Annotated in this window: 119 protein-coding genes, 1 tRNA gene, 1 other RNA gene, 2 pseudogenes and 1 riboswitch (1 of these 124 only partly in view); of the genes and pseudogenes, 63 read left to right on the top strand and 60 right to left on the bottom strand. The window is 45.5% G+C overall.

Annotated features, from left to right (window positions below; translation table 11 throughout):
- Positions 1-12: 12 nt before the first annotated feature.
- The 3 genes from A8709_RS23835 to A8709_RS23825 all read right to left on the bottom strand — a co-directional run bounded on the left by A8709_RS23835 (position 13) and on the right by A8709_RS23825 (position 2,125).
- Positions 13-246 (bottom strand): ferredoxin, encoded by a 234-nt coding sequence (locus A8709_RS23835; RefSeq protein WP_028556576.1) that lies wholly within the window; start codon positions 244-246, stop codon positions 13-15.
- Between the two features lie 67 nt (positions 247-313).
- Entirely contained in the window at positions 314-817 is a 504-nt protein-coding gene (gene mobB / locus A8709_RS23830; RefSeq protein ID WP_065857312.1) for a molybdopterin-guanine dinucleotide biosynthesis protein B, read from the bottom strand.
- 6 nt (positions 818-823) lie between these two features.
- Positions 824-2,125, bottom strand: a complete 1,302-nt coding sequence (locus A8709_RS23825) for a DNA polymerase IV (RefSeq protein WP_279615891.1) — start codon at positions 2,123-2,125, stop codon at positions 824-826.
- A 237-nt stretch (positions 2,126-2,362) separates the two neighbouring features.
- On the opposite strand from A8709_RS23825, the gene cimA reads away from it, so the two are divergent.
- Positions 2,363-3,982 (top strand): citramalate synthase, encoded by a 1,620-nt coding sequence (gene cimA, locus A8709_RS23820; RefSeq protein ID WP_065855839.1) that lies wholly within the window; start codon positions 2,363-2,365, stop codon positions 3,980-3,982.
- Positions 3,983-4,035: 53 nt separating this feature from the next.
- Here the strand turns inward: cimA and A8709_RS23815 are convergent, their stop codons facing one another.
- Positions 4,036-4,569 carry a TlpA family protein disulfide reductase gene (locus A8709_RS23815; protein ID WP_065855837.1) on the bottom strand — a complete coding sequence of 178 codons (534 nt, stop codon included), beginning with the start codon at positions 4,567-4,569 and terminating at the stop codon, positions 4,036-4,038.
- A 112-nt stretch (positions 4,570-4,681) separates the two neighbouring features.
- Between A8709_RS23815 and A8709_RS23810 the strand changes: the two genes are divergently transcribed.
- Both A8709_RS23810 and A8709_RS23805 read left to right on the top strand, forming a co-directional pair.
- Positions 4,682-6,001, top strand: a complete 1,320-nt coding sequence (locus tag A8709_RS23810) for an MFS transporter (protein ID WP_084225369.1) — start codon at positions 4,682-4,684, stop codon at positions 5,999-6,001.
- 43 nt (positions 6,002-6,044) lie between these two features.
- On the top strand, positions 6,045-6,488 hold the full coding sequence (locus tag A8709_RS23805; RefSeq protein ID WP_065855836.1) for a M67 family metallopeptidase: 444 nt from the start codon (positions 6,045-6,047) through the stop codon (positions 6,486-6,488).
- Here the strand turns inward: A8709_RS23805 and A8709_RS23800 are convergent.
- From A8709_RS23800 to A8709_RS23790, 3 genes are read right to left on the bottom strand one after another with little or no spacing between them, the layout of a single operon-like run.
- Positions 6,482-7,216: an exonuclease domain-containing protein gene (locus A8709_RS23800; protein ID WP_065855834.1), complete on the bottom strand. Its 735-nt coding sequence runs from the start codon at positions 7,214-7,216 to the stop codon at positions 6,482-6,484. The two genes, A8709_RS23805 and A8709_RS23800, sit on opposite strands and share 7 nt — an antisense overlap.
- Positions 7,217-7,267: 51 nt before the next feature.
- Positions 7,268-8,350: a DUF294 nucleotidyltransferase-like domain-containing protein gene (locus A8709_RS23795; RefSeq protein ID WP_065855832.1), complete on the bottom strand. Its 1,083-nt coding sequence runs from the start codon at positions 8,348-8,350 to the stop codon at positions 7,268-7,270.
- Positions 8,351-8,389: 39 nt separating this feature from the next.
- The gene (locus A8709_RS23790; protein ID WP_065855830.1) at positions 8,390-9,775 is read right to left on the bottom strand and encodes an ammonium transporter; all 1,386 of its coding nucleotides are present in this window, start codon (positions 9,773-9,775) and stop codon (positions 8,390-8,392) included.
- A 306-nt stretch (positions 9,776-10,081) separates the two neighbouring features.
- On the opposite strand from A8709_RS23790, the gene A8709_RS23785 reads away from it, so the two are divergent.
- Together A8709_RS23785 and A8709_RS23780 are read left to right on the top strand one after the other, a co-directional pair.
- A complete protein-coding gene (locus A8709_RS23785; protein WP_065855828.1) occupies positions 10,082-10,522 on the top strand; it encodes a helix-turn-helix domain-containing protein in 441 nt (146 codons plus the stop codon).
- A 21-nt stretch (positions 10,523-10,543) separates the two neighbouring features.
- The gene (locus A8709_RS23780; RefSeq protein WP_065855826.1) at positions 10,544-11,233 is read left to right on the top strand and encodes a zinc metallopeptidase; all 690 of its coding nucleotides are present in this window, start codon (positions 10,544-10,546) and stop codon (positions 11,231-11,233) included.
- 65 nt (positions 11,234-11,298) lie between these two features.
- On the opposite strand, the gene gltC is transcribed toward A8709_RS23780, so the two are convergent.
- Positions 11,299-12,183, bottom strand: coding sequence for a glutamate biosynthesis transcriptional regulator GltC (gene gltC, locus A8709_RS23775; protein ID WP_065855825.1), 885 nt, complete (start codon positions 12,181-12,183; stop codon positions 11,299-11,301).
- Between the two features lie 157 nt (positions 12,184-12,340).
- Here gltC and tpx point away from each other — a divergent pair, with 157 nt between their 5' ends.
- Complete coding sequence (gene tpx / locus A8709_RS23770; RefSeq protein WP_065855823.1) at positions 12,341-12,859, top strand: thiol peroxidase; 519 nt, start codon at positions 12,341-12,343, stop codon at positions 12,857-12,859.
- A 72-nt stretch (positions 12,860-12,931) separates the two neighbouring features.
- Here tpx and A8709_RS23765 read toward each other — a convergent pair whose 3' ends face one another.
- Positions 12,932-13,321, bottom strand: a complete 390-nt coding sequence (locus A8709_RS23765) for a DUF1499 domain-containing protein (protein ID WP_065855821.1) — start codon at positions 13,319-13,321, stop codon at positions 12,932-12,934.
- Positions 13,322-13,466: 145 nt separating this feature from the next.
- Positions 13,467-14,816: an Nramp family divalent metal transporter gene (locus tag A8709_RS23760; RefSeq protein WP_065855819.1), complete on the bottom strand. Its 1,350-nt coding sequence runs from the start codon at positions 14,814-14,816 to the stop codon at positions 13,467-13,469.
- A 302-nt stretch (positions 14,817-15,118) separates the two neighbouring features.
- Here A8709_RS23760 and xylB point away from each other — a divergent pair, with 302 nt between their 5' ends.
- Positions 15,119-16,666 carry a xylulokinase gene (gene xylB / locus A8709_RS23755; RefSeq protein ID WP_341833437.1) on the top strand — a complete coding sequence of 516 codons (1,548 nt, stop codon included), beginning with the start codon at positions 15,119-15,121 and terminating at the stop codon, positions 16,664-16,666.
- 202 nt (positions 16,667-16,868) lie between these two features.
- Here xylB and ssrS read toward each other — a convergent pair.
- Both ssrS and A8709_RS23745 read right to left on the bottom strand, forming a co-directional pair.
- Positions 16,869-17,050: non-coding RNA, 6S RNA (gene ssrS / locus A8709_RS23750), on the bottom strand.
- Between the two features lie 49 nt (positions 17,051-17,099).
- A complete protein-coding gene (locus A8709_RS23745) occupies positions 17,100-17,951 on the bottom strand; it encodes a YesL family protein (RefSeq protein ID WP_065855815.1) in 852 nt (283 codons plus the stop codon).
- A gap of 207 nt (positions 17,952-18,158) precedes the next feature.
- On the opposite strand from A8709_RS23745, the gene A8709_RS35255 reads away from it, so the two are divergent.
- The gene (locus tag A8709_RS35255) at positions 18,159-18,245 is read left to right on the top strand and encodes a sporulation protein YjcZ (RefSeq protein ID WP_141692673.1); all 87 of its coding nucleotides are present in this window, start codon (positions 18,159-18,161) and stop codon (positions 18,243-18,245) included.
- Between the two features lie 64 nt (positions 18,246-18,309).
- On the opposite strand, the gene cshA is transcribed toward A8709_RS35255, so the two are convergent.
- Entirely contained in the window at positions 18,310-19,938 is a 1,629-nt protein-coding gene (cshA, locus tag A8709_RS23740) for a degradosome RNA helicase CshA (protein WP_065855813.1), read from the bottom strand.
- 285 nt (positions 19,939-20,223) lie between these two features.
- Here cshA and A8709_RS23735 point away from each other — a divergent pair, with 285 nt between their 5' ends.
- The 7 genes from A8709_RS23735 (at position 20,224) to A8709_RS23705 (ending at position 25,629) form a co-directional block, all read left to right on the top strand.
- On the top strand, positions 20,224-20,760 hold the full coding sequence (locus A8709_RS23735) for a DUF4178 domain-containing protein (protein WP_065855811.1): 537 nt from the start codon (positions 20,224-20,226) through the stop codon (positions 20,758-20,760).
- A gap of 56 nt (positions 20,761-20,816) precedes the next feature.
- Positions 20,817-21,506: a DUF4247 domain-containing protein gene (locus A8709_RS23730; protein ID WP_065855809.1), complete on the top strand. Its 690-nt coding sequence runs from the start codon at positions 20,817-20,819 to the stop codon at positions 21,504-21,506.
- Positions 21,507-21,657: 151 nt separating this feature from the next.
- Positions 21,658-22,479, top strand: coding sequence for a YitT family protein (locus A8709_RS23725; RefSeq protein WP_065855807.1), 822 nt, complete (start codon positions 21,658-21,660; stop codon positions 22,477-22,479).
- A 167-nt stretch (positions 22,480-22,646) separates the two neighbouring features.
- A complete protein-coding gene (locus tag A8709_RS23720) occupies positions 22,647-22,805 on the top strand; it encodes a hypothetical protein (protein WP_397340150.1) in 159 nt (52 codons plus the stop codon).
- A gap of 124 nt (positions 22,806-22,929) precedes the next feature.
- Complete coding sequence (locus tag A8709_RS23715) at positions 22,930-23,163, top strand: Sec-independent protein translocase subunit TatA/TatB (protein ID WP_065855805.1); 234 nt, start codon at positions 22,930-22,932, stop codon at positions 23,161-23,163.
- Positions 23,164-23,348: 185 nt separating this feature from the next.
- Positions 23,349-24,533, top strand: coding sequence for a putative glycoside hydrolase (locus tag A8709_RS23710; protein ID WP_065855804.1), 1,185 nt, complete (start codon positions 23,349-23,351; stop codon positions 24,531-24,533).
- Between the two features lie 139 nt (positions 24,534-24,672).
- Positions 24,673-25,629, top strand: coding sequence for a D-2-hydroxyacid dehydrogenase (locus tag A8709_RS23705; protein ID WP_065855802.1), 957 nt, complete (start codon positions 24,673-24,675; stop codon positions 25,627-25,629).
- A 63-nt stretch (positions 25,630-25,692) separates the two neighbouring features.
- Here A8709_RS23705 and serS read toward each other — a convergent pair whose 3' ends face one another.
- The 5 genes from serS to A8709_RS23680 all read right to left on the bottom strand — a co-directional run bounded on the left by serS (position 25,693) and on the right by A8709_RS23680 (position 30,324).
- Positions 25,693-26,976, bottom strand: a complete 1,284-nt coding sequence (serS, locus tag A8709_RS23700) for a serine--tRNA ligase (protein WP_065855800.1) — start codon at positions 26,974-26,976, stop codon at positions 25,693-25,695.
- Positions 26,977-27,275: 299 nt separating this feature from the next.
- Entirely contained in the window at positions 27,276-28,244 is a 969-nt protein-coding gene (pfkA, locus tag A8709_RS23695; protein WP_065855798.1) for a 6-phosphofructokinase, read from the bottom strand.
- Positions 28,245-28,279: 35 nt separating this feature from the next.
- On the bottom strand, positions 28,280-29,305 hold the full coding sequence (locus A8709_RS23690) for a tetraprenyl-beta-curcumene synthase family protein (protein ID WP_065857305.1): 1,026 nt from the start codon (positions 29,303-29,305) through the stop codon (positions 28,280-28,282).
- Positions 29,306-29,348: 43 nt separating this feature from the next.
- A complete protein-coding gene (locus A8709_RS23685) occupies positions 29,349-29,981 on the bottom strand; it encodes a hypothetical protein (RefSeq protein WP_065855796.1) in 633 nt (210 codons plus the stop codon).
- Positions 29,982-30,009: 28 nt separating this feature from the next.
- On the bottom strand, positions 30,010-30,324 hold the full coding sequence (locus A8709_RS23680; protein WP_065855794.1) for a hypothetical protein: 315 nt from the start codon (positions 30,322-30,324) through the stop codon (positions 30,010-30,012).
- 170 nt (positions 30,325-30,494) lie between these two features.
- Between A8709_RS23680 and A8709_RS23675 the strand changes: the two genes are divergently transcribed.
- The 3 genes from A8709_RS23675 (at position 30,495) to A8709_RS23665 (ending at position 33,846) form a co-directional block, all read left to right on the top strand.
- Entirely contained in the window at positions 30,495-31,817 is a 1,323-nt protein-coding gene (locus tag A8709_RS23675) for a multi antimicrobial extrusion protein MatE (protein WP_065855793.1), read from the top strand.
- A gap of 32 nt (positions 31,818-31,849) precedes the next feature.
- Positions 31,850-33,031 (top strand): MFS transporter, encoded by a 1,182-nt coding sequence (locus A8709_RS23670; RefSeq protein ID WP_244163295.1) that lies wholly within the window; start codon positions 31,850-31,852, stop codon positions 33,029-33,031.
- Between the two features lie 167 nt (positions 33,032-33,198).
- Positions 33,199-33,846, top strand: coding sequence for a nitroreductase family protein (locus A8709_RS23665; protein ID WP_065857303.1), 648 nt, complete (start codon positions 33,199-33,201; stop codon positions 33,844-33,846).
- A 55-nt stretch (positions 33,847-33,901) separates the two neighbouring features.
- Here A8709_RS23665 and A8709_RS23660 read toward each other — a convergent pair whose 3' ends face one another.
- A complete protein-coding gene (locus A8709_RS23660) occupies positions 33,902-36,124 on the bottom strand; it encodes an MMPL family transporter (RefSeq protein WP_065855790.1) in 2,223 nt (740 codons plus the stop codon).
- Between the two features lie 127 nt (positions 36,125-36,251).
- On the opposite strand from A8709_RS23660, the gene A8709_RS23655 reads away from it, so the two are divergent.
- Entirely contained in the window at positions 36,252-36,872 is a 621-nt protein-coding gene (locus A8709_RS23655; RefSeq protein WP_065855787.1) for a TetR/AcrR family transcriptional regulator, read from the top strand.
- Positions 36,873-37,036: 164 nt separating this feature from the next.
- Here the strand turns inward: A8709_RS23655 and A8709_RS23650 are convergent, their stop codons facing one another.
- Both A8709_RS23650 and A8709_RS23645 read right to left on the bottom strand, forming a co-directional pair.
- Entirely contained in the window at positions 37,037-37,234 is a 198-nt protein-coding gene (locus A8709_RS23650) for a cold shock domain-containing protein (protein ID WP_028556542.1), read from the bottom strand.
- 139 nt (positions 37,235-37,373) lie between these two features.
- A complete protein-coding gene (locus A8709_RS23645; protein ID WP_065855786.1) occupies positions 37,374-38,078 on the bottom strand; it encodes a class I SAM-dependent methyltransferase in 705 nt (234 codons plus the stop codon).
- Positions 38,079-38,265: 187 nt separating this feature from the next.
- Here A8709_RS23645 and A8709_RS23640 point away from each other — a divergent pair, with 187 nt between their 5' ends.
- From A8709_RS23640 to A8709_RS23620, 4 genes and pseudogenes are all read left to right on the top strand, one after another.
- The gene (locus A8709_RS23640) at positions 38,266-38,511 is read left to right on the top strand and encodes a hypothetical protein (RefSeq protein WP_065855784.1); all 246 of its coding nucleotides are present in this window, start codon (positions 38,266-38,268) and stop codon (positions 38,509-38,511) included.
- Between the two features lie 260 nt (positions 38,512-38,771).
- A pseudogene (locus A8709_RS23635) lies at positions 38,772-39,413 on the top strand (TerC family protein); the annotation flags it as partial.
- Positions 39,414-40,196: 783 nt separating this feature from the next.
- Positions 40,197-41,987: an oligoendopeptidase F gene (gene pepF / locus A8709_RS23625; RefSeq protein ID WP_065855777.1), complete on the top strand. Its 1,791-nt coding sequence runs from the start codon at positions 40,197-40,199 to the stop codon at positions 41,985-41,987.
- A gap of 103 nt (positions 41,988-42,090) precedes the next feature.
- Complete coding sequence (locus A8709_RS23620; protein ID WP_065855775.1) at positions 42,091-42,396, top strand: LapA family protein; 306 nt, start codon at positions 42,091-42,093, stop codon at positions 42,394-42,396.
- Positions 42,397-42,422: 26 nt separating this feature from the next.
- Here the strand turns inward: A8709_RS23620 and A8709_RS23615 are convergent, their stop codons facing one another.
- Entirely contained in the window at positions 42,423-43,235 is an 813-nt protein-coding gene (locus A8709_RS23615) for a DUF92 domain-containing protein (RefSeq protein WP_141692632.1), read from the bottom strand.
- A 194-nt stretch (positions 43,236-43,429) separates the two neighbouring features.
- Between A8709_RS23615 and A8709_RS23610 the strand changes: the two genes are divergently transcribed.
- A complete protein-coding gene (locus A8709_RS23610) occupies positions 43,430-44,617 on the top strand; it encodes an HD domain-containing phosphohydrolase (RefSeq protein ID WP_065855771.1) in 1,188 nt (395 codons plus the stop codon).
- Between the two features lie 78 nt (positions 44,618-44,695).
- On the opposite strand, the gene A8709_RS23605 is transcribed toward A8709_RS23610, so the two are convergent.
- Positions 44,696-45,322 carry a fumarylacetoacetate hydrolase family protein gene (locus A8709_RS23605; RefSeq protein WP_065855769.1) on the bottom strand — a complete coding sequence of 209 codons (627 nt, stop codon included), beginning with the start codon at positions 45,320-45,322 and terminating at the stop codon, positions 44,696-44,698.
- 20 nt (positions 45,323-45,342) lie between these two features.
- Positions 45,343-46,611 (bottom strand): CapA family protein, encoded by a 1,269-nt coding sequence (locus A8709_RS23600; RefSeq protein WP_065855768.1) that lies wholly within the window; start codon positions 46,609-46,611, stop codon positions 45,343-45,345.
- Between the two features lie 142 nt (positions 46,612-46,753).
- Between A8709_RS23600 and A8709_RS23595 the strand changes: the two genes are divergently transcribed.
- Positions 46,754-47,548: a metallophosphoesterase family protein gene (locus tag A8709_RS23595; protein ID WP_065855766.1), complete on the top strand. Its 795-nt coding sequence runs from the start codon at positions 46,754-46,756 to the stop codon at positions 47,546-47,548.
- Positions 47,549-47,672: 124 nt separating this feature from the next.
- Complete coding sequence (locus A8709_RS23590) at positions 47,673-47,894, top strand: hypothetical protein (RefSeq protein ID WP_065855763.1); 222 nt, start codon at positions 47,673-47,675, stop codon at positions 47,892-47,894.
- Positions 47,895-47,979: 85 nt separating this feature from the next.
- On the opposite strand, the gene A8709_RS23585 is transcribed toward A8709_RS23590, so the two are convergent.
- Entirely contained in the window at positions 47,980-48,615 is a 636-nt protein-coding gene (locus A8709_RS23585) for an O-methyltransferase (protein WP_065855761.1), read from the bottom strand.
- Positions 48,616-48,751: 136 nt separating this feature from the next.
- On the opposite strand from A8709_RS23585, the gene A8709_RS23580 reads away from it, so the two are divergent.
- Entirely contained in the window at positions 48,752-49,891 is a 1,140-nt protein-coding gene (locus A8709_RS23580) for a THUMP domain-containing class I SAM-dependent RNA methyltransferase (RefSeq protein ID WP_065855759.1), read from the top strand.
- A 112-nt stretch (positions 49,892-50,003) separates the two neighbouring features.
- Here A8709_RS23580 and A8709_RS23575 read toward each other — a convergent pair whose 3' ends face one another.
- The 5 genes from A8709_RS23575 to A8709_RS23555 all read right to left on the bottom strand — a co-directional run bounded on the left by A8709_RS23575 (position 50,004) and on the right by A8709_RS23555 (position 53,806).
- Positions 50,004-50,492, bottom strand: a complete 489-nt coding sequence (locus A8709_RS23575) for a GNAT family N-acetyltransferase (RefSeq protein ID WP_065855757.1) — start codon at positions 50,490-50,492, stop codon at positions 50,004-50,006.
- Between the two features lie 166 nt (positions 50,493-50,658).
- Positions 50,659-50,841 carry a VOC family protein gene (locus tag A8709_RS23570; RefSeq protein ID WP_065855755.1) on the bottom strand — a complete coding sequence of 61 codons (183 nt, stop codon included), beginning with the start codon at positions 50,839-50,841 and terminating at the stop codon, positions 50,659-50,661.
- A gap of 73 nt (positions 50,842-50,914) precedes the next feature.
- Positions 50,915-51,829: an exopolyphosphatase gene (locus A8709_RS23565; RefSeq protein WP_065855753.1), complete on the bottom strand. Its 915-nt coding sequence runs from the start codon at positions 51,827-51,829 to the stop codon at positions 50,915-50,917.
- A 134-nt stretch (positions 51,830-51,963) separates the two neighbouring features.
- Positions 51,964-52,269, bottom strand: coding sequence for a hypothetical protein (locus A8709_RS23560; protein ID WP_065855751.1), 306 nt, complete (start codon positions 52,267-52,269; stop codon positions 51,964-51,966).
- 105 nt (positions 52,270-52,374) lie between these two features.
- Positions 52,375-52,468, bottom strand: a riboswitch (cyclic di-GMP riboswitch).
- 114 nt (positions 52,469-52,582) lie between these two features.
- Positions 52,583-53,806, bottom strand: a complete 1,224-nt coding sequence (locus tag A8709_RS23555; RefSeq protein ID WP_065855749.1) for an MDR family MFS transporter — start codon at positions 53,804-53,806, stop codon at positions 52,583-52,585.
- A gap of 191 nt (positions 53,807-53,997) precedes the next feature.
- Here A8709_RS23555 and A8709_RS23550 point away from each other — a divergent pair, with 191 nt between their 5' ends.
- The gene (locus A8709_RS23550; protein WP_065855747.1) at positions 53,998-54,888 is read left to right on the top strand and encodes a TIGR01777 family oxidoreductase; all 891 of its coding nucleotides are present in this window, start codon (positions 53,998-54,000) and stop codon (positions 54,886-54,888) included.
- Positions 54,889-54,957: 69 nt separating this feature from the next.
- Positions 54,958-55,452: a glutathione peroxidase gene (locus A8709_RS23545; protein ID WP_065855745.1), complete on the top strand. Its 495-nt coding sequence runs from the start codon at positions 54,958-54,960 to the stop codon at positions 55,450-55,452.
- 62 nt (positions 55,453-55,514) lie between these two features.
- On the opposite strand, the gene A8709_RS23540 is transcribed toward A8709_RS23545, so the two are convergent.
- Together A8709_RS23540 and A8709_RS23535 are read right to left on the bottom strand one after the other, a co-directional pair.
- Positions 55,515-55,736, bottom strand: coding sequence for a YuzB family protein (locus tag A8709_RS23540; RefSeq protein ID WP_065855743.1), 222 nt, complete (start codon positions 55,734-55,736; stop codon positions 55,515-55,517).
- Positions 55,736-56,038, bottom strand: a complete 303-nt coding sequence (locus A8709_RS23535) for a heme biosynthesis protein HemY (RefSeq protein WP_065855741.1) — start codon at positions 56,036-56,038, stop codon at positions 55,736-55,738. The genes A8709_RS23540 and A8709_RS23535 overlap by 1 nt, the downstream gene beginning before the upstream one ends.
- 212 nt (positions 56,039-56,250) lie before the next feature.
- Here A8709_RS23535 and A8709_RS23530 point away from each other — a divergent pair, with 212 nt between their 5' ends.
- The 3 genes from A8709_RS23530 to ytvI are packed head-to-tail and all read left to right on the top strand — an operon-like array spanning position 56,251 to position 58,525.
- Positions 56,251-56,610, top strand: a complete 360-nt coding sequence (locus A8709_RS23530; RefSeq protein WP_065855739.1) for a winged helix-turn-helix transcriptional regulator — start codon at positions 56,251-56,253, stop codon at positions 56,608-56,610.
- Positions 56,611-56,647: 37 nt separating this feature from the next.
- Positions 56,648-57,394 (top strand): type I methionyl aminopeptidase, encoded by a 747-nt coding sequence (gene map / locus A8709_RS23525; RefSeq protein WP_065855737.1) that lies wholly within the window; start codon positions 56,648-56,650, stop codon positions 57,392-57,394.
- A gap of 18 nt (positions 57,395-57,412) precedes the next feature.
- Complete coding sequence (gene ytvI / locus A8709_RS23520; protein ID WP_065855735.1) at positions 57,413-58,525, top strand: sporulation integral membrane protein YtvI; 1,113 nt, start codon at positions 57,413-57,415, stop codon at positions 58,523-58,525.
- An 82-nt stretch (positions 58,526-58,607) separates the two neighbouring features.
- On the opposite strand, the gene A8709_RS23515 is transcribed toward ytvI, so the two are convergent.
- A complete protein-coding gene (locus tag A8709_RS23515; RefSeq protein WP_065855733.1) occupies positions 58,608-59,387 on the bottom strand; it encodes a helix-turn-helix domain-containing protein in 780 nt (259 codons plus the stop codon).
- Positions 59,388-59,507: 120 nt separating this feature from the next.
- Between A8709_RS23515 and A8709_RS23510 the strand changes: the two genes are divergently transcribed.
- Entirely contained in the window at positions 59,508-61,757 is a 2,250-nt protein-coding gene (locus A8709_RS23510) for an FAD-dependent oxidoreductase (protein ID WP_065855731.1), read from the top strand.
- A gap of 198 nt (positions 61,758-61,955) precedes the next feature.
- The gene (locus A8709_RS23505; RefSeq protein WP_065855729.1) at positions 61,956-62,135 is read left to right on the top strand and encodes a hypothetical protein; all 180 of its coding nucleotides are present in this window, start codon (positions 61,956-61,958) and stop codon (positions 62,133-62,135) included.
- A 368-nt stretch (positions 62,136-62,503) separates the two neighbouring features.
- Here the strand turns inward: A8709_RS23505 and A8709_RS23500 are convergent, their stop codons facing one another.
- The 5 genes from A8709_RS23500 to A8709_RS23480 all read right to left on the bottom strand — a co-directional run bounded on the left by A8709_RS23500 (position 62,504) and on the right by A8709_RS23480 (position 66,250).
- Positions 62,504-62,716: a hypothetical protein gene (locus A8709_RS23500; protein WP_065855727.1), complete on the bottom strand. Its 213-nt coding sequence runs from the start codon at positions 62,714-62,716 to the stop codon at positions 62,504-62,506.
- A gap of 77 nt (positions 62,717-62,793) precedes the next feature.
- Positions 62,794-63,699, bottom strand: coding sequence for a M14 family metallopeptidase (locus tag A8709_RS23495; protein ID WP_244163294.1), 906 nt, complete (start codon positions 63,697-63,699; stop codon positions 62,794-62,796).
- Between the two features lie 119 nt (positions 63,700-63,818).
- Positions 63,819-64,628, bottom strand: coding sequence for a glutamate racemase (gene racE / locus A8709_RS23490; RefSeq protein ID WP_065855726.1), 810 nt, complete (start codon positions 64,626-64,628; stop codon positions 63,819-63,821).
- 111 nt (positions 64,629-64,739) lie between these two features.
- Positions 64,740-65,741 (bottom strand): polysaccharide deacetylase family protein, encoded by a 1,002-nt coding sequence (locus A8709_RS23485; protein WP_065855724.1) that lies wholly within the window; start codon positions 65,739-65,741, stop codon positions 64,740-64,742.
- Positions 65,742-65,830: 89 nt separating this feature from the next.
- Positions 65,831-66,250 carry a disulfide oxidoreductase gene (locus A8709_RS23480; protein ID WP_065855723.1) on the bottom strand — a complete coding sequence of 140 codons (420 nt, stop codon included), beginning with the start codon at positions 66,248-66,250 and terminating at the stop codon, positions 65,831-65,833.
- Positions 66,251-66,457: 207 nt separating this feature from the next.
- Here A8709_RS23480 and A8709_RS23475 point away from each other — a divergent pair, with 207 nt between their 5' ends.
- Together A8709_RS23475 and A8709_RS23470 are read left to right on the top strand one after the other, a co-directional pair.
- Complete coding sequence (locus A8709_RS23475) at positions 66,458-67,120, top strand: helix-turn-helix domain-containing protein (RefSeq protein WP_065855721.1); 663 nt, start codon at positions 66,458-66,460, stop codon at positions 67,118-67,120.
- Between the two features lie 116 nt (positions 67,121-67,236).
- Complete coding sequence (locus tag A8709_RS23470) at positions 67,237-68,352, top strand: phosphodiester glycosidase family protein (protein ID WP_065855720.1); 1,116 nt, start codon at positions 67,237-67,239, stop codon at positions 68,350-68,352.
- A gap of 58 nt (positions 68,353-68,410) precedes the next feature.
- Here A8709_RS23470 and A8709_RS23465 read toward each other — a convergent pair whose 3' ends face one another.
- Positions 68,411-68,779: a YtxH domain-containing protein gene (locus tag A8709_RS23465; protein ID WP_065855718.1), complete on the bottom strand. Its 369-nt coding sequence runs from the start codon at positions 68,777-68,779 to the stop codon at positions 68,411-68,413.
- 23 nt (positions 68,780-68,802) lie between these two features.
- Positions 68,803-69,240: a DUF948 domain-containing protein gene (locus A8709_RS23460; protein ID WP_065855716.1), complete on the bottom strand. Its 438-nt coding sequence runs from the start codon at positions 69,238-69,240 to the stop codon at positions 68,803-68,805.
- 179 nt (positions 69,241-69,419) lie between these two features.
- Here A8709_RS23460 and A8709_RS23455 point away from each other — a divergent pair, with 179 nt between their 5' ends.
- Positions 69,420-70,055 carry a bifunctional 4-hydroxy-2-oxoglutarate aldolase/2-dehydro-3-deoxy-phosphogluconate aldolase gene (locus A8709_RS23455; RefSeq protein ID WP_065855714.1) on the top strand — a complete coding sequence of 212 codons (636 nt, stop codon included), beginning with the start codon at positions 69,420-69,422 and terminating at the stop codon, positions 70,053-70,055.
- Positions 70,056-70,184: 129 nt separating this feature from the next.
- Here the strand turns inward: A8709_RS23455 and A8709_RS23450 are convergent, their stop codons facing one another.
- The 3 genes from A8709_RS23450 to A8709_RS23440 all read right to left on the bottom strand — a co-directional run bounded on the left by A8709_RS23450 (position 70,185) and on the right by A8709_RS23440 (position 72,824).
- Positions 70,185-71,471: a S1C family serine protease gene (locus tag A8709_RS23450; RefSeq protein WP_065855712.1), complete on the bottom strand. Its 1,287-nt coding sequence runs from the start codon at positions 71,469-71,471 to the stop codon at positions 70,185-70,187.
- 205 nt (positions 71,472-71,676) lie between these two features.
- Entirely contained in the window at positions 71,677-72,309 is a 633-nt protein-coding gene (locus tag A8709_RS23445; protein WP_425262347.1) for a helix-turn-helix transcriptional regulator, read from the bottom strand.
- Positions 72,310-72,392: 83 nt separating this feature from the next.
- On the bottom strand, positions 72,393-72,824 hold the full coding sequence (locus A8709_RS23440; protein WP_065855707.1) for a DUF86 domain-containing protein: 432 nt from the start codon (positions 72,822-72,824) through the stop codon (positions 72,393-72,395).
- A 272-nt stretch (positions 72,825-73,096) separates the two neighbouring features.
- Here A8709_RS23440 and A8709_RS23435 point away from each other — a divergent pair, with 272 nt between their 5' ends.
- The gene (locus tag A8709_RS23435) at positions 73,097-74,155 is read left to right on the top strand and encodes an acyltransferase (protein ID WP_065855705.1); all 1,059 of its coding nucleotides are present in this window, start codon (positions 73,097-73,099) and stop codon (positions 74,153-74,155) included.
- A gap of 13 nt (positions 74,156-74,168) precedes the next feature.
- Here A8709_RS23435 and A8709_RS23430 read toward each other — a convergent pair whose 3' ends face one another.
- Positions 74,169-74,834, bottom strand: a complete 666-nt coding sequence (locus A8709_RS23430; RefSeq protein ID WP_065855703.1) for a tetratricopeptide repeat protein — start codon at positions 74,832-74,834, stop codon at positions 74,169-74,171.
- Positions 74,835-74,991: 157 nt separating this feature from the next.
- Here A8709_RS23430 and A8709_RS23425 point away from each other — a divergent pair, with 157 nt between their 5' ends.
- Complete coding sequence (locus tag A8709_RS23425) at positions 74,992-75,255, top strand: hypothetical protein (RefSeq protein ID WP_065855701.1); 264 nt, start codon at positions 74,992-74,994, stop codon at positions 75,253-75,255.
- 14 nt (positions 75,256-75,269) lie between these two features.
- On the opposite strand, the gene A8709_RS23420 is transcribed toward A8709_RS23425, so the two are convergent.
- The 3 genes from A8709_RS23420 to A8709_RS23410 form a co-directional block, all read right to left on the bottom strand.
- Positions 75,270-77,087 (bottom strand): ABC transporter substrate-binding protein, encoded by a 1,818-nt coding sequence (locus tag A8709_RS23420; protein WP_065855699.1) that lies wholly within the window; start codon positions 77,085-77,087, stop codon positions 75,270-75,272.
- 241 nt (positions 77,088-77,328) lie between these two features.
- The gene (locus tag A8709_RS23415; protein WP_065855697.1) at positions 77,329-77,847 is read right to left on the bottom strand and encodes a VanZ family protein; all 519 of its coding nucleotides are present in this window, start codon (positions 77,845-77,847) and stop codon (positions 77,329-77,331) included.
- An 18-nt stretch (positions 77,848-77,865) separates the two neighbouring features.
- Positions 77,866-78,153, bottom strand: a complete 288-nt coding sequence (locus tag A8709_RS23410) for a hypothetical protein (protein WP_065855695.1) — start codon at positions 78,151-78,153, stop codon at positions 77,866-77,868.
- Positions 78,154-78,364: 211 nt separating this feature from the next.
- Between A8709_RS23410 and A8709_RS23405 the strand changes: the two genes are divergently transcribed.
- Positions 78,365-78,437 (top strand) — tRNA-Ala (locus tag A8709_RS23405).
- 247 nt (positions 78,438-78,684) lie between these two features.
- On the opposite strand, the gene A8709_RS23400 is transcribed toward A8709_RS23405, so the two are convergent.
- The gene (locus tag A8709_RS23400; protein ID WP_065855692.1) at positions 78,685-79,521 is read right to left on the bottom strand and encodes an Rpn family recombination-promoting nuclease/putative transposase; all 837 of its coding nucleotides are present in this window, start codon (positions 79,519-79,521) and stop codon (positions 78,685-78,687) included.
- A 479-nt stretch (positions 79,522-80,000) separates the two neighbouring features.
- Here A8709_RS23400 and A8709_RS23390 point away from each other — a divergent pair, with 479 nt between their 5' ends.
- Together A8709_RS23390 and A8709_RS23385 are read left to right on the top strand one after the other, a co-directional pair.
- Complete coding sequence (locus tag A8709_RS23390) at positions 80,001-80,264, top strand: type II toxin-antitoxin system Phd/YefM family antitoxin (protein ID WP_065855688.1); 264 nt, start codon at positions 80,001-80,003, stop codon at positions 80,262-80,264.
- A 17-nt stretch (positions 80,265-80,281) separates the two neighbouring features.
- Positions 80,282-80,578, top strand: a complete 297-nt coding sequence (locus A8709_RS23385) for a type II toxin-antitoxin system RelE/ParE family toxin (RefSeq protein ID WP_208607736.1) — start codon at positions 80,282-80,284, stop codon at positions 80,576-80,578.
- Between the two features lie 85 nt (positions 80,579-80,663).
- Here the strand turns inward: A8709_RS23385 and A8709_RS23380 are convergent, their stop codons facing one another.
- Positions 80,664-81,533, bottom strand: coding sequence for an SDR family oxidoreductase (locus A8709_RS23380; protein WP_065857299.1), 870 nt, complete (start codon positions 81,531-81,533; stop codon positions 80,664-80,666).
- Between the two features lie 133 nt (positions 81,534-81,666).
- Here A8709_RS23380 and A8709_RS23375 point away from each other — a divergent pair, with 133 nt between their 5' ends.
- Positions 81,667-82,635: a helix-turn-helix transcriptional regulator gene (locus A8709_RS23375; RefSeq protein ID WP_065855684.1), complete on the top strand. Its 969-nt coding sequence runs from the start codon at positions 81,667-81,669 to the stop codon at positions 82,633-82,635.
- A 145-nt stretch (positions 82,636-82,780) separates the two neighbouring features.
- On the top strand, positions 82,781-83,245 hold the full coding sequence (locus A8709_RS23370; protein ID WP_065855682.1) for an SRPBCC family protein: 465 nt from the start codon (positions 82,781-82,783) through the stop codon (positions 83,243-83,245).
- A gap of 46 nt (positions 83,246-83,291) precedes the next feature.
- Here A8709_RS23370 and A8709_RS23365 read toward each other — a convergent pair whose 3' ends face one another.
- Both A8709_RS23365 and A8709_RS23360 read right to left on the bottom strand, forming a co-directional pair.
- Positions 83,292-84,164 carry a carbohydrate ABC transporter permease gene (locus A8709_RS23365; RefSeq protein WP_065855680.1) on the bottom strand — a complete coding sequence of 291 codons (873 nt, stop codon included), beginning with the start codon at positions 84,162-84,164 and terminating at the stop codon, positions 83,292-83,294.
- A gap of 52 nt (positions 84,165-84,216) precedes the next feature.
- Positions 84,217-85,167: an ABC transporter permease gene (locus A8709_RS23360; RefSeq protein ID WP_065855678.1), complete on the bottom strand. Its 951-nt coding sequence runs from the start codon at positions 85,165-85,167 to the stop codon at positions 84,217-84,219.
- Positions 85,168-85,312: 145 nt separating this feature from the next.
- On the opposite strand from A8709_RS23360, the gene A8709_RS23355 reads away from it, so the two are divergent.
- The 3 genes from A8709_RS23355 (at position 85,313) to A8709_RS23345 (ending at position 90,518) form a co-directional block, all read left to right on the top strand.
- Complete coding sequence (locus tag A8709_RS23355) at positions 85,313-87,127, top strand: sensor histidine kinase (protein ID WP_065855676.1); 1,815 nt, start codon at positions 85,313-85,315, stop codon at positions 87,125-87,127.
- A 2-nt stretch (positions 87,128-87,129) separates the two neighbouring features.
- Positions 87,130-88,737, top strand: a complete 1,608-nt coding sequence (locus A8709_RS23350) for a response regulator transcription factor (RefSeq protein WP_065855674.1) — start codon at positions 87,130-87,132, stop codon at positions 88,735-88,737.
- Positions 88,738-88,844: 107 nt separating this feature from the next.
- Positions 88,845-90,518 (top strand): type 2 periplasmic-binding domain-containing protein, encoded by a 1,674-nt coding sequence (locus A8709_RS23345; RefSeq protein ID WP_065855672.1) that lies wholly within the window; start codon positions 88,845-88,847, stop codon positions 90,516-90,518.
- A gap of 63 nt (positions 90,519-90,581) precedes the next feature.
- Here A8709_RS23345 and A8709_RS23340 read toward each other — a convergent pair whose 3' ends face one another.
- Complete coding sequence (locus A8709_RS23340) at positions 90,582-91,928, bottom strand: DUF455 family protein (RefSeq protein ID WP_065855670.1); 1,347 nt, start codon at positions 91,926-91,928, stop codon at positions 90,582-90,584.
- Between the two features lie 117 nt (positions 91,929-92,045).
- On the opposite strand from A8709_RS23340, the gene A8709_RS23335 reads away from it, so the two are divergent.
- Positions 92,046-92,963, top strand: coding sequence for an AraC family transcriptional regulator (locus A8709_RS23335; protein WP_065855668.1), 918 nt, complete (start codon positions 92,046-92,048; stop codon positions 92,961-92,963).
- Positions 92,964-93,009: 46 nt separating this feature from the next.
- A complete protein-coding gene (locus A8709_RS23330) occupies positions 93,010-93,168 on the top strand; it encodes a hypothetical protein (RefSeq protein WP_056616564.1) in 159 nt (52 codons plus the stop codon).
- Positions 93,169-93,227: 59 nt separating this feature from the next.
- Here the strand turns inward: A8709_RS23330 and A8709_RS23325 are convergent, their stop codons facing one another.
- Positions 93,228-94,121: a LysR family transcriptional regulator gene (locus A8709_RS23325; RefSeq protein ID WP_065855666.1), complete on the bottom strand. Its 894-nt coding sequence runs from the start codon at positions 94,119-94,121 to the stop codon at positions 93,228-93,230.
- 155 nt (positions 94,122-94,276) lie between these two features.
- Between A8709_RS23325 and A8709_RS23320 the strand changes: the two genes are divergently transcribed.
- Complete coding sequence (locus tag A8709_RS23320) at positions 94,277-95,020, top strand: SDR family NAD(P)-dependent oxidoreductase (protein WP_065855665.1); 744 nt, start codon at positions 94,277-94,279, stop codon at positions 95,018-95,020.
- 58 nt (positions 95,021-95,078) lie between these two features.
- Here A8709_RS23320 and A8709_RS23315 read toward each other — a convergent pair whose 3' ends face one another.
- Positions 95,079-96,308, bottom strand: coding sequence for a helix-turn-helix domain-containing protein (locus A8709_RS23315; RefSeq protein WP_065855663.1), 1,230 nt, complete (start codon positions 96,306-96,308; stop codon positions 95,079-95,081).
- A 138-nt stretch (positions 96,309-96,446) separates the two neighbouring features.
- Here A8709_RS23315 and A8709_RS23310 point away from each other — a divergent pair, with 138 nt between their 5' ends.
- From A8709_RS23310 to A8709_RS23280, 7 genes and pseudogenes are all read left to right on the top strand, one after another.
- Complete coding sequence (locus A8709_RS23310) at positions 96,447-98,717, top strand: glycoside hydrolase family 3 C-terminal domain-containing protein (RefSeq protein ID WP_065855661.1); 2,271 nt, start codon at positions 96,447-96,449, stop codon at positions 98,715-98,717.
- A 22-nt stretch (positions 98,718-98,739) separates the two neighbouring features.
- Positions 98,740-100,077 carry an MFS transporter gene (locus A8709_RS23305; RefSeq protein WP_065855659.1) on the top strand — a complete coding sequence of 446 codons (1,338 nt, stop codon included), beginning with the start codon at positions 98,740-98,742 and terminating at the stop codon, positions 100,075-100,077.
- 33 nt (positions 100,078-100,110) lie between these two features.
- Positions 100,111-100,359, top strand: coding sequence for an HPr family phosphocarrier protein (locus A8709_RS23300; protein WP_065855657.1), 249 nt, complete (start codon positions 100,111-100,113; stop codon positions 100,357-100,359).
- 147 nt (positions 100,360-100,506) lie between these two features.
- Positions 100,507-101,100, top strand: coding sequence for a TetR/AcrR family transcriptional regulator (locus A8709_RS23295; RefSeq protein WP_065855656.1), 594 nt, complete (start codon positions 100,507-100,509; stop codon positions 101,098-101,100).
- Positions 101,101-101,274: 174 nt separating this feature from the next.
- A complete protein-coding gene (locus A8709_RS23290; RefSeq protein WP_065855655.1) occupies positions 101,275-101,622 on the top strand; it encodes a DoxX family protein in 348 nt (115 codons plus the stop codon).
- Positions 101,623-101,711: 89 nt separating this feature from the next.
- Positions 101,712-102,380, top strand: a pseudogene (locus tag A8709_RS23285) (NAD(P)-dependent oxidoreductase); the annotation flags it as partial.
- 155 nt (positions 102,381-102,535) lie between these two features.
- Entirely contained in the window at positions 102,536-103,015 is a 480-nt protein-coding gene (locus A8709_RS23280; RefSeq protein WP_065855653.1) for a VOC family protein, read from the top strand.
- Positions 103,016-103,111: 96 nt separating this feature from the next.
- On the opposite strand, the gene A8709_RS23275 is transcribed toward A8709_RS23280, so the two are convergent.
- The 5 genes from A8709_RS23275 to A8709_RS23255 all read right to left on the bottom strand — a co-directional run bounded on the left by A8709_RS23275 (position 103,112) and on the right by A8709_RS23255 (position 106,889).
- A complete protein-coding gene (locus A8709_RS23275) occupies positions 103,112-103,408 on the bottom strand; it encodes a putative quinol monooxygenase (RefSeq protein WP_065855651.1) in 297 nt (98 codons plus the stop codon).
- 70 nt (positions 103,409-103,478) lie between these two features.
- The gene (locus A8709_RS23270; RefSeq protein ID WP_065855649.1) at positions 103,479-104,114 is read right to left on the bottom strand and encodes a nitroreductase family protein; all 636 of its coding nucleotides are present in this window, start codon (positions 104,112-104,114) and stop codon (positions 103,479-103,481) included.
- Positions 104,115-104,146: 32 nt separating this feature from the next.
- Complete coding sequence (locus A8709_RS23265) at positions 104,147-104,572, bottom strand: MarR family winged helix-turn-helix transcriptional regulator (RefSeq protein ID WP_065855647.1); 426 nt, start codon at positions 104,570-104,572, stop codon at positions 104,147-104,149.
- A gap of 180 nt (positions 104,573-104,752) precedes the next feature.
- Positions 104,753-106,147, bottom strand: coding sequence for an MFS transporter (locus A8709_RS23260; protein WP_065855645.1), 1,395 nt, complete (start codon positions 106,145-106,147; stop codon positions 104,753-104,755).
- Positions 106,148-106,181: 34 nt separating this feature from the next.
- A complete protein-coding gene (locus tag A8709_RS23255; RefSeq protein ID WP_065855643.1) occupies positions 106,182-106,889 on the bottom strand; it encodes a TetR/AcrR family transcriptional regulator C-terminal domain-containing protein in 708 nt (235 codons plus the stop codon).
- Between the two features lie 107 nt (positions 106,890-106,996).
- Here A8709_RS23255 and A8709_RS23250 point away from each other — a divergent pair, with 107 nt between their 5' ends.
- The 6 genes from A8709_RS23250 (at position 106,997) to A8709_RS23225 (ending at position 114,675) form a co-directional block, all read left to right on the top strand.
- Positions 106,997-107,674 carry a DUF6022 family protein gene (locus A8709_RS23250; protein ID WP_065855641.1) on the top strand — a complete coding sequence of 226 codons (678 nt, stop codon included), beginning with the start codon at positions 106,997-106,999 and terminating at the stop codon, positions 107,672-107,674.
- Between the two features lie 226 nt (positions 107,675-107,900).
- On the top strand, positions 107,901-109,673 hold the full coding sequence (locus tag A8709_RS23245; protein WP_167357159.1) for a cache domain-containing sensor histidine kinase: 1,773 nt from the start codon (positions 107,901-107,903) through the stop codon (positions 109,671-109,673).
- Positions 109,648-111,249, top strand: a complete 1,602-nt coding sequence (locus tag A8709_RS23240; RefSeq protein WP_065855636.1) for a response regulator — start codon at positions 109,648-109,650, stop codon at positions 111,247-111,249. Before A8709_RS23245 ends, A8709_RS23240 begins: the two co-directional genes overlap by 26 nt.
- A gap of 89 nt (positions 111,250-111,338) precedes the next feature.
- Positions 111,339-112,712, top strand: a complete 1,374-nt coding sequence (locus A8709_RS23235; RefSeq protein WP_065855634.1) for an ABC transporter substrate-binding protein — start codon at positions 111,339-111,341, stop codon at positions 112,710-112,712.
- A 155-nt stretch (positions 112,713-112,867) separates the two neighbouring features.
- A complete protein-coding gene (locus A8709_RS23230) occupies positions 112,868-113,770 on the top strand; it encodes a carbohydrate ABC transporter permease (RefSeq protein ID WP_065855632.1) in 903 nt (300 codons plus the stop codon).
- Between the two features lie 23 nt (positions 113,771-113,793).
- A complete protein-coding gene (locus A8709_RS23225) occupies positions 113,794-114,675 on the top strand; it encodes a carbohydrate ABC transporter permease (RefSeq protein WP_084225351.1) in 882 nt (293 codons plus the stop codon).
- Between the two features lie 66 nt (positions 114,676-114,741).
- Here A8709_RS23225 and A8709_RS23220 read toward each other — a convergent pair whose 3' ends face one another.
- A protein-coding gene (locus A8709_RS23220) for a glycoside hydrolase (RefSeq protein ID WP_065855630.1) crosses the window boundary here: on the bottom strand, positions 114,742-115,343 show its 3' end. Its footprint extends 1,738 nt past the window's final position; 602 of the gene's 2,340 nt are visible here — the last part of the coding sequence; the start codon falls outside the window, past its right edge — the gene reads right to left on this strand; its stop codon occupies positions 114,742-114,744.

Here is a 115,343-nt window from a genome sequence, read left to right as displayed (position 1 = left end):
GGTTTGTGATGATTAGCTGAAAGGTGAATCTGCAACTTTAATGGAGTCAGTTGGGCAGCCATCTTGTGCATCTTGTAGATCATCGAAAAGATCTTCAGGAATTTCAGTTACCCCTTTGTTACCATCACCATCAAAAATTACTTCTGCCAAACCTTCATCGTCGTAATCATAGATATCTGGAGCTGTAGCTCCGCAAGCGCCGCAAGCGATGCAAGTATCTTTATCAACAAATGTATACTTAGCCATGTTCTCTACTCCTCCTCATTTGTTCCTCAATGTAAAATATAATATAAATACGGACAAAGTTCAAACCTTAATATGAACAATTCACAAAATAGTACTCAATAAAGTCTGCAATACCCTGGATATCATCCAAATCAAACCAAGGCTGCGCAGCATCATTTCCCAATATATGCAAATTCGTTGCAACTGCAATGGGATCGGGCACCTGTTCTTTAATTAATTCTTGTTGCTCTAGTGTACGATATACCGCAATCTTTGGATGCTTTTCCTTCTTAAATCCTTCAATAAAAATATAATCCAGATGTGCATACACTAGTAATTGCTCTTCTAGACTAGCCTCCGCCTTCTGTTCATAGATATGAACGGCACAAGGAGAGAGAGTGACGACAACATCCGCACCCGCTTGGACGAAAGCCGTGGAATCGGCGCCTTCCGCTTCTTTATAGTGTCCATGTGCATCGTGTTTCATTACCGCAATTCGGTGGCCGCGTTGCTTCATTTCCACGACCAGCTTCGCGACCAAGGTTGTCTTCCCGCTATTGGAATAGCCTGCAAAGCCCAAGCAATGCGCCATGTTCACTCACTCTCCCTCTTCTTTATGCAAAGGATTGTTGCGCAAATGGTCCATTTGCAGCGACGTCCCTCTCGCTTTATGATTGCGAATTAACGAAGAGGGATCATCACTCATCATCCCCGCAGTAAGAATTGCACCTTCACCAAACTTATCACGAAGTCCGTCCATCACGCGGTTCAAATTCTCTCTTTTTGGTTGTTTCTCATAATCAAATAAATCGAGCTGTACATACGTATCTTCTTTGCTCGTTAAATTTTGCAGTGTAATTCCCAGCAATCTTACCGGATTACCGCCTTCCCATTGATGATCGTATAACTGACAAGAAGTCCGATAGATATCATCCATGTGCTCAGTAGGTGCACCGAGAGTGAGTGATCTCGTTATTGTCCGCATTTCAGGATCTCGAATCGTTATTTGAATCGTAGAAGCCATAAGCTCTTGCTTCCGCAGCCTTCTCGCTACCTGATCCGCCAAATTCAGAAGAACACGATGAATCTCGATGCGATCCGTATAATCCCGCGGCAAGGTCGTCGTATGGCCAATCGACTTGCTCTGCTCTTGCTCTGGATTTACGGGAGAAGGGTCAATTCCATTAGCCGAACGCTTTAATTGGACGCCAAGAATACCAAAATGCTTAGTCAACAACGCGTCGTCACCCACTGCTAGCTGTCCTAACGTATGGATACCAAGCCTCGTCAGTTTTTCTGCCGTCTTTTTCCCGATACCATATAAATAATGGCAAGGCTTATCCCCAAACACTACGGGCACATCCCTCAGACGCAAAACGGTGATTCCATTCGGTTTCTTCATATCTGAACCCATCTTCGCAAGCAGCTTATTCGGTGCAACGCCAATGGAACATGGAAGACTCAATTCTTGCATAATCTTAATCTGGATACTGTTAGCGATCTCTAGCGGCGTCCCAAATTGCTTGGATCCTGTGATATCTACAAAGCATTCATCGATAGACATAGATTCTACCATCGGTGAATATCCATAGACTATCTGCATGAACCTTCTAGAGAAATTACGATAGAGATCAAAGTCAGGTTTGATTAGGATTAAATCCGGGCATATTTTCATAGCTTGCCTAACTTGCATACCTGTCTTGATCCCCATGTTGCGCGCTGCATAAGATGAAGTAACAATGATCCCCCTGCGAAGCTCAACACTGCCCGCTACTGCAATTGGTTTTCCTTTGTATATTTCAGGCTCAACCGCCTCATGAACCGAACAATAGAATGCATTCATATCTATATGTAAAATGACCCGACCTTGCTTGGGATAATGATGCTCAACCGACACCACAGGCCTTCCCTCCCAGCGAATTTGAATCAGATTTATGTGCCTTCTAATCGAGTGAAACATATGTTTGCTTAGATGTCAAAAAAATAATCGTTCATACGAACACAATTTTGCGTTATGATGTCTTTACCTGATCTTTTATGTTATAATCGTAAATTATACATTAGCGCTTTAAAGCAAGCGAACTCGCTTACACATGAGACACCGAAGTCAATTTGCTAGCTTTTGAAGGAGGAACCCATGCCAACATCAGTCAAAATCTTCGACACCACCCTACGAGACGGAACACAAGGAGAAGGAATCTCCCTATCCGTCGAGGATAAAATTAAAATCGCCCGTAAGCTCGACGAGCTTGGGGTTCATTATATTGAAGGCGGATGGCCGGGCAGCAATAGCAAAGACATTGAATTCTTTGAGCGGGCTCGCACGATGACATTTACGAATGCCAAAATCACCGCTTTCGGCAGCACAAGACGGAAAGATTCCATTGCTGCGGATGACATCAACTTAAACAGACTCGTGGAGTCTGGGGCTAGTGTCGCTACGATTTTCGGAAAGTCATGGGACTTTCATGTAACAACGGCTATTCAAACCACACTGGAAGAAAACTTGAATATGATTTATGACTCTGTTCGTTTTCTAAAAAGCAAAGGAATGGAAGTCATTTATGATGCCGAGCATTTCTTCGATGGCTACAAAAACAACCCTGACTATGCGCTGCAAACGATCAAAAAAGCACAAGATGCCGGTGCGGATTGGATTGTGCTTTGCGACACCAACGGCGGCTCCTTGCCGAATGAAATCACAGCTATCGTAACTACCGTTACGCAGAACGTAACAACACCCGTGGGAATTCACGCCCATAATGATTGCGAATTAGGTGTTGCCAACTCCCTCGCGGCCGTACAAGCCGGTGCTAGACAAGTGCAAGGAACGATTAACGGTTATGGCGAACGCTGCGGGAACGCTAACCTGAGCTCGATCATCCCTAACTTACAATTAAAGCTTAACTATGACGTCATTTCTGCAGATAAATTGAAAACATTAACATCCGTTTCGAGATATATCAGCGAAATCGCTAACATGCATATGCCAGCTAACCAACCGTATGTGGGCAATGCTGCTTTTGCTCACAAAGGCGGGATCCACGTCTCAGCGATTTTAAAAGATGCAACTACTTACGAACACACCAAACCTGAACTTGTTGGAAATAAACAACGCGTACTTGTATCTGAGCTAGCAGGTCAGAGCAATGTATTGGTGAAAGCTCAGGAACTGAATCTTGATTTCAATAAAGATGCACAGAAAACCAAAGAAGTCATCGAGAAGATCAAGGATCTCGAGCACCAAGGGTATCAATTCGAAGGCGCTGACGCTACACTTGAGCTATTGCTTCGTGAAGCTTTTGAAGGACTTGAAGAAATTTTTACACTGGAATCCTTCAAAATGCTCGTTGAGAAAACATCCAATCACGCCGTTGTCTCCGAGGCGATCGTCAAAGTCAAGGTTCATGGGGAAACGATTTACACCGCGGCAGAAGGCAACGGGCCTGTCAATGCCTTGGATAATGCGTTACGGAAGGCACTTATCCAATACTATCCGGATATCAAAAATGTTCATCTCTCTGATTATAAAGTGCGCGTGTTGGATGAAAAAGATGCGACTGCCGGCAAGGTTCGTGTTTTGATGGAATCCACAGACTTTAATTCCTCTTGGAACACACTCGGTGTTTCTAGCAACATCATTGAAGCAAGCTGGTATGCACTTGTCGACAGCTTGCGTTATGCGCTCATCAGCCGCCAACGGGTTGAGCCCGCAAACAAAGACCAACAAGAACGTTTAGGTTTAGTAAATCACTAAAATAATCACAAAAAAGCTGTAAGAGAATGCCGCGAGGCTCTCCTACAGCTTTTTTATTCCTTCAGCAGACTCGCCATCTTCTTGTCGAGGTCTTTCGGCGAAAGCACGTGAATGATTTCGCGTATAACACCATTTTTATCAATAAGAAAGCTTGTCGGGATGGCAATTACATTATAATTGTCTGCATTCGTTCCCTGTTTATCCAACAATACCGGGAAAGGATAATGGTATGTCTCAACGAATTTTTTGATATTATCCATTTTATCCCCTGGCGTCACATTCACCGCGTAAAGATCGAACTTCCCTTGATATTTGTTATACAAATTAACAAGATCAGGCGCTTCTTCTTCACACGGCCCACACCAGGAGGCCCAGAAATTCACAAACATCGGTTTGTCATGAGGCCCGCCCACCGTGTATTCCTTGCCATCCAATCCTTGTAAGGTAAAAGAAGGCGCTAAGAAATTCACTTTGGCCGCTTCTTCCGTCGGCATCAAGGTTTGTTTATTTTCATGTCGTACATTTTGATAAATCGCAAAGCCCGCCAATAAGACGACGAAAGCGATCACGATGAGATTCTTCTTCACATCATCAACCTCCACTCCCTCTATATTATCTCCAATCTGCCGAAAATTCCAACATCACCATACCTAAGTATGCTTTCGTCCAAATGGGGATAAAGTAAACCTAATCTTTGCGATGAAAGGAATTGTTCTGATGAAAGAGGCCGTCCTCAAAAAAGGGAAATCCCCCCGTAATAAGATGTCGTTCGACGAACACGAAGAGGGTTCCACAAAAAAAGAATCGAAGTCTGGGGGACAAGCCAGCATCTGGCAATATATCGCACTTGCCACGATTCCATTAGTCCTAGTGCTTGGTAACTCCATGCTCGTCCCTATCCTCCCGGTTATGCAGGATAAATTGAACATTTCGAGGTTCCAGAGCTCGCTTGTGATCACGCTTTTTTCACTTACAGCAGGCATTATCATTCCGGTTTCCGGTTATTTATCCGATCGTTTCACACGTAAAGCGGTGATCATCCCTTCCCTTATCGTGTATGGCGCCGCAGGCGTTCTAGCAGGGCTTGGAGCCGTCTGGAGCTCGTACCCGATACTTATAGCCGCTCGAGCTATCCAAGGTCTTGGCGCGGCAGGAACAGCCCCTATTGCCATGGCTTTAGTCGGCGACATTTATAAAGGCCCCAAAGCAAGCAAAGCCCTCGGTCTCATCGAAGCTTCCAATGGCATTGGGAAAGTCGTAAGCCCCATATTAGGCTCCCTGCTTGCATTAATGACGTGGTTCGCCCCCTTTTTCGCGTTCCCCGTCTTCTGTTTACTAGCACTGTTAGCTGTTATTTTCATGATCAAAGAACCAGCCAAAGAGAAAGAAGCGGAACCGCTCAAGCAATATTTACAACAAATCAAAACCATCCTAAAAAGCAAAGGACACTGGCTGGTACCCGCATTTTTCGCCGGCTCCATCACATTATTCATCTTGTTCGGCGTGCTATTCTATCTCTCGCAAATCTTAGAAGAAAAACCGTATAACATCGAAGGTGTGCGCAAAGGGCTCATCCTAGCCATCCCCTTGCTGTGCCTCGTCATTACCTCCTATACCACAGGGGCAAAAATCAAACAAAATGGCACGCTTATGCGCTGGCTGATGAACATCGGTCTCATATTGATGATTGTCTCACTCACGTTAGCTACCTTCTTAAACGGTAACCTCTATGTCTTCATTGGACTTTTATCCATTAGCGGTGTCGGAACTGGCCTTCTTCTCCCATGCCTAAATACACTCATAACCGGATCGGTTGAGCGTGAGCAGCGCGGGATGATAACTTCTCTTTATAACAGCTTACGCTTCATAGGCGTCGCTTTCGGTCCTCCTTTATTCGGATGGCTTATGAGTATTTCGCATAAAACGCTCTTCATTTCCGTAGCTTCCTTATCCCTGCTCATGCTTGTTTTGGTGTTCTTCTTCATTAAGCCAAAGGCAGAATTGAAACAGCAAACATGATATACTAACCTCATTCTATGCTTTAAAAAGGGGTGAGCGCCGCGTGATTGTACATCTGAATCAACGTCTATACGACGAAATACTCTCGTACAGCACGCGTATGCTCCCTTATGAAGCATGCGGCATCCTCCTCGGAGAATCCGATCCAACCCACGAGAAGCACACCTATAAGGAAATTCTTCGTGCAACTAACTTTATTCCTTTTCGCAATCACGCTAAGGATCCCACCCACCAATTCCTCATTAATCCCATTGATATGCTTCCTTATTTATCCCAAACCTCCCATCCCATCATGGGTATTTTCCATTCGCATCCAACCGCAGCCCCGATCCCTTCTGCTGAAGATCTCCGAACACTTTGGCATACAGTTCCAACCCACTGGATCCTGTCGTTACAGCAGCCTGATAAGCCAGATCTTCAAGTCTATCAACTAAAAAAAACCACCACGACCACTTATCACAAACTTTCGTTTGTCATCGGTCAATGATGGCTTAGCAGCGCATATAAATCACCCAGTGTATCTACATCTCTTGCTCTAATTTCTTCCATGAATCGAGACCATAACAGCGCCGTCATCATCGCATCTTCTAAAGCATGATGACGTACCGTAACAGGTATATCATAGGCATGCAGCAAAGAGTCCAAGCTTAAGTTTTTCCGTTTGGGCATCAGCCACTTGGCAATCATCATAATATCTAACACACGATGCGATAAGCTAACTTTCGACGTCCGCCACAAAGCTGAGTTCAAAAAGTTCTTATCATGTCCAATGGCATGTGCAACGAGAATTTTCTGCTGAACGAATTCCAAGAAATCACTGAGCACATTAATTAGATCTGGCGCTTCACCCACCATTTCATTCGTAATGCCCGTTAGCTTCACAATTTCATCAGGAATTTTCCGTTTTGGATTTACCATTTTATAGAAAGTATCCTGAGTCTGTACTTCACCGCCAATAACGGAAACAGCACCGAACGAAATAATTTCATCACCGTTATAAGGAGAGAAGCCTGTCGTTTCAAGATCAAACACAACGATTTCCATCGAGTGAAGGGGAATTTCAAATAAGGAATCCTTCCGCTGCTCCTTCAACATCGACCGAATAAACGCCATTTGCTGCGCACTCTGCGCATCAAACATGGAAGTAAGGGCTGGCGTCAAACCGCCCATTTTGTATAAATGCCACATTCGGCCTGCAGGACGCATATCTTTCATTCGAGTCACCTCTCCCTACAACATAAAACATGTTTTCCGATTCCGATCGTGCTAACCTTTTTCTCTCTCTATGTGTGATTCTATGGATTTGCTCACATACTTTTGCAATTCCATTCCCGTACGCAAACATTGTTTAAGAGCCGCGCGCGTTTCCTTGGTCAATTGCTCAGCAGTCAACTTCCCTCTCGTCGTATATTTCTCATCTTCCAGTTGGAAGGGTGTCATGTCCCTTAATCTTAACGCAACAGCAAATGACCATTCCCAATCCGCTGCTAACTGCTCTGATACTACAGCATTCATTCGTAGCTGCTGGATACGCTCCACCGTTGAAGTGGCTTGAATACCTGCTTGAATAGCTAATAGCCGAATCCCATTCACAATCGGAATATACGCACCATATTTGATATCTACTCCACCGGCATCTTCACCGTAGCGTTCCGTAATGAGATGTCCAAATATCCCTAACGATATTTTGTGATGCAGCGTATTCGATAACAAGTACTTCAATACCGATGGATTCTCATGTACATATGCCAGGAACGCTTGCTTCAGCTTTATGACTAACTCATTAGAACCGTACATACAACGCATATCCGCCATGATGAGGAGATACCGTACATTTTCCCAATCTGGTTCCAAAAACCAACCCATCATCATGTCCGTATAACTGGTCAATGATTTACGCCACTGCGGGTTACTCGAAATTACATTCCCTTCACAAGGCGGATAACCAAGAATATCCAAACCACGAAGAATATACGATGCCAACCTATCAAAATAAGCATCTAATTGCTCTTGCGTATGACTTTCGCTCTCTTCATAAATAAGTCCATTATCCTGATCACTCCAAAGGGTCTGTTCCCTTCTCCCACCACTGCCTAGTAAAACAAAAGCATAAGCAACCGGCGGCTTACCATATCCCTCATCCTCAAGTAACTGTTCGGCTAGTAAGACCGTTCTCTGAATCAGCGCATCATGCACTTGATTGATCAGTTGACCAATTTCGGGTGTATAGGAAAAAAGGAGATGCTCCCGAAACATCTCATGCACCTGATCTCTGGTAATTCGCATCTCATCGAATTGCTCCGATTGTTCAATGCGTTCCAGGATCCGTTCCATTGAGAGATGATTCATGTTGCATCCCCTTTGCTCTAGTAGAAAGAATATGTGTTGTTAAACGGACACGCCGTTTTGAGCTGCTTTTTTCATTTGTTCTGGGTATCCATATGAACCGTGCTCAGATAGATCCAGACCAATGATTTCTTCTTCTTCCGTTACACGAAGACCGATTGTTGCTTTCATGATGCCAAGAATAATGAAGGAAAGAACAAGTACGAAAGCTAGAGCTCCGAATACACCCAGCGCTTGAACACCTAATTGGTGGAAGCCACCGCCGTAGAATAAACCTGCACCACCGACACCAACCTTAGCGGAAAGCTCAGGTGTTGCGAATAAACCAGTGGAAAGCGTACCCCAGATACCAGCGATACCATGTACTGAGAAAGCATAGATTGGATCGTCGATTCCAGCTCTTTCGAACCATTGTGCTGTGAAGAATGTCACGATACCAGCAACAGCACCGATAACAATTGCAGCCCATGCATCTACGAAGGCACATGCTGCAGTGATGGCAACAAGCGCAGCCAGAACACCATTCAACATGCTAGGAATATCTGCTTTACCAAAATACATCCAAGAGATAATTAACGCAGCTACAGCACCTGCCGCAGCAGCCATATTCGTTGTTAATGCGATATAGCCGAAGAACCCATCACCCATTGCACTTAGTGTACTACCTGGGTTGAAGCCGAACCAACCGATCCAAAGGATGATAACACCGAGGACGGATAATACTTGGTTGTGACCTGGAATCAAGTTTGGCGTTTTATCTTTATTATATTTGCCTATACGTGGTTTAAGCAAGATGGTTGCCACCAATGCCGCTGTAGCACCTTGTAAATGAACTACGGTTGAACCCGCGAAATCTTGCATGCCCAATTTGCTCAACCAGCCGCCGCCCCATACCCAGTGCGCTACGATTGGATAGATAACAACTGTGAACAAAATTCCGAAGATGAAGTATACCGGAAGCTTCGCTCTTTCTGCAAAACCGCCCCAAGCGATAGCAAGGGATACACCAGCGAAAGCGAGTTGGAATAAGAATTTAATACCGATTGGAACATCAGAGAAGGAAAGTGATCCAAATGCCGCACTAGCTTGATCTTCAAGACCTGTTACGAAGAAACCCGTTTCTCCGAAGAAGGCATTACCATCACCGAAGGCAAATCCGAAACCTACAGCCCAGAAAGCAATCGCGCATAATCCGAAAGTTAAAATCGTTTTACCGGCTACGTGACCGGCATTTTTCATTCTAGTTGACCCCGCTTCTAAAAGTGCAAAACCAGCTTGCATGAAGATGACTAAGATTGCTGCCAACATAACCCATACTGCGTCAATTGCACTTTGAAGTTGCGGTGCTGTCGCATCATCTGCTGCAAATGCGAGAGTAGGGAACAGTAATGACATAACGCCGAAAGCTAACAACAATTTCTTAACCATACGACCACTTCCTTTAATGTTAGATTAAGTAACATGTAATGAAACTCTTAATGTCATTATATACAGGATATTTGGGTTTGACAATAGGATTTTCGTTAAATAATTGAAAAACGCGAAAAATAACCTGACATGAAACAGGCATAATTCGTGTTTCACCTCATAGTAAGAGCAAAAACATCGAATTTACACCTTTATCCAATGTCAGCTTTTCGAAGCGTCACGTTTGACTGTACGGTTTGTAATCAGTTATCATGTGTATATATAGAAGAAAGAAATTCAAACCATTGGAGTAGAGGTGAATTTAGCATGGGGAATGAGAAGCTTTATAAAATTGGTGAACTCGCGAAGCTTGCCGACGTCAGCCCTCGAACCATTGATTACTACACCAAGCTGAGCTTAATCGAACCCGAGAAACGATCGGATACTAACTATCGACTATACAGCGATGAAACCTTGCATCGTCTCAAGCGTATTGAATCAATGAAGAACGAGAAATATAGCCTAGAAGAAATCAAAGTCAACTTGCAGCAATGGAGCAAAGTGTCCTCCGACGTTACCGTGACAGATAAGCTTACATCTATACAGCTTCATCTTGAACAGTTAATGAAGGAAGCCAAGGAACTAAGCCCCCATATCCAGCATTTAAAGCCTAAGCAACTAAAAAAGCTGTACCACATCCTTACTCAACCTACAGCAGCTTGTATCGAAGCGCTCATAGTTCTTCTAGGTAAAAATCCGTTCTCATAATGACTTACGGAGGAGTGCCCTATGTTTTTTCACCCGATGGATATTCTGATTATTATTGCATTCGCCTTATCAATGTGGGCTTCATTCCGCGTGCGAGGCACTTTCAACAAGTGGTCTACTGTACCGGTATACTCTCGGATGACAGGCGCCGAAGCGGCTAGACGCATGTTAGATGCAAATGGCCTCTATAACGTAGCGGTTGAAGCCGTCCCTGGGACGCTGACCGACCACTACGACCCTACTTCTCGAACCGTTCGTCTATCTGAGCCCGTTTATCACCAGAGCTCCATCTCAGCCGTGTCCGTTGCTTGTCATGAAGTGGGGCATGCCATCCAGCATCAAGTGCACTATCCGATGCTTGTCGCAAGGCACAAAATGTTCCCAGCCGTTAATTTCGCTTCCGGCGTCGCACCATTCCTGATCATTGCCGGCTTCATCTTTCAACAGATCCCTTTTCTTCTAACGCTCGGCATCATTTTCTTCGCTGCAGCCGTGTTATTCCAGTTGGTGACACTGCCCGTCGAGTTTAATGCAAGTTCAAGAGCACGCAATGAGATGATTGCACAGGGTTTCATTTCTAATGAAGAAGAGCGTGGAGTTGCCAAAGTATTAAACGCCGCCGCTTTAACCTATGTAGCCGCTGCATTAATCTCTGTCCTTGAGCTTCTGAAATACATTATGATTTCCAATAGCCGCAATAATGACAATTAACGAAAAAGCTCTTCCCAGCATAGATGCCGCGGCACCTGCAGGAAGAGCTTTTCTCATTCTTTATCTCATTTAAAATATTCGTAAAGAAAACGTCGGAACACTTCCGCCACCAGCGGCAGCTTCACATCTTTACGGCAGATCAAGCCAACCGTTCGGGTAACCTGAGGATCCGTCACACGAATTTTAACAGGCTGCATCTTGCCGCTTTCCAATAAGGCCATCGATGGCAGCAAGCTCACACCCATCCCTGCCGCAACTAGACCGCGAATGGTATCTGTCTCTTCGCCCTCAAATTCAATCTTCGGAACAAAGCCCGCCTTAAGACAAGCCTCCATCACGATTGTTCGCAGCGTATATTCTTCGCTAAACATAACAAAAGGTTCATTTTTCAATTGCTCAAGTCGAATCGACGTATAGTCAGCAAGGATATGATCCGAAGGGATGATTGCAAACAACTCTTCAGTAAGTAAAATTTCTCCGGATACATGGTCATGAGATTCTGGAAAAGGCGAAATAAACGCGAGATCAATCTCCCCCTTGGAGACATCTCGGATTAAGGATGTATACGTTCCTTGACGTAATCTAAACTTCACATTTGGGTGATTTTTCTTAAAAGCCGCAATCACAGCTGGAAGTAAATTGATTACTAAGCTATGCGGGAAGCCAATTCGGATTTCCCCTGCTTCTGGATCGAGAAATTCATGAATTTCTCCTACCGCGCGTTCTAGATCCGTCAGAATTCCTTCCACACGGCTTAGGAACAAATGACCCACAGAGGTCAAATGTAAATTACGCCCCTTTTGGACAAACAAATCCACACCTAACTCTTCCTCGAGCATATGGATCTGCCGACTTACAGCAGACTGTGCCACATGCAACTCTTCGGCCGCTTGCGTCACGTGCTGCTTCCTTGCTACCTTCACAAAATATTGTAATTGTCTTAATTCCACGTAAATAAATCCCCCGACATAACGGCATGATGACGAAACAAATCTAATCTTCGCTTCCGATTATAGCGCTATCGTAACGATTGGACAACCGATCTTCAAAAAGCTTATAATAAGTAAGTTGTTATTTAGCATGGATAAATAAGGAGGAAAACATTCAATGGCACAAGAACGTACTGGCGTTGCTACCCTGAAAAGCAATCCAATCACTTTAGTAGGTCCCGAAATTAAAGTAGGTGACAAAGCTCCTGACTTCAAAGTTAACAAAGATTTGATGACGCAAGTTTCCCTTGCTGATTACGCTGGCAAAGTGAAATTGATCTCCGTCGTTCCTTCCTTGGATACAGGCGTTTGTGATGCACAAACACGTCGCTTCAACGAAGAAGCTGCTGGCCTAGGTGAGAATGTTGCTGTTCTTACAATTTCGGTTGATCTTCCGTTCGCACAAGCTCGCTGGTGTGGCGCTGCAGGCATCGACAAAGTTATCACGTTGTCTGATTACAAAACAAAATCTTTTGGTGAAGCTTACGGCGTATTGATCAAAGAAATTCAACTCGACATGCGCGCTATTTTCGTAATCGACGCTAATGACACTGTTCAATACGTTGAATACCTTGGCGAAATGACAGCTCACCCGAACTACGAAGCTGCTGTAGAAGCTGTTAAGAAATTAGTTTAATCAAAGTCAAACATATAGAAGCCTATATGTAAAATAAAACAGCAAGGAGGCCAAGCTTCCCTGCTGTTTTTGCTATCCATCAATTTTATATGAAGCAAGCTTTCGATCTAATTGTTTATAAATATCTAAAATTGTACGGTAATTGGAACCGAGATCTCCCATTGAACCACGTGAAGCCGAATAAATATCTACCGCTGTTTTCACTGGATTGATCGCAAATAACGTTAATGTCACGTCTTGCGTTCTCCCCGTCATCGTTCTGCGTTCTGCAAGAATTTCCCCTACATTCGGAACTTCGTGAAGAAGCTTGTACCCTGGCGTTTTTTTCAATACAGCCGTTACCTCTTCCCAGACTTGCTCTTTAGGAAGCTTAAAATATCTAGTTTTAAGTAAAGGATCTTTGGCTTTCTCCCCTGTTGTTTCATGACTACGTACTAATCCGATTAAGGTTCTCTTTAGCAAAAGCCTTTTCCCCCTTCAATGAAGTGCATGTAGACCACTTGCCGTTTCAACACTATTCTCTATAATACCATTGTTTAGGCTTTAGAAAAAGAGGTAAATACAAAATCGGAGGATCTCTCCCCCGATTTTATCGCGTCACTATGCATTATTTCCCAAAAAAAGTACTGTATAACAGATAGACGTTCAACCCTGCGATCACGATCGCTACAAACCAACTCAGAATCGCCATCCACTTCGGTGTTACAAGCTCCCCCATCTTCTTACGATCAGAAGTAAAGGTCACAAGCGGGATTACTGCAAAGGAAAGCTGCAAGGACAAAATAACCTGGCTGAGTATCAATAGATCAGTTGCCCCGCTTTCCCCGTACATCCCAATCACGATAACAGCAGGCACGATGGCGATTAGACGAGTAATTAAGCGACGCAGCCAAGGCGTAAGTCGAATGTTCAGAAAACCTTCCATTACTATCTGCCCAGCGAGTGTGCCAGTAAGGGTCGAATTTTGACCTGAGGCTAGTAACGCGACAGCGAATAAAATACTTGCAGCACCCGTGCCCAGCATAGGCCCTAACAGATGGTAGGCATCTTGGATTTCCGCGACTTCTTTCCCTGCGGAATGAAAGGCAGCTGCTGAAAGAATGAGAATCGCCGCGTTTACGAATAAGGCTAACATTAAGGCAACCGTCGAATCGATAGTCGAGAACTTAATGGCTTCTTTTTTTGCTTGTATGGTTGGTTCGATTTTGCGTGTTTGAACAATGGATGAGTGCAAATACAAATTGTGCGGCATGACCGTCGCTCCTAGAATACCAAGCGCAATATATAACATCGCTGGATTCGTTACAATTTCTGCTCTTGGGATAAACCCTGCAGCGACAGCAGCAAATTCAGGTCTTGAGAAAATGAGTTCCATGATGAAACAGACCATAATGACTACAATTAAACTAATTACCATTGCTTCAATGTAACGGAAGCCTTTCTTCTGAAGCAAGAGCACCAAGAGCACATCAAGTGAGGTCAGAATAACACCGTAAATGAGTGGTATTCCAAATAAGAGTTGTAAGGCAATCGCGGCGCCAATGACTTCCGCTAGGTCACAGGCAGCGATGGCCAGCTCACACAGAATCCACAAGCCGAAAGAAACAGGTTTACTGTAGTGATCTCGACACGCTTGCGCCAAATCTCGCCCCGTCACAATACCAAGGCGGCCAGCTAGCGCTTGTAAGAGAATGGCCATTAAATTCGAAATTAATATAACAGAAAGGAGTGTATATCCAAATTGTGATCCACCAGCTAAATCTGTTGCCCAGTTTCCTGGATCCATATATCCGACTGCTACAAGATAACCAGGTCCCACGAAAGCTAGAAGCTTACGGAAAAACCCTGCTTTCTTCGGCACTTTCATACTGTGATGCACTTCAGGCAAACTTGGCATGGAGGAGTTCTTCTTCCATCCTGTCGGATCCTGATCAGGCTTTTCTATTGCAATTCCCATCGCTTCTACCTTCTTTCACAAGACCAATAATGTTGTTCTAGGGAAACATTTATCTAGAGTATACTACATATCCCTATCTTATGCTATAGGCAAACAATTATGTGCATACGAAATTTTTTTTCCCTAGGGAAAGTTTTTAGACAAGTTTTTACATGCACCAAGACCCTTCCTATTTCCTATAAAAAAAATGACAAAAAAAGAAGGATATTCGATTAGGTCAACGAATAGTATGAGATAGTTACCTTTGTATATTCAATAAACAAACAAAGAATTTCCAGACAACTACATCACATTGAAAAAGGATGAACTTCATGACTTATTTTATGGGCTTGGATTTAGGCACTTCCGCAATTAAATGCATTCTCGTGGATGAAGCCGGCACCGTTATTGGTACACATTCTGTAGAATATCCCCTTCAACAACCGCATCCAGGTTGGGCTGAGCAGCATCCCGAAGACTGGTGGAACGGCACGGTCGCGGGTATACGCGGACTGTTGGCTAGTACTGGCGTCGCAGGCGAAGCCGTCGCGGGTATTGGCTTCTCCGGCCAGATGCACGGCTCGGTGTTCCTTGACGAGGCGCAGCAGGTCATCCGGCCTGCGCTGCTCTGGTGCGACCAGCGCACCGCGGAGCAGTGCGCCTACATCGAGGCGACCGTCGGCGAAGCCGAGCTCGGCCGCCTCACAGGCAATCGGGCGCTGACCGGCTTCACCGCGCCCAAGCTGCTCTGGCTCCGGCAGCATGAGCCGGAGCATTACGCTCGCGTTCGGCATCTGCTGCTGCCGAAGGACTACGTCAGGCTGCGCCTGACGGGTGCGTTCGGCATGGACATGGCCGACGCCAGCGGCACGCTGCTGCTCGATGTAGCCCATCGCAGCTGGTCACAAACCGTTGCCGAGCGGTTAGAGATCCCGCTCGAGTGGCTGCCGCCGCTCTATGAGTCCGGCGACATTGCCGGGCATCTGCTGCCGGAGGCAGCCGCGCTGACCGGGCTAGCCGCTGGCACGCCGATCGTGGTCGGCGGCGGCGACCAAGCCTGCGGCGCCGTAGGGGTTGGTGTCGTCCGCCAAGGCATCGCCTCGGTGGCGCTCGGTACGTCCGGTGTCGTCTTCGTCCACGACGACACCTACCAAGTGGATGAAGCGTACCGGCTTCATTCTTTCTGTCACGGCGTGCCAGGCAAATGGCATCGCATGGGGGTTATGCTCGCAGCTGGCGGCTCCTTCCAGTGGTGGCGCAACCACTTTGCTAGCGAAGAGCTAGCGCAAGCTCAAGCCGAAGGCAAGGACGTCTATGAAATCCTGACGGCCGAAGCAGCCACAGCTCCTCTCGGCAGCGAAGGCTTGTTGTTCCTGCCCTACTTATCCGGTGAGCGTACGCCTCATCCCGATCCGAAGGCACGCGGCGCTTTCATTGGCTTAAATATGAGACACAGCAAAGCGCATTTGACCCGATCTGTTCTGGAAGGCATTACTTTCGGCTTGCGTGATTCCATGGAACTCATCCGTGAATCTGGTATCGAAGTTACTGAGCTTCGTGTCAACGGTGGCGGTGCTCGCAGTCCCTTCTGGCGTCAAATGATCGCTGATATCTTTGGTATCCCTGTTGTGACTGTCAATTCAACTGACGGTCCCGCATATGGCGCAGCGATCATGGCCGCATCAGGTGTGACACAAACTGACATCACAAAGTTGTGTGAAGATTGGATTCACGTGACGGATCGCGTCGAACCTAACCCTGCCAATCAGCGCAAGTATGAGTCATATTATCAAGTTTATCGCAGCCTATACCCTACGCTGCAAAGTACCTTCCATCAGCTAACTGATCTCGCGGAGCAAACGGAAGCTTAATTGATTTTATGTCGTAGATTTCTTTAAGCCGATGAGAAAAACTTCTATCGAAGTCCTTCGAGGATGTGCGACCGCGTTTTATAGGTAGTTTTTATCACCAATTATCAAGACGTTTTCGGGAACCGAAAAGTTATACGTTCTAATGTGCTAACAAAAAAAGAGGTTGAGCAGGAGAATACCTGTTCAACCTCTTTTTTTATCGAAGAAACCCGCCTATGCCGTCCGGTTTTGGTGCTTCAAACCCGCTCTCGCAGGTGGGTGTCCGCAGACGTGTATTTGAGGTCCCCTTTCGAGGGCATGTCAGCCACACTTCAATATAGGTCTCCCTAGAAACAGTCATTGGTTTAAAACAACTTAAAACCGTTACGAGCATCGCAGGATTCTTCTGTTTTCTTATTATAGATCCTACCACGCTGATAATCAACTGGCAGGATTAGTCTTTAGTCTTGTCATTCTCATCTTTTTTATTCAAGCTAATCGGAGTAACGTTAGAATCAGCGTCATCACGCTCATGATCAGCCGCAATGCCTTCGCCCTCTTCAGCCAGTTCAGCCTCAGCTAAACGTTGTTGCTCCTTCTCTTCTAGCTCTTGCTGTTTCGTTTGGATCTTCGTAAAGCTACGGTTAAACTGCCAGAATGAGAATGTCGCCACAATGGCTCCCATGAAGAATACAACTAAAAAGAAATTAAACTTCGTTAAACAAATGTAGACAATAACAGCATTACATATGAGCAAAACAATAGAGTTAATCGGATTACCAATTGTGATCAGAATCGAATTCTTAACGATTTGGAAAATTTTCATGTGTAGATGAACGATAATCGAGAAGAAATTAAATAACGCAATCGTCATGATAACCGTGAACGCAATAAACAGGACAGCAAGCACGCGCAATGAACTGCCTTGCTTTAAGTAGAAGAAGTAATTCACTGCAATAATGACATAAATGAGAACAAAGAAAATACCGCCCAACATACTTTGAAGGTAGTTATCTTTGTATCCGCGGAAAAACGTTTTTAACAAAGGAACATCTTCTTCTCCCGTCACCCATTTCCTAGCTACTGCGAACATCGCTGTTGTTGCTGGAAATAAAGTAAACGGTGCCAAAACTGCAAGAATCGGAAGCGTAGCTTTCAGCGCGTCCGGCGTTTGACTTACCATCCCCATAAAGAGGAAAAAGAATACCGGAATTGAGCATACCAGCCAAAGCAAATTAATAACGGAGAACCGCATAATCCACTCCGATATTCTGTACAGTCCTCCCATAACTCCCTTAAACTCCAAAACTGCTTCCTCCTTAGCGTTTCCATCCGGAAACTTTCTACGTTGTTTGTGTGCATATGACTATAAGCTTGCCTTATTTGAATATGTTCTTAATTATAGCCTATTTTTCAACATATAGGTAGACGTCTAGTCGTTCTAGGTTCTAATACATACTATAATATTGTCTAATCGCACCACCCCCACATCTTTATCCAGGAGGTTGATACTATGTCACATGCAGTTGGAACATCCGCGGGTGCAATCTTGGTTCTTTTCATCTTATTAGTTATCATCACTAGCTCTTTTGTACTCTAATCTATATAGAGATTGGTGAAAAGGCGGAGATCCCTCGGGATCTCCGCCTTTTTAGTGGTACGATTTATTTGTTAACTAGTGTGTCTTCACTTTTGCGCGGAGCACGGGAACGATCACGGTTTCCGGAATTGTTGCTTCCGTACTCACGGTTTCTGGAGGAAGAACTGCTTCCACCTTCTCTGTTTGAACCGTAATCACGGCTATCTTTACGTGGGTAACGGGAGTTCGAGCTGCTGGAGCTTCCAGCACCTGATCCACCATATCCGCCACCACCTTGACGGCGATCTCCTGAACCTGATCCGCCTGAACCAGAGCCATATCCGCCACCAACGCGACGACCTGAGCTGCGAACATCGAACTTTTTCTTTCTTGCACGAATCGGATCTTCCGGCGTCAATTCGATGTTAAGATCTTTCTTGTCGCCTGTAAGAAGCTTCATTGCAGCGGAAAGCAAGTTAACGGAATCATATTGCTCTAACATTTGAATAGCTAGGCCTTTAAATTCTTGATGCTCTTCTTTTTGAAGCATATCCAAAATGCGCTCAGCCGTCATTTTTTGTTTGCCTTCAACTGCTTCAGCTACACTTGGTAATGGTTTTTTGTTGATTTTATGACGAGTAACCTTCTCGATGAAGTGAAGGTGATCGATTTCTCTTGGCGTTACGAAAGTCCAAGCTGTACCTTCTTTACCAGCACGACCTGTACGGCCGATACGGTGAACGTAGCTTTCTGGATCTTGCGGAAGGTCAAAGTTGATTACGTGAGTAACACCAGATACGTCTAGTCCACGCGCAGCAACGTCAGTTGCTACAAGAACATCAATACTGCCGTCACGGAATTTTCTCATAACGTTATCACGTTGATTCTGAGACAAGTCACCATGTAAGCCTTCAGCTGCATAGCCTCTTTTTTGAAGAGCTTCTGCCAATTCATCAACCCGGCGCTTTGTACGACCGAAGATGATTGCAAGGTCTGGAGCTTCCATGTCGATCAAACGGCTAAGAGCTTCAAACTTTTGTTTCTCATGCAACTCGATGTAAGCTTGCTCGATCAATGGAGCGCTAACTTGTTTAGGAATAACCGAAACGTGCTCTGGGTTCGTAAGGAATTGTTGCGCCAATTTTTGAATGTTCGTTGGCATTGTAGCCGAGAACAACATCGTGTGACGTTCTGCTGGAACTAGTTTAAGGATGGATTGGATATCATCCATGAAGCCCATATCAAGCATTTCATCCGCTTCATCCAAAATAACCGTTTGAACATCATCAAGCTTGATTGTTTTGCGGTTAATATGATCAAGAAGACGTCCTGGCGTACCAATAATGATTTGTGGTTTCTTTTTCAAAGCGCGAATTTGTTTCACGATATCCTGTCCACCGTAAATTGGCAAAGAACGAATGCCTTTGAAACGGCCGAGTTTTTCAATCTCTTCCGCAACCTGGATGGCAAGTTCCCGTGTTGGACACATGATCAAAGCCGAAATGCGCTCTTCTTTTACATTGATTTTGTTCACTAAAGGAATACCGAAAGCTGCTGTTTTCCCCGTTCCCGTTTGTGCTTGCCCGATCAAATCACGGCCTTCCATGGCCAATGGTATTGTTTTCTCTTGGATTGGTGTGGACTCTTCAAAGCCCATTTCTGTAATCGCACGTAATACCGATGCGTCTAAACCAAACTCCTGAAATGTTTTCAAATAAATTCAATCTCCTTTTGTACAGGGCAGGCTAATGCCTTGTATCTTTTTTACCCTTAAGTACGACTTCCTATCCGTCTCTATAGTTTCTTGGTGGAATACACTTTCGATTCTCATCTTCCATGATCCAACTGGCCGCCCTTAAGAACATCTAAAATATTATAGCACAGTTAATACGTACATTGCCAGTGGCTACTTTATCCCATTTGTAACGAAACCATATGAATAAGTAACTCGTATTAAAGGGGAGAACAATAAAACGGAACCGAGCAGAGGAGAGTTATCATGTCCATTTTCAAACGTGTCAGCAATATCCTTCGTAGTCAAAAAGAAGTACCCACACCCGCAACTACAGGCAATCCCCTAGAAGATTCACGCGTTGGCGATATCGTTAATGTCGACTTAGAGGAATATGTTATTTCCGGTAAGGTCGTGTATTTTGACCGCGGCTTTGCTCCACATCGATATGCTTATTATCTACAAAGCGGCAAAAATATTCAGTGTTTGATTGTGGAAAAAGGCAGAACCTACGACTGTTTCTTATGCAGCTTTATTGAAGGTTCCCTCGATGATCCTAATGATGTCCCTACTCGATTAGAGTTAGATGGTGATGTTACATTCGACTTGGAGTTTCATCGTAACGATGTTTCAAAAACGGAAGGCAATACGGATTTCCGCAGTGGTGATGACATCATTTTCTGGCGCTATTTTGGGCCTGATCAACGGTTTTTCTTCCTCCAATGGCAGGATGGTAAATTCATTGCCTTAGAAGGCGAACGCACACCTGGCAATCAAATCAAATTTTTAAAATCGACGCTTTAGACAGACCATGATATCATGAATGTGATATCGGTTTTCGAAAGGAGGACTTCACAATAATGAAGAGATGGACTTCATGGCTTTCTTTCATCGTAATTATCGCTCTTCTAACGGCATGTGGTGCCGATGCGGGTAAATATATTCGAGATGAGTATCCCTTAGTTAGTGTTGACGGTAAGGGAAGCAATATGTCGAAGGTGTATGCGGTTGAAGGCAAAAACGTGCCAACCGTCGCTAACGAGCTTGCTGCCAAAGAAAAACCCAAAGAGAAGAGTAAAGAATCCGAGGATCAGATGTTCCTTGTGTATCAGGACAAGGTAATCAACCTTCAGAAGGATCCCAGCGATAATAAAAATACATTAGTACAACTCGATAGTATTGAGTATGCGAAGTCTCACTATGACTCCTCATTCTTGCAAGGATATCTAACCGCAACACTCCTTCAATCCATATTTGGCGGAGGTTGGTCTAATAATCGTGGTACATATGATTACCGCGGTTATACCCAAACACCGAATTATAAAGCAGGAACAGGAACAACTACTTCACCAACAACGGACTCATCTAAGGATAAAACGCCAACAACCTCGAATCGAACAGGCGGTTTCACAAGCGGCGCCGCGAATCCGAGCTCTGGAAGCAGTTCAACAACCCGTAAGAACGATGGATCGACGCCGAACAAGGTAACGAAACCATCGACAAGTAAGCCAAGCACATCGAAGAAGACCGGCTCCTTTAAACGCCGCTAAATCGTTCAAACCAAAAGCTGTTGTCCCGCACATGGGCACAGCTTTTTTTATACTTCACCTTCAATTAACCACTGGTTAAATAAATATTGCAGTTTTGTAAGAATGAATTATACTTGCAATATGCTGCATACTATTTTAGAGGTGATTTGTTTTGAAAAAGGCGCTAGATGCTCTTATCATTTTAGTTGGCGCACTGCTTGTCGCAGTCGGCTTCAATATGTTTCTCATTCCCCATCAACTTCTTAGCGGCGGCGTATCGGGTATCGCCATGATTATTGGTTATTTCACAAATTATAACATCGGGTTTCTCTATTTACTGTTTAACATGCCTTTAATGATTTGGGGACTTATCTCCATTGGGCGTCGCTTCATTATGATTAGTGTAGTATCGGTCGTGCTAACTACTTGGCTCATGCAAATTATTCCTACCAACTATGTTGCTCAGGATCCTATGCTCGGCGCTGTTTTTGGCGGCGTACTGATTGGCATCGGCAGCGGGATTACACTTCGCATTGGCGGCTCCAGCGGCGGATTCGACATTGTTGGTCTCATTTTAACCCGCAAATATGATTTTCCTCTGGGAACAATACTTTCTGGGATGAACGGTATTGTTATCGTTGCACTTGGTTATTTTAAAGATAACTGGGACTTAGCCCTATTCTCCATGCTAGCTATTTTCATTAGTGGAAAAACCGTTGATTCCATACATATCCGCCATATTAAAGTTACCGCCTTCATCGTCACGAAGCATAAGGAAGCCATTATTAACAAATTGCTCATGATACCACGCGGCGTTACTTTGATTAAAACGGAAGGAGCCTATACGAAACAGCAGCACGATATGCTTATGACTGTTACAACGAGGTATGAGCTCGTCGAATTAAAACGAATTATTAAGGAGATTGACCCGAAAGCGTTCGTGAATATTGTAGAAACTGTGGGTGTCGTTGGAGAATTTAGAAAGCCCAAATAAGAAAACGTGCGAAGTGCCCCTTTATTCCGGTTTGAATTGTGTTATAATGAATGTAATTTCATATAGTTCTGGTTTTCAGCGATGGTAGGTTCAGGCGTAGTTCTTATTCTAATCTTCTGATTGGAAGGGTGATGCTTGTGGAGACAGTCAAATTATCCAGGATTGTAATGAAATTAACGCCCGAGTTGTATCCCTCTTTAACCAGCAATGAGTTGGAATCCGAGATCGTGCTACGGTTCGGTATAGAGGCACTCGCAGCGGAAGATGTCATGGAAATTATTCAATTCAGTATTTCGGAACATCATAAGGACACCCTGTACCATTGAGGGTGTCTTTTTTTGCATCCCTTTACCTTATAGAGTTATTAAAATTGTAATAAATAGGCTATATAGGTTATGATAAGACCATGGTATAATGAAGCTAACATAAATTTTACTGGAGGTGTCTGGAATGGGAGCTTTATCTCCTTGGCACATCATACTTATTGCGATTGTTGCCCTTTTATTGTTTGGGCCGAATAAACTGCCTGAGCTTGGTCGTGGTTTTGGCAAAATGTTTCGTGAATTCAAAGATGCAACAAACGGCAACAGCAGCAATTCTTCAACGGATGATCAACCGTCGATTGCACGCAAAGAAATTAATCCTGATGTAGCAAGCAGTGACGCAGGACAAGTTAATAAGTAAGATTTTGACACTCGGAAGCGAAAGCCTTCGGGTGTTTTCTTTTTCTTTTTTCCACTGACGCAACCGAGCCGTTTCTTACAATTCTTGCATGCTTCTACAAAAGCCTACAAATTTCCTCTGTGCGTAGTTTCCCGCTTGCTTTATAATGAAAGCTAGAAACAATGATTGGAGTGGACTTATACATCATGGAAATTTTACTCGCTTCACTTGCCCTCGTTTGGGGTAATCTCACAGCATCAAATCCCGATGCGAGTTTTGAACAGCTCGTGCAAGCTTCACTTGATGCGAAGAACGCAGTAGCTATCGTTCAACCTGTAGCACCTGCCGACCCTGCTGATCCACTCGCTCCTGTGAACAAGCAAGATCCTCAGAAGGATGCGCCTGTGGTGAAAGGGATTTATTCCACTGCGCATAGTGCAGGCGGTGCCAGACTGAATACGCTTGTAAAGCTCCTCGATGATACGGATCTGAATGCCATGGTTATTGATGTGAAAGATGACTGGGGTTACATAACCTGGGAAACTGGCAATGCAGATTTGGATGCATTGGGAACCACCGAGAAAATAATTGGCGATATGCCTAGCCTCATGACGACATTGCACGATCACAGTATTTATCCAATTGCTCGTATTGTTGTGTTCAAAGATACGGTACTAGCCAAAAAGAGACCCGATTTGTCTTACATTAACCCTGATGGCACGCTATGGGGCAATGGGAAGAACCCGCCAGACAGTTTCGTAAATCCATACAGCAAAGAAGTATGGGACTACAACATTGCCGTTGCCAAGGAAGCTGTCAAAGCCGGATTTAAAGAAATTCAATTTGATTATGTGCGTTTCCCAGAAGGATTCGAGAAGCGCGCCGATGTGCTGAAGTATACCAAAGACGAACGCTCTAGAATTGACGCTGTCTCTTCCTTTGTTAAATATGCCAGAGAGCAGCTAGATCCGCTTGGCGTACGTGTGTCGGTAGATATTTTTGGCTATGCCGCATCTGTTCCTGCTGCCGAGGGTATCGGTCAAGATTTCGAGAAAATCTCGCAAAATGTGGATGTCATCGCCCCGATGATTTATCCAAGTCATTACAGCACGGGCTGGTTCGGTTCCAAGGTACCGGATGCCGCTCCATACGCCACGATTAACGGAGCATCTAAGGATATCAATAAGAAGCTGGAAGTCATTGATCAAAAAGGATGGAAGCCCGTTATTCGACCATGGATTCAAGACTTCACCGCATCCTGGGTGCCTGGGTACATCAAATATGGCAAACATGAATTGGATGAGCAAATTCGTGCTCTGAAAGAAAATGGCATTAATGAATACCTGTTATGGAATGCCAATAATAACTACACAGCTAACGTAAGCTACTAAAAACCCGACTATCCCCTGAGAGCGATTTATGCTTTCAGGGGATTTGTACATTTAGCCCGAGTTTACATTCACGATCCATTTCATTTATCATGGTAGTAATTCTTTTTGAAAATTTGGAACTCCCAAAGGATGTGAAGATATGCTAAATATCGTAGCCATAACGGGTATGGATTTAACTTCTATGCAAGGTCAAATGCCAGAAGATCTAAAGAAACGTTCTCAGTTCCATTGGTTTACTTCCTCTAAAGAGGCGCGTGAACACATTTCCGATGCAGATGTGCTCATCTCAGCAGGTCGTTTACACCCTGACCTCGTTGCACAGGCAACGAAGCTCAAATGGGTACAGACCTTATCTGCAGGCATCGATAAGCTTCCGCTTGAAGACCTAGCGCGGCGTGATGTCATTGTCACGAATGCCAGAGGTGTGCACACCATACAAATGAGTGAATTTGCACTTAGCCTTATGCTGCAATGGGTTCGTAAGGCTAACTTACTTCATGACAACCAACAACAGCATGTGTGGGATCACCAAGTTCAATTCGGCGAATTGCACGGTAAAACAATCGGCATTATCGGCGCTGGCGCCATTGGGGAAGCTGTTGCTCGCAAGGCAAAGGCTTTTGATATGAAGGTTATCGGCCTGAATCGCTCTGGAACACCTCAAGCGGCGTTCGATACGACGGTACATGGAGAGGAAGGACTAGCCCACTTACTCGCGCAAAGCGACTTTGTCGTCGTTCTGCTTCCAAGTACACCGAAGACTCGTGGTTTCTTGCGCCAGGATCATCTCGATTTGATGAAACCGAACGCTTTTTTCATTAATCTTGCCCGAGGCGATGTGCTGAACGAAGAAGCTTTAATCCTTGCTTTGCAGCAAGGCAAAATCGCGGGAGCCGCATTGGATGTATTTGCACAAGAGCCTTTACCTCCCTCTTCACCGCTGTGGAGCATGAACAATGTCATCTTAACGCCCCATATAGCAGGGGCATCCGTTCACTATACGGATCGTGTTTCTACGATCTTCTATCACAATCTAAGAGCCATGCTGGACGGTGGCGATATGAGAAATGTTGTGGATTTGGCGGAAGGTTACTAATCTTCGCACACATAGAAGGGCACCCTATCCGACAGTAACAATTCGGATTGAGTGCCCTTTCTTTTATGGAGCAGGTATAGCGTCAAGCCCGCGCATATAGGGTCTTAGTGCTGGCGGTATATAAATGGAACCATCCGCCTGTTGGTGATTTTCCAAGAGTGGGATTAAGATGCGTGGCGATGCCACTGCGGTATTGTTCAATGTGTAGTAATATCGCAGGTTCCCCTCGTGATCCCGATAGCGCAACTGGCTGCGCCTGGCTTGGAAGTCTAATAGGCTCGACGACGAATGCGTTTCACCATACGCGCCGCGGCTTGGCATCCACGTTTCGATGTCGAATTGCTTGTAGTTTTTGGCACCCATGTCTCCTGAACATACCGCTACAACACGGTAAGGGAGTTCTAGAAGGGCTAATAAATCTTCGGCATTTTGCGTAATCTGCTGGAGTAGACGATCAGCAACATCGGGATCATTTCCACAGAGGATCACCTGTTCCACCTTGGCAAATTGATGAACGCGATATAAGCCTCTTACATCACGGCCTGCCGAACCCGCTTCCTTACGGAAGCAGTTCGAAACAGCTGCTAACTGAATCGGCCCCTCCGAAAGATCCACGATTTCTCCTGCAAAGTACGAGACTAAGGGACCCTCCGACGTACCGACTAACCATGTATGTTCTTCCGGCAGTTCATAGGTTTGGTCCTTCCCCGCAGGGAAGAACGCAGCGTTCAGCAGTGTTTCCTCTCGCACCATTAAGGGGACATCCATTACCGTAAACCCTCGATCTGTTAACAGGTCGATCGCTAGCTGCTGAACAGCTCTGTGCAGATACAGCCCCATCCCTTTGAGATAATAGTTTCGGCTGCCAGCCACTTTCACCCCACGAGCAATATCAATCATATTTAAGGCTTCACCAAGCTGCAAATGATCGCGCATGTCGAATGCGAATGTCGGCTTCTCACCAACGACTCGAAGCTCAACGTTATGCTCATCACTTTCTCCAATTGGCGTTTCTGGCGAAACCAAATTAGGGATTGTCAGCATCAACGTATTGAACCTTTGTTCCATTTGTGCGAGTTCAGGTTCCAGCACCGATAATTTCTGATTCCAGCCACGAACCTGCTCCTTCAGGCTTTCTGCCTCTGAGACCTGCTTTTGCTTCATGTACATCGCAATCTGTTCCGATGCGCGATTCCGCTCAGCACGCAGCTGATCTACTTGCATGAGCAAATCTCTTTTCTTATCGTCGACTACGAGTAATTCCTCTACATGGCATGGTACCCTTTTTTGAAGGGCTGCTGCCTTCACTTGCTCTTGATTGCCTCTAATCCATTTGATATCCAGCATTTCCCGTCACCGCTTCCTCTTCTTATGTGTGAAAAAGACAAAAAACGCCCTCTGTCCGATTGGGACGAGGAGCGTTCTGCTCGCGGTGCCACCCAACTTGATGAAGACAAGGTATTGTCATTCATCCGCTTGGTTCCGCGATAACGGGCGGTGCCGGTTTATTTAGAGAAGGGCCGCTAAAATGTTGTCCTTCCGATCATGAACGTCTCCGAGTTGGATGCTCTTCATAGACATGATGTCGATGTGTATATGGTTCGTTATTATAGAGCAATGAACGTAAAAGATCAATAGACACTCACTTATTGTGACAAACGGCTTGCCAATTCGTAAAGCTCCATGTTAAACGTACGTTTCGTATTTACAACAAGATCGATATCTGTAGCTACGAGTTCGCCTTTGATAATCCCGCAAGCTTTGGAAGAATCGCCCTCCATCAGTTTGCGAACAGCGAAATCACCTAGACGGCTTGCCAAGATACGGTCATTATGGGTAGGTGCACCACCGCGTTGAATATGACCAAGAACAGTAACACGAGGTTCAATTCCGTTCGTTTCCGTGATCTTATTGGCAATGCCTTCGCCAGTTCCAGCACCTTCAGCTACAAGAATAATACTGTGGCGTTTGCCATGGTTGAAGTTCTCCTTCATCCGATTAGCCACTTCCGTGATATCCACATCCACTTCTGGCACAATAATCGTTTCAGCACCACTCGCAAGACCAGCGTAAAGCGCGATTTCGCCGCAATGACGACCCATTACTTCAACAACCGATGAGCGCTCATGGGATGTCATGGTATCGCGCAATTTGTTAATCGCGTCTACAACAATGCTTACAGCTGTGTCAAACCCGATTGTGAAATCCGTGAACGGGATGTCGTTGTCAATCGTCCCTGGAAGCCCCATCGTTTTGATACCTAATTTACTAAGCTTGTTCGCCCCTTGGTAGGAACCATCTCCACCAATAACAACCAAACCATCAATCCCGCGTCTGCGCAAGTTATCTGCGCCGATTTGTTGACCTTCAGGCGTCATAAATTCTTTACAACGAGCTGTCTGAAGAATCGTTCCTCCGCGTTGAATGATATCGCCTACGCTGCGCAAGTCCATTTTACGAATATCATCGTTAATAAGACCTTGATACCCACGTTGAACGGCATACACTTCGAGCCCATGGAACAAAGCACTTCGAACAACTGCTCGAACCGCTGCATTCATTCCCTGAGAATCTCCTCCACTGGTTAAAACGGCAATTGATTTTACTGCTGACATTTCATTTCCTCCTTCATAATTCTTGTGAATGACATTCATGATGTCGTACGGATGTACATGCTATTTATCCAGAAGAACAGTCTGGTTAAGGGACTGTTTTTCATCAGACGCTTTGAGATTTTCTTCACTTGGTGTTGGCTGTTGACCTTAGGGTCAGATAAATAGAGAGCAAGCAAACCTTCGATTATCATACGATGAAATCGCGGATGTTCCAAGAACAAAATTTTAGAACGTGCCTCTTGAGCAATGAAAGCGATTCGCTCAACGGTCATATCCAAGGAATCGTAGTAGGTACAGAAATTCAAATCTCCACCTTCACTATCCTCTTCCTGATCGATTAAGTAATCAAGCAAGATATGTAGACCGCAAACGTAAGGAAAATAAGCCTCACGGATAGATGCTACTTGCTTGTCCGTTAAGAACGGATCGCATGCAGCCAAGAATAACATAAACATCCCTAATGTCGACCCTGTTGCTGCGGCAAATTCATTCCAATCAATCTGGCGATACTTCGCATGATGATCATCCCACCACTGATGCAACTGGGCTTCCCTCAGGTCTTTACGAATATGCTTATACACTTGAAGATCACAATACAAGCTGACAAATTCTTTGACCTGATCCACAACCTGCAAATACGATGGCATCTGGCGAATGCTGGCTTGGCATTGCTGGACAAGCGCTGTCAGATAGCCACCGTCCTCTTTCTCATCTCGATAGGCATAGTAATCATGAAGAGGCTGTTCTGGATCTATCGCATCAAGCATGGATTGATGTAACTGGCGAAAATCCAAGGGATCCAATGACGTACTGCGATCACATAGATTATCTAAATAATCGCTAATCGATTGGAAGGCTACGATTAATGGGATAAGGACATGACGCATCGATAAATGAGCAGTGGCATACACGGCACCACCCTGGCAATGGAATTGTTTCGTTGCAATGCTCGCTAAAGCTTGTGTACGAAGCTCTTCATTCGGGATGCTCGATGCCTTGCTCTTCCAGAAAGACAACTGCTCATTGACTTCCGGCAAAATATATCGATAGACACTTATCATTAATCGAATAGGTCCTTGCGGAACCTTAGCATGGTCCCTTGGTCTATTTCTGTCCAATTGCTTCAAGTAAGCTTCCTCCACAACTTTGTTCATAGCAGAATTGAAGTAATAACTGCATTTCAGAACGCTGAATATGTCGCAACCAGCTATCTACGGTTGGGTTTTGAACAAGCGAAACCTGTATCTCAATCACATCAATAAAGACATAAGGATTCCAGACTGGCGAAGTGACCAGCACTTCAAGCTTATGACGAAGAGCTTCATTGTCCAATTCGATGAAGTCCTTGAGTGACAAGCTATCTCTTACACATTGAATCAAATTAGAAAAAATAGGATGATGGCCCACATCATTAAACCAATACTTCGCGTTACTATAGTCACCTTCCATGCGATGCATCAAAGCATGCCAGTAACTTCCAGTCGCATTTGTTATTTCTTGCGAAATATCATGTGATTTATCCAAGCTTTCATTTAATAGAAAGAGACCTGCTTTAATGGCTAGGCCATACGGCAGCTGCTCTGGGCTTCCTTGCGTAATCGTGCCTGGTGAGAGTGCCTCGATACGTGAATCCATCGCAACATCCCACTCTTCAATTGGATAAAGCGCTGGCAGATGCTCAAGAAGCGGTTTCGCTATCGTACCAAGCCAATTATTCCCATCCTTGTTGCTATGCATGCAGTCATTCTCCCTTCATTGACAACCATTAATGGTGGGTTTTTGATTCCAAATCTTGATTAGTGCGGAACCAGAGATGAAGATCATTTATGATTGAAGCCAAATCAGCAATATCGGAATTCAAACGGCAGGATGTAACAAAATCATCTTCTTTATCGAGTTTATTTTGCTTTTCAATTATTTGCGCTTCCAGCTTCATAATACGATCGGGAATATAGCCCCGAATCTGTTCCCAGTGCAGCAACAACTGCGTTCGAACGGTCGCGTCATACATTTCCCACTCAAGGTCCAAAACGGGAATCTCAATTCCTAATCTATCATCATATTGAAAATAACTACTCATTCTTTCGTACCTCCTTGCAGGCCAAACAGTCCGTGATGTTCAAGAAACATTCTACCTTTAAATGTATCACTTCAAACACTGGGTTTCCAGTTAAAATTGTATGTCATCCTGATTTCATTTTCTGATATACTTATTAAATGTTTTGCAAAACGCGAAGGAGTGCGATTTGGATGACCGCTAAGACAGTAAAGGAAACGATCACATGGAAACAGCTCATCTCCTTTTTCCTCCCCCTCGGACTTTCCGCAACGCTAGTAACTCTCTCGCATGTTATTATTAACAGCACGTTGGCAAGGGCCGATAATCCCGAACTTGTCATCGCCAGCTATGCGATCCCCCTCAGTCTCCTCGGGCTGACCGAGAGACCCGTCGTCTTGCTGCGGCAAGCATGCTCTGCGCTCGTTAGAGACCGTGTCTCGTTTCGTGCGATGGGTGCAGTCAGTTCCTATGTATTTGCTGCAATTATTCTACTTGGCCTCATACTTTGCTACACACCGGTTGGAAAATGGGTGTTTCTTTACTTTTTCGGGGTGGAGCGCGAGATGCTCGCCGCTACATTAAGTGTTTATCGCATTTTAATGTACGTAAGTATATTCTCTGGCCTGCGATGCTTATTTCACGGAATCATTATTTTCAATATGCGCACCAAATGGCTGACCATCGGTATGGGTGTAAGGATCGTCGCCATGTATTTCTTATCCTTATATTTCATAACAACAGGCAATGTCTCCAGCGGTCGCGTGGGAGCAATTATCTTTCTAGTTGGCATGGTCATCGAGGCTATTGTTGCCATTTGGGAAGGGACAAGCTTACTCAAGCATACTATCCCAGAGAAGGCTCCCAATCATCCAATTGAGACGAAGAAGCAAATATTCAGCTTTTATAAGCCGCTTCTGTACTCTTCCGTCATTGCCGTCATCATCGGACCGTCCATCAATGCGATGTTAGGCAAAACAACGCATATCCATTTAGCCATTTCTTCCTTTGCAATTGCTGGATCGTTAACTCAGCTTGTCATGAGTTTTTTCTCCTACATACATCAAATCGTGTTGAATTTCTATCGGAAAGACACTAAACGGGTTAAAAAATTCATTCTCATCCTAAGCTTCATTCCTGGTACACTGATTGCTATACTTGCTTATACGCCGCTTGGGCCTTGGTTTATGACTCATGTGATGGGTGTAAATGCTGAACTTCGGCAAGCTAGCCTAAGCGCCATGCGGGTATTCATGATTATGACGATTGTATTCCCATGGCTTGATTATATGAATGGCATCATTATGCTGCGCGGCCAAACGAAAATCATGGTTTTCTCCCAATCTGCGAATGCTATTATCACGGTACTCACGTTATTCGTTGCCATTGCAACGGTTCCCAACTGGAATGGTGTGATTGGCGCGCTTGCGCAATCGGTAGGCATGCTAGCGGAGCTGCTCGTTGTTACTTACGTGCTCAAACGAACAACTGAAGTGGCGCAGCCAAGCCTATCTTAAGAAAATATGTAATGAAACGGTGTTGATTGCTGGTGTCAAAGTTGGATTCTGTTCAAAAAAACGATCTCTTACTCAAATTATTTACCCTAGCCTTTTTTATGACCATGGGTATTGTTGTCACCTTTTTCCCGCTTTATTTCGATTACAAAGGATACTCCAAAATCCAAATCGGCCTTTTATACGCTATCGGTCCATTGATTGGGATTGCAACCAACCTGCTGTGGGGCTTTCTAAGTGATCGGTTTCAAACGGTAAAGAAAATTATGATCATCCTCATTATCGGTCAATTTGTGACAGCGATCTTGGTATTTACAGCTGGATGGTTCTCCTTGCTCTATGTCTGTTTGGCGGCTTTTTTCTTCTTCCAGCAGCCTGTGAACTCGTTGAATGACAGCCAAGTCATGCTGCATATCCGTTCAAGCGGGAAAAGCTATGCCTCTTTCCGTGCATGGGGATCCATAGGCTTCGCACTTTCCGCCGGCGTATTCGGCATTATTTTACGCGTATACGGTACTGGATTAATGCCCGTCCTCCTATTCATAACGATCAGTTGTACATTGATCATTCTTTTCCTTCTGAAAGATGTCCGCCAGGGCGGCAAAAAAATGGCATTCGGCGGTATGGTTTCGATTATTCGGTCTAAAAAGTTCATCTGGTTTCTATTCCTTGTGATCATCATGTCGGTTTCCCATCGGTTCAACGACGGATTCCTGGCCCTATATATGAGACAGCTAGGCGCCTCAGATTCACTCATCGGCTACGCTTGGATGACCTCTGCGCTGAGCGAAATTCCTGTATTCTTCTTCCTTAGCAAGCATGGACATCGCTTCAAGGAGCTCCCTTTACTTGCTTTTGCAGGAGTGATTTATGCGTTCCGCTTCGTCATGATGAGCTTCATTCAGGATCCTGCTTGGGTGATTGGCGTTCAACTGCTTCATAGCTTAACGTTTGGTGTTTTCTTATTCACTGCGAATCGCTATATGAGCCAAATCATTCCGGATGAGTACCGCTCCTCAGGGCAAGCTATTTTCGCTGTAGCGTGGTCCAGCATTGCCGGACTCATTAGCGGGACGCTAGGAGGCTGGATTTATAATGCGGCTGGCGGAAGCACGGTTTATATCATTGCGGCCTGCTTATCTATCGCAGCAGCCATTGGTTTTCTTTGTACGTATCTATTTCAGAATGAGGATGGCCTGCCACGTCGATCCTCATAAGTGGATATGCAAAGATGAACCGTATCTTGAACGAATATGCCCCGCGGCCGGCTGTTGTGCTCCTAGCCCATCTCCCTTATAATAAGGATATAGTCTTAGTACCAAGTATCAAACTATGGAACGAATTACGGAATAATATGAGCAGCAAAGGCAGGTACACATTTACTATGAATTATGAAGATTTCAAAACCATCGTTCTTGAACGACGCAGCGTACGCAATTTTACAGAGCAAGAAGTCGCAACCGAAGACATTCGTGAAATCATTGACTGTGCACGCTATGCACCTAGTGATACCAATTCACAAACGTGGAAGTTTATTGCCATTCGAAATACAGATAAAATTAAGCATATCGAGCAATTGACTTGGGATCAGCTCCACTTACGTGCCGCGGAAGCTGAGACGAAGGGTTTATCTAGAGAAGCTCGCATGTTGGTTCGCTCCTTCGGACCCTACGCAACAGCTTTCTCCGATGCGCCTGTTCTCATCATTTGCTTAGCAACACCGTATGAGTCGAAATTCCGTGATCGTATCTTCGATCCAATTCAATTGGTCGATGACCATGTATGGGCAGAGGAAGGTATTAAGAGCTCATGCCTGGCTTCACAGAACCTCATGCTGGCTGCGCATGCTAGAGGCTTGGCAACATGCCCTATGACGGGCCCTGTCCTCTTAGCACAGGATCAAATCCGTGCTTATCTGGAAATTCCAGCGGAATATCAAATTAACATGGTCATCTCCCTCGGCTATCCAAAGGAACGTCCTGGTAAAATGGCACGCAAAGAGATTGATGATATTCTTGAAATCATCGATTAATGATGGAAAGGAGCTGTCCGCGCATGCGGGCAACTCCTTTTTTATCACGTAAAGACTACTTCTCGGTTCCAGTCACTTCTTGTCTCTTCGCTTTGCTCGGCCAGAAAACCGCATCCCCCAGCAGCATCGTAATCGAAGGAACAAGGAACGGTCTCACGATGAACGTATCTAAAATGACACCAATTGCACAGATGACGCCGAACTGCACAAGCACCTGAATCGGAAGAGATGCTAAGACAGCAAACGTTCCAGCTAAAATCAATCCCGCCGACGTGATCACGCTGCTCGTTGAACTCACACCGAGTCGAATCGCATCCTTCAGCTTCAAGCGATTTCTTTCTTGCCAAATGCTAGAAATCATGAAGATGTTATAATCCTCACCTAAAGCAACGAGGAATACGAAGGCATACAGCGGGATTAATCCTTGGATCGCTGACGTGTCCATGAAATAGTGCAAAATGAGCCAACCCGCTCCTAGAGCAGAGAAGTAGGACAGCAGCACAGTCGCAATAAGATACACGGTTGCCACAATGGAACGTAAATACACAAGTAATAAGATGGCAATAACGGTGATAACAACCGGAATGACGATTTTCGTATCACGTTCTACCACGGTTTTGGTATCGTATTGTGTGGCCGTCTCACCACCAACCCAAACCTGCGGTGATGCGATTCCCGCTTCTGCGAGCTTTCGTTCGGATGTGCTTCGAATCTCTGGAATCTTATTAATGATATCCAGATCGTAAGGGTCTTGTTTGAAAATCAATTCGTATGCCTTATAGTTGGCATCTTTTTTGCTATCCTCAGGTTTGCTGACGGATTCCACATAAGGCAATTGAGCAAGCGCTCCTTGGACATCTGCATTCTTACCCTCTGAATTCACAACTACTTTGACAGGGGCCAATGATCCCGGTGATACATGCTCAGCTAACAAAGTAAAGCCCTCACGTGATGGCATCGTGGATGGAAATGATTCCAAAATGTTATACGTAAACTTAATTTGTGGAGCAAATGCCGCAAGGGCAATCAGGATAATCAGTGAGATGGCAAGCACACTTTTCGGCTTTTCCGTCACCACACGGCCGAGGGCTGCATTCAGTGCGCCTACTGGTTTTTGCTCGCGTATTTTCTTCCCTTTGCGCGCCTCTTTCTCCTTGCGCATCTCATCGGTTAAAGGAATGAACGGGAAGAACGACACACGTCCAATTATCGCTAGTAGCGCAGGAACAAGCGTTAAACTCGCAATCGCCATAATGAAGATCGCAACACTGAACGGAATCGCGAAACGATGATTCGAGCCATAATGAGCAAACAATAAGCCCAGCAAGGATACGATGACGGTAAGTCCACTCATTCCGATTGCGCCCGTAGAACCGCCGAAAGATACGCGAAGTGCGCTATACTTATTTTTTTCCGCTAATAGTGCTTGGCGGTATCTGGCAACGAAGAAGAGGCAATAATCGGTTCCAGCCCCGAACAGCAGCACCGTCATGATCGAGATCGACTGCGCATCCACCGTGATCCAGCCTTGCTTAGCCAAGAAGCCGAGAATGGGTGAGATAATTCCGTAGGCAAATCCAACACCTACGAGCGGAATAAACGCTAGAATCGGTGAACGATATAGCAAGATCAGAAGAATAAGCACCAGAAGCACCGTTGCCATTAACAGCGCAAAGTCTGCGCCTTTGAATAGAGCTGTTGCATCGGTTTGGATCCCAACAGGGCCTGTAATTCTGGCATGCAGCGCCTCTTCATTCATCTTCGCCTCGAAAGGGTCACTGCCTAGTTGGCTGACCGTGATCTCTTGCAGCTTCTTCATACCCTCCTGCAGGACATCGGTTTGCGTGCCCTCATTGAACGAAATCGGAAGCACGAACAGCTTTCCATCTTTGGAGACCATGCCTTTCAGTGCTGCCGCAGGCATTTGATGCAGTGGGGGCAAGCCTTTCTGTGCGGCTAATGGAGCATCGGTTAGCTGTTTGGTAACCTTTTGAACAGCAGCCAAATCCCCATCCGTTAAACCTGTTCCCCGGTACCAAACCACGAGCGCAGGAACGCCTTCGTTACTTGGGAATTGTTCCTTCATCAGGGCCGTTGCTTCAAGTGACCATGAATCCGTCGGTAGCTGCCTAGCGGCATTATTTTCTTGTGAATTGACGTTAGGTAAAAAGACAGATAAAATGCCAGTAAGTAAAATCCAAATGGCTAGCGTAACCCATTTGCTACGGCGACCAGCGACCAGCCCGCCAATTTTACTGAATAAAGGATTCTCATGCATAGCTTCAGCATCTCTCCTAGAAAGTAAATTTGTAGTATACTAATTCTTATCACAAATTAATTATATATACTACATAGTTAATTAATCAACTATTTTTTCATATTCAGTCGTTTCAGGAGTGACAATTATGGACAAAAAAGCAAAACCACTCGGTAGACCCCGCGTTGCCAAAGGGGATCTCCCTCTGAATCAGAAAATTTTAATGACCGCTATTCCCCTCTTCTTATCACGCGGTTTCGAGTCTGTCTCGATGGACGATATCGCCAAGGAATGTCAGGTCACCAAAGCATCCGTTTATTATTATTTCCCTTCCAAATCCGATCTGCTTACGGCTTCGATGGTGCAGCTGATGGATAATGTGAGACTGATCACACTCAAACGATTAGCTGAACCCGCATCGTTGCGAGTGAGACTACTCGGTATAACGGAAGGTCATCTGAAAGCGATCGATTTCGATCTGCATTCCTTCATGCGCAAAATGGAGGCCGTCCTTTCGGAGGAACAGATGACACTGATGCGCAAATCCGAACAGGGGATTCTGGATGCCCTCGAGGGTGAATTCAAAAAATCATCAGAATCCGGTGAAATCGGTCCTGTAGATGCTCGGATCATTGCCCGTGCTTACACCTCTCTCCTTATGATGGGGCATGCGCGGGATGGTGAGGGACACAAATTGTTTCCACGTGAGGGAGAAGCCGCAGCACAGATTATTGATATCCTCTGGCATGGGCTATTCCCCCCGAAATAAAGACATCACAAAGAAGCAAGCCTGCGCACTCCTATATCTGGAGCTGCTGGGCTTGCTTCTTGCTTCTATCTTCAACAAACAAAAAAGACAGCCCCGAGCGAACTCGAGAACTGTCTTTATTGCTTGTGCTATGACACTATTTATAAGTAGGGAAACCCATTGGCTTATAATTTGGTGACGTTAGCTGCTTGAGGACCACGGTTGCCTTGAGTAATATCAAACTCAACGGATTGGCCTTCTTCTAATGTTTTGAATCCTTCACCCTGAATTGCGGAGAAGTGAACGAATACATCGTCGCCTCCATCAACAGAAATAAAACCGTACCCTTTTTCTGCGTTAAACCATTTCACTGTACCCTTCAAATGAACTACCTCCTAAAAATATCGCCATCTATGACGAATAAGGAAATTATACCATTTGCATGGTCAAAAATCAACGGAAATTACGAGGTGGATAAGCTAAAATTTGTTGATGTACCAAGGTTTTCCACTATGCAGAGGGCTACTTTTTTATGCTTAAAAATTGATGAGAATTCGGTAAAAAAGGTAGACTAGCTTCTTTCTTTTGAACGCTGCAACCGCTATCTTCCAATTCTCTCATCAAGTCGTTCAGTCGCGTATATTCTTCGGTTCGGAAGCTCATCAGAGGGTACAAGCGTACCTCTCCGCCTGGTTTACAAACGCGAAGCAATTCGCGAATGGCTGCCAAATGAAACGCATAATCAAACTGTTCTTCATATAGGAAAAGGAAATGGCTGCACACCACAAGATCAAAGCTGCCTCCCTCGAAAGGAAGAGATGGTAAAGCAGCCGTATGGTATCTGGATCCAGCATCCTCGCTTGAAAAATCCACAACAAATCGTTGCAGTGCTTGAATCCGCCCCGCCTTATGCTGCGCAACAGACCCATAAAACGTCCAGTCATAGACATCCGTCAGTTTGGCCATTTTCGCTGCTACAAGCTCGATCTCTCGCATTCCGTGCTCATCAATGTCACCCGGCGACTTCTCATACAGTGGATCTGCCGCTATGGCTTCAATCCCTAGCTGACGCGCTTCCGTTGTAAAAGACGAAGCACCACCTGCCACATCCAGCACCTGCTTGCCCTTTAAATCGTCCGTCTGTAACATAAACATTCTCTCATACTCGGCATACGATCTTGAGGTCATCGCAACCCCTACTTGCTCATAAACACGCTTCTGTTCCATGCTCATCTCTCCTCATCTCGGCTCATAACCCCTTCCCTCTGGAAAGGATTAGGAGGATTTTATCATGAGAAGTTCGCATGTGCAATAAGAAAATCACGTTCATTTCCTCCTGCTTGTTTGGAAAATACGGCTATTTATGATACGATTGCTTATATCTATAAGCTTAATGCAGAAACGAGGAACAATCATGTCGCATCAACCCTTTAAGAAACATTCGATTTATAAAAAAGATAAATGGAACATGCTCAATGTTGAGGTTCAGGGTACGAAGATCGTACTGACTGAAATCACGGACCAATGGGGCGAAGAGTGTCACACATTTATTGGACGGCCTGCCATGCTGCACTGGGCCAATGAACGATTTGCCAAAGATAAGTTCGATGGCACGGAAGAAGAATGGCAAGCCATTATGGATGCTTTCAAAAAAGTATAAATATTGTTCTATTTTGAAACGCATCGCATATAATAAACGTATAAACTCATAGTAACACTCCAAAGGGGAGTAGCTGATACAGTAAAGTCGTCAATTCGGATCCTCATCAGATCCCGGCTTTATTGGCAACGACAACGTTGTTAGCAAGACCTTTGCCATGTTTCATGGTGAAGGTCTTTTTTGATGAATTAGAGCCTTCACCGATCATCAGGTGTTAGGCTCTTTTTGCATCAAAAAACCTTGAAGGAGAGTGTTCGCGTATGGATTGGTTGTCTACAGGCTTTTTCGTCTCACTGCTCAGTATTATTCTCATTGACTTGGTGCTGGCTGGTGATAATGCCATTGTGATTGGCATGGCTGCACGTAATTTGAAGAAAGAAACGCAGCAGAAGGTTATTTTATGGGGAACGATCGGTGCCATCGCTATTCGAGCACTAGCTACGCTAGTTGTTGTGACGCTTCTGAAAATTCCTGGGCTTCTATTAATCGGCGGGATCTTGCTAATCTGGATATCCTATAAGCTTCTTAGCGAGAAGAAGAATCATGAGAATATGCAAGCGAAGGACAGCATGTGGGGAGCTATCCGCACGATCATCATTGCTGATGCTGTCATGGGATTAGATAATGTTATCGCCGTTGCTGGTGCCTCACACGGAAACTTTCTCCTTGTTATCATTGGTCTTCTGGTCAGTGTGCCTATCGTTGTTTGGGGCAGTACCTTGTTCATCAAATGGATTGAAAAGTACCCCTCCATCATTTATATCGGCGCAGGCGTATTGGCACTTACCGCTGGGAAAATGATTACGGGTGAGAAGTTCCTAGCACCCTTCTTCTCGTCCAATCCGCTTGGTAAGTGGTTGTTCATCGGTTTATTGATTGTACTCGTATTAGGTGCAGGCAAATGGTCCAAGATGATTGGCTACCAAGTTCGTGTCGGTGAAAGCGGCCAGTTAACGCTCCCTAAGGAGCTTAGTGAAGAAGCACAAATCTCGCCGGAGGACCGCTATACGGTCAAAATGGACGCACGCGGCAAGCTCATGCTCGTTAAAGAAGACGATGACTCCGATGATACGATGCAGCATGCCGGTTGAAAAAGGAGTTTGACCTTGTATAGCGAAAACTAGTAGTATGCCTAGTATAAGCAACTACGTAGTTCGCTTAGGACATACTCTACAGGAAAAAGGATGATTTCTCGATGACCGATACTAGCTCTATTCTTACCTTTGTAATTGTATCCTTTTGCCTGGCGATCATATTGATTATGAGAAAAGACAGCCTTCCACCACAATTGAAAAGGTATCTAGCCTTATTGGCGATTGTTATGGTTTCCATCTCGTTCGTACTGATCTTGCTAAGCTTCTTCCGAGCAGGTACTTGAATTAACTTCCATCCCAGCGCTCGTCCTCAATGGACGACGGAGTGGAATGTTTTGTATAATGAGAATATCTCTCTCGAGGTGTGGTCATAATTGAACACGCAATCGGTCATACTAGGTGAAAACCATGATATGGGATTTCAGGTACGTTCATCCCACATGGGAATACGCCGGGAGCGTGACCGCAATGCGCCTTCTTTATGTAACAGCGGCTATGGGAATTCTGCTAAGCACGATCCCCATCGCTGATTTACACGCAAAGGATACCACCAGCTTACCCCAAACTCAAAACAAGGATAGGAGGGCTCCAATGACTCAATTATTGGAACGCAAGCAAGTACCAGCCGAGCACCGTTGGCAGTTGGAGGATTTATTCGCCGATCAGAAGGCATGGGATCAGGAATTTCAAGCTGTGAAAAGCTCGCTTAGCAAAGTCAGTGCCTTCCAAGGAAAACTAAACGATGCGGCTTCCGTGAAGCAAATCTTCCAGTTGGAAGATGAGCTCTCCATGAAAATGGAAAGATTATACGTCTATGCCAACATGAAGCATCATGAAGATACAGCTGAACCTGTTTATCAAGCATTATCCGAAAAAGCAAAAAAACTCAGTGTTGAAGTTGGCGAAGCAGCTTCCTTCATTTCTCCTGAAATTCTAAGCCTTTCGGAAGAAAAGCTTCAGCAGCTTGTGAGCGATCCTTCCTTATCTTTTTATAAAGATACGCTTGAAGAAATGATTCGTCAGAAGCCTCATACATTAAGCAAAGAACAAGAAGCACTTCTTGCTCAAGCGGGAACGATGGCTGGCGCGCCTAGCACAATCTTTGGCATGCTGAACAATGCGGATCTCAAATTCCCGAAGGTGAAGAACGAAAAAGGTGAAGAAGTCGAGCTTACACACGGCAGCTACATCCAATTCCTAGAGAGCCGTGATCCGGAAGTTCGGAAAAATGCGTTTAAAGCCGTGTATGAAACATACCGCAATAACCGGAATACGATTGGCGCAACACTAAGTGCGAACATCAACAAAAACATTTTTTATGCAAAAGCACGCCATTACCCTTCTGTTCTTGAATCCACCCTCTTCGGTGACAATATCAAGAAAGAAGTGTATACGAACTTAATTTCTACCATTCATGAATCCTTGCCACAGCTGCAACGGTATCTCAAACTCCGTAAAAAGCTGCTCAAGGTCGATGAGTTACATATGTATGACCTATTTGCACCGCTAATTGAAGAATTCAAAATGGATATCACGTACCAGCAAGCGAAAGAAGAAATCAAGAAAAGCTTGGCTCCGCTAGGTGAAAATTACTTGAAAATTCTTCAAGACGGCTTCGATAATCACTGGATCGATGTTTATGAGAACAAGAACAAACGCAATGGTGCTTATAGCTGGGGCGCTTACGGCACTCATCCTTACGTGCTTCTCAACCATAAAGACAACTTAAATAGCATGTTTACGTTGACGCATGAAATGGGTCACGCCATTCATTCCTATTTGTCCGATGAGAACCAAGAGTACCGCTATGCGCAGTATACGATCTTCTTAGCCGAAGTCGCTTCTACGTTGAATGAAGCCCTGCTCATGGATTACCTTCTGAAACGTGTAACAGATCCGAAGGAAAAAATGTACCTGCTTACGTACTACGCGGATCAGTTCCGTACAACCGTTTTCCGCCAAACGATGTTTGCGGAATTCGAAATGATTACACATGAGAAAGCCGAAGAAGGCGAGTCCCTCACTCCGCAAGAGTTTAGTGAAATCTACTATGGTTTGAATAAGCTGTACCATGGCAACGACATGGTCGTGGATCAAGATATCGAGATGGAATGGGCACGCATTCCTCACTTCTACAACAGCTTCTATGTGTATAAATATGCGACAGGTTTCTCGGCGGCAACTAGCTTCGCGAAGCAGATTCTAGATGAAGGTCAACCAGCTGTTGATCGTTACCTGGGCTTCCTCAAAAGCGGCGGCAGCGATTACTCGCTGAACATTCTGAAGAAGGCAGGCGTAGATATGTCTACACCAGAGCCGATCAAGCAAGCGATGAGCGTATTCAGCTCTTTGCTGGATCAGATGGAAGAGCTTACGAAGTAAGAAAGAATAGAAGTCGCCCCACAGTTGGTGGCGGCTATCTTGATAAGAAAAAGGTTGAAAGCAGAGGCTTTCAACCTTTTTTCTAAATGAGAGGATGCAGCCTATGAAGATGCAATGGATTCTGATAAGTGCTTTAGTATTCGCGCTAATTACCGCGGTGTTTGCAGTCGTCAATGTAGATCCCGTACAAGTCAACTTTATGTTCGCAACAACCTCGACGCCATTGATTCTCGTCATTTTAACATCCACGTTATTAGGCGGTCTAATTGTTGGTCTCTTCGGAATCGTACGTCAATACAAGCTTCAACGGAAAGTGAAACAACTCGAGAAACAGCTACACGATGCCTTAGAACCGCCTTCTGCTACATCAACTGATGCGAAGCTTGTCCACAATGAGCCTAACATGTAAAAGCCGCATGACCCGTCAGACACTTTTTAGAGGGGTAACATGCTGAGTACTAGGCAAATTACACCTCCAATTACGGAGGAACCCGCGTTCACCATATCGTTACTCATCCCTCGAAGTCCGCTGATTTGCTTGGCTTTCTGGTCACAATGAAGCTGTTTTTCAATGGTTTTGCCACACACCTGGCACCGATACATGACCTGCAAAGTTGCACCTAACCAGGAATCGATAAGAGATCCGGCTAGTCCAGAGACTGCACCAAGAAGGACGAGGGTAACAATCGCATTGTTCACTTCTGTCGTTTCGCCTGCCTGCAGCAATAAGCCCCCGATGAAGCCAATAAAAGCTCCACCTGCTAGAGAAGCCAATAATCCTAACCCCGTAATTCCACCTGATGTTCCTGCCGTGACCCGTTTTCCACTAGTGATGGATCGAGGAATCGCCCTGCTCATCCCTCCGATTTCTGTCGCCCATGTATCTGCATTCACCGTTGCCATAACGCCCATATATACATACCACCATAGCGCTTCTGGCCAGATGGCATTTCCAATACATAACAACAAACCGACGCCCCCATTGGCGGCGACTTGTCCCGCATCTCGCCTGCCACCTTTGGCATAGCCGCTTTCAGCCGCAGCCTTACGTGCATGTTTGAGCTTGGAGAGTACACTGGATGAAATGAAAAAAGCAATCAGCGTGCCAAACCACGCTAGGCTGCCAATCGCATACATGGTTGTTCCTAGCAGCACAGCAGCAAGCACACCCGATTTAGATAAGGATTTCTTCCAATAAGCTGCCCCAGCTATGATTACGCTCCCTGCGAATCCATAAACCCACGCCATCAACAGAACTCCCCCCATCTTTACTTTCTCGTATGCATTTCCCTTATTTTACATTGTAGCATACACTTCCTGCGTCTCTTAAACGTCTTTTTTTGTAAAATAAATTCGACATTTTTCGGGGAATCTTGCAGAATGTTAACCATAAGCAAACAAATTTATGATACTATGAAGGGGATAAGCGATAGGAGGCTGACATGGAGCAAGATCAATTCACTACCCCATCCCGTTTCAAAAGAGACCTGGAGCCCGAGGAAATGCTACGTGTCATTTTCGACTATGCCTCCAAGATTGCTAATGAACGTATACTGGATAATGTACTTATGCTGATGGCTGATATGGGCCGAGAGATGATCGTCTCCGATCGATGTACCGTCTGGCTGCTTGATACACAGAAAAATGAGCTCTGGTCCAAAGTGGCCCATGGTTTGGATGAAATTCGGATTCCGAAATCTGCCGGCCTTGTTGGCTACGCAGTTACGAATGATCAAGCTGTTTTCATCCATGATGCTTATACGAACGAAGAATACAAATCCTATCTGCAAAATGGCGCTATGCGCACGGATCAACAAACGGGTTACCGCACGAAGGCTTTAATGGTCATTCCCTTCCGGAATAGCCAAGGTGAGATTATGGGGGCCTATCAAGCCATCAATAAGCTAACGGCGAGTGAGCAATTCTCCGACAAGGACATGGAGTATTTAACACTTGCTTCCTCCTATGCTGGCAAATCACTCGAATCTGCGCTCCTGACGAACGAAATTGAAGAAACGCAGAAAGAAATTATTTTCCGGATGGGAGAAATTGGTGAAAGCCGATCCAAAGAGACAGGGAATCATGTGAAGCGCGTAGCTGAATATTCCTATCTCTTAGCGCTAGGTCTGGGCCTGAGTCAGGACGAAGCAGAGCTTCTCAAAATGGCTTCGCCGATGCATGATATCGGCAAGGTGGCCATTCCTGATGCCGTTCTGAATAAACCTGGCAAGCTGACAGATGAAGAATTTAAGCTCATGCAGAATCACACCTTGATTGGCTACAATTTGCTTCGCAACTCCACTCGCCATATTCTCAAAACAGCGGCTGTCGTTGCCTATGAGCATCATGAAAAGTGGAATGGCCGTGGTTATCCACGCGGAATTAAAGGCGAAGATATCCACATCTATGGACGTATAACAGCCATTGCCGATGTCTTCGATGCCCTTGGCAGTGAACGCGTCTACAAACAAGCCTGGGAGCTTGATCGGATCCTCAATTTGTTCCATGAAGAGCGTGGAGAACATTTCGATCCTGCTGTTGTAGATGCCTTTTTCAAACAACTGCCAGCGATTCTGCAGGTACGTGAACGCTATTCGGATGCGGCTTTAGCCGATCCAACGGAGATGTAGTACATAGCACTTCTTATTTATCATATAGAAAGGGCAGCCTCCTTGGTCAATATGACCCTAGAAGACTGCCCTTCATTTTTATAGCGTAACGGTAAAGTGGCCGAAAGACTCTTCTCCCCAGAGAAGTTCTACGTGGTCGCCATCCTTCACAGGGCCTACACCTTCAGGTGTTCCCGTATAAATAATGTCGCCAGGACCCAGTCCATAGTGCTTCGCAATATAATCAATGAGGGTCTGAAGATCGAAAATCATCAAACCGATGTTGCCATCCTGCACAACTTGCCCATTCTTACGAAGCTGGAAGTTCGACTCTGTCAATTGGGATGCTCCTGGGAATGGTCGAAACGCAGTGATCGGCGCTGACTTCAGGAAACCTTTGGCAGGTAGCCATGGCTGACCCTTTTTCTTAATGACGTTCTGTACATCACGAAGTGTGAAATCAATGCCAAGTGCATACTGATCCACGATTTCATCGACTTTAACGCCTTCCGTATAAGGCTTTGCAATATGTAAGACTAATTCAGTTTCATAATGGATTTCACCTTGATCACTGGGAAGTGCCAAGGCCCCCCCATCAATAGCTGCCAATGCATGTGTAGGCTTGGTAAAAATCATTGGTTGATCTGGCACATCATTCCCAAGTTCTGCGGCATGCGCGCGATAGTTACGTCCAACGCAATAAATATTTCTTATCATAGTTGTCATGGTAAGTTGAACTCCCTTTGTTATTTCTTGCTGACATTTCCTTGCGCATCGATTGTAGCACCGATAGAAATCTGACTTAACCGTTGAAATAGCTTCGTGCCATCCTCCGCATTCATCAGCGTTGGTAACGCTGATTTCGTCAAAATCGGAACTAGATGAATATCGCAGGACTTATCCTTCGTGCAAGCTGCTTCCATAATAACCGTTTCCCAGGTTTTGGGGGTGTCATTCGTTGTAAAGATAAAATTGCCAAGGCTGTAGGCAATCCATTTGCCCTTGTATTGCTCAAAGCCTTGCATCACATGCGGATGTCCACCCACTACGAGATCAGCACCAGCGTCAATATAGCGATGTGCGAGCTCCTTCTGATATTTATCCGGATTATCATCGCGTTCTACACCCCAGTGAGCCACGACGACAACGAGATCTGCTGTAGCTTTGGCTTTCTGAATCGCTTCAACGGGCGGCTTATAGTCGTAGGTCTCTGCAACTCCGGGATGTCCAGCGGCAGCTTTCCAAGATCCTTCTGGAACGACACGGCTGAAGCCAAAAACTGCGATCTTGATGCCGTCTTTCTCCACCATCACGGGTTGATAAGCTTCTGTCTTATCCTTACCTGCTCCAACACGCTTAATTCCTATTTCATCCAGCGCACTCATCGTATCCAACAAACCATCTGACCCATAATCCATCACATGATTATTCGCTAGATTCACGATATCAACACCGGCCTCTTTGAGAGGTGGCAGTGCCAAGGGTGAAGAACGATAGACATATTCTTTGGATTGAACAGTACCTCTTGTTGTGATCGGCGTTTCCAAATTGGCAATTGTAAAATCCGGCTTAGTTAAAAAATCTTTTACATTCGAATAGGGATAATCATAGCCTTTTTGCTTTAAAATATCTTCCACTTTGGAGGCCATAATCACATCACCCACAAAAGTTAACTTCACTTGCGTGCCAGATCCATCTGGCTTCCCTATCGCAGCATTTCCCGTAGGTACTGGCGTTGGTGTAACAGCACTCGATGCTGAAGGACTAGCCTTTACGCCTGCATTCGCATTCCCTGTGGACGATGTCGGTTGGGCTGATACTACTGCAATCGGTGACGGGGCAGCCCCATCCTCTTCCACCGGATTGGAATGTGAGGTCAAATAAGAAGCCCCAATCCCAACAGCAAAACAAGCAACCGCAGCAAGCGAGAAACCACCTATGAATTTAAGTGAAGGTTTTTTGCTCGGCTTTGGATCTTTTTTCGATCTACCATGTCGTTCTTGTCTGGATTCCAATCAAAACCTTCCCCTTTCCCCCTACAAATTATAACAGAAGACGACATCATTAGGTAATAGGAAGAGACTCACATTTTCAGAACGCGTCCCGTGTGGTATAACAGAAGCATTGTATGGAAAAAGAAAGGCAGGAATGTGCGCTTTGGAACGAATCGCGATTATATCTGATATTCATGGTAATCTGCCTGCGCTCGAAGCTGTTCTTCAAGATATCGAGCGTAGAGGCCTTACACGGATCCTGTGCTTAGGCGATCTCGTTGGCAAGGGGCCTAGCGCTGCAGAAGTGGTTGACCTCGTGAGAACTACATGTGAATCCGTCGTGCAAGGGAACTGGGATCTGGGGATCACCGATCCACAGGAGCAACCTGCCGGTATATGGCAGCAGCAAGCGCTTGGGGAAGCACGGTTAGACTATCTGAAGCAGCTCCCCTTCTCCATCGATATAACATTGAGCGGTAAGCGAATTCGATTGTTCCACGCTTCCGCTAAAAGCGTCTTCCATCGCTTGAAGCGGAAGGCTTCGAAGAAAGAGCGGCTGGCGATGTTTCAGCATACCAAGAAGACCGGCATTCCCGTAGATGGAATAACGCCAGATATGGTAGGTTATGGGGATATTCATATCCCTTATCTGCTAACGTTGAATAACCCTTCGGAAAAGGGCGGTAAGAACAAGGGGGAGAACACGGGTCCTCGATCCGGTCTCCAACTCTTCAATGTGGGAAGCGTCGGCCTCCCGTATGATGGCCTTCCACAGGCATGTTACTGCATCATTGAGGGCGAAGCAGATCCCGATGCGCATGCTGGATTTGCCCTGCAATTCGTGCGTGTTCCCTATGATATCGCACGTGCCGTACGAATGGCTTATGAGGCACAAATGCCTGAATGTCGGCGGTATGAATTGGAGATTTCAACGGGATTGGTGCATTTGGGGGAATGAGAGATGGCCGATGGTTGACCGAATAGACGAGTATGGCATGATTTTACCTATGGATAAAAACATATGGAAATTAATTCCACTTTATGCTAATATGGCTGTAAGATAGAAAGTGAGGAATACCCACATGCAGCTAAATTGGCGTAAAATCATTTTTATTATCGTTTGTGCAGAGTTTTTGTTCATCTATTGGAACGGTCTCGGTGCCATGAACTTCAAGCGACAACAAACGACACACCATGCTCCAACGTTGCAGCCCCAGAGCCCCCTCACCAAGCTTCAACCTTCGAAACAACAAGGCAACATCATAGAGTCTGACTTGCATATGCAAGATCAAAAGGCGTCCTAACTTAAATAAACGGATTTGGAGAAATATAGCAGAAAGAGCGATCAGCTGACTAGCAGCTAATCGCTCTTTTGTGTTGTGGCTCGTGTTATTTCACACGCGCTAAGGCCAACCCATCATAAGCCGGCAGTATCGTGCTTTCCAGCCTCGGATCATTCGCGATTCGCTGATTAAACGTACGCATCGCTTGAACCGACGCCTTCGTTTGCTTCTCGTCGACAACTTTACCGCGCATCAGCGTGTTATCGCCGGCAATGATAGCCCCTGGATTCGCCAGCTTGATAGCGAGCTCCAAGTAATTCGGATAATTCACTTTATCCGCATCGATGAAGAAGAAATCAAAGCGCTCGCCTTGCTCCAGCAGCGCGTTCAAATGATCGAGCGCTTCGCCAATCCGATACTCGACGAAGTCACCAAGGCCAGCTTCGATCACGTTATCCCTCGCTACATCAGCGAAGTCTTGTTTGAGCTCTAGGGAAAGGAGCTTGCCTCCTTCTTTTAACCCTCGCGCTAAGCATATTCCGCTGTACCCGCCTAGTGCTCCAATTTCCAGCACCCGCTTCGCACCAATCATCGTGACCATCATCGTTAGCAGTCGCCCGTAACCTGGCGCGATCGAGATTTCCGGCATATTCTTGGCCACAATCACTTCTTTCACCCGCGTAAGTACCGCGTCTTCTTCATATAAGCCTTCCATATAGCTTTCAGCTGTCAAGGTTTCCATGTATTTGACCTCCTAAATTTGCCTAATCCGAGCGTGCTTACGAATCCCCGTTTGTAAGTGTACCCTATTTGTCCTATACTTGTTAATTGTATGAGTTTTCTGAGCGTTGTACAACCCGGATGGAAGGACAATACCTATGCCACAAAAAATTGAACTAATCGCCACTTGCCCGATGGGACTTGAGGCTGTCGTTGCCCGCGAGATCCGTGATCTCGGCTATGAGGAAATGACCGTTGAGAATGGACGCGTCCGTTTCTTTGGTGACGAATTGGCCATCTGCCGTACCAATCTTTGGCTGCGGACCGCGGACCGCGTCCTCGTGCTGATGGGGCAATTCAAAGCAACAACCTTCGATGAGTTGTTCGAAGGCACCAAAGCCCTTGCTTGGCCAGACTGGATCCCGAACGATGCCGAATTCCCTGTCGAGGGACGTTCCCATAAGTCACAGTTATCCAGCGTTCCTGCTTGCCAAGGAATCGCCAAGAAAGCTGTCGTTGAGAAAATGAAGCAGCGCTACGGCACTGAGTGGTTCCCCGAGAACGGGGCACGCTACGTGATTGAAGTTGCACTGCTGAACGACATCGCAACACTGACGATCGATACGACCGGCCCCAGCCTGCACAAGCGCGGCTATCGCAAGCTTGTGACGGAAGCGCCGCTGAAGGAAACCATGGCGGCTGCTATGATCTTGCTGAGCCGCTGGAGCGTAGAGCGGCCGCTCTACGACCCGTTCTGCGGGTCGGGCACCATCCCGATCGAGGCTGCGATGATCGGCTGGAACATTGCGCCAGGCCTGCGGCGCAGCTTCCCTAGTGAGTCTTGGGGGAACGTTCCCCGCAAGCTGTGGGACAAGGCCCGCGACGAAGCGTTCGACGCGGTGAAGGACAACGTGCCGCTGCACATCGTCGGCAGCGATATCGACCCTTCTGCCATCGCCGTGGCAGAGGCGGCCGCTAAGTCAGCTGGACTGACGAATCAGTTCCAGCTGAAGGTTGAGCCCATCGCCAAAGCGCGTCCGCGCGGCGACTATGGCTGCTTGATCACCAACCCGCCGTACGGCGAGCGTCTTGGTGAAGCGCCTGATGTCGAGCTTGCGCTGCGCGAGCTCGGCGCCTTAACACGACCGATGCCGTCGTGGAGTCTGTTCATCTTAAGCCCGAGCACACAGCTCGAGCATTACATGAATCGCCGCGCTGATAAGAAGCGCAAGCTGTTTAACGGACGGATTGAGTGTAATCTGTTCCAGTATCTTGGACCTTTGCCACCACGTAGGTAGCTTTACATTAACCTCAAATAAAACAGCGGCAGCTAAGACTGAAATAACAGTCTTAACTACCGCTGTTTTTAATTTAACTTTCATAAGTTAATGGATTATTTCTAAACATGCACTAAGCCAAGAACGTTAAATCTTTGATAAACCAAGCATCCGTAGCATTATGCTCTGAACCTTCTAGTGGGCTTTCAAGTTGTTGAAAACCTAATTTGATGTACAGGAGATTGGCAGTTTGGAGTGTCTTCAATGTTTCTAAGTAACAGTGTGTATAGTGTTCCTTGGCGAAGTCGAGTGCTACTTTCATAAGATCCTTCGACAGACCCCTACCTTGCGCTTCGGGTATTATGTAGAGTTTTTGTAACTCGCAAATTCCCGGTTCCTGCCCAAATGGGGCAATTCCCACTCCGCCTACCACTTCATTTTGTTCATTCACGGCAACCCAATACTTTGCATGGGATTGTTCCTTGTAAAACTGTGCCAGACTGCTCAGTTGAGGGTCAAAATAGGCTGTTCCTGGTATGTTTAGATGGAATGATTCCAATGAGCGCTTAATAATTCGCTCTATTGTTTGATTATCCTTTTCTTCAATTTCACGAATTTGCATGGTTTCATCCCCCAGTATCTAACTAAAATAATTTTATTAACTCTACGATTTGATCCACAATATATAAATCAACAACGCCCACAGGGGAAGAGAAAGTAACAAACCCCAGAGACACCCCTTTGCGCTCGCTAACTTGGACTCCTCTTCTGTCCGTTCAGGACGGTCATTATTCCACATGCTCCACCAGCTCTAACGGTAACCCATCCGGATCCGCGAAAAACGTATCGCGATTCCCCGTAATCGGATCTATCCTGACTGTAGGGAGTCCGAGTACATCCACATAGAAATGCTTAGAACGCTCGTAATCCGAGCAAATGATCGCAACGTGATGGATCTGTTTAAGCTCCATGTGCCTATGCCTCCTAAGAAAAGTAAAACCGCATTCCGGGCTAGTCCCCTTCCTGCGGCATGTTCTTCTTATTTTAACCTGCTGCTTGCATCGTTTCAACTATGTGATTCAGAACCTCGTCTGCTTTCGCATAGTCAACCTGGCATGTTCCAGCTGCGTGGTGGCCGCCTCCGCCATTCTGAAGCATCAAATCACCGATATTCGTTTGGGCTGTGCGATTAATAATACTATGTCCACAAGCAAATACGCAGTTTTGTTTGTTTCGGCCATCTACGATCCAAATTGAAATGTTTTGCTCCGGATACAGGGCATAGACCATGAAACGATTCCCTGGATATATCGTCTCCACATCGCGAAGATCCGTAATAATTACATTGCCTTCTACACGTGTGTAGGTTTGGAGCATATCCCGATACAGAGCATCCAACTCGTAATAACGCGCAACACGTTCTTTCACGTCTGGCAGCTCCATAATTTCACTCACGGACTTAGTCGCGCAATGCTCGACGAGCTCTTCCATAAGTTGATAATTGCTGATTCGATAATCGCGGTACCGTCCTAACCCCGTGCGCGCATCCATAATGAAAGAGAGCAGGTCCCATCCGCTTGGATTCAAAATATCTTCTTTGCTAAACTGCGCAGCGTCCGCTTTATCTACGCCCTGCATAATATCATCAATATCACCGAAGGTCTCTCTTCCCCCATAATAATCGTAGACCACGCGTGCCGCGCTTGGTGCTATGCGGGTTTCCCCTTTGAAAGTGATGGATTCGCCCATACGCGTAAGCTCACTCGAGTGGTGATCAAACCATAAGCCGCACCCTGCTACATAAGGTACATTGGCCAAAATATCATTCTCCGATACTTCAATCAGTCCGTCCTGCATATCTTTGGGATGGACAAATTTCATTTCATCCACCATGTTTAATTGTTTGAAGAGCATCGCGCATACTAAACCATCAAAATCGGAACGTGTGATCAATCTCATGCCATGCATCTCCCTCGATATAGTTCTTTAGGACTAGTCATTGTAATGGCATTATTATATCAGCTACTGTCGATTGGTGACAATACAAATACATTCTTATATTTTGAAAAAAAAAGAAAAAAGAACGTTCCCGCCTAAATAGGCTGAACCGCTCTTAATTTGGATGATAAGCATTGGAAAAGTCTCGTTACAAAGCCTTCAATTTGAGCCATTGGAGGCATTTTTACAGAGAGCTTAACTTCGCCCTTCCAGTAAAATATAAGAATACTATTGTTTCTTCCGTGGAACATTTCAACGTCCCAACAAGCTTCGTTCAGCGCGTATTCTTCCCGATTAATCATGAGCTTAGGTCCATCCATGGATGGTACCAAACGTGCAACATGATTCCCGCATAGTGAGATTGCTTTCTGTTCTTCATGAAGTTGATCTTCCGATTTCATGCCGCTATAACCTCCTTCAACCATTGTTCAATTTGCTTTTATGACAGAGAAAAACCCCATCGTAGTGAACCGACTCGAGGGGGTTCTGATGTGAATTCCCAATCGTTCGGCGGCTGGCTGGCTGCTTGTCCCTTTCAGGAGAAGTAAGGCCCCTGTAGCTTTGCGTCACTGGCTTTCGCCAGTTTTGCCTTTGTCGAGATGACGTGCAAGATATGTGTTAGATGTAAAGGTAAAGATACCTTGTATACTCTCAAGGATAATGGAAGTCGATTTGAAATCGAATAGTTCCGAGGAACTAATTTTACGTAATTCATCAAAATGTTTGCATTTTCGACGCTATTTTTACCGTATTTTGACGTTTCGTGCCTCGCCAATAGAAAAAAGATCCAATAACAGATAGGAAAGCAATCCCAAGGTAGAGGGAATTCCCGCTATACGCCACTAATAAATAGCCGCCAATCCAAGGTCCAACGAAATGTCCGATGTTGTTCAGCGTTTGAGCGCCGAAATACGTCCCTCGCATATGTTCAGGAGCAAGCTTATCAATCAGCATGTTCGCAGCCGGGTAATTCAGAATTTCACCGAGGGTGAAGATCGCCATGGAAATGATGAGCCACGTTAGTGAGTGTGAGAAGGCGAAGCCAACATCCCCTAAGGCAAACATCAAGTTTCCAACAACAATCGCCGTTAGCGGCGAATATTTCTCCGCCCATTTCCCCAGCGGGATCTGTAAGGCAATGACGACGATCGCATTGGCGGACATCAAGATGGCAAACATTTTGACTCCATTTACAAAATTCAATTGCAGGTACTGTGACAAGGTCACCATCACTTGGGAATAACCGATGGCACCGATAATGCCGCCAATAATGTACAACCGGAAGGTTACATCTTTCCGAATGACACCCCAGGCTGAGCGGAACGTTACTGGTGCTTTTTTCTCACCCTCGATTTGCTTGATGCCAAACTTGATAAGCAGTGCGTAAAGCGTCACAGCATAGATGAGATAAATAATGCCTGTGAGCAAGAAAGGTAATGCACCGTTCATCGTCGCAAAAAAGGCACCTAACAAAGGACCCACAGCAACGCCTACATTAATCGCCATGTACCTTAAGGAGAACACTTGCAACCGTTTGGCCGGTTCCGTCAAATCCGCCATCAGCGCTTGGGATACAGGCTCATAGAAAGAGCGGCATAGCCCATTCAACATATTGAGGAGCATAAACAGGAGTGGTAACTTCACAATTCCGAAGCCAAGAAAGACGAATCCCCATCCGAAGAGCGCCGCGAGCATGATCACACGGCGACCAAAGCGGTCCGACAAAGTGCCACCGATAAACCCGCCAACTGTGCCTGCTAACGCGCCCATACCGATCACGATCCCGATCAAACCGGGGCTCATGGTAGAATGCTTAGCCAAGTAAATGGCAAGGAACGGCAAGCTCATGGAAGATGCCGCGCGAGCCATAACCGTACCTAGAATGAGCGTATGTACAATAGGATGGTAGGATTGTAAAAAAAGACGTGCACGATTCATAGACGATGACTCCTCTCGCTGACTTTCGAATTACCCAACGGTTAATTAATGACACCGAATTCCAATTATACACGAAAATCAACGGAACGTGTCGTAATTTCGTATGGGAACTTTAGCTTTTTCCGTGGGATATCTCTTCGTTGGTAATTCATGGCAGGAGTATTTATAATGGCGTTATGGAGGTGCTACTTATGAAAATAGCGATCACGGGCGGCAGCGGCTTTATAGGCAGGCGGTTAATTACATACTGGTTAGGGCAAGGTCATGAACTCATTAATATTTCACGCTCTTCGACAAAGAACATCCCTGGTGTCCGAACGGTTACATGGGATGAGCTACAGAGCAATCCTAACCAGCTTGGTGGGCTGCATGCGATTGTGAATTTAGCTGGGGAGTCGATCAGTCAACGCTGGACAGCCGCGGCGAAGAAACGGATCCTCAAGTCCCGCCTTTCGGCTGCAGAGCGTGTGGCACAGCTAGTAGCTCATTTGGACCCGAAACCGCAGGTCGTTGTGAATGCTTCCGGCATGTCGATTTACGGGACTTCGGAGACGGCAACCTTTGATGAGCAAAGCCCTCATCGGGCAACCGACTTTTTAGCAGAAGTTGTTGAAGAATGGGAGCAAGCGGCAGATCTCATCCGAGGTCCCCGCATCGTGAAAGTGCGCGTCGGCCTGGTCCTTGATAGGAAAGAAGGCGCCTTCCCTAAGATGGCGCTTCCCTATAAGCTTGGCGTTGGCGGTACGGTAGGCAGTGGCAGACAATGGCTTTCTTGGATACATATCGAGGATATGGTGCGGTTAATTGATTTCTGTGTGCAAAATGAAGCCATCGTCGGTCCTGTGAATGCCACGGCTCCCCATCCAGTCACGAATAAGGAATTCGGTCGTGTACTAGCTAAAACGATGCGCAGACCCAACTTGTTCCCTGTTCCAGCCTTTATGTTGAAGCTGATCTTCGGTGAGCTTGCAGTTCTCCTCCTGGAAGGTCAGAAAGTGATCCCTCGTGTCCTGCAGCAGCATGGGTTTACGTTCCGGTTCACAACGATTGAAGGGGCTCTTGCAGATATTTTGAAAAAATAGCTTCCCTTTTCAATAAAAGTTGTGTACAATTAAATTGTGATAAATAATAATTCGGAGGGTTGTGACCTTATGAGCGTACATCAATTTCAAGTGAAGACGATTCGCGGTGAAGAGAAATCCCTTGCCGATTACAACAACCAAGTCTTGCTTATTGTCAATACCGCGACGAAATGCGGATTAGCTCCTCAATTCAAAGGGCTTCAAGAGCTGCACGACACATATAAAGACCAAGGATTTAGTGTTCTCGGCTTTCCTTGCAATCAATTCAGGGATCAGGAGCCAGGGGATGACACACAGGTTGAACAGGCGTGCCAACTTAACTTTGGCGTTGATTTCCCGCTTTTCTCCAAAATCGATGTCAATGGCGCGGATGCCCATCCGTTGTATCGTTATTTGAAGAGCAAGGCATATGGCCTGTTCGGATCCGGCATTAAGTGGAATTTCACGAAATTCCTCGTGGACCAACATGGTAATGTCATCAAACGCTTCTCCCCAACGACGAAGCCAGCGAAGATCGATCGTCAAATTCGTAAGCTGCTTGAGAAATCATCGGTTCACGCTTAATCGAGTTGACGTTCTTGGGAACGTAAAAAAGCATCCTGTCCAATCGGACGGATGCTTTTTGCTTATTTCACATATTTCTTCGCTTTTTCAATCGCTTCGTCTTCCGTTGCGGCAGTTATATAACGGCCATTAATAAATATAAATGCAAACCTGGAACATGGACCGCAATACGATTTACACGCAACTTTGACTTCGGTATCCGGTGCAATGGCACTGATCTTCGTAAGTGCCGATTTCACCTTCATGTGTTTGCATTTATCACAAATGCGAATATCATTGCGCATTAGTGGTCTCCGTGGTTCCCCTTGCTAGGGTTCGTGATCATAAAGCCTTCTTCAGGTGTGTAGAAGTAGTCAATACGAATACCGTCCAAAAGCGGCTCCGTTTGATCCAATAACACATCAATGCCTTTATCCGTGCTAACCACGACATCATTCGCTGATTTATCGTCAAGACCCAAACCATAGTGAGCATGATCACCATGCTTATGCGTCACTTGTACACGAACCAATAATCCTTGGTTTTCTTCTTTATTAAGCTCCAATTGAAGTACCTTTGCTGCATTGCGTGAAATTTTGACTTTCATATGTACACATCTCCTGAAACAATAAATTTTAACTCTATTGTAAAGAATCTACGTCACGAAATCAACCTGTCCGAATTCCCCCTACTATTGCCAAAAGTCATAAGGAACTTTAATATACATAGTAGTATGAGTAATACCCCCTTATTATAGTATGGAAACTTACTTACCTCAAAGTAAGTACCTTGTTGACTTTGATGAAAGGAAGCGATCTGATGTCCACGTTAGAAAATGAAAAAGTCGCTCCACTCAGCAATTATGTTCCCAAAATACCGAAGGAAATCGAATGCTCTATCGAACGTACACTTGAAGTGATCGGCGGTAAATGGGCATTTCTTGTACTGCGTGAATTATTTTGCGGAACGAAGCGTTTCGGAGAACTCCAACGTCAAATTCTAGGGATCAGTCCCAAATCATTAACGGATATTCTTCGCCATTTGGAGGAGCATGGTGTGTTGGAACGCATGGCCTTCCCAACAGTCCCTGTAACCGTGGAGTACACCTTGACACCAAAAGGGCAAGATTTGCATCAAATTATTAAAGAGATGAAGCTTTGGTCTGCAAAGTGGACATAATGGATAATTAGGGAACAACGAAGAGGAGTGGTACTTGATGATTACAATTAAAACAAAAGAACAAATTGCCGCTATGGGAAAAGCAGGTCGCATCCTTGCTGATTGCCATAAAGAAATTGCGAAACTGATTCGTCCCGGCATCACGTCTTGGGAAATCGACCAATTCGTTGAAGGCTTTCTTGCTAAACATGGCGCAACGCCTGAACAAAAAGGCTACCACGGCTACCCCTACGCGACATGTGCGTCGGTCAATGATGTGATTTGTCACGGCTTCCCGAAAAAAGAGCCTTTAAATGATGGCGACATCGTGACGATTGATATGGTCGTTCGTATTGACGGCTGGTTGGCTGACTCTGCTTGGTCTTACGCGGTAGGCAACATTTCCCCAGTCGCTGAAAAGCTCCTGCAAGTAACGAAAGAATCGCTATATAAAGGTATTGAGCAAGCGGTGATCGGAAATCGAATCGGGGATGTTTCCCATGCTATTCAAGTTTATGCCGAGTCACACGGCTTCTCAGTTGTGCGAGATTTCATAGGCCACGGTATTGGTTCCGAAATGCATGAAGAGCCGCAAGTTCCTCATTATGGTCCTGCTGGGAAAGGGCCGCGCATTAAAGAAGGCATGGTTTTCACTATCGAGCCGATGCTCAATGTCGGTAAATTCCATTCCAAAGTGGATCAAGATGGGTGGACAGCTAGAACTTACGACGGCAGTCTATCTGCACAATATGAGCATACCATTGCGATTACAAGTAATGGCCCGGTTATTTTGACAGAACAATAATGTTTTGGAGGCACATGGATGATTTCTTTTTACAAGAAATATTGGCGAACGGTATTTGATATTGCGCTTATTGTTTTAACGGTCTACTTATTCATGCTGTTATTCAGTTATTTGTACGCAATCGCCACACCGATCTTCCTGGCTCTGATCATTTTCATGATGATCGAGCCTCTGGCTCGGTTTCTGAACCGCAAAGGGATGCGTAAATCGCTGGCCTCGGCTATTTCGACCTTGGTGTTCGTCCTGATCATCCTAGGAGCTTTGGCCGGAGCAGCTGTCATTTTCACAAGTCAGATTATGAGTCTTGTGGATAAGATCGATGACTATCAGGCGATATTCAATGATCAAATCGTTAACAGAATAAGTGACTTAACAGATCGCTTCCAGACGCTCCCTCCTGATGTGATTGCCAAAGCTAAGGATTATGCCGGTCAGTTTGCTGGGAAAGCTTCTACGTTCCTTGTCGCCTTCTTATCCGGGTTAGTCTCTTCCTTGACCTCCTTCTCTACCTTCATGTTCAACTTCATCGTCGGCATTATTCTCGCATATTTCTTGAGCATTGAGATTGAATCTTGGAAACGGCTTGCCAGTGAACAAACACCGAATACCTTCAAATCAGCCTTCTTCTTCCTCAGGGAGAATGTTGTGAAGGGGATTGTTTCCTACATAAAAGCACAGGCCAAGCTGATCTCTTTAACGTTCATCGTTATCTTTATCGCATTGCTTGTACTTAACGTGAACAATGCTTTTTCCATTGCCCTTTTATCAGGTGTGTTTGATGTCTTACCTCTTCTTGGGGTTTCCACTTTGTTCATTCCGTGGATCATCTACCTGTTTATCGTTGGCAATACAACACTTGCGATCTGGCTCAGCGCCTTACTCCTTGTTGTTATTCTCGTCAGACAGATTATGGAGCCGAAAATCACGGGTGAATCACTTGGCGTATCGGCGTTTACAACTTTAGCGTTCATGATCATTTCGTTATCGCTATTTGGTGTTGCCGGAGTCATTCTATCGCCTGTTCTCATCATTCTGATTAAAGCCCTACATACGCAAGGCTATTTGCAGCGTTGGATTCGTAAGCCAGAAAATGAATATGCAGAGGGTACACTGCCGTATACGGGTGATTGATGTTTAGAAGCCCCTAGTTCTTCCTGTTGAAGAATTGGGGGCTTTTTGTTGTACAGCTTCTGTGTCTCGACTGTGTGCCACGTTACACGTGATGCATGCTGCGGTAAACCGATGGCGCCATTCCGATTTTTTGTGAAAACACGCGGCTCAAATAGAAACCATTCTCATAACCGCAATGCGATGCAATGACATCCAAGGTAAACGTCGTTCCTTCTAAAAGATGCCTTGCACGCGTTAGACGCAGATCATTAATAAACTCAGAGGGTGTTTGAGCAAAAGCTTTGCGAAACCTGCGGGTAAACTGAACGGGCGTTAAGCCTAGGCTTACTGCGAGGTCATGCATGGATAAATTCGTATAGGCAAGTTCGATGAGAGAGCTACGTGCGCTATCCATTTGCTCGTCAATAATAGTGGCCGGCTGTTCATCTCTAATATTCCGGTCCATCTGCACCATTCTTAGCAGATCATTCAAAAGATATAGCTTATGCTGCGTGCTCTCCTCATCCCAGCCTTGAAGCTGTCGCAAATAACGATAATTTGAAGTGAGCCGCGGTGTGTCGTGTAGCGTAAGCTTCCCTTGCCAGCCTTTTTCTCTTTCCAAATTGGCATCACTCATGAATTGTAAAAAGTGAAACGTAAGCGGTTCTAATGTTTTTCTTCGAAATACATAATGCGGCGGACATAGCACTAGATCTCCGAATCTCGCTTCGCCAAGCTCCTCCCCGATTTCATAGAGAAAGCTCCCCTCTTCTACCGCAAACAACGTCCATGAATCATATTCATCTCTTTCAAACATGAATTCTTTCTTCTGCTTCCAATACACATGTGAAAACAGTTTCAAGGCTGGGTCATGAATGGTCATTTCCTTACCCTCCGAAATGAAATAAAGTATATGCCCATTGTAACTCACTGTATGTTAAATGCCTATCCTCTCTTTTACAATGAAAGCAGGGATATACTACTACTAGTGAGGTGCTTATAGATGAGGAATGAAATCGTTACATCTGATATAACCGTCGTAGGTGGAGGCTTAGCAGGCGTATGCGCAGCAGTAGCTGCTGCACGACTTGGTCAAACTGTCTCTCTCGTTCAAAACCGCCCCGTCCTTGGAGGCAATGCAAGCAGTGAGATTCGCGTATGGGTGTGCGGAGCGACTTCACACGGTGTTCACCGTAATGCCCGCGAAACGGGTATCATGGGTGAGTTATTTGTGGAAAATCAATATCGGAATATCGATGGTAATCCTTATATTTGGGATTTAATTGTGCTGGAGAAAGTGAAAGCCGAGCCGAATATTACCCTATTTCTGAATACCGATGTTCACGAGGTAGAAGCTTCTGGAGATGACGATAACCGAACGATTCAAGCTGTCACAGGGTGGATGATGGGGTCTGAGCGTAGAATTCGTTTCGAAAGCCGCGTGTTCCTTGATTGTACGGGGGATGGTTTAGTCGGTTTCCTTGCCGGCGCTAATTTCAGAATTGGCCGCGAAGCACAGGACGAATTTAACGAAGAATGGGCACCACTAGTGCCAGATGATATTACATTAGGAAGCACCCTGCTCTTTTATACAAAAGATGTAGGACGTCCGGTTAAGTATATCGCGCCTAGCTTCGCCAAGGATATTATACAAACCTCGATTCCCATGAAACGTGTGATTCGCAGCGGGGATAATGGTTGCGCTTACTGGTGGATTGAGTGGGGCGGCGAGCATGACACGGTGCATGATAATGAGCGAATTCGCGATGAGCTGTCCTCTGTTATTTATGGGATTTGGGATTATATCAAAAACTCAGGAAAATTCGACAGCGCTAATTTAACACTGGAGTGGATCGGTTCGATTCCGGGCAAAAGGGAATATCGCCGCTTTGTCGGAGACTATGTGCTGAATCAAAACGATGTCATCGCACAAGAATTGTTCGAGGACCGTGTTGCCTTTGGCGGTTGGTCCATTGACTTGCATCCGCCGCAAGGCATGTATGCCACAGTCAGTGGCTCCAAGCATATGCATATGGACGGCTCGTACCATATTCCATTCCGTTCCCTCTATTCGTCCAACGTGTCGAATATGCTTATGGCAGGGCGCAATATCAGCGCGTCGCACGTGGCTTTTGGGACGACGCGCGTGATGGCGACGTGCGCCGTTATCGGCGAAGCCGCTGGCACAGGCGCTGCGCTCTGTGCGGCGAAAGACATTTCGCCGCGTGAGCTGCACGGCGAGCACTTGAGCGAGCTGCAGCAAACGCTGCTGCGGCAGGATGCGTCGATTCTCGGCGTAGCGAATACGGATGCGACTGACCTCGTGCTGAACGCAGAGATGACGGCGTCCAGTACGCTGACGCAGCTTGGGCTGGAATCGTCCGCGGGGGTCTACCCGTTGAAGACAAATCTCGCGCTCTTACTGCCCGTAGATCCGTTCCTAGACGGCTTAGAGCTCTTGTTAGATGCTGGGGAGGATACCGAGCTTAGCGTCGAATTATGGCACACTGAGAAGCCTCAGAACTACGTTCCCCACACGCTAGTTACCTCTGTAGTGGTACCCGTCACGGCAGGAAAGCATCAATGGGTTACGGCTGCGCTGAAATGGGAGCCTGAGCAGGCACAAAATGCCTTCATCGTGATCAAAAGCAACCCAGCGCTATCCGTACATGTATCGGATCGCCCGCAATCCGGCGTCCTATCGTTTAAGTACAATCCTGCACCAACAGATAACCGTGACTATGGAGATATGCACCACCATCAGCCAGTGATTGATTGGAGCGCGTATGATTTCGTACGGAAACCGATTTGTTTCCGACTGCTCTCCCCTACTTCTGCTTATGGCGCTGATAAAGCGGCGGACGGTTACAAGCGGCCTTACGGCAGTCCGCATCTTTGGTCTTCCGGTGCTGTCGGTGCTTCTGCACCAGCTTGGCTGGAGGCTAGCTGGTCTGAGCTTCAACGTATCAAAAGCGTTCATGTTACTTTCAATGATGACGTGAACGAAGATTTAATCAATTTGCATCATCATCGTACTGAATTCGAGGTCATTCCTGAGTTAGTGAAAGACTACAAGCTGCAAGCTTGGGTTGGGCAGGAATGGACTACGGTTGCTGAGGGACTGGGCAATCATACAAGGCATCATGTACATGTGCTTGACGAAGCGATTACAACAAGCCGACTTCGTGTTGTCGTTGAAGCAACGAATGGTTCTGCGCATGCAGAGATCGTGGAGTTGCGCTGTTATCAATAGGGTTTCTCGGAGAGTCGATATTTCCACCTGTGAGGGGGAATATCGGCTCTTTTTACGAGGTAAACGTGTGGACAAGCATTGCTAATTATTTGGAAAATAGGCATGAAGTCCTCTTGTTTAACCTTACATGGTGTGTTATATTAAAAGTGCATAGAATCAATGTTTTCGCTTTAAATAGCTGACATAGGAGTGATGAAAATGCCCAACAGTTTCGTGCAAATTCCGCAAGGCGAGGAAATAATTCGTGTCGAAATGACTGTTAAGGAAGCGCTTGCATTGACTGGAGCCAAATTTAATGCGAATCACAAATTGGAAACGGATGCCATCAAGAAGCTTAAACAATCCTTGGAACATAAATTGCTTACACCCCACCACTAATCCCACTACCATCTAGTCCTGTTGAGCGTAAGCTCGCAGGGCTTTTTATTTTGGTGTGATGGGGTAGGGATAAGTAGATGTAGAATGGTTCGAAGACTGCTGAAATTGGATCTGCACGTTTTATTGAAGATTTCACTGTAACGCCATGCAATGGCGTGGCCGTTCGGTTTCTTGGCTGGTCGGGATTGGAAGGAGATTAGCGGACAGAAATTGCTTAGCCTCGGGTTCCGTGCCTAACACCCAGCGTTCCCTTGCTTAGCCTCGGATTCCGTGCCTAACACATACCTCTTTCTTGCTTAGACTCGGTTTCAGAGCCTAACCAAAACAACCAACAAAAATCCGCCCCATCACAACGGGCGGATTCTGATTTAGTTTATTTTCCTTCTCGTCAATATACAAGGAACGCCTTTACCAACAGCTCCTGGCACTTTCATCATATCTAGGTAGTGCATTCCCCTTGCACATGGGGTTTTGCACACGGCACAGGTGGATGATTCAACTAATCTCATCGTGTACTGGGCACGAGATGAAAGTTCTTTCTTTTTCTTAACGGCCTTCCCTTTCCCTTTAGGTGGTGCCATATTCACGCCTCCCCAACAACTTCCTCGCTTCAGTATATGAAGCCTAGGCGAATGGGTTCATGGCGAATAAGCACAAGTTACGAAACATTTCCCCGCTCATACTCCAAAGCCGTCAAAAGAATCGGAACTAACTCCTCGTACAGCGACGCGAAAGTTTCGACAGGCAGCGGATTCACGCCATAGCCAACCTCGACGGTGTAGCCTGGTTTGCGGTATTGCTGGATGAACCAATCCTTATACCCCGCATCGCTGCCAGTCAGTTTTACGGCCTCATATCCGCTGGCTAACGCTAATTTATGTGCAAAAGTCTCGGCATCCTCCGGTTCATAATCCCGGTAGTTCCAATAAATCTCTCTTCCTTGTGTATGTAATGCGACGACCAGCTCGAAATCATGGAACTCCGTGAACCGAGCTAACGCAGCGGCCTCTGGCTCCGACAATGGCACCTCGCCACCATAATCACGCTCTCCTGGGCCGTCGTGTTCTCTTCGCAGCTTCTCTTCTTCCCAGTGAGCGGGGAATTGATCATTCAGATCCACGCCGCGAATATTCGCTTTCCAATTCAAAAACGACAGAGATCCCTGGTTCCACGCCACCAACGCTTCGCGGAATGGGTGCTCTTCTGGTGGCAATCCAGATAAGACTAGCTCGACGCCGTCTGGATTCACCATGGGTACAACCCATAGCGAATACTCCGACAAAATACGCCTTACATTGCGACCCTGCCAAGCGGTCCCTCTCGCATAAGAACAAGCGAGATCTTCGACAAATTGCATCAGCAGCGGCGCGGTTATCCATTCGTTCGCGTGCATCGCCGCGTTGAAATGAATTTCCTTGCTGCCATGACCAATGCGAAGCGCATGCAGGCTTCTCCCCATTACGCTCTGACCGATACTGGCGATTTGTAAAAAGGGATATATTTTGCTTAAACGATTCAGCTCCTCGCCCAGCGCCTCATAACCATAACCTAACACATCAATCACCTCACAGCTTTCTGCATCTCTTGTATGGCTATTCTTATGCCTATAGGGCACAAATCATGCGGTACGCCTCAACTGCCTGTGGAAATAAAAATAGACCCCTGAGGGTCTATTCTCGCTCTTTATATAATACTAGGTATCTGCCATACAACAGGCTTAAGGGCAATTTGATCCTTGAGCCAACTCAGTGCGATTTGCTTGAACACCACAGGTTCGCCACTGCAGAAAAACTGATGAACTGGCATTTCACTCGAATTCGAAAGTAGGCCTCGCTGCTGCAGGATCGTGCTAATATCTCTTGCCGTCTCTTCCGCCGATGAAATTAAGGCTACCTCGGGACCCATGACCTGTGAGATCGACTCTGTCAGAAAAGGATAATGCGTACAGCCTAAGATTAAGCAATCTATAGGCTTTCCTCTCAACGGCGATAAGGATTGTTCCACGACATCGTATGCACTTTCACTGCTAAAAAGCCCTCGCTCCACAAATGGAGCTAACAACGGACAAGCTTCGCTGTAAACACGGATGTCCGGGGATATCATCTTTAATGCTGTTTCATACGCTTGACTGCGTATGGTTCCGTCCGTTCCTATGACACCAATCATACCACTCCGTGTCGATTTGATTGCCGCTCTTGCCCCTGGAGATATAACACCTACAACAGGGATCGAGACACGAGCACGAATGTCTTCGATCGCGACAGCAGTGGCCGTATTACAGGCAATAACAATCATTTTGGGATTAAATTGAAGTAAGTAATCTACGATTTGACGTGTAAAGTGACGAACTTCACTTGCAGCTCGGGGGCCATATGGACTCCTGGCCGTATCTCCAAAATAAATGACTTTTTCATGCGGCAGCTGTCTCATCACTTCTTTTACTACAGTCAATCCTCCGACTCCGGAGTCCAGTACGGCTATCGCTTGCTGCACACATATCCGCTTCCTTTGCCGGTTAATAAATTAATAAACCACATGGTTAGAATATGTGCGGACAAGCTCAAAGGTACCAACGGTACTAAACCAGTTTTGCTCCCATTCTCCTTACTTTTTAGGCTGAAGATCCGTAACAAGTCCGAATTCATAACCTCTTTTGATAATTTCCTTACAAATCCGATCTAGCGCCTGCATGTTTTCTTCCGACCCTTGATGCATTAAGATGACATTCCCATCATGCAGATTATTCATAATGTCGTTATAGGGATCCTCCGCGCCGTTCGCTCTTGGTTCCCAGTCGCGCATAGCGGTTGACCAGAAAACAGAGGTGTAGCCCATACCGGAAACTAAGCTTAAGTTATGAGGATTGTAGTGACCATAGGGGAACCGGAAATATTTCCCAACTTCCTTTCCCGTAATTTGTTTATATAAAACTTCAAAATCTGTAACTTCTTTGCGAATTTGATCGTCTGTTAAATCGTTGAAGTCTGTATGCGTCATCGTATGGTTAGCTACGAAGTGCCCGTCCGCTACAATTCTTTTCAAATAATCGGGATTCTTCTTGATGTTATTGCCAGTAATAAAGAAATTGGCTTTGACACCATTCGCTTTCAAAGATTTCAGCATGAGGTCAACCTCGATGAGGGGTCCCCCTGCATCTATGGTTAAATACACCTTTTTACCCGTGCCTACCCAGACCGCTTTCTGATCGGCACTGAACGATTTGGTTTCTTTCGGAAAATCAGGAACCTGACCTGTTTTTTTCTTCATATAGTACCAAGAATAAGGTGTTCGATCAGCCGGCAAAGCCTTAGCTTTGGCCGTGTCTTCCTTTATCACTGGTTTCGGTGTGGCGGTTGGCGCCGCTGTTGCAGGCGTCTTCGTTGGCTCAGGCGTAGATTGATGTGTTGCTATCGGTGTATCTGTCGGTTTGGGCGTACTAGATGGCTTAGGCGTCGGAGTTGGAGAGATTTGAGGAGCTGTTGGCGTTGGCGCGGCCGGAGTTGCGGCTGGATTACCAACAGGGGGTGATAGGCTTATGTCTGCACAACCGACCAAGGTTACGCTCAATATGATCAGCAGTGCAGCATTTCTGGTAGAATTTGTCATCAGATAACACCTCGTTAGGAAATGAACTCTTGCTCTTTCCATTCGACAGTGACTGACAAAATACCTGCCTACTTATCGACTCGCGGATGTTATTTCGTAGCGCGATACGTCAAGAATTGTAAGATTGTAATGAGGAGGAACGCAGTCCCTGCCAACATCGGAATCGTAATAAAACCAAGCCAGTTTATGTAGTCGGTATCACAAGCAATGGGGCCGCACCCTGTGCCGGACTCTTTGAAAACACCCATTTGCAATAAAATGTGGTAGACAGAAATACATGCTCCCCAGATCGTTAACGGCAGTACATAAATGGTTAGTTTGTAGTCTCTACGCACCGCTGCAATTCCTAGAATAATGACTAATGGGTACATGAGAATACGTTGATACCAGCACAATTTACACGGTGCAAAATGCATAATTTCCGAGAAATATAAGCTTCCAAGCGTTGCAACTAGCGCTACAAGCCAAGAGAGATGCATGCCGTTGTCGCGGAACCATTTTTTGGACATTTCAATTCATCCCCTTTCTTCTATCCTATTATAAAAAAAGAGTGGAAAGATGTCACGGGATTGATTCTCTCGACCTACTAAATCTTCGATTTGCTTACGAATACTATAAAATGATGGCTGACAACTCAGGTAATTAGCACCAATACGTACTACGAACGTTTCTATTTTGTGCAAATTCAATTACAATTAACATACGGAGGGATTCCTATGATGAAGCAATTTGAAGGATTCGGAAAGTTTTTGGAGAGCTTACGAGGGAAAATGTCCTTACGTGAAGCGGCCTCTAAGAGTGGACTTTCCCATGCCTATATAAGAGATTTGGAATTAGAGCGAAATCGCTCAACGAATGAAAAGATTAAACCATCCCCTGTCACTTTAAAAAAATTGTCGGACGCCTATAAGTTTTCATATACAGATCTCATGGAGAAAGCCGGCTATCTTGAAAAAGAGACAGTAACCGAGTCGAATACGCCGCTGACTCTTCCTATGGAAGACATTCTCTTTATTGAAATTAGTTCCACGGAACTGACGTATCATACAAGACTTGGCAACCGCAAGCTGCCGATGCAATCCCTACTCGACTTTAGTCATTTTCTCGACCAATTAGAAGTACATGGCTTTAAGAAAATGGATGCTGATTTATTCGTCAATTTATCTCATGTACAGAAGTACAATGCTTCAGAAGGCAAACTTTATTTCGACCCCCTAGGGGTGAGTGTAAGTGTGACTATCGCGGCATTTCGGCAAAAGAAATACCATGATCTGCTCTTGAAAACAGTTGCCCGTCATACAGGAAACGACCTCGAATTTCACTTCGATCGCAGCCGAGTCAATGACTCCCTTCTAGCTCCTATCAAAGGACACGTATAAATTTTTACAAAAAAAGGAGAAAAGTTCAGGATATTCTGAAACCTTTTCTCCTTTCTTTTCGTCTTATTAGATGACGATATGGCTTGATTAGCGTAAGAGAGGAAAGATGTCGTACCATGGCTGTTCAACCAACAACCTCCCGACAGATAACCAGGCAGACGCGCGTAAAGCGCAAGAAATCTAAGGGACTTCGTTTTTTTGGCTATACACTGTTAAGCTTCACTTTACTCGCTATTATAGGTTTATGTTGGTTTTTTCTGAGTGCATCCGGCTCGAGCTTGCGTTTTATGATGGCAGATACCTTGATCACGACACAGCACCGCGATTGGGCCAAATATTTAATCGGTACACCGGAATTGCAAAAACGTGTTGAGGCGTACTCCAAGAGCTTCGATGATATGGGCGCTGAGAAAGATTTGGGGCTCGTAGACGTTCAACCTAAGCCCTCAGAAGCTCCTGTTACCGGCAAAAAAGAATTAGTGACCATTGAGCCGATTTCAGGCAACAACTTTAAAGGCCAGCTGGTCACGATCTCAGATCCCACCAAGCTGCGTATTGGCGTACCGGACAAAGTGGGCAAAGGAGAAAAGGTCACCTCTATGGTCAAACGCACAGACGCTATTCTAGGCGTAAACGGCGGCGGCTTTATCGATCCGAATTGGGAAGGCAATGGTTTTCAACCGGAAGGCGTCGTGATCTCTGGCGGCAAAATCTTCTACAATGATAAAGGCATGAATGGTTCTGTGCAGGTCGTAGGGATCGATAAGCAAGGCCGGATGATCGCTGGGAAATACAAAGTATCCGAGCTGCTTGAGATGGGTGTGCAAGAAGCGGTCTCCTTCTCTCCGCGATTCATCGTGAACGGTGTCGGACAAATCAAGAGCCAAGCCGATGGCTGGGGGATCGCGCCGCGGACGTGCATGGCCCAAACGAAAGATGGCTCCATTCTGTTTGCCATTATTGATGGCAGACAAACGCATAGTATCGGGGCAACCCTCTATGATGTACAACAAATTTTCCTTGCACATGATGCGATTACTGCCGCGAATCTAGACGGCGGTGCCTCAACGGTGCTCGTCCATAACAATGCTATTATCAATAAACCATCCAGCGAATATGGGGAACGTTACCTTCCTACAGCATGGCTCCTTTTCGACCATCCGGAAACAGCCGTGATCAAGAACGTATGGGAAGGGCTGGATATCAGTAAAATCGACCCTTCTAAGTGGTAAATAAATGGAAAAAGCAGCGTGCCGTCGATAAAAGGCACACTGCTTTTTTATTCAAATCTTAGCGGTTACCTATAATCACTAAGTCTTCCGCGGCACCTGATGCCTCTATTTCATCCAGAACTTCATCCACCGATTTCGTTTCTTTCCATGAGCGAACCGTCTCAACCACATTTGCTGCTGTATCTTTGGCTTTACCTACAAGTTCAGACGTTGTTGTGCTCACTGTTTTGGCAGCAGCTTGCGTTTTTTGGCCAACTGTCGTAGCTAACTGAACCGTTTTATCCGTCACCGCAACAGCTCCTTCAGCGATATCACTGCGCAGCTCACGACCAGACTTTGGTGCGAATAGCAGCGCAGCTGCCGCTCCAACGACACCACCGACAACAGCACCGATGAGAAGATCTTTACCTTTTTTTGCATTAGACATCGTAAACACACTCCTTATTGTTCCTATTTCGCATTCCGATGCGCCTTCCAACGCTGCCACAGTTCAAATCCTGTCGTTGCCCATTCCATGGCGTCATAAATACGCTTCTGGTGCGTATGTATAACCTTTTCCGCACCGAGCATCGACTCATTCACCATGCGTGTGGCCTTGCGCAGCGTGGAAGCGACTTCCCCTACAGCCGCCCCTGCTTTTTCGACCGACTGGATACTCGGCTCTAACGCAAGGAGTTGTAAATGTACCTCTTCCGTAAACTGCCCTATTTGCTTAATTAGATTCTCCGCTTGCTCAGTTGTTTGAACGGCCTGTTGTTTGACTTCCACAATTGTGTCCCCTAACAGGTGCAGCGTTCGTGTTGCCGTGATAAACAAGCGTACGGTGAACGCAATAAGCACTAACACAGCAGCAGCCACGCTGACGATACTAATCTCTGTCCATGTCATAATGGGCACCTCCTAAGCGCTGAAAGCTGTGAAGGATGATGAGGCTTCTAGACGAATGCCTATGAATTACTACAGTATAGGCAGCATGGGCTCGTTTTGACACAAAGTTACTGGAAAAATTTCTGGAACCTGTCATAATAAAACTCAAATGAATGGAAACAAGTTAGGGGAATCTTACAATGAATCGAGAACAAGGCATTCAAGAAATTGAACGTACCCGTATTATGGCCATCGTCCGCGGCGTCAAAGAAGAACACATTCTATCCGTAGCTGAAGCCCTTTTCAAGGGCGGCGTTACGGTCATGGAAGTCACATTGAATACAGTTGGTGCACTGCCCATGATTCATAAACTGCAGCAGCAATGGGGAGATCGCATGTTTATCGGAGCTGGCACTGTCCTAGATCTAGATGATGCGAAGCAAGCTGTTCTGGCTGGCGCTTCTTTCCTTGTCACACCGAATTTGGATGAAGAGGTCATTCGTTGGTCGAGTCAAGAAGGTGTTCCGATCTTCCCAGGTGCGATGACACCAACAGAAGTCGTGAAGGCGTGGAAAGCCGGGGCTACAGCCGTCAAAATTTTCCCAAGCGCAAGCTTGGGGCTGCCCTATATCAAGGAATTGATGGGACCTCTGGACAAAATCCCAATGATGGCAGTCGGAGGCGTAACAGAGGGGAATATCAAGCAATTCATCGAGATTGGCTGTTATGGTTTAGGGATAGGCGGCTCGCTTATTAATTTAAAGGAAATCGAAGCAGGCAATTTCGGCTGGATCACAGACAAAGCTGTTCAATTGCTAGCTGCGTCTAGGAATTAAGCTTAAGCCGAAGCTTAAAAATATGAATGCCAAAACGGAGCCCGCAAAATATGCGTGGCTCCGTTCTTCGTAATGACATGTGCGCCGCGTCGGCTACATGTATTACTTTATCTATATTCATTTACATGATTAACCTTGAAGGCTTGTTGCTGCGTTTTTATCTCCTACTTTGACCGTGATATCTTTGGTTTGACCATCACGCGAGATTGTAACTTTCATCTCATCACCGACTGCCGCTGCTTGAACAGCTTTGGTTATGTCATCTGTGGTTGAAATCGCTGTTCCATTCACATTTACAATGACGTCGTATTGACGAATGCCCGCTTCGAATGCAGGTGTGCCTGGCACGACTTCGGCTACTACCGCACCTTTCGTACTGTTAATTTGCAAGTCTTGCAGCATATCATTGGTAATGTTTTGCAAGGAAACGCCCAGGTATGGTGCAGGTGCTTTCGGGATCGTTTCGTTGTTTTTCAACTTATCCACAACAGAACTAATTGTGCTGGTTGGAATCGCAAAGCCCATTCCCTGTGCTTCCGAGTTAACAGCCGTGTTAATGCCGATGACCTCACCATTCATATTCAGCAGGGGTCCGCCAGAGTTACCAGGGTTAATCGCGGTGTCCGTTTGCAGCAAATGCTTGTAATTGCGTGTGCCTTGTTCGTCATCAATGCTGATCTCACGTTCTTTCGCACTTAATACACCTGTTGTGACAGAGTAATCGAAGTCATAGGGGTTACCGATCGCTACAAGCCAATCCCCTACTTGCGTATCGTTAGAGCTGCCTAGTTTCAATGCTGGAAAAGCTTTGTCACCTTCAATTTTAAGCACAGCTAAATCGAGATCATAGCTGCTTCCAAGCAGCTTAGCAGTAAACGGTTTATCGTACCCTTGGACATAGACATCGATTTCGTCCGCGCCATCAATCACATGCTCATTCGTTAGAATATATCCACTCGCATCAAAAACGAAGCCTGATCCAATTCCATTCTCAATGGTATCTCCACTCCCAGTTCCTTGCTGCTGTGTATTTCTTCTGCTCTGTCCTGTGCTTGCTTGTTTCACTTTCGTCTCAATCTTAACAATAGCGGGACTCGCTGCTTTGGCAATGGCAGAGACACTGTTCGTCCCTGTAGGGTTCAAGGATGCCGTTGTGACACCAGCAGCAGCCGAGTTAGCTGATGCGGCTGTGACGCCAGTCTGAACGGTTTGAGCGCCATATCCAAACAGGTTCATCTTATCCGATGTGAACATCAAACCACCGACAACGACGGCGCCAGCCATAAACGCTGCAAACATCGGTTTCACTTTGGAGCCACGCGGCTTATTGTCTACTTTTATATCATTCAAGTTGATGAGGTTAGTCATATCTTTATTCATTTCATGGTTCACATCTTTGTTCATATCTTCATTCATATGATTACCGCCTTTCGCTTGCGTGCTATTTGATTTCGTGTTGTTGATAGAACTAAGTATAGAACGCGAAGCTGAAGCCATACTTAAATTAGGCTGATACCTATATGAAAGTGAACTGAATGTATGCTGAAGGTACTAACGCGGAATTTCTAAACAAAAAAAGAGTTAAGCAGCTGATAGCAGCCACTTAACTCCTTACTTTCATCTATTTCGTTGGACGAATCATATATACACATTTGTTAGCACCCTTGGCGAGACACTCGGTACGTTCCACATTCGCATCCAGCAAATTGCGGAACAACGCGAGCTCACATTGGCATGCTTGCTGGAACGTATTCGCAACCTGCGTGATCGGGCAATTATGCTCGCTGAGCACGTAACCGTCATCGCCAAGATCTGACCATTCAACCATATACCCATTCTCATTCTGAATGAGGGCTAACTCAGCCACGCGAGCACCTAAATCCTTCGCTTGCATTCTAGGGCGATAGCGGGCTTCCAATTTATCCTGTCTACCTTCAAAGAGCCGGTCAATCTTATCCTGACCTTCGTCTTCCAATAGCTCATCCAATAAATCTAAAGTTAGCTGCAAATATTTCTTGGGAAATAATTCATCCGCTTGAGGAGCTAACGTATACACGCTTGTAGGGCGACCCATGGCTTGGCGTACTAGCTTCGCCTCTAACAAATCATCCTTCTCCATCGAATGAATATGCCTTCGAACGGCCATCTCCGTGATCCCGAGCTGTTTGGCCATATCCTGAACACTTAACGGTCCTTGCGTTTTGAGCATGGAAAGAATCACTTTACGTGTTGATGTCTCTAGTGTTTGATTCACGCTCTCACCTACCCTCGGAACTCGTTTAGGTCTCATTTTACAGCATCATAGACAATAAGTAAATTATGAAACACTTATGTATATTATGCTAATTCGCTCTGAATGAATGCCCGAACACTCGCAGCAAACTCTTCAAAAGCCGCAGGTAGTTTCGATATTAAGGGATGCAACGATTGACGATCCCATGCCACATAATCCTGTACGAGCGGTTTACGCAGCTTCACTAATTGAAGCAACGTCTCTGTCAAAGACTCGGAATAGGCGCCTTCCCCATGGACAATTTCTAAGATATCTTCATAACTGCTTGCGTCTCTCAGAATAAAAGCATCAATGAGCAAGCTCCCGATATCGGTCACTGTTTCAATCGCAAGATGCAGCACACGCTCCTGTGAGAGCTGCCAAACAAGATCCCGCTCGCCCTTGGCCCATTGTGCTTCTAATTGCTGGCTTGCCTCGGCCAATACGGCCAGAAATTCAATTCGTTCATCAATTTGTTCATGATTAATAAAATACATGGTCTATCTCCGTCCTCTTTTTCGCCATTTCGTCCAAATCAACATAGCAAAAAAAGTGATAACTACTAAAAATATGAGCAAAACGGCCTGCATCAGATATTCATAACTCACGTTCATTCACCCTCTTGATTGTTCACTTTGTACATGCTATCAACAGTTTATCTCGGGCAAGTGAGAGCGTCAAGCTACGTAAGGCTTTAACTGGCGAAGTTATTGTTCTCCTCCTAGGTTCATGGTACAGTGTACGGAGTGAATCTAAGGAGAATTTTCTCATGTCGCCCAAACCAAAACTGACAGAAATCGACATCGTACGTGCAATTGCCATCTTTGCTGTTCTACTTATTCATAGTACTTCAGGCGCTACTCAACTTCCCATAGGGACAGCCTCACAGACGTTATTTTTCATCTTAAATAAAGCAAGTTTGTTTACCGTTCCCTTATTCATTTGGATCAGCGGGCTCGTATTATTTTATTCCTACTATGATCGGTGGGAGCCTGGAATGACGTATGTATTTTGGATGAAGCGGCTGCAAAAGATTTTAATTCCATATATGCTGTGGTCCATCTTCTATTATATGTATAACCAAATCATGTTTCATGGCACGGTACATATCGACATGTTCTATTTATTGAAGCTGCTATTATCTGGAAACGCCAGCTATCATCTCTACTATATTGTAATTATTGTCCAATTTTACGTGCTATTCCCTTTCATCATGACGGCAGTCAAACGATATAGCTGGCTTCGCCAAGGACTGATTCCTCTAGGTATCGGCATTCAAGCGGCGATCTATACCTGCCATCACTGGATACATCCACTTCCGGAGTACGCTTCTTTGTTCGTCAGTTATACGGCAACTTTCTGCTTCGGAGCTTTCGCAGGTATTTACTATCCAACTTTAATCACGTGGGCGCTTCGTTACAAAAAGTGGATTGGGAGCATGGCCCTCCTCGCGGGCGGCGCTTTCGTCGGAATGCTCCTGCTTCAGCAATCTGCACTTGCCGATATCGAGAATACTTGGTTCGAGCTAGCGCTTCTCATCTACTGTTTAAGCGTCCCCCTCGTGTTCGTACCCTGGGCGCGCAAGCTGGAAGCAACTGGCTCACGCTTCGGCGCCATCTTATCTGCCTTAGGCACAGCCTCCTTCGGCATCTATCTCGTGCACCCCGCGATCCTCACACTGTGGGATCGCATGGATGTAGAGCCAGCGTCTGGGCGTCTCTGGCTCTATGATTTGCACACGCTAGCAGCCCTCTTCATCGGGCTGCTGGGCTCTTGGCTGCTCGCGCGCGGCTATGCGAGCCTCATGAAGAAAGGTTCCGCTCGATGATGAGCGGAACCTTTTATTTCATGCGCGCCAGCCAAGCCCAGCGCCGCTGTTGTCTGCGGCTGTAGCGAGGCAAGCCGCGGTAGATATCCAGCGCCTCAGTATAGGCGCGCTTGGCTTCGCCTTGTCGGCCCATCTGCTGATACAGCTGGCCGAGCCGGTAGTACGCCTCGACCGATGAGGAGTGGAGGTCGCGGAAATGTTCGATAAACTGCGCCGCCCGCTCCGGCGCAAGGGGAGCCAGAGCCTCGCCGAGGCGGAGGTAGGCTTCGCCATATTTTACACGCGGATTAAGGTCAATGGCTTTCAACATGAAAGATTCACCCTCAGCGATATGCCCTAATCGAAGATGACAGAGCCCAATTTCGTAATGAACATCGGCTGATTCCTGCATAATCGGAAGTGTTTGTTCCAAATAAGGCAGAGCTTCTTCAAACTTCTTACGCTCAATCAAGATACGCGCCAAATCTAGCTTAGCCGATGTATTGTGTGGATTCGCATGCAGATCTGACCGCAGCCGTGTTGCTCTGCGTTTTAATTGAAATGGCCTCGTCAAATTCGGAAGTATGCCCACGTATCTTCTGTCCAGGACGTATAGAATAACAAGTAAGATAAGTATGGCAAGGAACGGATTTCCCACAAGCCGCCAGATTAAACCAAATAGTAATATTTTGATAAGCAACGTCTATTCCCCCTTTTCAACCTCCTAATACTACCATATTATGCCAAACATATTCATCCCTCTCCTAGAAAAAATAGTTCGTCTTCCATCCGTCCATCTATGATTCGAGATTTTTCGCTAGCAGTGCTATACTAGAAAGAAAAAAGGGAGCTTTAACATGAAAGATTCGCATAAGGCCATTTGGCTCAAAAGAAAAAATCTAGGACGTCCTAAATATTTATTGTATTTCGGTCTACTGCCTTGGGGAGTCGGTTTGACGGTTCTCACTAGTTTATTTGAATTCCTAAGCTTCGGCTCCCTTAATCCCATCTGGGTTCCGATTCGATTAATTATTTTCTTCTTTATAGGCTTTTTCGTTGCGAATGGTCGCTGGGTTGCGATGGAATATCGCTTCGAAGCGCCAGGCCCAAGACGACCGTAAGGTCGTTTTTTTAATTAACTGGTCGGCGTAAACCAGATTTCCCTGAAATCGATCCATCCCAAATCATTGATCGTGACCCCTTTGATCGAGTCTTGATAGGTCGTTTGCTGCGATCGATGCAGGACGAACAGGAATGATTTCTCCGCTTGCAGCTCATCAATCAAGCCATGCAGACTCGCAATCCGCTCAGCCATGCTAGGATTACCTAGAATCCCCTCCATTTTCGCATCCACCCAAGCCACTCGCTCTTCATTCAGATGGGCACGTACATAACTATTGCTTTGCTTCAATGTCTGAATAATATGAAGATCATAATTGCTTTCCATACAAATATGGTACAAAATCAGATCCGCTTCATCAATCGTGTCCAGCCGCATCATATCAGCTTCACTGCGAATTGTGATTTCCACGGGAATGCCGATCTCCGCACACTGACGACATATCCACAGCGCATCTTCATTGTTATTCCTATACACATACATACGGAGAGATTCGCCTTGATAGCCCATTTCAGCGAGTAATTTTCGCGCTTCACTCTGATCTGTCCTAGACTTCGTAAGTGGATCCATTGTTGGCAAAAAGCTGCTCGCTGCCGCTTCCCGGAAACCCCCAAGCTCATCAATCATACGCTCACGGTCAATCACTAAATCTACTGCTTTTCGGAAATTAACATGACGCTGCGGACCCTTATTCTTTTGATTAAACGTTAGTAAACTACATCCCATGATGGACTGTTCGATCTGATGCCATTCCGAATCCTTATCAATCGCCCCAACCGGATTATGCGAATGGGGACCTCCGCGAAACACTTGAACTGTTTCCCAGCTTGGAGTCACCTCGCGTAGATCAGAGGGCAGCAACCAAATTTCGATCAAATCCATATGCGGCCTTACGCCAAAATAGTGGTCAAATGCACGAAGTTTACAAATGTAATCATCGTTGCGTTCCAGCCGGAACGGTCCTGTTCCTATTGGCATCCGACCAAATATCGATTCATTATCCTGGCAAATTTCCTCTGGCACAATCGCCATGGATGTGTGAGCAAGCTGCTGAAGGAACAGCACATTGGGTTGTTTCAATTCGATGGCAACCGCGCTTCGGTTCAACACCGTTACCGCATCAATACTTTCGGTCATCCAGCCTTGTGTGGCCGCTTGGCCTAATTGTTTCAAACGGAATAAGGAGTAGCTCACATCATGCGCGGTCATTTCTCTGCCGTGATGGAATAAGACGCCTTTTCGCAAATAAAACGTGTAATGCAAGCCATCCTCGCTGATTTCCCAATAGTGCGCTAAATGTGGTTCAATGACCTTCGTCTGCGGATTGTAGCGAATGAGCGTATCAAAAATTTGACTGACTAGATGAAAATCGAATGCAAAAAAAGAGTGCGCCGGATCCAGCGACACCAGCCATTTGTAGACCGGAATACGCAGTGTATCCTTGAAACGCTCCTCATGCTCAACCGCACGGTAGCCAAATAAGCTAAATAACCAATCGATGAAAGAGTCCTGCAAGGCCTCTCCTTTACCCAATTGGTGAATCAGCTCAATGGTACCTGTATAATCGCCTCGATTTGCAAGCGCCATCGCTTGCTTCGAGATCATATCCTCCGAGGAGACCAAAAAAGTAAGCTCTGAAACGTTCCCTCTACCCCGGCCTGGCTTCCAGGATATCCAGTTCTGCTCACTCATTTTTTTTAGCAAAATCTTTACATTTCGCGTTGAGCAGTAGAGTCTCTCCGCTAATTCCTCCAGCGTCACGGGCTGAGGTTCATGTTCAACGCCATGTTCAAAACCTGCTCGAAGCTCCAGAAAGTGAGTCAGCAGCTGCATCTTCAACATCCTTTCCATAAAAGGGGAAATAGTTGAAGTGAATTATACTCTTTTTGTTCCCCTTATTCCAGCGTAAACTAAACGTATCAGGAAAAGAAAGGAAAGTGATTACGAATGCAACCAACCGACATTTATGTCTCTGAGAAATTGATGGAGTGGCAACAGCATGATTTGGAAAGCCAATCCCGCGAACATTGGAAATGGAAAGGCGTTAAACAAAGAAAAGTTTACGTGCTACTGACTAGTTTATTCTTCTGGCTTTAAGCCGTTTCCTTATCACAACAACCAGCCAGATGAGTAATATCGCTCCAAGAATTCCAACGCTATCCATCACAACATCAATTGGATGGCCCGTTCGATCCTTCACGAACGTTTGATGCCATTCATCGGTCATCGCATACAGCACGGAAATCAGGAAGGAGCTACACAGAGCTATGGATAATCGCACAGGCTTCATTAGTAAAGCAATCGACCAGAGCAGGGCAAGCATCGCATATTCGCTGACGTGTCCTGCTTTTCTTATGAGGAATTCTATGAAATTGATCGGATCTTTCCACGAAACAACCTGCTTGTCATAGGTGAACTCTACATGGGGGAAATGCTCTTTCAATTGCGTAACGGATAGCTTTGATTCCAAAAAAGGCTTCAAGCTCTGCTGCTGATACGTCTGGGCCGACTTCATATAGATGACGGCCATCCACAGGATCGCCGCGACTAGGAACACGTAGAATACCGTTTTCGAGCGAATGAACTTCGGCATCGCGATGAGGGCCCCTTCCTACGGATTCATTTTTTTACGGATACTAAATAATGCGAAGAATTCAATAACCATTACATTCACCGCTGTAACGCCGTAGAACGCCATCCCGAACATCATTTGAAACTTATCCGTCGTTACGGATTTCCACCAAAAGACGGCTAATACCGTCATCACTACATTCAACGCGGTCGTAACCCAAAACGAGAACCCTAAGCGGTTCGTTGACCGCATCATGACAACACCAATTCCGAATGGCACCACAAAAATGATCCCTAAGATAATCCAATATAACACCGCGTTCGACACTCTCACGTCACTCCCAAACGATCAACTAGTTTATCCTACTAGGTTAGCATGAACATGCGAGTGAAAACAACGCTTCTCCCTCGTTTGCAACAGAAACGACAAACAGCTAGAGGGAATGATTTGCTCTTGAAAAAATCCTATGACTCAGGTCTTGCCTGACTTGTCATATTCATGTATAATACAAAAAGTCGACATTTGTAAGCGACATCACGGGGCCTTAGCTCAGCTGGGAGAGCGCATCGCTGGCAGCGATGAGGTCAGGGGTTCGATCCCCCTGGGCTCCATACAATAGAAACCACGATCCTTTTGGATCGTGGTTTTTTGTATGGATTATGGGGGTGAGAACCCCTGGAGGGTTCGTCCGCGCGGACGGAGCGAAGCGCAGGAGCACGGCGTCTGAATCCACCGCTAAATGGCTTCCTCGAGTTCGCTTCGTTAGCCATTTAAATCAGGATTCGGACATCCCTTGTTAGGTACTAGTTAAAACAGCTACCAAGAGTTCCCTGACAGCTTTACATTAGTGTGCTTGAGCTATTTTTTTTTTAATTCCTCGATTGAAATACCAGTGAGCTCGGATACAGACTCCAGATCCATTCCTTTGGCAATCATCTTAACAGCTACTTCAAGTCTACCTCTTAGCTCACCTTGCCGTTCTCCTTCTTCTCTTGCACCTTCCCTTAAAGATGCCTCATCATGCAAAGCCTTCTGTCTCATTTCATAAAGCCGACGCGCCTCTTCATCCTGGCTAAGAAATTCCAGAACAGTCATCGCTTTTCCAAGTTCAGGTTCCTGCATCTTCAACACCTCCCAATTATCGGTATTGTCACTTTTCAGAAAAAGCAACCAATTTAACAATCCACCAGATTTAGTTGTCGGTTGATGGTTTAATTTTGATAGTTCAAGAAAATGGATTTCAAGATCATCCGTCAATGAAATGCCACTACGGTCTTCCCTTAAATGAAAAACATTGTGGTAATGATCACTCGGAAGAATTGAAAAGTTAAGAATATTTATCGTAACGCACTTCTTTAAATTCTTGTATGGCTGACCTTCTTCAAGCTGACTTGCGTACTGCTTACTCCAATAATACAACGTCCTCTTCTCATTGTCATAGCGATTAAATAACTGCATTTCAATATTAATTAATTTGCCTTCCGTAGTTTTAGCTTGTATGTCAAATATAGATTGCTTATCTTGAGGAGAATCTTTATCGGTGTATGGGTTCATGAGGATAATTTCGGATAGTGGCGGTTCGCCGGCTTCTTGGAATGTACGGTTGAGAAACACCAACAGCACATCTTTATTTTCTTCGCTCCCGAATATTCGTTTAAAGACAAAATCGTTCTTCGGGTCAAGTAAATCTCTCATGAAAAATCCCCCCGTTCTTATTGCTTAATTATATCATGAAGCTTCTGACGATTGCATGAATGTCAACTTGATAGTTCTCCTAAATCTATAAACTTCTAAAATCTGAAATTAAACTACTGTAATCATTGGATTATTTTTAAAGAGAAGCGGAAGAGCGCATCTCTGCCAGCGATGCGCTCAGAGGTTCGGCTGCTCAGACGGAGCGAAGCGCAGGAGCACGGCGTCTGAATCCACCGCTAAATGGCTCCCTCGAGTTCGCTTTGTTAGCCATTTAAACCAGGATTCGGCCACCCCTCTTAGTTCCATTAGTACAGCAACCCCTAAAGCCTTGAGGTTAGTGGCTTTTTCATATGTTGCAGGGGTTAACATTTCAAAGATGAGCATTTAATAATTAGTAATTCTCACAATTTGGCTCAACGACCTTGAATATATATCGTTATTTCGATAAAATAACGATATACGACGAGAGGAGAATGAACATGCCCACTATTCGACCAAGTTCGGATCTACGAAATCATTACAACGAGATTTCTGAGTTTTGCCATAAATATGATGAACCTGTCTACATTACGAAGAATGGCCAAGGCGATTTAGCTGTAATGAGTATTGAAACCTACGAAAAAATAGTTGGAAAGTTCGAACTCTATAAGCTGCTGGATGAAGGTATCGAACAAGTGAGAAAGCAGAAGGTACGACCTTTTCATGAGGCACTTGCAGACATTGAGAAGGGAATTCAGGAGTGAGCCCAAAATATCGTATAGTGATCACTGAGCTCGCAGAAACCGATTTGCGAGACATCGCCAACTATATCTCAACCGAGTTATTGGAACCGAATACAGCACGTAAAATGATTAACAAAATAGCTGAGGTCATTTTTCAATTGGAGCACATGCCTTTTAGAAATGGATTAGTTCGTGATGAGCGTTTGGCCGTGAATGGCATTAGACATATACTTGTGGATTCATACATCGTATTTTATGTCATCTCAGAAAAAGAAGAAACCGTTACAATTATTCGTATTCTTTACGGAAAAAGGCAATGGAGCAGCTTACTCTAGAAACTTTTTGGTAGTAAAACCACCTCACTCGAGCTAGCCCATCGCTCCCTGCGATAGGCTAAAGTTACACTCTTACAGACATCCATCAAAACCCATGCTCCTCCGCATATTTCCCCCAATGCGGGCTTCGGCCGTCGATATCGATAAATCCGTATTCATCTGAAAGACCCCAAGAGCTCAATAGCTGCCCGGACTTCTCCGCCCTTTTAGAATCTGCAGCAAGTCTCGCAATTCCACGGGCAAGGAAGTAAGGCGTTTCTGATTGTAAAAAATGAATCTCTTTCTCCCCCACATCTCTCCAATTTGCTTCACTGACACCAAAGTAATCTAACATCGCTTCTGAGCGTAAGAATCCCGGTGTAACGGCTAACGCTGTCACCCCTTGGGCTTTCAAGTCCGCTGCCATGGCCTGTGCTAAATGCGAGACGCCTATTTTAGCGAGGCTATAAAATAAGTTCCCCCGATAGTGATACCCAACACCGTCTGTCACCTCAATAATAAGTCCCTTTTTATGTTTGACCATGAATTGAGCTGCGTAGTGAGCGGTCATAATATGAGAGTGAACGGCCTGTTGCTGAACAAGTAATCCATTGGCCAAAGATGTCTCCCAAAAGTTTTTCCCCCACTCAATTAGCGGATCTCCGCCCCAAACATCATTAACGAGTATGTCCAGTTGTTCATTTTGTTCCTCACGTATACGCTCAAACAACTTCTGAATCTCTTCTTCCTTCGTATGATCCACTTTCATAGGGATTCCTACGCCGCCAGCCGCGTTAATAAGTTCTGCGGTTTCCTCAATCGTCTCAGAGCGATTCATCGGTGAACGTTCGCCTCGAGTGGAACGTCCGGTTACATAGACTGTGGCCCCTGCTCGTCCAAGCTCTACAGCAATTGCTCGACCAGCCCCTCTGGTCGCTCCTGCTACGATTGCGATTTGATTTTGAAGTGGTTTTATTGACATGTTGAACCCAACCTTCCAAATGATATGGTGTTTCATTTACTTGCCCATTTAATAATAACGTCTTAATCATGTCATCAACTGTCATATATGTATGTTACAATTTGATTAGTTTAGGAGGTGCAGTTTTATGAGGGCGGATCGGTTATTGCAGATCATGCTGCTGTTAGAGTCTCGGGGTGGGTTTACAACACGTGAGCTTGCAGAAAAGCTTGAAGTTTCGGAGCGGACGATACATCGGGATATGGAGGCGCTGTCAATGGCTGGGGTCCCGGTATTCGCAGAACGCGGGGCCAAGGGCGGCTGGAAGCTGACGGAAGGTTATCGAATCGATTGGACTAGTCTGAGAAAGAGCGAATTGCTTTCTATACTTGCTTCTAAGCCTCAGCGCCATCTCATTGATTTAGGTCTTGGTGATGCGTACGAAGCAGCTGTCCAAAAGGTGCTGGTTTCTCTCTCTCCATCACTACGTCGTGATGCAGAATATATGCGGCAACGGGTATATGTTGATTCAGCCGGGTGGTATCCAACTAGAGAGGAACTCCCTTGGTTGTCTACCATTCAGGAAGCTGTCTGGGAAGACTGTAAATTACGGATGCAGTACGCTTCAAATCGTGATTCTGAGGCAAAGGAACGACTTGTAAGTCCGCTTGGTCTAGTTCTTAAAGGGTCGCTATGGTATCTCATAGCCGCTCGTGATGATCATGAACTTCGATCCTATCGCGTTTCCAGAATACAAAGCGCTGCCTTGATAAACGAGCCTGTCATCCGGCCTGAGAATTTTGACCTTGCTCTGTATTGGCACAAATCCGTAGAACGCTTTCGCAGCGAGCTTCCACAATACGTTGTACGTGCACAGATACATCTTAGTATTCTTTCTAGGCTTGAGCAGACTCGTTTTGTTCGTGTACAGACAGGACACGCTATTTCCACTGAACAAGATTGGGTTCAAGCGGACTTGGCGTTTCATACAATGGAATCTGCTTGTGAGATATTACTTGGGTTTGGCCGTAACGTTCTCGTTTTAGAACCGCGAGAGCTGCGCAACTCCCTACAGGAAACGGCGAATCACATCGTAAACATGTATCATTCAACCTAACAGAAAACTCAATTGATAACTAAAATTAATGATGATATTGTTAAAAATAGCTTCAAATCACTTATATCCATATATCAGATGCGCAAATTCATCCTAACGATAATTAATGACGTGTTTTATGAAAATTGGATAAGGAGGGGTTGTCATGAACAATAATCAACAGTCCAAAGCTGACAAACTTGTTGGACAAACAGCATCGGCGGGTTATCAAATTGGGGTTCGGAGGATATTTCCAATTTCGCCAGAAGAGGCTTGGGCGTTTCTTATCTCTTCCGAAGGGCTAGGATTATGGCTCGGTAACATAAATGGCCTAGCTATTAACGAGGGGGAGACCTTTACGACAAGTGAGGGTAATTCGGGTGAATTTAGAGTCGTCAAACCATTTCAACAACTTTGCTTAAAATGGAGAAAGAACGAATGGGCAAAGCCATCTACGCTGCAAATCCGCTTGATCTCCGATAATCCTGATCGAACAACGATCAGCTTCCATCAAGAGAATCTGGACAATGCGAATACGCGTGAACAAATGAAGCTTCACTGGGAAAATGTTCTGACGACAATCAAGCATCAAACAAGTCATTCCGACAATCCCCCGGTTATTCCCGATTAGTCCAGCCTATTCTTCTTGTCCAGGTTGTGTTCATATTTAACGAAACCTATTCCTTGACGGCACCGATTGAAATTCCACTAACAAAAAAACGTTGCAGGAACGCATACACCACCAATATGGGCAGTGCACCAATAAAAATTTGAGACGCTCGAATCGTTCGTTGTGATTGACTCGCAACCGCTGATAGATCAATCTTCGACATATCTGCTTGGACGATTATGGTTTGCATAAAGCTTGCAAGTGGAAGATGTTCTGCATCCTTCATATAAATCAAGCCATCGAAATACGCGTTCCAGTGTCCTACCATCGTAAACAAGGTAATTGTCGCAATAGCTGGCAACGAGATGGGCAAGTAAATCATAAAGAAGGTTCGAAAATGACCCGCTCCATCAATAAAAGCAGCCTCCTCGAGATCTTTAGGAACGTTCCGAAAGAAGTTCAGAAGTAGAATGAGATTATAGACCGCCACCATGCCTGGCAGAATGAGCGCCCACATCGTGTTCATTAAACCAAGCTTATAGATAAGGATATAGTTCGGAATTAAGCCCCCGTTGAACAGCATGGTGATGACAAAATACCAGAGATAGCCGGTACGCGCGCGAAAGACGCGAGTATCCTTCGAGAGTGCGTAAGCCGCTATCGCATTAACGAACATCGCCATCGCTGTTCCAACAACAGTTCGCTTAATAGAAACCCCAAGTGAGGTAAGAAATTGCGCATTGTTAAACGTTTTTTCATAGGCTTCGAATGTAAAGCCAATCGGCCAAAAGGTAACGAGCCCAGCGTTAGCGGGAGCATTTGAGCTTAAAGAGACCATTAACAAATGGAATAACGGAAGTAAACAAAGAACAGAGATGATGATCAACAAGGTATTGTTAAACACGGAAAATATGCGATAAGATAACGTTTTGTGATACATATGATGTCCTCCTTCAAGTTTTCCTAGGAAAACTAACTTCGTAAGCATTCAATTAAAAAATTCGATACCCCGCAAAACGATAAGCAAGACGATAGGATATCATGATTAGAACTAAACTGATCACTGATTTGAATAAACCTACTGCCGTTGCGAAGCTGAACTGCCCACTAAGAAGACCTTCCCGGTACACAAATGTGTCGATAATATCACCCTGTTGATAGATCAGAGGACTATACAAGTTAAACACTTGGTCGAAATTGGCATTCAATACATTGCCCAGTGCCAACGTCGCAACTACAATTGCGATCGGTATCAATGAGGGAATGGTAACATGTAACGCCTGCTTTAGCCGGCTCGCTCCATCCACTTCTGCTGCTTCGTACAGTGCTGGATTAATGCCCGTTAACGCCGCTAGGAAGAATATCGTATTGAACCCAAATTCTTTCCAGACATCACTGAAGATAATGGTAAAACGGAACCAACTGCCATCCCCGAGGAAGAATATCGGCTTAATGCCAAACACACTGGTAAGGAATTGGTTAACAAGTCCCGTTTGAGAAAGCAAATCAATCAGTATCCCTGCGAGAGTGACCCATGAAAGAAAATGAGGAAAGTAGACCAGTGTTTGAATCGATCTTTTGAGCCCCTTTTTCCTTACCTCATTCAATAAAAGAGCAAAAATAAACGGGATGATTAAATTCATAACGATCTTCGTACAGGCAAAGAATAGGGTGTTCCACGTAATTTTCAAAAAGTAGTCATTCTCAAACATATAACGAAAATGCTTCAAGCCGACCCACGGCGAGCCGGTTATTCCCAATGCTGACTTATAATCTTGAAACGCCATCACGATCCCTGTCATGGGAACATATGAAAAAACAAAAACTAATATAACAGCCGGCAGCACCATCAGATGCAGCATCCATGGCTGCTTGTAGCCGCTTTTCCTTTTCGCGCGCTCGGTGTCCTTGTGGGTCACTTGATGTCCTATATTCGCTCCCATCGCTCTCTACCCCGTTCCATAAATCTCATTTGTGTATTTCGAGAAACCCTGATATATATAGTAACAACAAACTCTACGGTTAAACTATAAGACATTGTTAGGATAGATAGGGTTTTGTTAGGGACATCTTCTGGGGGGATCAGTTATGGAGCTGCAAAGAGGTATTGGGTTTGTCAAAAGAAGGGTTAGTTTCAAGTTTAGTCTATTTACCAAAATGAACGGTCTTATTCTCATTTTGTTCATCCCGATCATTCTTGTATTTACCTATTCCAACCGAATCGCGTTTGATGTTATCGGCAAGGAGCTTCAAGTTTCTAACATCAAACAACTCTCTTTCTTGTCCAGTCAAATTGATTCGCGGATCAATCAGATGATGGACTTTGTCATGACTTTTTCCAAAGATCCGAATGTTCAGAAGTTTAATGGGTTGAATATCTGGGAAGATCGCTATGATCGCATGCAGACGAGATATGTGGTCCAGGAAAAGATGGTGCTGCAGTCCGGTATAATGAACATTTGGCCAGTCAAATACACGGTGTATTCCCAACAGAACAAGGAAACCATTTCGAATGCGACGAAAACATTCGCGTATGATGAGGAGTATTTGAAAAGGAATATGACTGGAAAATGGACCTATGGTGATGGAGACGTCGTGGCTCCAGGCACGCCGCAATCCTTTTATTGGTTCTATACGGATTCATTCGGTCAACAAAACACGCTTAACGGAAGCAATTTGGTCGTTGAGGCCAGCTTTGGTCACGAAAATATTCAAAATATGCTGGACACCTATAAAGAAGGCGGTCAAGGAGATCCTTTCTTTTATCACAAAGGCGAGACTCCGATCCTTAACCGCAGTGCGTCGAAGCAGCTTTCGGATGACTTGATCCGTTATTTGGACGGCCAGTCTCTGAAAGATACGATGCAGCAGGTCGTTCGATTAGAAAATAAAAATTATTTGGTTAGTGCGGTGAAATCTCCCCTCTTGGATTGGCATCTGGTTGATATTGTTCCACTCGACCAAATATTAGGCCCCATCTCGTTTAGTCGTAATTTATTTTATTTGGCGATGGTTCTCCTATTTGTTGTTGGTATTTCTGCTTCTGTATTGCTATACCGGAATGTCCAACGTCCGATCAGAAAGCTGATTCGCGGATTACAGAGTGTGCAACGGGGGGATTTCTCGGTAAGGATCAACCCCAATGTAAACAACGAGTTTTCTTTTCTCTTCTATCGGTTTAATGATATGTCTCAGCAAATTCAGAGCTTAATCGAAAACGTACTGAATGAGAAACTTCGGGCTCGGGACGCGATTTTGAAACAATTACAGGCTCAAATTAATCCGCATTTTCTTTATAACTGCCTCGGCTACATTGTGAATATGGCCCAGATGAAGAACGAAGAAGCTGTCGTGTCCATGGCTTATAATCTAAGCGCCTATTACCGGTACACGACCCGCATGGAGCGGCAAACGGCTAGTCTGGATGAAGAAATAAAATTGATTATCAACTATCTGGACATTCAGAAGCTGCGTAACGGCCGAATCTATTACACAATCGATATCCCACCTGACATGCTGAATCAACAAGTTCCGCGCTTAATGCTGCAGCCCATCGTGGAAAATGCCGTCATTCATGGCGTAGGCAAATCGTATTCATCGGGTGAAATTCGAATAAGCGGCGAGATGGCGAACGGCTGCTGCCGGATTTACATCGATGACGATGGTCCAGGCATGGCGGAGGATCAGCAAGAGGCCCTAAATCGTAAGCTGCGCGAGCCGCTGCAGGAGCAAATGGGCTGCGGCCTTTGGAATACCAATCAGCGTATCATCCATCAATTCGGCGGTCTTTCCCATCTTCATTTTACAAAATCACATCTAGGCGGTTTCCGAACTGAAATAGTTTGGGAGATCAACTCTGGGGAAGAACATCGCCATCATCCATTCATTCAAGGAGACAAATAACCATGCAGATGATCATAGTAGACGATGAAGCACATTGGGTAGACAACCTTGCTATGCACAAACCTTGGCACACACTAGGGATCGAACAGGTTCACAAAGCGTATTCAGCACATGAGGCTCTTCAAATCCTTGAGACGCACCCTATCGATATTGTCTTATCGGATATCCTGATGCCCGAAATGACAGGCATAGAGTTGATAGAACGCATTCGTATGTTTGACAAAAAAATAAAATGCATTATTTTATCCGGTCATTCTGACTTTGAATTTACGAAAGAGGCCGTTCGGAACCAAGCGGTAGACTACCTCTTGAAACCACCGACTGACAATGAATTATTCGGAGCTGTCAAAGCAGCTATCGATCAGTTGAATACCGAATGGGAAAGCATCAGCTCCAATGAGCGCACTCAGTTCACCCTTCGTGAGAATTTACCTTATCTGCGTGGTCAGCTGCTACTTGACGCCTTGCGGGGTTATCGCATGCCCACTGATGAATGGAGCCGGAAGCTGGAGAGTTACGGGTTACCTTTCTACGAGGGCGACTGTGCCCTTGTCCTCGTGCGAATGGAAGAAGAATTCGAACAATATTCCAACAATGGTCAACAGTTGATGGAATATGCCATCATCAATATGGCCGAAGAGATTATTGGCGAATATGCAGAGGTCTGGGGGGTGAAGGAGGAGCATGGCTATCTTGCCTTTCTGCTTCAGCTCAAGGGGGATCTTTCTCTCCCCGGCAAAGATACGATGCTAGAAAAGCTGGCTATGCAGCTTCAGTATAAAGTGAAACAGTTCTTAAAAGGATCACTGTCGATCGTCATCACGGATTTGTTCCAGTTCCCCAATCAGTTACCGGACAACTACAGGAAAGCATCGGCCTATTTCCGACAAATTGTCGGTGACGAGCGAGAATTTGTTCTTCGCGTCAGTGAATTAGAGACGAACATTTCAGAGGGAACCTTGGACGCCATCCAGCTCCCTCCTACATTGATTCATTTACTGGAGGCTGGGCGCTGGGAAGCCGCTGAAGAGAAACTGGCAAGCATATTTACGGAGTTGGAGCAGAGATGGTCCGAATCTTGGGAGCACTGTATGGAGGCTGGATTTGTAATCGCTTCTTCCTTCACTCATCTTACCCATCGAAATGGCTATACGCTGACCAAGTTATTAGGACCAGATATTGAACCTTTGCAGAACGGAGATGCATTCACCTCCATCAGTAAACTTCGAAAGTGGTCGCTGGGCGTACTGAGTAAGCTCAAAGAAAATACATCGAATGAAGTCAAAGATATTCGTTCCCTATATGTGAAAAAAGTACAGGATTTTGCAGAGAAAAACCTGCATCTTGACGTATCGCTCCGTGCGCTCGCCGACCATGTGAACCTGCACCCGACACATCTATCTAAAATTTATAAGATTGAAACCGGCCAAGGCATCAGCGATTACATGATCTCTCTCCGCATGGAACGTGCCAGCCATTTGCTAAAAACAACGGACAAAAAAGTATATGAAATTAGCATGGACGTCGGTTATTTGGATCCCGCCTATTTTATTAAAGTGTTTAAAAAACAATTCACTGTTACACCGCAAGAATATAGAGACGGCATCTAATTGCCTAACAAAGTCTTACGGAAACTAAGATTATCATATAGATACCATCCCCAATAAGTTGGTAGAGTTAGCATGTAGTTATTTTACACCGCAGGGGGAGATCACCAATGAGTAAATTCAAAAAACCATGGATGCTGCTCACAGTCACAGCACTTATGCTTGTTACAGCATGTACTGGAAAATCTGGGGAGAACGCACAGCCATCCAATTCCGCTTCAAACGAGTCCGCATCGTCTGATGCTGCATTCAAGAAAGGCAAATACGATCCGCCGATTGAGATTAGCACTGTATTAATGCCTAAGAAATATGTGAAAGGCGATACGAAAGAAAATAATGTTCATGACCGTTGGATGCTGGAACAATTCGGTATCAAGCATAAAGACACTTGGTATCCTGCAGGCGCGGATCAATATAAGCAAAAGCTTCAACTTGCGATTGCTTCCGGCGAGAAGTTGCCTGATTTCGTATTCGTACCGACTGATCCTGTTCTGACCAACCAACTGATTGATTCCGGTCAGTTCGTGCCCATTGATGCCCTATTTGAGAAGTACGCCAATAAAATATGGAAAGACCATACGATTCAGCATCCAGAATTGTGGTACCCTTTCACTCGGAATGGCAAGAAGTATAACCTGCCGATTCTTGAATATACCGACAACGACGATACCATGTTATGGCTGCGGGAAGATTGGATGGAAAAGCTGCATCTTTCAGCTCCCAAGACAATTGCAGATTTAGAAAACGTAATGGACAAATTCAAGAATCAGAACCCGGACGGGCTTGCTGCTAAGGATGTCTATCCGCTCGCGATTTCATTGAAGAACAATACGAACACTTGGATGGGCGGACTTGATTGGCTGTTCGGAGCTTATGGCTCTGTTGAGGAGCAATGGAACAAAGATGCAAGTGGCAATCTTGAATATGGTTCTGTTAATCCAGGAGCCAAGAAAGCACTTGCCAAATTGCAAGAATGGATGAACAAAGGCTATATACATCCGGATGCCGCTTTGTGGGACGAGGGGAAATCAGCTGAGATCTGGACCAAAGGAAATGCAGGGGTTCTGCCTGGCGCTAACTGGGTTCCTGACTGGCCAGCTCCGGATTTGTTAAAGAACGTAAAAGGCTCGAAATATAAAGCTTATCCGGTTCCTACTGGTCCAGACGGACTTGCGGGTACGAAGTGGCAAAACAGCGGTGTGAACAGCTCCTTTATGATTAATAAAGATGCCAAACACCCAGAAGCATTCTTCCTATACTACAACTACATGCTTGATAACCTGGCTAACCCGCAAACCGGCAGCAAGTTCGAATATGGCTTTGCACAAGGCTACGACTGGGATATCATAGATGGCAAACCGACTAGTGATAAAGAGAAAATCAAGGACTTCTCCAATGAGTTCAGCTTCATAACCGGACCTGCACGTATTCCAGATCTGTACTTCAAATCGCTGGTTAAGCTTGCTGAAGGTAAGAAGCCTGAAACTCCATACGAGAAGCAGCTCGCTGATTTCCGCAAACCAGAAAACTGGGATGCTGCGAAAGTCGTGATGTCCCAAATGGACATCCGCAAACAGAACTATTTCACTGGTGCAGCAACGCCTACGATGATATCGAAATGGAATCTTTTGCGCCAATCCGAGCTTGAAACCTTCAACAAAATCATTTATGGCAAGCTGCCAGTCAATGCGTTTGACGAATTCGTCGCCAGCTGGAAGGCGAATGGCGGGGATCAAACAACGAAGGAAGTTAACGAGTGGTTCTTGTCTGTGTCCAAAAAATAGAATGTAAATATGGAGCTAGGCGACTTTACGCGCCTAGCTCTTTTTAGGTTCCCTTATTAGACATCACAATTTCCCAAAATTCAAATCCTTAAACTCGATTTTGCTGCAAAAGGCGAAGTGCTTTATACTTCGCTTTTCTTCCTCAGGAAGCTTCGCCAATTCGGGATTACCTTGCAGGCTGCCAAGCCCCGACTGGTCCTGATCGATCCAACGATTCATGATTTCCCGGATGATTTCGTCAAGGCTCTGATCGTGCCCGGATCGGTTTTTATGCATGACAGGTATCCACTTTTTACCGAATTTCACATGCGAGCGTTCATCAATAATATCAATTTCCGCTGTCATACCCGATAGAATGTCCCCCTTCTCATAGTAGGTTTCCATGGATTTCTTCTTCCTCGTGAAGGAACATGTCTCCCCCACCATCGAAAGCTCCGAATAATAATTTTCCAGCTCATGAATCGCATCATCCCCATACGGTATGGCAAATTCACTCGTGTCAAAGCCCATTTGCTGTAGACGGCGCACCCCCATTTGATGATGGCGAGTCTCATCCCAAATATGGCGGCTAAAGTCGCAATAGAATTCGAATGGCATATCGGAAAGCCCGAAAAATACGTAGCACATCGGATCGACGACTTGAATTTCGGTCATATAATGCCACATGAAAATTTTTAAATTATCCGCAACTTCTACAGGCGGGATGAATTCATCTGTCGTCTTCACGTTATTTGGCTTCGCTCGTTTACGAGGTGCAGGACCTAATGGTTCGGTAATCGGGAACAATGGCGCAACCCCTCCAAACGTTTCCTGCTTCTCATCCACGCCACCTGCATACAGGAGTGACGCACGCACATATGTTCGGAATCGATTTACACTTTGCAGAAGCTCCAGTTGCTTAACAGCTTCATGGACGATCAGTCTCGCCCATTCGTTATGTTTGCGTTTCTTTGGGATAATGTCCTGAAGAAGCTCGATCGTAGGCGCATCGAAAATAGGGTCCAACGCTTCCTGTAACCGTTCATAAGCATCCATCATAGACCGGTTGAATTCTAGGAACCACCCTGCCATAAAGGCCATAAACGTATCTGCGCGCGAAATATTTTGTATAAGTGCTTCCAGCGCGGCAGACGGAATGGTCACCTTACTGTTACCTGCCAATTCCTCCTTACGACTGCGTAGCTGTTCAGCGAAAGTCATTTGATGCCACATGATATGGGTCATCTCGCATTTCCATGCCAGTTCAGGTGCAGCAGGAACCCATCCAGCGATAATTCGCGAAGAGGCCCACTCCAGAAAAACAAGTCGATTCAATGATTGAACCTGATCTGCGACCCTCATCCAATAGCCACCTAACTGATTCTGAAACGATTCGGATTGAAAGGTTTCAATGGGGAATGATTGTGTCATTGTCAAATCCTCTCTTCCATGTGAGAATAAAGAAATCGTTGCTTTTTCTTTCATTGTAAGGGGTTTCAATAATACAGTCTTGGTCTATTCTGTGAGGTTATGAGGTGATTCTGCGAAGTGGATACGAAAGCACTATTCTATACGGATGCCATGTGGTTAGAAAGCACAGAATTCCCCTTTTACACCGCGCGTTATACCTTCTCACCCGGTGAGGTCATTCCGCTGCACGCACATCAGTTCGTCGAATTCGTCTATGTATCGGAAGGTGTCGGACGTCACACGTATCGAGGGCAGTCGTTTGATATTTCGAAAGGTGATGTTTTCGTAATCGAACCTTATGTTCCACATGCTTATGAGGCAAGTGATGGCACTTTGGTCGTCTACAATATTCTATTTCAATCATCTGTCCTTGAATCAGAGATTCGAGCGTTGTCCAAAGAAGCTTCCTTCCTAGATTTTTATTATATGGAGCCGTTCTTCCGCAACTATGCTGGTTTTCAGACTAGGTTACAATTACATCAACATGAGCACATGGAAATCGTCTTGCATCTAGATCGACTCCTGCAAGAATTTCAACATAAAGCGATGGGCTATCGCATTATCATAAAAAATCGTTTAATCGAGCTATTCATAGACTTAAGCCGCCGCTATGCGAGCTACACGCATCCATCTTGGCCCCCCTTGCAAGACTTCGGCGCCTTGTTCGAGGATATGGCCAAATTTATCTCGCTTCACTACGCAAGTCCATTACAACTGGAGCAAATGAGCTCACTTAGCGGGATGAGTCTTTCAACATTTTCGGTGAAATTCAAGCAGCATTTCGGAAAAACGTTCGTCGAGTATCGAAACGCGATTCGCATACAAGTCGCTCAAGATCTACTTATCCGCACAGATAGCAAAATTGCTGCAATTGCGGAACAGGTCGGATTTGAAGACCTGAGCTTCTTTAACAAGCTTTTCAAACGGATTACAAAACAATCCCCCAAAGATTTCCGTGAGGGTAAATCGATTTCAAGAATAAGAACATCATGTTGAAGCAAACTAAGCTGTCTTACCAAACTAACCTAAGGGAGTGACGTTCATGCGCGAGGGATTAATTCCTGCTGTTCTTGGAACTGTTGTTTCTGCGTCTGGTGCTACCATGCTGAAAAGCAAGTATAAGCTTCTAGGTGTTGGTGTTCTTGGCTTTGGGGTTGCTCATGTCATTCTAGGAGCCATTGATTTAGTCGAGCATCGATAAATTTGGTGAGAACAAGGGAGGCACGCTGTGCCTCCTTCCCTATTTCCACTTTAAGAACCCTACAACTCCAATTTCAACCTGCTCATGAAGCTCTTCATCCACTTCGCTCCTTTTCTGTTGCCAATATGCACCCAACCGAGAGGCACGACACGATTTTCAGGGGTATCCACAGGTAAGAGGACGTAATCTTTATTGAATAAACGATCCTCGACAGTAAAGCTATAATCCAATCCTAAGGTAATGGCCAACTCTTCTTTCAAGGCACGTTTAATGGCTTCTGTATTATTGGTCGTGAACAGCACATCGGCGGGTCCGTATGTGAGAGCAATTTGATCCACAAACCAACGAACATAATCTTCCTGATATAAAACAAGTGGAACTGGAAGAATATCTGTGGGTTTGAGCGATTCCTGTAAGGCCAGCTTCCCATTTCTACTGACGCAGCAGACCATTCTAGCATCAACCAATTGATCAAAAATAAGATCAACTAAGCTTGGTTCCAGCTCCTCATACCTAACTATGAGCCCCAAATCAATGTGATTATGATGAATATCGTTCAGAATGTCCTGCGAACTTTTTTCGGAAATTTCAATTCGAACGTGCGGATAATCTTTTTTATAACTTGCAATCGTTTTAACTAATAAAGACATAGGACCAGGAATCGTAGCTATTCGTATTTCGCCTGTAATTGTGCTTGTAAAGCTCTGTGCCTCATCCTTGAGTTCCTGTACCTTATCCAGTACCTCAGCAGCCTTTTGAATAAGAACCCTTCCTTCGGGCGTTGGCACGGTACCTTGCCTAGAACGCGTAAATAATTTCACACCGAGCTCGGATTCCAAATTAGAAATAGACTGGCTTAACGCGGATAATGTCATATGCAAATGCTGAGATGCCGCGGAGAGTGAATTCATTTTCGCAACTTCCACCACATACGCCAACTGTTCCATATTCATCGCAGACAACCTTTAATTGAATTTAAGTAAGGCTAAGTTATCCTTAATTTAATCAGAAGGACATTAGACTTATACTAGATATGTAACGTTGTTGTTGCTGTTTAACTTGTCTGACCGATTACACTTTCATATCATAACTAAAGGCAGGGATTCCTATGCGATTTCAAAATAAAATAGTGATTGTTACCGGTGGCGCAAGCGGAATTGGTGAGGAAACAGCTCGATTATTTGCGGTTGAAGGCGCGAAGGTTGTCATTGCCGACTTCTCTGATCGAGGCTCAATCGTTTCGGAAGAACTCAATGCCCAGGGCCATGATTCGTTATTCGTGAAAACGGATGTGACCAAAGAGTCCGACGTCCAAACGATGATTCAAGAAACGGTTAAAGCTTATGGTAAGCTCGATATCCTATTTGCTAATGCAGGTATTGCCAACGATGCGCCCGCTCATAAATTATCCTATGAACTGTGGCAAAAAACGATTGATATCAATCTATCCGGCGTCTTCCTTTGTGACAAATATGCAATTGAACAAATGCTTCTCCAAGGCACTGGGGGCGCAATCGTGAACTGCGGTTCCATTCACAGCCATGTAGGTAAAAGCGGTGTAACAGCGTATGCTGCGGCCAAAGGCGGCGTAAAATTATTAACACAAAGCTTAGGTGTTACTTATGGGAAAGAAGGCATTCGCGTGAATGCCATTTGTCCTGGCTACATTGATACACCATTGATTGCAGGTCGTAATGAAGCTCTTAACGAGCACCTCATTAGTCTGCATCCTGTTGGCCGCCTAGGCAGACCTGATGAAGTCGCCAAAGCTGTACTTTTCCTTGCTAGCGATGACGCCTCGTTCATTACGGGGACAAGCCTCTTGGTAGACGGCGGATATACAGCTCAATAAGCAATTGCCTTTGATAACCCATAAAACCCCATGTCCTCGGACACGGGGTTTTCGTCAATCACTTCAACTTCTTTCGATCGCGATATTGTTTCGGCGTGACACCGGCATGTTTTTTGAATGACTTGATGAAGTGCGTCTGGTCATAGTAGTTCAATCGGGTCGCAATCGTGGAGACCGATTCACTTGTGAAATCCAGCAGTTTCTTAGCTTCTTCCATTTTTTCCTGTTGGATAAAGGTAGTGATCGTTATGCCTGTTTCCTTCTTGAAAAGAGAGGATAAATACGTTCCGTTCAAGCCTGTCTGTTCAGCCAGCTCCGCAATGGGCAGTGCTTCATACAGATGATTGTAAATATATTCGCGGCACTTCGCGATTGGCTTCGAAACAGCCCCTTTGCGGTTCTCGCTTACGCGCCCTGCAATATCCAAGAAGGCATCAATCATTGCCGTTTCTACCGCGCGAACATCCGTCAGATCTTCAATGTGTTGAATATACGTATCGCTTAAGCGGTACGCTAACTCCGTATATAGTCCACCCTCTATCGCCGCGCGAACGGCTACAGCAATCCCGCAGATAGCAATATTTTTGCGGCTTCTCAAATGACTCCGTTTGGAAAGCGTGCCCGCCTCCCCAATCGATCCCATGACAAACATATTCTTAAGTGCTGATTTATCCCCATTTTTAATATGCCGTAATAAGATTTGTTCAATCTCTGGACTCGTGTGAAGGCTAGCAAACTCTTTCATGTCGGACATTGAGAGCTCAATGGCTTCCTCCGAAACAAACCGTTGCCCCAACCGAAAATTAAGTTCAAGCACATCAGTCAGTTCTAACGCCTCTCGATTCACAATCCAATGCATCATCAACCCCATGTGAAATAATCGCTGTTTGGAAACAATCGTTAGACTATGTAAATAGTCAGCCCATATCGGCTGCAATTTCGTTGGAACCTCACTATCATTCATGAGATTTCGAATGGTCTCCTCTGCTACCCTATGATCAATCGTGGGGCCAACAACGAATGTCCCTATGCGTTTCCCTTCCGAATAAACAGGCTGCAAGACAAACTGTTCCAGAAACTCTGTTGTTTGGATAACTGGAAATGTCTTATCCCACGTTCGCTTAATCAGTTGTCGCAAATATTCGGGATTGTGTATCGCAGAAAAAGAAAGATGAACATCGCTTTCGATAAATTCTTTATCTTCTGTGACATCTTCACTCAACCAATAGACAGGTAGCAGCAAGCTTTCATAAATACTTTCGGCTAAAAAGGCAGGATTAAATTCCATCTATTGACTCCTAATAAATATACTGTTTTTCAAATAATCATACCATATTTACGAGAGAGTGATCATCTATAATGAGTGAGTAGCCAGAAATGAAAACGCTTCATATATCTAACATTTAACATTAGGGGGATTTCTAAAATGAATCGTGACATACACAAGATCGTTTCACAAATGACTTTAGAAGAAAAAGCTAATCTATGTTCCGGTTTAGATGTTTGGCATTTGAAGGGTGTTGAGCGTTTAGGTATTCCATCCATTATGGTTGCCAATGGCCCTAATGGTCTTAATAAACAAGCTGCTGCTGGTGAGGGCATTAATATGAATGCTGGCATTCCCTCCACTTGCTTTCCAACCGCTGCCGGGCTAGCGAGTACGTGGAACCGTGATTTGATCCGCGAAGTCGGGGTCGCACTTGGCGAGGTGTGCCAAGCTGAGAATGTGGCTGTATTGCTTGGACCTGGGGCCAACATTAAACGTTCACCACTGGGTGGACGTAACTTCGAATATTTTTCTGAGGATCCCTACCTTTCTTCTGAGATTGCTGCTAGTCATATCCAAGGCGTACAAAGTCAAGGTGTTGGTACTTCACTCAAGCATTTTGCAGCGAACAACCAAGAACATCACCGGATGTCCTATGATGCAATTATCGACGAGCGCACACTTCGCGAAATTTATTTAGCCAGCTTTGAAGGAGCGGTTAAAAAAGGTCAACCTTGGACATTGATGACCGCTTACAACAAAATTAACGGCAGTTATGCCTCCCAAAATGAGCATTTATTAGGCGACGTACTCCGCAATGAGTGGGGTTTTGAAGGCTTAATCGTCTCCGATTGGGGCGCGGTTGATCAAATCGTCGATTCCTTAGCTGGCGGTCTTGAGCTTGAAATGCCTGGAAATAGCCTCAGTGCGGGTAAAATCCTTCATGCTGTGAATCATGAGAAGTTGTCCGAGGACGTGCTTGATGTCGCGGTAGAACGGATGCTTCAACTTATTTTTATGCACCTAGATAACAAAAAAGAGAATGCTTCCTTCGATTCTGAGCAACATCACCAACTGGCACGTCGAGTAGCTAGCGAAAGTATGGTTCTTTTGAAAAATGAAGATGGCCTACTTCCGCTGGATAAAAACCGTAAAGTGGCGATTATCGGCGCGCTTGCAGAGAAGCCGAAATACCAAGGCAGCGGCAGTGCTTTTGTCGTGCCAACGCGGGTTGAGATTCCGCTTGATGAAATCAAGCAGCTTGCTGCAAATCCAAATTTTATCACGTATGCACCTGGGTATGCTTTAGATACAGAAGATGTCGACCAAGGTCTCGTCGAAGAAGCCAAGCTAGCTGCTCAATCTGCTGAGATAACCGTTATTTTCGCAGGGTTACCTGATGGATTCGAATCCGAATTGGCTGACCGCGCGCACTTGAAGCTGCCTGAAAACCAACGACAACTCATTGAAGCGGTTTCCTCTGTTCAGGGCAACGTCGTCGTCGTTTTGATGAACGGCTCCGCCTTAGAAATGCCTTGGGCCCCTTCTGTTGGCGCCATTGTTGAAACGTACTTAGCCGGCCAAGCTGTTGGCAGTGCAATCGCGCATGTCCTATTCGGTGAATCCAATCCAAGCGGCAAATTAGCAGAGACGTTCCCTTTGAAGTTGGAAGACAATCCTTCCTACCTGAACTTCCCTGGCGAAGGCGATCGCGTGGAATATAAGGAAGGTATCTTCGTAGGATATCGCTACTATGACAAGAAAAAAATGCAAACCCTTTTCCCATTCGGACACGGACTCAGTTATACAACCTTTGCTTATTCGAACCTGATTATCAGCCGCAGTGAATTGATGGATACAGAAACCGTTGATGTTCAAGTCACTCTCACCAATACCGGAACTCGTGCAGGGAAAGAAACCGTTCAACTGTATGTGAAAGACATCGAAAGCTCTGTCAGCAGACCCGACAAAGAATTGAAAGAGTTTGCGAAAGTTGAATTACAGCCAGGCGAACAGACGACAGTCTCATTTACACTCGATAAAAGAGCCTTCGCTTATTACAATGTCGCACTGAAGGATTGGCACGTTGAAAGCGGCGAATTCGAGATTATGATCGGTGGATCGTCCAGGGCGATTGCCTTGCAAGCTAAGCTTCAAGTGACTTCTACGGTAGCGGTTCCTCAAACATTTACACGCAACTCTTTACTTGGTGATCTTATGAGAAACCCAATTGCTGCACCGATGATGCAAGCACTTACGCAGAACTTCCAAGCTTCCATGGGGATCTCCGATGGGGACGAGAAAATGGCCAAGATCATGCAAGCCGCACTGGTTTCCATGCCACTCCGTAACTTAGTTACGTTCAGCCAAGGCGCTTTCTCAGACGAAATGGTTGAACATCTACTCCTCCAACTGAACGCACAAAACTAATCTTAGAAGTGAGGAAATCGCTATGGAACATACGAAAATCAAATTTTCTGAGAAACTCGGGTACGGTGTTGGAGATCTAGCAAGTAATCTCATCTGGACGTCTGCTGCGACATTCTTAACCTTTTATTATACAGATATCGTTGGCTTCTCTGCAGCTACCGTAGGTACGTTGCTATTGATCGCCCGTTTCTTCGATGCTTTCGTCGATATTGGGATTGGTGTACTCGTGGATAAAACGAGAAGCAAGCACGGCAAGGCTCGTCCTTGGCTGCTCTGGCTGGCCATCCCCTTCGGTATCTCCGGCGTGTTACTCTTCTCAGCTCCTGATCTAGGGCATACCGGAGCTCTTGTTTACGCTTATGCGACCTATTTCCTGATCAATATTATCTATTCAGGTGCCAACGTTCCTTATGGTGTGTTGAATTCACTGATTACACAGGAGCCGTACGAAAGATCTCTCCTTAACATCTTCCGTATGCTAATGGCAATCTTTGGTGCGGTAGCGGTTAGTACGATGACCGTTCCGATCGTCAATGGCTTCGGCGGAGGCAAGCACGGATGGACGATGACCTTCATCGTTTATGGAGCAGTTGCCGCAGTATTATTCTTGATTACGTTCCGTACAACAAAAGAGCGGGTTAAGCCAGCTGTAGTTCAAAAAGCAGTTCCGCTTCGCCGATCGCTGAAGGCTCTTTTCCGCAACAAATACTGGGCATTACTAGTGGCCTTCATGGTCCTAAGCTTTATCAATACATCGGTTAGCACTGCAGTTAATATTTATTATGCGCAATATATTTTAAACAATGTTGAATTAATGTCTGTACTGGGCCTCATCTCTTTTGTTCCGTTAGTGCTTGGCTTACTGTTCGTTGCTCCGATTATTAAAAAGTTCGGCAAGCGCAACTCCGCCATTATTGGCTTACTCATTACGATTATTGGTGCCGCCATTACGATCATTGATCCGTCAAATCTCAAGATTGTCATCATTGCTTCCGTAGTCAAATCACTTGGCGGCGTACCATTAGCTGCAACGATGTTCGCCATGCTGGCGGATACAGTTGAATATGGTGAGTGGAAAACAGGGATGCGTACTGAAGGTCTCGTTTACAGTGCAGGCAGCTTCGGTTCCAAAGCGGGAAGTGGTCTTGGTGCCGCGATAGTCGGCTGGTTGTTAGCTTTCGGGGGTTATGTTGGCGGTCAAGAACATATCAGTGAATCTGCGCGTTCGTCCATTCTGTTCATGTACATTTATTTGCCAATGATCCTGAGTGTCCTGATGGCCGTTATTCTTTACTTCTATAAATTAGACAAGCAATTCCCACAAATTGTGAAAGAATTAGAAGAAGCTAAGAACATGTAGTTTAATTTTAAAATAAAGGAGGGGATTTTTATCATGAAAGCTTTGAAAATCACGATGCAAACGGATGGCTTTCCCGTGCTGTTCGCCAAGCAGCTTAGTCAAGCTGCCGCTGCCTACACTTCCGAAATTCGTATCATTTGGGAAGAACGCAACATCATTTCCGATGTAAAAAGTATTCTAGGGCTCATGGCACTTGAGGTGAAAAAGGGTACTGTCTTAACCCTCACCTTTGATGGCTCGGATGAAGAGCAAGCGATGGAGCTTGAGAAGTTGTTCGAGTAAAACGAAGACCGGTGAGAAAGAAGAGCATTGATCCTTGGGATCGTGCTCTTTTCTGGATTTTAGTGCGTATACCTATGTTGACATTGCATCTGCAAATATCAAATAATAAGAAGTAGATTTTATATAAAAAAGCAAGGAGAACATCCGATGGAACTGCGCGACAGATTATTGGAAGCCGCTGAGCAAGCAATTCGTGCAAGTGGTCTTAATAAAACAACGACCAAAGAAATTGCTCGAATCGCTGGATGCTCAGAAGGATCCTTATATAACCATTTTCAGAGTAAAGAAGACCTTCTACTTCAAGTTATTAAAGGGCAATTACAAAGTTATACAGCTGTGTTATTCAAGTTACCTGCACGTAAAGGGACACGCACTGTTCAAGAAAACCTAGAAGAGGTTGCACATGCCGCACTCGATTATTTTTATCTATCGATTGTCATGACCGCAACGATGTTTACAGAACCTGATTTCTTGGCCCGTCATCGTCAAGGCTTCCAACAAAGAAATGAAGGTCCTCACCGTTCCAACGAAATAGTCACTTCGTATCTGCGATTCGAACAACAGCTTGGCCGTGTGAATGAAGCCGTTAATCCGCGCAGCGTAGCCGATCTGCTGCTAGGCGCTTGTTTCCAACATGCTTTTCATCTGCAGTTTCTAGGCGAGGACGAATCGGAAGAGATAAGAAAGCAATTTGTTTCTAACATTTTACAAACCTTGATGCAAGGTGTGCTCCCTCAATAAAGTATTTACACGGGTACTTGACAAAGGGAGGTTCCCCCCTCTATATTAATGAGTGAGTGCACACTCATTGTTGGATCTCAGGGATCAATCGCTATTAGTGATTGGTCCTATCTTTCTCCATCACTCTGAGTGAGCGCACACTCATTAATTACAAATTAAAAAAGAGGTGCACACATGGTTATTACTTATCTTGTATTCACGATTTTGACCATTGCTTACAACATCTTTTCCGCGGTATGCGACTTCATCCGCTACAAACCAATTCTCATCGCAATGGAGAAAGCGAAAGTTCCGCACACTTGGTTGTTTTGGCTGGGTATTCTCAAAGCGGCAGGCGCAATCGGTCTCTTGGTCGGCTTCGCAATCCCTTCGATTGGCGTGGCTGCCGCGATCGGAATCATCCTTTTCTACTGCGGCGCAATCGTCACCCATCTGCGTGTGCGTGATTATTCCTTCGGCTTAGCCGCTTTTTTTCTTTTGCTAGCTGTTGCCACCCTTGCCTTTGAACTAATCAACATCTAAATGATAATGCGGAGTCAACGCGCCGCAACAAAGGAGCCTTCCCATGAAAATTATCATATTCGGAGCCAACGGTCCAACAAACAGGTCGCCTTTTGACCCAACAAGCTATCCAGAAAGGGTACGAAGTGACTGCCGTTACTCGAAACCCTGACACCTTCCCCCTTCAGCATGAAAGCTTGAATGTTCTATACGGGGATGTGTACAATTTCAACTCTGTTCAGCAAGCCATCGTCGGCCAGGATGCGGTGCTTTCTACCCTTGGTGTACCATTTAGCAAGAAGCCTATTTCCGTCTATTCACAAGGCATTATCCATATTATCCAAGCAATGAAAAACTTCCATGTGGATCGCCTCATTTGTGTAAGTTCGAGCGCGACAGAACCGCATTTCGATCCAAACGGAGGATTCATTTTCGAGAGAATTGTTCAGCCTCTCATTGTGAACACGATCGGTAAACAGCTTTATGAAGATATGAGACGTATGGAATCGCTCGTAAGAGAAAGCGAGCTCGACTGGACCATCGTTCGGCCATCTGGGCTTTTCCATACCCCAAATGTTACCCCGTATCAAGTAGGAGAAACGTATCTAAAAGGACGCTTCACCTCGCGGTCTGACTTAGCGGCCAGTATGCTCGAACAACTTTCCGTAAACACATATCTGCGCAAAATTATGGCTGTATCTACAGTCTCCGAGCAACCTAGCATGCTGAAGATGATTATGAAGGAAGCGTTCCAAGGGAAATCGCATAAAGGCGCTTAAACTAACTTTACAGAAAGTACCGCACGCATATTATACCTTTATCATTGTAAAAAATAGCACAGCAGACTGCGATCTAGTCTTAACTTGCAGGCTTATTTATAAACCCCTACAATGAAAGTATGACTTTCATTTGGTAGGATAAAGGAGCCCCTAACATGCAAACAATCAACCCCTTCTTATGGTTCGACGGCAATGCCGAAGAAGCTATGAACTTCTACACCTCCATATTCAGTGACTCCAAGATAGAAAGTGTTAATCGTAAAAGATCAGTTCAGCCGGGTACCAAAGGTGAAGTCATCTCAGGAACCTTTGTGCTTAACGGTCAACGATTTATGGTGCTAAATGGCGGACCTATGTTTAAATTTACACCTGCCATTTCTTTATTCGTGAATTGTGAGACCCAAGAAGAAGTCGACTACTTATGGGCGAAACTGTCCGAAGGTGGGCAACCCCAGCGCTGTGGCTGGGTGCAGGACAAATTCGGACTATCGTGGCAAATTATACCGACAGCACTAGGGCAGTTGCTTGGCGATACGGATCCCGCGAAAGCAGCTCGCGTAATGAACGCCATGCTCGGGATGGGCAAGATTGAGATTGCAGGGCTCAAACGAGCTTACGACGGGTCAGAATATTAAAAATAGCCACCCTAATTTATATCATTAGGGTGGCTATTTTTTATGGGATATGCCTTTTCAATACTACAGACGTCATTCAAGACTTATCTGAAAACATTACTTACTAACCGGCTCTCCGTTATACACGTTCACTTTCGGCGGTGCTGCTAGGAACTCACCTGCTCTAGCAATAAAGCTTGTGTAGTGCTCACTAGCACTATGGATAGCAGTAGCCTCCCCATCTTTCCAAATCTCCACCATCGTATAGACGTGCTCACGTCCTGTATGCTTATGAAGATCATAAGCAATATTGCCGCTCTCGGCTTTCGATGCTGCAATAAGTGGCTGAATTTCCACTAGAAAATCTTGTTCTTTGGCCGGTTGAATCTGAAACTCCGCGTGAATAATAATCATGATAAGATCAACTTCCTCTCTGTTATATCGAGTATTTGTGTGGTTACTGTTTCGTTAGAGGTCTAGAAAATCATTTCCACTCTGCCACTTTCTGCACAGGTAATCGGTACGATGGATAGCCGGCATTCTCTGCTTTTCCAATGGAAATAAGCATGACTGGCACATAACGTTCTTTATCCATCCCAAAAGCCTCAGCAATCTTCGACTTGTCATACCCACCGATCGCATTCGTATCATACCCATGTGCGCGTGCCGCAAGCATCAGTTGCATCGACACGAGACCACCATCAATCAATACCACATCGTGCATAACTGCTGCGGGTACATTCTCGAAATAAGCTTTCAATTTGCCCATCTGCATCTCTTTTACATCAGCGGGCATATAGCCGAGCTCTACAGATTTACTATAGATTTCTTCCCCATTCGCGAAGTTATTCTTATCGCCAAACACGGCAATCACCGCGGCTGATGTCTCCACTTGTCTTTGATTAAAACTCGCGAGTGGCGCCAGAACGGCTTTCGCCTCTGCGCTCTCAATAACGAGGAATCGCCATGGCTGCATATTCGTAGATGACGGTGCAAGCGTGGCTTTGCTCAATATCTCTTCCATTTCCTCACGTGAAATTTTCACGGAAGGATCATAGTTGCGTATAGAGCGTCTACTCGATATTATCGTTTGAAAATCATTCATAAGTGTATGGTTCATGCTGTCTCCTCCTGATGTCAAAGCCTCAACGGTTACAGCTCACGGATATTGTCCTGCATGCGTGAGAGTAGTTCGGCTATTCGCGTTTTGTCGTCCCCACTGAAATCCTTCAGCAGTTGTTTGGTGAAAATTTCTTTCTCTTGACGGAAGGCAAGGATCTTCTCTCTCCCAAGCTCTGTCAATTTAACGAAGGTCACACGCTGATCTTCCGGGTTTCTTCGCCGCTCGACCATGCCCGCCACTTCCATCTGCTGCACATGTCGAGTAATTGCTGCACTATCGATATGGACTTCCTTTTGAAGTACGGTTTGGCTAATTTCATCCACTTCGAATAACAGATGCAGCAGTTCCAATCGCGCAGGGCTTATACCTGTACAGCGTTCGAACTTAGGGCTAATCTGTTTATTCAGACATAGCAGTTGATAGAGTATAGCCGAAGCCTCGTAATCCATCTTCATCTCCCGTATCCTCCTCAATTGTCATCGCAGCATTTATAGTTGACCCGTCAATCATTGACCTATCAACTAATATACGCCTACATTCTACAAATCACAAGCGGAATCCCTTTCCAATAGATCCTCTAAGCACTTATTCCTTTTCTTAAATGGCACTTCGAGTTATTTCGATAAGCTCTTGTCTTACTTTTTCTCCTTATGCACTTTGGCAAACAAAGCCATCGACGAAAGCTGTATGGCACCAACAATGTAGAAAGGCGTGACGAAACGGCCCACATCGATGAATTTACCGAACGCGCCAGGCCATAGGACAGCCCCAATGCGAATGAGCATATAATTCATTTTTGCAAATAAAGAACGTTTGCCACTTGGTCTATCCTCCATCAGAATGGCGGTTCGATTCCCTCTTGTACCGAGGTTACAAGCTGTGCAGCCAATTTCCAGCAGCGCGGCGATCCAGAAGGAGGTTGTCCAAGGCAGAGCTAATAAACAGAGGACTGCCAGTAACTGGGTCAGAATAATCGCTCGAACCGTCCCGAATTTGTTCAGATGAATCGGCGCTAAGAGTGACCAAACCCCCGCGGCTATGTACGACATCCCCATGACAACGCCGATCCACCCAGGTGAAGCAGCGAATTTAACCGCAAACCAGTAGGAAGTCATCGTACTCGTGAGCGTTGTTGTGACACCACTCAAGATGTTCGCCATATTTTTCATTTCGGTAATCGCATGGACTTCTTCTTCCTCCGAGTTCTTCTTCTTCAACAGCCGTAGATTCGGCACAAGCAAGATGAGGAGAAAAGCGATAATCGGCACATAGAGTGCTGCTTCTTGCAGACCTAATTGATGTAGGACGGTTAGCAATGCGAAGAGTGCCGCCAAACCAATAACGATCCATAGAAAGGTGAGGATGTCACTGCGTTTCAATGCAGTTGCTTCCGCCTGACTTTCTGGAGAAGGCGGTTTACGCTCGCCCCCTTTTAATCGCAGAATCAAATAGATACACACCCCGCTTAGCAGGGTTAATAGTAAGAAAATCGGGCGATAACCGTTCGCGCCAGGAAGTACTGAGCTCCACAGGGTCGGCAAGCATGCGAGTAAGCAGCCAATGCCTAGTCCCATATAGCCAACAACAGCATTGGTATGAAAATAGGTCCCCGTACGCTTCCGATCATAAGCAGCCAACCATCTTCGCTCTATCGGGTATGTCGGCCCCCCGGATCCTGAATGTGAGCTGCCAACGCCTGCCACGATCAACGCGAAATCCAAGGCTAATGAATAAGAGAAGAATGCTGCGACTAAAGCTCCCAGGGCTACAAGTACTTCAAACACGAGTAGAAATCGTTTGGCACCGAAAAGCGCATTAAGCTCCGTAATGAACAATGTCATCATGATTCTGACAAGTCCTGCACCTGCTAAGACAGCACCAATGGCTGACCCGCTCCACCCTAGATCCTTCAGATATAGACTGATATCCACTAGCGCCAGCCCTTGTCCCATACTGCGTACGAAGGTCACCATTTGGAGCAATCGAACATCGGGATGTGGCCCGAACCATTTTGTCAATACAGCTGCCATGTCCTTATTCCTCTCCCTTTATTTATGAAAAAGTTTACTTCCTCTGGGCTTCAAATCCGTCAATCAGCACTTTGAGTCCAAATAGAAACTCCTCGTCCCAGTTGACCGCCGTCGTATAATGCGCCAGTCGCACAAAGTGCGGATACCGCTCCGCGGGCAATGCTTGTATACGCGAAGCGTTTGTCTCACTCGCTTGACCCTTATTATCATTCGAATTTGCGCGTTCAATCAAGCGATTCTCTTCATCAACGAAACTGTAAATATAATTCTTAATCATGCTGGCAAACCAAGGAATATGTGGATCGCTGAAACCCGATTGAGCAAATAAGCGATAGAGAAACTCGATATGTGCCAATCGATTGGGACTCCCAGCCATCGTTGCGCTCATGATCGAAGTCGCTTCTCGGTAGCGATGCAGGACGAGCCTGAATTGGAGCGCCCACTCCCTGAGTTGGTCCTGCCACGCGAGGCTCTCGTCTGGTAATCCAATGTCGCTGCTTATTTGCTCCGCTAATAAATGCTGTAACTGCTCTTTGTCCTTAACATGATAATACAAGGAAGCTGCTTTCACATCGAGGGCATCGGCAATTTTACGCATCGTAATCGATCCCAGTCCCTCGTCCTGCAGTAAGGTTAACACGGCTTGAATGATCCGCTCACGATCTAATGGTGTATGTATAGTTGATGTGACATAGTCTACTGTGCCTTCTTGAATAAGGGGATGAATTCGTCTACGCGCCATGTTCGACCTCCAATAATCTCTTGACAAATTATATCACATTCCATTAATCTAACAACATTAAATTAAATTCTAACAACGTTAAATAAATGAAAAGAGGTTATCCGCGTATGTCTACTACACAGTTGGACATGATTGTCCGTAAAGCAGAAAAGATATTAGCACAGACATGGAAATCCGTTTACGAAGACAAGCATGCTGAACTTATTCAGATGTTCAAGGACTACGGTGATCGCGCCTATGGCGTCTGGATGCAAGACTTCATGAACCTCGTCGTTGAACCCTTCCATCAAGAAGGCTTACAGGTGAAAGCTAACTTTAACCGTCACAACTCCGTCGAGAATTGGGGACCGCCTGAGGAACGCGAACGCTGCGCCTGGTACCTTGTACATGATGAAGAGGGCACTCCGATCGGTACCTTAGTGCTTCAGGTGTATCATTCCCATAGCTCCTTTTTCGTGCCACGGGCACCACAGATTTTTGCCTTGCAGGAGACAGATCGTGAAGATATTTTGTCCGCATTATCAAAGTCTGCCACCCGTGTTAGATGGGATCGCAAAGAAGATTGCACCCCTTTACCTGCGCACACTTCTTCCTCCGCAACACAGTGGGAGTATGCGACAGACGTATCACTGGGCGACTGCCTCGTTGGCACAGAATTGGAACATAGCAGTTGGTCACTTGACGAAGCCTTGAGCCACTGGGGGCGATACGGCTGGGAGCTTGTTTCTTTGATGGCCACAGGCGGGAAAACGATCGCTTATTTCAAACGCCCTTGTCTTGCTTGAAAAATTGCACTTAAGTGGGATTACGCTGGCATTTCCTTATTTATTGCAAGGTGCTGTTCCATTCCCATGGCCTCATCTTTGTTTTATACGGCTTATTCTTTGAAATCCTTCAATTGCGCCTGCTGACTTCTAGCGGGATACCCCACCTCGTTGTATGATAGAAGAAACGCTTTCATTACGAAAATACAAGGTAATGGTGACCTCCATGAAGATACTGCGCAGTCCTATGAAGACGTTACGCGGGAAGATACTGATTTCGTTATTTTTGCTCATTATTCTCCCTGTTGTCATTATCCTTTACCGATTCTATACATCTTCGGAAAACATCGTACAAATTCAACTTAACCAATCCAACCAAGCAGCTGTTTCTCAGAAAGCTAATGCGATGAACGATATGGCGGTTCGTATGATCACCGCTTCCAGTCTTATCATTAATGATCCCGAAACCGAGAAGTTTCTGAAAGAACCCGCGGACTGGTCCACTAACTACAATTCTTTTATTAAACTCACCAGTCTGCAAAAAAAGATGTCCAACGTCAAAGATCTCCTGCTCGACAACACAACGCAGCTAGGTTTGTACGACAACAGAGGCTATACGAACACGACATGGTCCGCCGTCACCGCTGTAGATGTTCAAACTTTCCATCAAGAAAGCTGGTATCAACCTACGCTAGAGCGCAATGGATCCCCTATTTGGACGGTTCCTTATCGAATACCTAATTCAAGTAATGCACAGGATTTAATTGCCATGACCAGACAAATCAATGGCGAATACACGAGCAACTATGGTTTTTTTCTGATCAGTGTACCGATCCCTGTTTTCTTCTATCCGAGCGCAGAGCTTCACAAACAGCAGGAAGCTGGCGTCACCACGTTACTTGTCGATCAAAATCAGAATCTTTTAATTGGCGATCAATCTGCCGCTGCTTTGCTGGCTAGCCATGCGCTAACCAATATGCATACGAACGCAAACGGCATTCAGGAAGTCACGATCAACGATCATATCTATTTTGTTAACGATGCGACAGTCCCACAGCTTGGCTGGCGGCTTATCCAGTTCATGAATCAGAAGGATTTCGCAACCCAGCTCAGTCGGGAAAAAGATAAATCGATCACCTGGGTCGTTGCTTGGTTTTTGCTATTCGCCGTAGCCTTTATCCTGCTCATGCTTCGTGTAACCAGTCCCTTCAAGCAACTGGCGAAGTCGATGACGAAGGTGGGCAAAGGTGAATTTAATACGTTGGTCACGATCAAAGGAGAAGATGAAATTGCCATGCTTGGCAATAACTTTAATCGGATGGTCCTGCATCTACAAGATTTGATTTCGGATTTATATGATGAGCAGCGGCGCAAGCAAAAAGCACAATTCCAAGCCTTGCAAGCACAAATCAATCCGCATTTCCTGCTCAATACGCTTAATTCCATCAAATGGATGGCGCTGCTTTCCGGAGCTGATCATATTAGTGAAATGATTACCAAGCTGGGGAAATTACTTAATTTCACGATGCGAAATGAACAGGAATTCGTGACCTTGCAAGAAGAACTGGACTATTTGCAAGTCTATCTATCCCTGCAGGAAATTCGGTATCATGACCAGATTACCTTTACCTATAGCATTCCTGAACATTTACTCGACTGCGAAGTATTGAAATTTACTTTACAGCCTGCGGTAGAGAACAGTATTATTCATGGCAATCGCTTCCCGCTCCTCATCGATCTGAAGGCGGAAGAAAAGAACGGGCATCTAACAATCGTGATGCAGGATAACGGGGTTGGGATGAGCATGGAGATGATCCAGCAGGTGGAATCTTCCCTGAATCAGCCTCATGCGAAGTTTAGCGGGATCGGTATTCGCAATGTGAATGAACGCATTAAGCTGCATTATGGTATGCAGTATGGTATGCAGATTTCGAGTGTGCAGGGTGAAGGCGTCCGCTTAGAGCTTGTGCTGCCCTTGAAAAGGAGGACTACCGATGTTGAGAATATTGATCGTCGATGATGAGATTCTGGTACGCATCGGCTTAAAAACAATTATTCCTAGAGAAAATGAAGAATTTCAAGTAATCGGCGAGGCCGCTAATGGCTTAGAAGCCTTGCACATCCTAGAGACGCAGCCATGCGATGTCGTTCTCACCGATATTCGGATGCCTGAAATGGATGGTCTCGAACTATTGAAGATCATCCGTGAGCGCTGGCCGGCTATCAAATGTCTCATTTTATCCAATCATCATGACTTTAACTATGTGCAACAAGCCCTTCGCCTCGGCGCTATAGAATACGTCACCAAGCTTGAAATCAATCCCTCCGAGCTCAAGGAGAAGCTTAGTGCCATTCGAGATCAATTAGTCATCGAAAGACAAGGCCAGGATGCCCGTACACAACTGGAGCAGAAGGTCAATCAATATAGTACAGAGGTCAAAGAGAAACGGCTTCGCGAGCTCGTGCTGAGCCACGTTTCCCGGGGTGAAATCGAACAGGTTTGGCAAGAATTTCAGCTTGAGCCTTTCCCTACTCCTTTATCTGCGGCAGCTATCCAAATTGAAGCTTATGAGGATTTAACGCAAAATAATCGCTTTCAAAGCGACCGTCTCTTGACCTATACCGTGAAGAATGTCCTGAATGAAATTCTAAAAAAACACGGCAATGGCGAGTTAGTTGAGATAGCGGCTGGATCATTTTGCGTACTATCAGGCCAATTGAGCACGAATATGCTGCAGGAAATGCAGAGTGCTGTGCAGGCTTTTCTCAAAATATCAATTGCCATCGGCGTCTCTTCTCCTCACGATGACACCTGGGCTCTGCATGAAGCCTATGAGCAGGCAGACCATGCTTTGAGCTATCGCTTTTACTACGGGGGATCGTGCGTTGTTCATCATGACCACATTCCTGCAGCCTCACCTAAGCTTTCAGAACCGTGGGATGAAGAGGAATGGATCAAGCGCATTGAGGAAGCCGATGAGGCCGGTTTACAAGAACGAATTCTCTCATGGACCGAAGATATCTACAGTCGCAAGGACATCCCTCCAGTCATTTTGCGCGAGCAATGGTTAAGTCTGCTTCATATTTTTGCACGATGCTTGAAGGCTGAGGGCGGCGATATCTATTCTGTTACACTGCATGAGCAGCAATACCCGTATCACGTTATCCGCAATGCAGAGACGCTACAGGAGTTATCTCATTGGTTCATCGGCTGGCTGCCCGTGTTCTTGGCTTACAAACGCCAGCATGGGAAAGAAAAACTGCGTCCCGAAATTCAAATGGTCATCCGTCAAATTATGGAGACATACAACTTACCTCTCAAAGTCGCTGATCTGGCCAGCGCAGTTGGCTATACCGAGAATTACTTAAGCATTCTTTTCAAAAAAGAAACAGGGAAAACGATCACAGATTATATCACGAATGTTCGTATGAAATCCGCACGAGAACTGCTTAAGAATCCGGATTACAAAATATTCGAAATTTCTGAGCTTATCGGTTACGCCGATCCGAACCATTTCAGTCGCAGCTTTAAACAACTGGAAGGCATGTACCCCACCGAGTTTCGCAAACTCATCTTCGGGCAGCGAACATCGTAGAATTATGCTTACTTCGTAAAGAATCCTCCGTGTCATTTTGTGGGAATTTCCTTTACGATTTAAGCATCAACAGATAAGGGGATGAACAAATGAAAAAAATAGTAGGAATGAGCGCATCGCTTGCCGTAGCTGTAAGCGTTCTCGTAACGGGGTGCTCCAAAACACCAGAAGCTTCACCATCAGCCTCTGCATCCGTCGCACCTGCGGCATCAACAGCAGCAGCAACACAATCGCCTGAGTCACAAAAACCAGTTACACTGAAATTCTGGGGCGGTGTACCACCCGAAAGCGGTCCACAGAATGCCGTAGATGCGTGGAACAAAGCGAATCCGAACATTAAAGTGGAGTATACGCGTTATGTGAATGATGATCCAGGCAACCTGAAGCTGGAAACCGCCCTGCTCTCGAATACTGATGCGCCCGATATATATATGAACTACGGGGATGACAAAATCACAAAACGCCAAGCTGCTGGCATGGCAGAACCACTTGACGATCTTATCGCCAAGGTCGGGTTTGACGTGAATGGCATCATCGGCACCGAAAATATTAAGAAATTCGCCGACGGCAAATATTATTATTTGCCTGCCAACAAGAACCTAGGTGCCGTTCTCTTCAACAAAAAAGCACTCGATGAAGCCGGTGAGAAGCTCCCAACCGCTTGGACATGGGACGATTTCTCTGCCATGGCGATCAAGCTAAACAAAGGGGATCGCAAAGGAACGATGCTGGATCCCGCTCTATCTTGGTTTGGTGACCTCGTGCTGCAAACGTCTAAACCTCTAGACTCGTATATCGCAGCCGACGGCACCTCGAATTTCAATAGTCCTGCTATGAAGAAGGGCTTGGAATTACAACAAAGTCTTGAGAGCAAAGGCGTCATGATGAAATACTCCGAAGCCGTAGCCGGAAAAATTACGGTGCAAAATGAGCTGCTCAATGGGAAAGCAGCAATGACCGCTTCCCAAATTTACATCATTCGGTATATCAAGGATACGAAGAGCTTCCCGCATGATTTCAAAGTAGCCTTTGCGCCATATCCGCAATTCACTGCAGGCGGCAACATTAACCCCGGCGGTGGTATGGGCGACTATATGTCAATTAACAAGAACAGTAAGAACAAAGAAGCATCCATGAAATTCATGTCTTGGTATTTGCAAGAAGGGAACATGGCGATGGTTCCAGGTGGACGCATTCCAACAAATAAGAAAGCCGATGCAGCCAAGATCGCTTCCATTCTGATTGGCGATGCGAAAGATTTGATCGACGAAGACTCCCTGAAGGCGCTATTGGCGGGCAGCTACACATTCCCGACTGCCTACAATGTACCGGTTCCGACGGAATTAAAAGCCATTCTAAAAGACGAGATGGAGAAATATTTACTCGGTGCACAACCGATCGATAAAACGCTGGATACGATGAAAACCCGCGCAGATACGTCCATTAAAGGCGCCAAAAAGTGAAGCATATCCATTCTTGAACAAACTAAACCTCCAGCCAATCTGCTGGAGGTTTTTTTCAATCAAAATACAGAAAAGATCACGTTCACGCTATGTGCTTTCCCTGCCGTGCTTGGTAAAGTAAGCCTAACACATGAATGCGAAAGGGTGTCATACGAATGAAAAAATTCTGGCGTAACGCGAAATTCAGGGAGAACCTTGCGGGCTATCTGTTTATTTTGCCTAATTTCTCTGGGTACCTCATCTTCATATTGCTGCCGATTCTGTTCAGCCTCTATCTCGTCTTTAATGACTGGGAGTACCTCAAAGGGTTTGCTGGGATTCAGTGGGTCGGATTGGATAACTTCAAAGCACTTGGCAGTGACCCCAAATTTGTGAAAGCGCTGCAAAATAATCTCCTATTCACGCTTGTCAGCGTTCCCGCTTCGATGATATTAGGACTGCTATTCGCTGTCGTTCTCAATAAATATGTGTTCTTCAAGCAAACCTTACGAACCTTGATCTTCCTACCTTACGTTAGTTCGCTTGTGGCAGTGTCTGTCATTTGGAGCATTATGTATCGCGCTTCAGACGGACCCATTAATCAGTTTCTCAAGACGATCGGCATTGCACATCCACCTGGGTGGCTGTCTAGTCCCCATTCTGCGCTATTTGCCATCATCATTATGCAAGTATGGGTGACCATAGGTTATTCCATGGTCATTTACTTAGCAGGCCTGCAGGGAATTTCGAAAGATTTGTACGAAGCCTCAGAGATCGACGGCGCTTCGAAAATGCGTCAATTTTTTCAAATTACGGTACCGATGCTCACGCCAACAACCTTTCTCGTTGCCATAACGCTTATTATCGGATCTTTCCAAGTGTTCGGCCCTGTCAACATTATGACGCAAGGCGGACCGATTGATTCAACCATGGTGCTATCCTATCACATCTACTTACTCGCTTTTAAATTTTACAAAATGGGCTATGCCGCTACCGTCTCTTGGGTGCTCTTCGCGATCATCTTTGTCGTCACCCTCATCCAATGGCAAAGTCAAAAGCGGTGGCAGCAGCACTTCTAATTGTAAAGGAGCTAATCAACCCTATGGAAACGATTATACCGATTGAAAAGACTAACCCAACATCACTCGAAAGAGCTAAAAGAACCGGTCTATGGCTGAAAATCATACTCACGATCATTGTAACTGGAATCTCGATCCTCATGATCCTTCCCTTTCTTTGGATGATTTCCACCTCCTTCAAAATCAATGGAGAGGTGTTCAATTATCCAATTGATTGGATTCCGAACACATGGCATTTCGAGAATTATAAGAAAGTGTGGGCAGGCACAGATCCATTCTATTTATTTTATTGGAATTCAGTCAAAATTACGGGGATCACCGTGGCCGGCAATCTGTTCACCAGCGCTATGGCGGGCTATGCGTTCGCTAAAATCCGTTTCAAAGGACGTAACTTTCTGTTCCTCCTGTACTTGTCAACGATGATGATTCCGGGCCAGGTCCTCCTTGTGCCGCGCTTCATCTTGTTCGATCAAATGAAATTGATCAATACGCATTATGCTCTTATTTTACCAGGCTTGTTTACCGTATTCGGCACCTTCCTCATGCGTCAATTTTTCAGCAGCCTGCCCAATGAACTGCTGGAAGCTGGGCGTGTCGACGGCGCAGGGTACTGGCGAACCTTCTGGCAAATATGCTTACCGTTAACGAAACCAGCCATCGTTACCCTACTCATTCTTTCTTTCACCTGGCATTGGAATGATTACGAGAATCCGCTGATCTTGCTTCGAGACAAAGATCTGTTCACGATTCCAATAGGTCTGAACAGTTATGTGGAAGAGTTTGGGACGAATTATGTCCTCATGATGGCAGCTTCCGTATCTGCGCTTGTTCCTCTGCTTATCGTCGTGATTGTTTGTCAAAAGTGGTTCGTGGAAGGAATCGCCAGTTCGGGATTGAAAGGCTAGCCTTTCAACGTGAAAAGGCAAGCTCTAGTAGTAGTTACACTACTTGGGCTTGCCTTTATCTATGGCTTATAGTTTCACATTAGCCGCAGCCTCAAACACTTTGCGCTGCTTGCCTTGATACAGAACAGCCGATTTGGCAGGAATGACTTCACCTGCCACTGTGACCTGGCTGTCAGAGAAATTAACTAGGACTTTCAACTCGTCTCCATACCTGGCGCTTTGAACAAGGCGATCCTCCGTAAGGATGGTAAACTCGCTCATCGGATGAAGAACAGCTTCGCGATGGAAAGGGGACCATACATTCAGAAAATCAAGCATACTCGCTTTATCTTTTTCCCAGGTAACTCGGTCTAAGTGATAGAGCGGCGGTACATTATACAGCAGATCATACAGCATACGGTCTGCCTCTTCCCCCTTAATCTTATTATTGCCCCACTCCCAATGATTCGTCGTGATGATCGCATCGTTGTAAATCAGTTTATAGAGCGGTAGTGAATAGGCTGGATCCATATAAACGTGCTCGTACAATGGTTTAATGGGTACAGGCTTGCCATAGCGCTCGGGGATGCCGCCATCCCTTGCATAGTAGCCGCCTACATAATAAGGGCTATCCTTCTTGTCACGCATATCGGGATCCCCCCAAGCAATGACGGGACTCTCAATCCCTT

This window comes from Paenibacillus pectinilyticus (genome assembly GCF_001700435.1).
Lineage (GTDB): Bacteria > Bacillota > Bacilli > Paenibacillales > NBRC-103111 > Paenibacillus_E > Paenibacillus_E pectinilyticus.
The sequence above is the reverse complement of the archived record's forward strand: the minus strand, read 5'-3'. Positions and strand labels throughout refer to the sequence as shown.

Coding starts and splice junctions, on each gene's coding strand:
- A8709_RS23300 (WP_065855657.1), top strand. CDS start 100,111: ATGAAAGCTTTGAAAATCACGATGCAAACGGATGGCTTTCCCGTGCTG.
- tpx (WP_065855823.1), top strand. CDS start 12,341: ATGGCACAAGAACGTACTGGCGTTGCTACCCTGAAAAGCAATCCAATC.
- A8709_RS23345 (WP_065855672.1), top strand. CDS start 88,845: ATGAGTAAATTCAAAAAACCATGGATGCTGCTCACAGTCACAGCACTT.
- A8709_RS23730 (WP_065855809.1), top strand. CDS start 20,817: ATGAAGAGATGGACTTCATGGCTTTCTTTCATCGTAATTATCGCTCTT.
- A8709_RS23500 (WP_065855727.1), bottom strand. CDS start 62,716: ATGGCACCACCTAAAGGGAAAGGGAAGGCCGTTAAGAAAAAGAAAGAA.
- A8709_RS23260 (WP_065855645.1), bottom strand. CDS start 106,147: ATGGCAGCTGTATTGACAAAATGGTTCGGGCCACATCCCGATGTTCGA.
- A8709_RS23255 (WP_065855643.1), bottom strand. CDS start 106,889: ATGGCGCGTAGACGAATTCATCCCCTTATTCAAGAAGGCACAGTAGAC.
- A8709_RS23325 (WP_065855666.1), bottom strand. CDS start 94,121: ATGAATATGGAACAGTTGGCGTATGTGGTGGAAGTTGCGAAAATGAAT.
- ytvI (WP_065855735.1), top strand. CDS start 57,413: ATGATTTCTTTTTACAAGAAATATTGGCGAACGGTATTTGATATTGCG.
- A8709_RS23510 (WP_065855731.1), top strand. CDS start 59,508: ATGAGGAATGAAATCGTTACATCTGATATAACCGTCGTAGGTGGAGGC.
- map (WP_065855737.1), top strand. CDS start 56,648: ATGATTACAATTAAAACAAAAGAACAAATTGCCGCTATGGGAAAAGCA.
- A8709_RS23390 (WP_065855688.1), top strand. CDS start 80,001: ATGCCCACTATTCGACCAAGTTCGGATCTACGAAATCATTACAACGAG.
- A8709_RS23480 (WP_065855723.1), bottom strand. CDS start 66,250: ATGTCCAAAAAATGGTTCCGCGACAACGGCATGCATCTCTCTTGGCTT.
- A8709_RS23685 (WP_065855796.1), bottom strand. CDS start 29,981: ATGCATAGCAACAAGGATGGGAATAATTGGCTTGGTACGATAGCGAAA.
- A8709_RS23560 (WP_065855751.1), bottom strand. CDS start 52,269: ATGAAATCGGAAGATCAACTTCATGAAGAACAGAAAGCAATCTCACTA.
- A8709_RS23710 (WP_065855804.1), top strand. CDS start 23,349: ATGGAAATTTTACTCGCTTCACTTGCCCTCGTTTGGGGTAATCTCACA.
- A8709_RS23780 (WP_065855826.1), top strand. CDS start 10,544: ATGTTTTTTCACCCGATGGATATTCTGATTATTATTGCATTCGCCTTA.
- A8709_RS23655 (WP_065855787.1), top strand. CDS start 36,252: ATGGACAAAAAAGCAAAACCACTCGGTAGACCCCGCGTTGCCAAAGGG.
- A8709_RS23680 (WP_065855794.1), bottom strand. CDS start 30,324: ATGAGTAGTTATTTTCAATATGATGATAGATTAGGAATTGAGATTCCC.
- serS (WP_065855800.1), bottom strand. CDS start 26,976: ATGCTGGATATCAAATGGATTAGAGGCAATCAAGAGCAAGTGAAGGCA.
- A8709_RS23470 (WP_065855720.1), top strand. CDS start 67,237: ATGGCTGTTCAACCAACAACCTCCCGACAGATAACCAGGCAGACGCGC.
- A8709_RS23400 (WP_065855692.1), bottom strand. CDS start 79,521: ATGAGAGATTTACTTGACCCGAAGAACGATTTTGTCTTTAAACGAATA.
- A8709_RS23530 (WP_065855739.1), top strand. CDS start 56,251: ATGTCCACGTTAGAAAATGAAAAAGTCGCTCCACTCAGCAATTATGTT.
- A8709_RS23315 (WP_065855663.1), bottom strand. CDS start 96,308: ATGGAATTTAATCCTGCCTTTTTAGCCGAAAGTATTTATGAAAGCTTG.
- A8709_RS23785 (WP_065855828.1), top strand. CDS start 10,082: ATGGGGAATGAGAAGCTTTATAAAATTGGTGAACTCGCGAAGCTTGCC.
- A8709_RS23225 (WP_084225351.1), top strand. CDS start 113,794: ATGGAAACGATTATACCGATTGAAAAGACTAACCCAACATCACTCGAA.
- A8709_RS23795 (WP_065855832.1), bottom strand. CDS start 8,350: ATGAATCATCTCTCAATGGAACGGATCCTGGAACGCATTGAACAATCG.
- A8709_RS23605 (WP_065855769.1), bottom strand. CDS start 45,322: ATGACAACTATGATAAGAAATATTTATTGCGTTGGACGTAACTATCGC.
- A8709_RS23230 (WP_065855632.1), top strand. CDS start 112,868: ATGAAAAAATTCTGGCGTAACGCGAAATTCAGGGAGAACCTTGCGGGC.
- A8709_RS23505 (WP_065855729.1), top strand. CDS start 61,956: ATGCCCAACAGTTTCGTGCAAATTCCGCAAGGCGAGGAAATAATTCGT.
- A8709_RS23835 (WP_028556576.1), bottom strand. CDS start 246: ATGGCTAAGTATACATTTGTTGATAAAGATACTTGCATCGCTTGCGGC.
- A8709_RS23460 (WP_065855716.1), bottom strand. CDS start 69,240: ATGACATGGACAGAGATTAGTATCGTCAGCGTGGCTGCTGCTGTGTTA.
- A8709_RS23305 (WP_065855659.1), top strand. CDS start 98,740: ATGGAACATACGAAAATCAAATTTTCTGAGAAACTCGGGTACGGTGTT.
- A8709_RS23275 (WP_065855651.1), bottom strand. CDS start 103,408: ATGATTATTATTCACGCGGAGTTTCAGATTCAACCGGCCAAAGAACAA.
- A8709_RS23365 (WP_065855680.1), bottom strand. CDS start 84,164: ATGTATCACAAAACGTTATCTTATCGCATATTTTCCGTGTTTAACAAT.
- A8709_RS23270 (WP_065855649.1), bottom strand. CDS start 104,114: ATGAACCATACACTTATGAATGATTTTCAAACGATAATATCGAGTAGA.
- A8709_RS23515 (WP_065855733.1), bottom strand. CDS start 59,387: ATGACCATTCATGACCCAGCCTTGAAACTGTTTTCACATGTGTATTGG.
- A8709_RS23375 (WP_065855684.1), top strand. CDS start 81,667: ATGAGGGCGGATCGGTTATTGCAGATCATGCTGCTGTTAGAGTCTCGG.
- A8709_RS35255 (WP_141692673.1), top strand. CDS start 18,159: ATGTCACATGCAGTTGGAACATCCGCGGGTGCAATCTTGGTTCTTTTC.
- A8709_RS23440 (WP_065855707.1), bottom strand. CDS start 72,824: ATGTATTTTATTAATCATGAACAAATTGATGAACGAATTGAATTTCTG.
- A8709_RS23735 (WP_065855811.1), top strand. CDS start 20,224: ATGTCCATTTTCAAACGTGTCAGCAATATCCTTCGTAGTCAAAAAGAA.
- A8709_RS23295 (WP_065855656.1), top strand. CDS start 100,507: ATGGAACTGCGCGACAGATTATTGGAAGCCGCTGAGCAAGCAATTCGT.
- A8709_RS23540 (WP_065855743.1), bottom strand. CDS start 55,736: ATGCGCAATGATATTCGCATTTGTGATAAATGCAAACACATGAAGGTG.
- A8709_RS23555 (WP_065855749.1), bottom strand. CDS start 53,806: ATGAATCGTGCACGTCTTTTTTTACAATCCTACCATCCTATTGTACAT.
- A8709_RS23425 (WP_065855701.1), top strand. CDS start 74,992: ATGAAAGATTCGCATAAGGCCATTTGGCTCAAAAGAAAAAATCTAGGA.
- A8709_RS23465 (WP_065855718.1), bottom strand. CDS start 68,779: ATGTCTAATGCAAAAAAAGGTAAAGATCTTCTCATCGGTGCTGTTGTC.
- A8709_RS23420 (WP_065855699.1), bottom strand. CDS start 77,087: ATGCAGCTGCTGACTCACTTTCTGGAGCTTCGAGCAGGTTTTGAACAT.
- A8709_RS23705 (WP_065855802.1), top strand. CDS start 24,673: ATGCTAAATATCGTAGCCATAACGGGTATGGATTTAACTTCTATGCAA.
- pfkA (WP_065855798.1), bottom strand. CDS start 28,244: ATGTCAGCAGTAAAATCAATTGCCGTTTTAACCAGTGGAGGAGATTCT.
- A8709_RS23455 (WP_065855714.1), top strand. CDS start 69,420: ATGAATCGAGAACAAGGCATTCAAGAAATTGAACGTACCCGTATTATG.
- A8709_RS23355 (WP_065855676.1), top strand. CDS start 85,313: ATGGAGCTGCAAAGAGGTATTGGGTTTGTCAAAAGAAGGGTTAGTTTC.
- A8709_RS23240 (WP_065855636.1), top strand. CDS start 109,648: ATGTTGAGAATATTGATCGTCGATGATGAGATTCTGGTACGCATCGGC.
- A8709_RS23550 (WP_065855747.1), top strand. CDS start 53,998: ATGAAAATAGCGATCACGGGCGGCAGCGGCTTTATAGGCAGGCGGTTA.
- A8709_RS23450 (WP_065855712.1), bottom strand. CDS start 71,471: ATGAATGAAGATATGAACAAAGATGTGAACCATGAAATGAATAAAGAT.
- A8709_RS23690 (WP_065857305.1), bottom strand. CDS start 29,305: ATGATAAGTGTCTATCGATATATTTTGCCGGAAGTCAATGAGCAGTTG.
- A8709_RS23235 (WP_065855634.1), top strand. CDS start 111,339: ATGAAAAAAATAGTAGGAATGAGCGCATCGCTTGCCGTAGCTGTAAGC.
- A8709_RS23265 (WP_065855647.1), bottom strand. CDS start 104,572: ATGAAGATGGATTACGAGGCTTCGGCTATACTCTATCAACTGCTATGT.
- A8709_RS23565 (WP_065855753.1), bottom strand. CDS start 51,829: ATGAGATTGATCACACGTTCCGATTTTGATGGTTTAGTATGCGCGATG.
- mobB (WP_065857312.1), bottom strand. CDS start 817: ATGGCGCATTGCTTGGGCTTTGCAGGCTATTCCAATAGCGGGAAGACA.
- A8709_RS23590 (WP_065855763.1), top strand. CDS start 47,673: ATGCAGCTAAATTGGCGTAAAATCATTTTTATTATCGTTTGTGCAGAG.
- A8709_RS23660 (WP_065855790.1), bottom strand. CDS start 36,124: ATGCATGAGAATCCTTTATTCAGTAAAATTGGCGGGCTGGTCGCTGGT.
- A8709_RS23475 (WP_065855721.1), top strand. CDS start 66,458: ATGATGAAGCAATTTGAAGGATTCGGAAAGTTTTTGGAGAGCTTACGA.
- A8709_RS23435 (WP_065855705.1), top strand. CDS start 73,097: ATGTCGCCCAAACCAAAACTGACAGAAATCGACATCGTACGTGCAATT.
- A8709_RS23350 (WP_065855674.1), top strand. CDS start 87,130: ATGCAGATGATCATAGTAGACGATGAAGCACATTGGGTAGACAACCTT.
- A8709_RS23790 (WP_065855830.1), bottom strand. CDS start 9,775: ATGGTTAAGAAATTGTTGTTAGCTTTCGGCGTTATGTCATTACTGTTC.
- A8709_RS23675 (WP_065855793.1), top strand. CDS start 30,495: ATGACCGCTAAGACAGTAAAGGAAACGATCACATGGAAACAGCTCATC.
- A8709_RS23340 (WP_065855670.1), bottom strand. CDS start 91,928: ATGACACAATCATTCCCCATTGAAACCTTTCAATCCGAATCGTTTCAG.
- A8709_RS23250 (WP_065855641.1), top strand. CDS start 106,997: ATGTCTACTACACAGTTGGACATGATTGTCCGTAAAGCAGAAAAGATA.
- A8709_RS23610 (WP_065855771.1), top strand. CDS start 43,430: ATGGAGCAAGATCAATTCACTACCCCATCCCGTTTCAAAAGAGACCTG.
- A8709_RS23310 (WP_065855661.1), top strand. CDS start 96,447: ATGAATCGTGACATACACAAGATCGTTTCACAAATGACTTTAGAAGAA.
- A8709_RS23665 (WP_065857303.1), top strand. CDS start 33,199: ATGAATTATGAAGATTTCAAAACCATCGTTCTTGAACGACGCAGCGTA.
- A8709_RS23575 (WP_065855757.1), bottom strand. CDS start 50,492: ATGCAAATTCGTGAAATTGAAGAAAAGGATAATCAAACAATAGAGCGA.
- A8709_RS23485 (WP_065855724.1), bottom strand. CDS start 65,741: ATGACAAATTCTACCAGAAATGCTGCACTGCTGATCATATTGAGCGTA.
- A8709_RS23370 (WP_065855682.1), top strand. CDS start 82,781: ATGAACAATAATCAACAGTCCAAAGCTGACAAACTTGTTGGACAAACA.
- A8709_RS23585 (WP_065855761.1), bottom strand. CDS start 48,615: ATGGAAACCTTGACAGCTGAAAGCTATATGGAAGGCTTATATGAAGAA.
- A8709_RS23415 (WP_065855697.1), bottom strand. CDS start 77,847: ATGCCGAAGTTCATTCGCTCGAAAACGGTATTCTACGTGTTCCTAGTC.
- A8709_RS23810 (WP_084225369.1), top strand. CDS start 4,682: ATGAAAGGAATTGTTCTGATGAAAGAGGCCGTCCTCAAAAAAGGGAAA.
- A8709_RS23320 (WP_065855665.1), top strand. CDS start 94,277: ATGCGATTTCAAAATAAAATAGTGATTGTTACCGGTGGCGCAAGCGGA.
- A8709_RS23615 (WP_141692632.1), bottom strand. CDS start 43,235: ATGGCGTGGGTTTATGGATTCGCAGGGAGCGTAATCATAGCTGGGGCA.
- A8709_RS23640 (WP_065855784.1), top strand. CDS start 38,266: ATGTCGCATCAACCCTTTAAGAAACATTCGATTTATAAAAAAGATAAA.
- A8709_RS23280 (WP_065855653.1), top strand. CDS start 102,536: ATGCAAACAATCAACCCCTTCTTATGGTTCGACGGCAATGCCGAAGAA.
- A8709_RS23545 (WP_065855745.1), top strand. CDS start 54,958: ATGAGCGTACATCAATTTCAAGTGAAGACGATTCGCGGTGAAGAGAAA.
- A8709_RS23645 (WP_065855786.1), bottom strand. CDS start 38,078: ATGGAACAGAAGCGTGTTTATGAGCAAGTAGGGGTTGCGATGACCTCA.
- A8709_RS23360 (WP_065855678.1), bottom strand. CDS start 85,167: ATGGGAGCGAATATAGGACATCAAGTGACCCACAAGGACACCGAGCGC.
- A8709_RS23290 (WP_065855655.1), top strand. CDS start 101,275: ATGGTTATTACTTATCTTGTATTCACGATTTTGACCATTGCTTACAAC.
- A8709_RS23720 (WP_397340150.1), top strand. CDS start 22,647: ATGAAATTAACGCCCGAGTTGTATCCCTCTTTAACCAGCAATGAGTTG.
- A8709_RS23570 (WP_065855755.1), bottom strand. CDS start 50,841: ATGGAGCTTAAACAGATCCATCACGTTGCGATCATTTGCTCGGATTAC.
- A8709_RS23330 (WP_056616564.1), top strand. CDS start 93,010: ATGCGCGAGGGATTAATTCCTGCTGTTCTTGGAACTGTTGTTTCTGCG.
- pepF (WP_065855777.1), top strand. CDS start 40,197: ATGACTCAATTATTGGAACGCAAGCAAGTACCAGCCGAGCACCGTTGG.
- A8709_RS23535 (WP_065855741.1), bottom strand. CDS start 56,038: ATGAAAGTCAAAATTTCACGCAATGCAGCAAAGGTACTTCAATTGGAG.
- xylB (WP_341833437.1), top strand. CDS start 15,119: ATGAACTTCATGACTTATTTTATGGGCTTGGATTTAGGCACTTCCGCA.
- A8709_RS23760 (WP_065855819.1), bottom strand. CDS start 14,816: ATGGGAATTGCAATAGAAAAGCCTGATCAGGATCCGACAGGATGGAAG.
- A8709_RS23245 (WP_167357159.1), top strand. CDS start 107,901: ATGAAGACGTTACGCGGGAAGATACTGATTTCGTTATTTTTGCTCATT.
- A8709_RS23800 (WP_065855834.1), bottom strand. CDS start 7,216: ATGAAAGATATGCGTCCTGCAGGCCGAATGTGGCATTTATACAAAATG.
- A8709_RS23620 (WP_065855775.1), top strand. CDS start 42,091: ATGAAGATGCAATGGATTCTGATAAGTGCTTTAGTATTCGCGCTAATT.
- A8709_RS23715 (WP_065855805.1), top strand. CDS start 22,930: ATGGGAGCTTTATCTCCTTGGCACATCATACTTATTGCGATTGTTGCC.
- A8709_RS23580 (WP_065855759.1), top strand. CDS start 48,752: ATGCCACAAAAAATTGAACTAATCGCCACTTGCCCGATGGGACTTGAG.
- cimA (WP_065855839.1), top strand. CDS start 2,363: ATGCCAACATCAGTCAAAATCTTCGACACCACCCTACGAGACGGAACA.